118 protein-coding genes and 3 pseudogenes (1 of these 121 only partly in view) are annotated in these 112,911 nt (G+C 64.8%); 39 read left to right on the top strand and 82 right to left on the bottom strand.

Going from position 1 to position 112,911, the window contains the following annotated elements; all coding sequences use genetic code 11:
• From R4P47_RS08785 to R4P47_RS08745, 9 genes are all read right to left on the bottom strand, one after another.
• Window positions 1–172, bottom strand: partial view of a hypothetical protein gene (locus tag R4P47_RS08785; RefSeq protein ID WP_269595735.1) — the start only. 269 nt of this gene lie to the left of the window's left edge; only the first 172 of its 441 coding nucleotides appear in the window; it begins with the start codon at window positions 170–172; the stop codon falls past the left edge of the window.
• Between the two features lie 70 nt (window positions 173–242).
• Entirely contained in the window at window positions 243–416 is a 174-nt protein-coding gene (locus R4P47_RS08780) for a hypothetical protein (protein WP_317533422.1), read from the bottom strand.
• 96 nt (window positions 417–512) lie between these two features.
• On the bottom strand, window positions 513–1,151 hold the full coding sequence (locus R4P47_RS08775; RefSeq protein WP_094641073.1) for a hypothetical protein: 639 nt from the start codon (window positions 1,149–1,151) through the stop codon (window positions 513–515).
• On the bottom strand, window positions 1,148–2,122 hold the full coding sequence (gene hemB, locus R4P47_RS08770; protein WP_317784551.1) for a porphobilinogen synthase: 975 nt from the start codon (window positions 2,120–2,122) through the stop codon (window positions 1,148–1,150). Before hemB ends, R4P47_RS08775 begins: the two co-directional genes overlap by 4 nt.
• A gap of 46 nt (window positions 2,123–2,168) precedes the next feature.
• Entirely contained in the window at window positions 2,169–3,731 is a 1,563-nt protein-coding gene (locus R4P47_RS08765; protein WP_068046447.1) for a uroporphyrinogen-III synthase, read from the bottom strand.
• Window positions 3,732–3,890: 159 nt separating this feature from the next.
• On the bottom strand, window positions 3,891–4,868 hold the full coding sequence (hemC, locus tag R4P47_RS08760; RefSeq protein ID WP_300517569.1) for a hydroxymethylbilane synthase: 978 nt from the start codon (window positions 4,866–4,868) through the stop codon (window positions 3,891–3,893).
• Window positions 4,865–6,277 carry a glutamyl-tRNA reductase gene (locus tag R4P47_RS08755; RefSeq protein WP_317784550.1) on the bottom strand — a complete coding sequence of 471 codons (1,413 nt, stop codon included), beginning with the start codon at window positions 6,275–6,277 and terminating at the stop codon, window positions 4,865–4,867. The genes hemC and R4P47_RS08755 overlap by 4 nt, the downstream gene beginning before the upstream one ends.
• Complete coding sequence (locus R4P47_RS08750) at window positions 6,274–7,104, bottom strand: redox-sensing transcriptional repressor Rex (protein ID WP_317533418.1); 831 nt, start codon at window positions 7,102–7,104, stop codon at window positions 6,274–6,276. Before R4P47_RS08750 ends, R4P47_RS08755 begins: the two co-directional genes overlap by 4 nt.
• 157 nt (window positions 7,105–7,261) lie before the next feature.
• Window positions 7,262–7,543, bottom strand: coding sequence for a glutaredoxin family protein (locus R4P47_RS08745; RefSeq protein WP_068046471.1), 282 nt, complete (start codon window positions 7,541–7,543; stop codon window positions 7,262–7,264).
• A 206-nt stretch (window positions 7,544–7,749) separates the two neighbouring features.
• On the opposite strand from R4P47_RS08745, the gene R4P47_RS08740 reads away from it, so the two are divergent.
• On the top strand, window positions 7,750–8,685 hold the full coding sequence (locus tag R4P47_RS08740; RefSeq protein ID WP_068046474.1) for an HAD family hydrolase: 936 nt from the start codon (window positions 7,750–7,752) through the stop codon (window positions 8,683–8,685).
• 19 nt (window positions 8,686–8,704) lie between these two features.
• Here R4P47_RS08740 and R4P47_RS08735 read toward each other — a convergent pair whose 3' ends face one another.
• The 10 genes and pseudogenes from R4P47_RS08735 to R4P47_RS08690 all read right to left on the bottom strand — a co-directional run.
• Entirely contained in the window at window positions 8,705–9,193 is a 489-nt protein-coding gene (locus R4P47_RS08735) for a GNAT family N-acetyltransferase (protein WP_094641470.1), read from the bottom strand.
• 22 nt (window positions 9,194–9,215) lie between these two features.
• Window positions 9,216–10,265: a lysophospholipid acyltransferase family protein gene (locus R4P47_RS08730; RefSeq protein ID WP_317533416.1), complete on the bottom strand. Its 1,050-nt coding sequence runs from the start codon at window positions 10,263–10,265 to the stop codon at window positions 9,216–9,218.
• A complete protein-coding gene (locus tag R4P47_RS08725) occupies window positions 10,262–11,389 on the bottom strand; it encodes an NAD-dependent epimerase/dehydratase family protein (RefSeq protein WP_317784549.1) in 1,128 nt (375 codons plus the stop codon). Before R4P47_RS08725 ends, R4P47_RS08730 begins: the two co-directional genes overlap by 4 nt.
• A 144-nt stretch (window positions 11,390–11,533) precedes the next feature.
• The gene (locus tag R4P47_RS08720) at window positions 11,534–11,635 is read right to left on the bottom strand and encodes a 30S ribosomal protein bS22 (protein WP_003402602.1); all 102 of its coding nucleotides are present in this window, start codon (window positions 11,633–11,635) and stop codon (window positions 11,534–11,536) included.
• 219 nt (window positions 11,636–11,854) lie between these two features.
• Window positions 11,855–12,091 (bottom strand): helix-turn-helix domain-containing protein, encoded by a 237-nt coding sequence (locus tag R4P47_RS08715; RefSeq protein ID WP_008713658.1) that lies wholly within the window; start codon window positions 12,089–12,091, stop codon window positions 11,855–11,857.
• A 127-nt stretch (window positions 12,092–12,218) separates the two neighbouring features.
• Entirely contained in the window at window positions 12,219–13,034 is an 816-nt protein-coding gene (gene proC / locus R4P47_RS08710) for a pyrroline-5-carboxylate reductase (protein WP_068282380.1), read from the bottom strand.
• Window positions 13,035–13,052: 18 nt separating this feature from the next.
• The gene (locus R4P47_RS08705) at window positions 13,053–13,910 is read right to left on the bottom strand and encodes a thioesterase family protein (protein WP_317784548.1); all 858 of its coding nucleotides are present in this window, start codon (window positions 13,908–13,910) and stop codon (window positions 13,053–13,055) included.
• A 22-nt stretch (window positions 13,911–13,932) separates the two neighbouring features.
• Window positions 13,933–14,775 carry a sugar phosphate isomerase/epimerase family protein gene (locus R4P47_RS08700; RefSeq protein WP_283347893.1) on the bottom strand — a complete coding sequence of 281 codons (843 nt, stop codon included), beginning with the start codon at window positions 14,773–14,775 and terminating at the stop codon, window positions 13,933–13,935.
• Window positions 14,776–14,787: 12 nt separating this feature from the next.
• Window positions 14,788–15,945: a hypothetical protein gene (locus R4P47_RS08695; protein WP_317548407.1), complete on the bottom strand. Its 1,158-nt coding sequence runs from the start codon at window positions 15,943–15,945 to the stop codon at window positions 14,788–14,790.
• Window positions 15,942–16,181 (bottom strand): annotated as a pseudogene (locus R4P47_RS08690) (hypothetical protein); the annotation flags it as partial. The gene R4P47_RS08695 and the pseudogene R4P47_RS08690, both read right to left, overlap by 4 nt.
• A gap of 113 nt (window positions 16,182–16,294) precedes the next feature.
• Between R4P47_RS08690 and R4P47_RS08685 the strand changes: the two are divergent.
• Window positions 16,295–17,047 (top strand): hypothetical protein, encoded by a 753-nt coding sequence (locus tag R4P47_RS08685; protein ID WP_179276371.1) that lies wholly within the window; start codon window positions 16,295–16,297, stop codon window positions 17,045–17,047.
• Window positions 17,048–17,115: 68 nt separating this feature from the next.
• Here R4P47_RS08685 and R4P47_RS08680 read toward each other — a convergent pair whose 3' ends face one another.
• The 16 genes from R4P47_RS08680 to R4P47_RS08605 all read right to left on the bottom strand — a co-directional run bounded on the left by R4P47_RS08680 (window position 17,116) and on the right by R4P47_RS08605 (window position 33,780).
• Window positions 17,116–17,805 (bottom strand): response regulator transcription factor, encoded by a 690-nt coding sequence (locus R4P47_RS08680; protein WP_032380369.1) that lies wholly within the window; start codon window positions 17,803–17,805, stop codon window positions 17,116–17,118.
• The gene (locus R4P47_RS08675; RefSeq protein WP_283347895.1) at window positions 17,802–18,974 is read right to left on the bottom strand and encodes a sensor histidine kinase; all 1,173 of its coding nucleotides are present in this window, start codon (window positions 18,972–18,974) and stop codon (window positions 17,802–17,804) included. The genes R4P47_RS08680 and R4P47_RS08675 overlap by 4 nt, the downstream gene beginning before the upstream one ends.
• A 137-nt stretch (window positions 18,975–19,111) precedes the next feature.
• A complete protein-coding gene (locus R4P47_RS08670) occupies window positions 19,112–19,867 on the bottom strand; it encodes a phosphoglyceromutase (RefSeq protein WP_094614028.1) in 756 nt (251 codons plus the stop codon).
• Window positions 19,864–20,004 carry a hypothetical protein gene (locus tag R4P47_RS08665; protein ID WP_317784547.1) on the bottom strand — a complete coding sequence of 47 codons (141 nt, stop codon included), beginning with the start codon at window positions 20,002–20,004 and terminating at the stop codon, window positions 19,864–19,866. Before R4P47_RS08665 ends, R4P47_RS08670 begins: the two co-directional genes overlap by 4 nt.
• A gap of 188 nt (window positions 20,005–20,192) precedes the next feature.
• On the bottom strand, window positions 20,193–20,594 hold the full coding sequence (locus R4P47_RS08660) for a hypothetical protein (protein ID WP_317784546.1): 402 nt from the start codon (window positions 20,592–20,594) through the stop codon (window positions 20,193–20,195).
• 15 nt (window positions 20,595–20,609) lie between these two features.
• Window positions 20,610–21,176 (bottom strand): DUF3558 domain-containing protein, encoded by a 567-nt coding sequence (locus tag R4P47_RS08655; protein ID WP_317784545.1) that lies wholly within the window; start codon window positions 21,174–21,176, stop codon window positions 20,610–20,612.
• 217 nt (window positions 21,177–21,393) lie between these two features.
• Window positions 21,394–22,983 carry an AMP-binding protein gene (locus R4P47_RS08650; RefSeq protein ID WP_317784544.1) on the bottom strand — a complete coding sequence of 530 codons (1,590 nt, stop codon included), beginning with the start codon at window positions 22,981–22,983 and terminating at the stop codon, window positions 21,394–21,396.
• A gap of 99 nt (window positions 22,984–23,082) precedes the next feature.
• Entirely contained in the window at window positions 23,083–24,351 is a 1,269-nt protein-coding gene (locus R4P47_RS08645) for an ABC transporter permease (protein WP_269595722.1), read from the bottom strand.
• Window positions 24,348–25,586 carry an ABC transporter permease gene (locus R4P47_RS08640; RefSeq protein WP_317548394.1) on the bottom strand — a complete coding sequence of 413 codons (1,239 nt, stop codon included), beginning with the start codon at window positions 25,584–25,586 and terminating at the stop codon, window positions 24,348–24,350. The genes R4P47_RS08645 and R4P47_RS08640 overlap by 4 nt, the downstream gene beginning before the upstream one ends.
• Window positions 25,579–27,081 (bottom strand): ABC transporter ATP-binding protein, encoded by a 1,503-nt coding sequence (locus R4P47_RS08635; RefSeq protein WP_317784543.1) that lies wholly within the window; start codon window positions 27,079–27,081, stop codon window positions 25,579–25,581. Before R4P47_RS08635 ends, R4P47_RS08640 begins: the two co-directional genes overlap by 8 nt.
• Before the next feature lie 3 nt (window positions 27,082–27,084).
• Window positions 27,085–28,176: a BMP family protein gene (locus tag R4P47_RS08630; protein WP_300520106.1), complete on the bottom strand. Its 1,092-nt coding sequence runs from the start codon at window positions 28,174–28,176 to the stop codon at window positions 27,085–27,087.
• 71 nt (window positions 28,177–28,247) lie between these two features.
• Window positions 28,248–29,696, bottom strand: coding sequence for a nucleobase:cation symporter-2 family protein (locus R4P47_RS08625; protein ID WP_317784542.1), 1,449 nt, complete (start codon window positions 29,694–29,696; stop codon window positions 28,248–28,250).
• A 57-nt stretch (window positions 29,697–29,753) separates the two neighbouring features.
• Window positions 29,754–30,242 carry a YbjN domain-containing protein gene (locus R4P47_RS08620; protein ID WP_269595717.1) on the bottom strand — a complete coding sequence of 163 codons (489 nt, stop codon included), beginning with the start codon at window positions 30,240–30,242 and terminating at the stop codon, window positions 29,754–29,756.
• On the bottom strand, window positions 30,239–31,567 hold the full coding sequence (gene mshA, locus R4P47_RS08615; RefSeq protein ID WP_176460405.1) for a D-inositol-3-phosphate glycosyltransferase: 1,329 nt from the start codon (window positions 31,565–31,567) through the stop codon (window positions 30,239–30,241). The genes R4P47_RS08620 and mshA overlap by 4 nt, the downstream gene beginning before the upstream one ends.
• A gap of 48 nt (window positions 31,568–31,615) precedes the next feature.
• Window positions 31,616–32,494, bottom strand: a complete 879-nt coding sequence (locus R4P47_RS08610; RefSeq protein ID WP_317784541.1) for an alpha/beta hydrolase — start codon at window positions 32,492–32,494, stop codon at window positions 31,616–31,618.
• Window positions 32,495–32,505: 11 nt separating this feature from the next.
• A complete protein-coding gene (locus R4P47_RS08605; RefSeq protein WP_317784540.1) occupies window positions 32,506–33,780 on the bottom strand; it encodes an ROK family protein in 1,275 nt (424 codons plus the stop codon).
• A 330-nt stretch (window positions 33,781–34,110) separates the two neighbouring features.
• On the opposite strand from R4P47_RS08605, the gene R4P47_RS08600 reads away from it, so the two are divergent.
• A complete protein-coding gene (locus R4P47_RS08600; RefSeq protein ID WP_068046115.1) occupies window positions 34,111–34,866 on the top strand; it encodes an SDR family NAD(P)-dependent oxidoreductase in 756 nt (251 codons plus the stop codon).
• A gap of 60 nt (window positions 34,867–34,926) precedes the next feature.
• Here the strand turns inward: R4P47_RS08600 and R4P47_RS08595 are convergent, their stop codons facing one another.
• The 3 genes from R4P47_RS08595 to R4P47_RS08585 form a co-directional block, all read right to left on the bottom strand.
• Window positions 34,927–36,123 carry an Ig-like domain-containing protein gene (locus R4P47_RS08595; protein ID WP_317784539.1) on the bottom strand — a complete coding sequence of 399 codons (1,197 nt, stop codon included), beginning with the start codon at window positions 36,121–36,123 and terminating at the stop codon, window positions 34,927–34,929.
• 84 nt (window positions 36,124–36,207) lie between these two features.
• Complete coding sequence (locus R4P47_RS08590) at window positions 36,208–37,758, bottom strand: MBL fold metallo-hydrolase (RefSeq protein WP_317784538.1); 1,551 nt, start codon at window positions 37,756–37,758, stop codon at window positions 36,208–36,210.
• Window positions 37,759–37,820: 62 nt separating this feature from the next.
• A complete protein-coding gene (locus R4P47_RS08585; protein ID WP_317533403.1) occupies window positions 37,821–38,837 on the bottom strand; it encodes a UDP-N-acetylmuramate dehydrogenase in 1,017 nt (338 codons plus the stop codon).
• A 57-nt stretch (window positions 38,838–38,894) separates the two neighbouring features.
• Here R4P47_RS08585 and R4P47_RS08580 point away from each other — a divergent pair, with 57 nt between their 5' ends.
• The 3 genes from R4P47_RS08580 (at window position 38,895) to R4P47_RS08570 (ending at window position 40,760) form a co-directional block, all read left to right on the top strand.
• On the top strand, window positions 38,895–39,404 hold the full coding sequence (locus tag R4P47_RS08580; RefSeq protein WP_068046123.1) for a DUF2505 domain-containing protein: 510 nt from the start codon (window positions 38,895–38,897) through the stop codon (window positions 39,402–39,404).
• An 11-nt stretch (window positions 39,405–39,415) separates the two neighbouring features.
• Window positions 39,416–39,919, top strand: coding sequence for a DUF2505 domain-containing protein (locus R4P47_RS08575; protein WP_032380350.1), 504 nt, complete (start codon window positions 39,416–39,418; stop codon window positions 39,917–39,919).
• A 142-nt stretch (window positions 39,920–40,061) separates the two neighbouring features.
• Window positions 40,062–40,760, top strand: a complete 699-nt coding sequence (locus R4P47_RS08570) for a class I SAM-dependent methyltransferase (RefSeq protein WP_262498447.1) — start codon at window positions 40,062–40,064, stop codon at window positions 40,758–40,760.
• Window positions 40,761–40,812: 52 nt separating this feature from the next.
• On the opposite strand, the gene R4P47_RS08565 is transcribed toward R4P47_RS08570, so the two are convergent.
• The gene (locus R4P47_RS08565) at window positions 40,813–41,400 is read right to left on the bottom strand and encodes a hypothetical protein (protein ID WP_149406633.1); all 588 of its coding nucleotides are present in this window, start codon (window positions 41,398–41,400) and stop codon (window positions 40,813–40,815) included.
• Window positions 41,401–41,510: 110 nt separating this feature from the next.
• Between R4P47_RS08565 and R4P47_RS08560 the strand changes: the two genes are divergently transcribed.
• Complete coding sequence (locus R4P47_RS08560) at window positions 41,511–42,257, top strand: DUF2993 domain-containing protein (protein WP_317784537.1); 747 nt, start codon at window positions 41,511–41,513, stop codon at window positions 42,255–42,257.
• Between the two features lie 61 nt (window positions 42,258–42,318).
• Here R4P47_RS08560 and deoC read toward each other — a convergent pair whose 3' ends face one another.
• Window positions 42,319–42,972, bottom strand: coding sequence for a deoxyribose-phosphate aldolase (deoC, locus tag R4P47_RS08555; RefSeq protein ID WP_394855409.1), 654 nt, complete (start codon window positions 42,970–42,972; stop codon window positions 42,319–42,321).
• A gap of 59 nt (window positions 42,973–43,031) precedes the next feature.
• On the opposite strand from deoC, the gene R4P47_RS08550 reads away from it, so the two are divergent.
• Window positions 43,032–43,874, top strand: coding sequence for a class I SAM-dependent methyltransferase (locus R4P47_RS08550; RefSeq protein WP_317784536.1), 843 nt, complete (start codon window positions 43,032–43,034; stop codon window positions 43,872–43,874).
• Between the two features lie 13 nt (window positions 43,875–43,887).
• A complete protein-coding gene (gene purU, locus R4P47_RS08545; RefSeq protein WP_317784535.1) occupies window positions 43,888–44,772 on the top strand; it encodes a formyltetrahydrofolate deformylase in 885 nt (294 codons plus the stop codon).
• Window positions 44,773–44,775: 3 nt separating this feature from the next.
• Here purU and R4P47_RS08540 read toward each other — a convergent pair.
• The 5 genes and pseudogenes from R4P47_RS08540 to R4P47_RS08520 all read right to left on the bottom strand — a co-directional run bounded on the left by R4P47_RS08540 (window position 44,776) and on the right by R4P47_RS08520 (window position 48,842).
• Window positions 44,776–45,807: pseudogene (locus R4P47_RS08540) on the bottom strand (alpha/beta fold hydrolase).
• Between the two features lie 77 nt (window positions 45,808–45,884).
• Window positions 45,885–46,178 (bottom strand): DUF2516 family protein, encoded by a 294-nt coding sequence (locus R4P47_RS08535; RefSeq protein ID WP_068046153.1) that lies wholly within the window; start codon window positions 46,176–46,178, stop codon window positions 45,885–45,887.
• Window positions 46,179–46,245: 67 nt separating this feature from the next.
• Window positions 46,246–47,034 carry a heparin-binding hemagglutinin gene (locus tag R4P47_RS08530; RefSeq protein ID WP_269595136.1) on the bottom strand — a complete coding sequence of 263 codons (789 nt, stop codon included), beginning with the start codon at window positions 47,032–47,034 and terminating at the stop codon, window positions 46,246–46,248.
• On the bottom strand, window positions 47,027–47,494 hold the full coding sequence (locus R4P47_RS08525) for a helix-turn-helix domain-containing protein (RefSeq protein WP_052047273.1): 468 nt from the start codon (window positions 47,492–47,494) through the stop codon (window positions 47,027–47,029). The genes R4P47_RS08530 and R4P47_RS08525 overlap by 8 nt, the downstream gene beginning before the upstream one ends.
• A 73-nt stretch (window positions 47,495–47,567) precedes the next feature.
• Window positions 47,568–48,842 carry a DUF445 domain-containing protein gene (locus tag R4P47_RS08520; RefSeq protein WP_188078706.1) on the bottom strand — a complete coding sequence of 425 codons (1,275 nt, stop codon included), beginning with the start codon at window positions 48,840–48,842 and terminating at the stop codon, window positions 47,568–47,570.
• Between the two features lie 73 nt (window positions 48,843–48,915).
• On the opposite strand from R4P47_RS08520, the gene R4P47_RS08515 reads away from it, so the two are divergent.
• Window positions 48,916–49,656 (top strand): TetR/AcrR family transcriptional regulator, encoded by a 741-nt coding sequence (locus R4P47_RS08515; RefSeq protein WP_068046163.1) that lies wholly within the window; start codon window positions 48,916–48,918, stop codon window positions 49,654–49,656.
• On the opposite strand, the gene R4P47_RS08510 is transcribed toward R4P47_RS08515, so the two are convergent.
• Window positions 49,653–49,829, bottom strand: a complete 177-nt coding sequence (locus R4P47_RS08510; RefSeq protein ID WP_156516042.1) for a hypothetical protein — start codon at window positions 49,827–49,829, stop codon at window positions 49,653–49,655. The two genes, R4P47_RS08515 and R4P47_RS08510, sit on opposite strands and share 4 nt — an antisense overlap.
• A 62-nt stretch (window positions 49,830–49,891) precedes the next feature.
• Between R4P47_RS08510 and R4P47_RS08505 the strand changes: the two genes are divergently transcribed.
• Both R4P47_RS08505 and R4P47_RS08500 read left to right on the top strand, forming a co-directional pair.
• On the top strand, window positions 49,892–50,437 hold the full coding sequence (locus R4P47_RS08505) for a type 1 glutamine amidotransferase domain-containing protein (protein WP_188078704.1): 546 nt from the start codon (window positions 49,892–49,894) through the stop codon (window positions 50,435–50,437).
• A 16-nt stretch (window positions 50,438–50,453) separates the two neighbouring features.
• On the top strand, window positions 50,454–51,443 hold the full coding sequence (locus R4P47_RS08500; protein ID WP_317784534.1) for an iron-siderophore ABC transporter substrate-binding protein: 990 nt from the start codon (window positions 50,454–50,456) through the stop codon (window positions 51,441–51,443).
• Window positions 51,444–51,488: 45 nt separating this feature from the next.
• Here the strand turns inward: R4P47_RS08500 and R4P47_RS08495 are convergent, their stop codons facing one another.
• Window positions 51,489–51,950 carry a PPOX class F420-dependent oxidoreductase gene (locus R4P47_RS08495; protein ID WP_317784533.1) on the bottom strand — a complete coding sequence of 154 codons (462 nt, stop codon included), beginning with the start codon at window positions 51,948–51,950 and terminating at the stop codon, window positions 51,489–51,491.
• A 33-nt stretch (window positions 51,951–51,983) separates the two neighbouring features.
• On the opposite strand from R4P47_RS08495, the gene R4P47_RS08490 reads away from it, so the two are divergent.
• Window positions 51,984–52,841 carry a PPK2 family polyphosphate kinase gene (locus R4P47_RS08490; protein WP_094641047.1) on the top strand — a complete coding sequence of 286 codons (858 nt, stop codon included), beginning with the start codon at window positions 51,984–51,986 and terminating at the stop codon, window positions 52,839–52,841.
• 79 nt (window positions 52,842–52,920) lie between these two features.
• On the opposite strand, the gene R4P47_RS08485 is transcribed toward R4P47_RS08490, so the two are convergent.
• From R4P47_RS08485 to aceA, 4 genes are all read right to left on the bottom strand, one after another.
• Window positions 52,921–53,961, bottom strand: a complete 1,041-nt coding sequence (locus R4P47_RS08485) for an NAD(P)-dependent alcohol dehydrogenase (protein WP_068046175.1) — start codon at window positions 53,959–53,961, stop codon at window positions 52,921–52,923.
• 96 nt (window positions 53,962–54,057) lie between these two features.
• Window positions 54,058–54,333 carry a hypothetical protein gene (locus R4P47_RS08480; RefSeq protein WP_317548381.1) on the bottom strand — a complete coding sequence of 92 codons (276 nt, stop codon included), beginning with the start codon at window positions 54,331–54,333 and terminating at the stop codon, window positions 54,058–54,060.
• A gap of 90 nt (window positions 54,334–54,423) precedes the next feature.
• The gene (locus tag R4P47_RS08475) at window positions 54,424–55,299 is read right to left on the bottom strand and encodes a 3-hydroxybutyryl-CoA dehydrogenase (protein WP_149406627.1); all 876 of its coding nucleotides are present in this window, start codon (window positions 55,297–55,299) and stop codon (window positions 54,424–54,426) included.
• Between the two features lie 160 nt (window positions 55,300–55,459).
• Entirely contained in the window at window positions 55,460–56,749 is a 1,290-nt protein-coding gene (aceA, locus tag R4P47_RS08470) for an isocitrate lyase (protein ID WP_037186862.1), read from the bottom strand.
• A 531-nt stretch (window positions 56,750–57,280) separates the two neighbouring features.
• Between aceA and R4P47_RS08465 the strand changes: the two genes are divergently transcribed.
• The gene (locus tag R4P47_RS08465) at window positions 57,281–58,204 is read left to right on the top strand and encodes a DUF559 domain-containing protein (protein WP_317784532.1); all 924 of its coding nucleotides are present in this window, start codon (window positions 57,281–57,283) and stop codon (window positions 58,202–58,204) included.
• Window positions 58,205–58,377: 173 nt separating this feature from the next.
• Here the strand turns inward: R4P47_RS08465 and R4P47_RS08460 are convergent, their stop codons facing one another.
• Entirely contained in the window at window positions 58,378–58,782 is a 405-nt protein-coding gene (locus tag R4P47_RS08460) for a hypothetical protein (RefSeq protein ID WP_317784531.1), read from the bottom strand.
• A 147-nt stretch (window positions 58,783–58,929) separates the two neighbouring features.
• On the opposite strand from R4P47_RS08460, the gene ramB reads away from it, so the two are divergent.
• The gene (gene ramB, locus R4P47_RS08455) at window positions 58,930–60,342 is read left to right on the top strand and encodes an acetate metabolism transcriptional regulator RamB (RefSeq protein ID WP_068046182.1); all 1,413 of its coding nucleotides are present in this window, start codon (window positions 58,930–58,932) and stop codon (window positions 60,340–60,342) included.
• A gap of 18 nt (window positions 60,343–60,360) precedes the next feature.
• The gene (locus tag R4P47_RS08450) at window positions 60,361–61,143 is read left to right on the top strand and encodes an LLM class flavin-dependent oxidoreductase (RefSeq protein ID WP_317784530.1); all 783 of its coding nucleotides are present in this window, start codon (window positions 60,361–60,363) and stop codon (window positions 61,141–61,143) included.
• A gap of 6 nt (window positions 61,144–61,149) precedes the next feature.
• On the opposite strand, the gene R4P47_RS08445 is transcribed toward R4P47_RS08450, so the two are convergent.
• A complete protein-coding gene (locus R4P47_RS08445; protein WP_262498446.1) occupies window positions 61,150–62,145 on the bottom strand; it encodes an MBL fold metallo-hydrolase in 996 nt (331 codons plus the stop codon).
• 9 nt (window positions 62,146–62,154) lie between these two features.
• Window positions 62,155–63,477, bottom strand: a complete 1,323-nt coding sequence (mqo, locus tag R4P47_RS08440) for a malate dehydrogenase (quinone) (protein WP_317784529.1) — start codon at window positions 63,475–63,477, stop codon at window positions 62,155–62,157.
• A gap of 70 nt (window positions 63,478–63,547) precedes the next feature.
• Between mqo and R4P47_RS08435 the strand changes: the two genes are divergently transcribed.
• From R4P47_RS08435 to R4P47_RS08415, 5 genes are all read left to right on the top strand, one after another.
• Entirely contained in the window at window positions 63,548–64,210 is a 663-nt protein-coding gene (locus tag R4P47_RS08435; protein ID WP_317784528.1) for a TetR family transcriptional regulator, read from the top strand.
• 98 nt (window positions 64,211–64,308) lie between these two features.
• Complete coding sequence (locus R4P47_RS08430; RefSeq protein WP_317784527.1) at window positions 64,309–65,748, top strand: gamma-aminobutyraldehyde dehydrogenase; 1,440 nt, start codon at window positions 64,309–64,311, stop codon at window positions 65,746–65,748.
• Window positions 65,745–67,682, top strand: a complete 1,938-nt coding sequence (locus tag R4P47_RS08425; protein WP_317784526.1) for a primary-amine oxidase — start codon at window positions 65,745–65,747, stop codon at window positions 67,680–67,682. The genes R4P47_RS08430 and R4P47_RS08425 overlap by 4 nt, the downstream gene beginning before the upstream one ends.
• A 28-nt stretch (window positions 67,683–67,710) precedes the next feature.
• On the top strand, window positions 67,711–68,565 hold the full coding sequence (locus R4P47_RS08420; protein WP_317548374.1) for a universal stress protein: 855 nt from the start codon (window positions 67,711–67,713) through the stop codon (window positions 68,563–68,565).
• The gene (locus tag R4P47_RS08415; protein WP_068046212.1) at window positions 68,558–70,075 is read left to right on the top strand and encodes an APC family permease; all 1,518 of its coding nucleotides are present in this window, start codon (window positions 68,558–68,560) and stop codon (window positions 70,073–70,075) included. Before R4P47_RS08420 ends, R4P47_RS08415 begins: the two co-directional genes overlap by 8 nt.
• Before the next feature lie 9 nt (window positions 70,076–70,084).
• Here the strand turns inward: R4P47_RS08415 and R4P47_RS08410 are convergent, their stop codons facing one another.
• Complete coding sequence (locus R4P47_RS08410; protein ID WP_317784525.1) at window positions 70,085–70,702, bottom strand: TetR/AcrR family transcriptional regulator C-terminal domain-containing protein; 618 nt, start codon at window positions 70,700–70,702, stop codon at window positions 70,085–70,087.
• An 82-nt stretch (window positions 70,703–70,784) separates the two neighbouring features.
• On the opposite strand from R4P47_RS08410, the gene R4P47_RS08405 reads away from it, so the two are divergent.
• Together R4P47_RS08405 and R4P47_RS08400 are read left to right on the top strand one after the other, a co-directional pair.
• On the top strand, window positions 70,785–71,771 hold the full coding sequence (locus R4P47_RS08405; RefSeq protein WP_149406618.1) for a nitrilase-related carbon-nitrogen hydrolase: 987 nt from the start codon (window positions 70,785–70,787) through the stop codon (window positions 71,769–71,771).
• Window positions 71,768–72,814, top strand: coding sequence for an agmatine deiminase family protein (locus R4P47_RS08400; protein ID WP_317784524.1), 1,047 nt, complete (start codon window positions 71,768–71,770; stop codon window positions 72,812–72,814). The genes R4P47_RS08405 and R4P47_RS08400 overlap by 4 nt, the downstream gene beginning before the upstream one ends.
• Before the next feature lie 11 nt (window positions 72,815–72,825).
• Here the strand turns inward: R4P47_RS08400 and R4P47_RS08395 are convergent, their stop codons facing one another.
• From R4P47_RS08395 to R4P47_RS08385, 3 genes are all read right to left on the bottom strand, one after another.
• Window positions 72,826–73,260 (bottom strand): hypothetical protein, encoded by a 435-nt coding sequence (locus R4P47_RS08395; RefSeq protein WP_317784523.1) that lies wholly within the window; start codon window positions 73,258–73,260, stop codon window positions 72,826–72,828.
• Between the two features lie 224 nt (window positions 73,261–73,484).
• A complete protein-coding gene (locus R4P47_RS08390) occupies window positions 73,485–74,006 on the bottom strand; it encodes a hypothetical protein (protein ID WP_317784522.1) in 522 nt (173 codons plus the stop codon).
• Window positions 74,003–74,215, bottom strand: a complete 213-nt coding sequence (locus R4P47_RS08385) for a helix-turn-helix transcriptional regulator (RefSeq protein WP_317784521.1) — start codon at window positions 74,213–74,215, stop codon at window positions 74,003–74,005. The genes R4P47_RS08390 and R4P47_RS08385 overlap by 4 nt, the downstream gene beginning before the upstream one ends.
• A 181-nt stretch (window positions 74,216–74,396) precedes the next feature.
• Here R4P47_RS08385 and urtA point away from each other — a divergent pair, with 181 nt between their 5' ends.
• From urtA to R4P47_RS08355, 6 genes are all read left to right on the top strand, one after another.
• Window positions 74,397–75,674 (top strand): urea ABC transporter substrate-binding protein, encoded by a 1,278-nt coding sequence (gene urtA / locus R4P47_RS08380; RefSeq protein WP_300521090.1) that lies wholly within the window; start codon window positions 74,397–74,399, stop codon window positions 75,672–75,674.
• 72 nt (window positions 75,675–75,746) lie between these two features.
• A complete protein-coding gene (urtB, locus tag R4P47_RS08375; protein WP_037186827.1) occupies window positions 75,747–76,631 on the top strand; it encodes an urea ABC transporter permease subunit UrtB in 885 nt (294 codons plus the stop codon).
• Complete coding sequence (gene urtC, locus R4P47_RS08370) at window positions 76,628–77,719, top strand: urea ABC transporter permease subunit UrtC (protein ID WP_094687888.1); 1,092 nt, start codon at window positions 76,628–76,630, stop codon at window positions 77,717–77,719. The genes urtB and urtC overlap by 4 nt, the downstream gene beginning before the upstream one ends.
• Window positions 77,716–78,546, top strand: coding sequence for an urea ABC transporter ATP-binding protein UrtD (gene urtD, locus R4P47_RS08365; protein WP_094613984.1), 831 nt, complete (start codon window positions 77,716–77,718; stop codon window positions 78,544–78,546). The genes urtC and urtD overlap by 4 nt, the downstream gene beginning before the upstream one ends.
• Window positions 78,539–79,231: an urea ABC transporter ATP-binding subunit UrtE gene (gene urtE / locus R4P47_RS08360; protein ID WP_317548368.1), complete on the top strand. Its 693-nt coding sequence runs from the start codon at window positions 78,539–78,541 to the stop codon at window positions 79,229–79,231. The genes urtD and urtE overlap by 8 nt, the downstream gene beginning before the upstream one ends.
• Window positions 79,232–79,242: 11 nt before the next feature.
• The gene (locus R4P47_RS08355; protein ID WP_317784520.1) at window positions 79,243–79,911 is read left to right on the top strand and encodes a GntR family transcriptional regulator; all 669 of its coding nucleotides are present in this window, start codon (window positions 79,243–79,245) and stop codon (window positions 79,909–79,911) included.
• A 4-nt stretch (window positions 79,912–79,915) separates the two neighbouring features.
• Here R4P47_RS08355 and R4P47_RS08350 read toward each other — a convergent pair whose 3' ends face one another.
• Window positions 79,916–80,845 carry an iron-siderophore ABC transporter substrate-binding protein gene (locus tag R4P47_RS08350; RefSeq protein ID WP_317784519.1) on the bottom strand — a complete coding sequence of 310 codons (930 nt, stop codon included), beginning with the start codon at window positions 80,843–80,845 and terminating at the stop codon, window positions 79,916–79,918.
• A 91-nt stretch (window positions 80,846–80,936) separates the two neighbouring features.
• Here R4P47_RS08350 and R4P47_RS08345 point away from each other — a divergent pair, with 91 nt between their 5' ends.
• Window positions 80,937–81,497 (top strand): carboxymuconolactone decarboxylase family protein, encoded by a 561-nt coding sequence (locus R4P47_RS08345; RefSeq protein ID WP_269595107.1) that lies wholly within the window; start codon window positions 80,937–80,939, stop codon window positions 81,495–81,497.
• Window positions 81,494–82,258 (top strand): class I SAM-dependent methyltransferase, encoded by a 765-nt coding sequence (locus tag R4P47_RS08340; RefSeq protein ID WP_317784518.1) that lies wholly within the window; start codon window positions 81,494–81,496, stop codon window positions 82,256–82,258. The genes R4P47_RS08345 and R4P47_RS08340 overlap by 4 nt, the downstream gene beginning before the upstream one ends.
• Before the next feature lie 46 nt (window positions 82,259–82,304).
• On the opposite strand, the gene R4P47_RS08335 is transcribed toward R4P47_RS08340, so the two are convergent.
• The 3 genes from R4P47_RS08335 to R4P47_RS08325 form a co-directional block, all read right to left on the bottom strand.
• On the bottom strand, window positions 82,305–83,150 hold the full coding sequence (locus tag R4P47_RS08335; RefSeq protein ID WP_317784517.1) for an SDR family NAD(P)-dependent oxidoreductase: 846 nt from the start codon (window positions 83,148–83,150) through the stop codon (window positions 82,305–82,307).
• A gap of 103 nt (window positions 83,151–83,253) precedes the next feature.
• A complete protein-coding gene (locus R4P47_RS08330) occupies window positions 83,254–84,117 on the bottom strand; it encodes a diiron oxygenase (protein WP_317784516.1) in 864 nt (287 codons plus the stop codon).
• On the bottom strand, window positions 84,114–85,046 hold the full coding sequence (locus tag R4P47_RS08325) for a diiron oxygenase (protein ID WP_317784656.1): 933 nt from the start codon (window positions 85,044–85,046) through the stop codon (window positions 84,114–84,116). The genes R4P47_RS08330 and R4P47_RS08325 overlap by 4 nt, the downstream gene beginning before the upstream one ends.
• A 170-nt stretch (window positions 85,047–85,216) precedes the next feature.
• Between R4P47_RS08325 and R4P47_RS08320 the strand changes: the two genes are divergently transcribed.
• On the top strand, window positions 85,217–85,897 hold the full coding sequence (locus R4P47_RS08320) for a TetR/AcrR family transcriptional regulator (protein WP_317784515.1): 681 nt from the start codon (window positions 85,217–85,219) through the stop codon (window positions 85,895–85,897).
• Here R4P47_RS08320 and R4P47_RS08315 read toward each other — a convergent pair.
• Window positions 85,880–86,786, bottom strand: a pseudogene (locus tag R4P47_RS08315) (IS5 family transposase). The gene R4P47_RS08320 and the pseudogene R4P47_RS08315 overlap by 18 nt on opposite strands.
• A 163-nt stretch (window positions 86,787–86,949) precedes the next feature.
• Between R4P47_RS08315 and R4P47_RS08310 the strand changes: the two are divergent.
• The gene (locus R4P47_RS08310; protein ID WP_317784514.1) at window positions 86,950–88,083 is read left to right on the top strand and encodes a DUF4873 domain-containing protein; all 1,134 of its coding nucleotides are present in this window, start codon (window positions 86,950–86,952) and stop codon (window positions 88,081–88,083) included.
• Here the strand turns inward: R4P47_RS08310 and R4P47_RS08305 are convergent.
• The 11 genes from R4P47_RS08305 to lpdA all read right to left on the bottom strand — a co-directional run bounded on the left by R4P47_RS08305 (window position 88,080) and on the right by lpdA (window position 98,131).
• Window positions 88,080–88,658 carry a hypothetical protein gene (locus R4P47_RS08305; RefSeq protein ID WP_317784513.1) on the bottom strand — a complete coding sequence of 193 codons (579 nt, stop codon included), beginning with the start codon at window positions 88,656–88,658 and terminating at the stop codon, window positions 88,080–88,082. The genes R4P47_RS08310 and R4P47_RS08305 overlap by 4 nt on opposite strands.
• Window positions 88,659–88,674: 16 nt before the next feature.
• Window positions 88,675–89,619, bottom strand: coding sequence for an MlaD family protein (locus R4P47_RS08300; RefSeq protein ID WP_317784512.1), 945 nt, complete (start codon window positions 89,617–89,619; stop codon window positions 88,675–88,677).
• A complete protein-coding gene (locus R4P47_RS08295; RefSeq protein WP_317784511.1) occupies window positions 89,616–90,650 on the bottom strand; it encodes an MlaD family protein in 1,035 nt (344 codons plus the stop codon). Before R4P47_RS08295 ends, R4P47_RS08300 begins: the two co-directional genes overlap by 4 nt.
• The gene (locus R4P47_RS08290; RefSeq protein WP_317784510.1) at window positions 90,641–91,750 is read right to left on the bottom strand and encodes an MCE family protein; all 1,110 of its coding nucleotides are present in this window, start codon (window positions 91,748–91,750) and stop codon (window positions 90,641–90,643) included. The genes R4P47_RS08295 and R4P47_RS08290 overlap by 10 nt, the downstream gene beginning before the upstream one ends.
• Entirely contained in the window at window positions 91,750–92,760 is a 1,011-nt protein-coding gene (locus tag R4P47_RS08285) for an MlaD family protein (protein ID WP_317548358.1), read from the bottom strand. The genes R4P47_RS08290 and R4P47_RS08285 overlap by 1 nt, the downstream gene beginning before the upstream one ends.
• Window positions 92,757–93,065: a hypothetical protein gene (locus R4P47_RS08280; RefSeq protein ID WP_317784509.1), complete on the bottom strand. Its 309-nt coding sequence runs from the start codon at window positions 93,063–93,065 to the stop codon at window positions 92,757–92,759. The genes R4P47_RS08285 and R4P47_RS08280 overlap by 4 nt, the downstream gene beginning before the upstream one ends.
• 63 nt (window positions 93,066–93,128) lie before the next feature.
• Complete coding sequence (locus R4P47_RS08275; RefSeq protein WP_317784508.1) at window positions 93,129–93,764, bottom strand: MCE family protein; 636 nt, start codon at window positions 93,762–93,764, stop codon at window positions 93,129–93,131.
• Window positions 93,761–94,798 (bottom strand): MlaD family protein, encoded by a 1,038-nt coding sequence (locus tag R4P47_RS08270; RefSeq protein ID WP_317784507.1) that lies wholly within the window; start codon window positions 94,796–94,798, stop codon window positions 93,761–93,763. Before R4P47_RS08270 ends, R4P47_RS08275 begins: the two co-directional genes overlap by 4 nt.
• Window positions 94,799–94,800: 2 nt before the next feature.
• Window positions 94,801–95,580 (bottom strand): ABC transporter permease, encoded by a 780-nt coding sequence (locus tag R4P47_RS08265; protein ID WP_317784655.1) that lies wholly within the window; start codon window positions 95,578–95,580, stop codon window positions 94,801–94,803.
• A 94-nt stretch (window positions 95,581–95,674) separates the two neighbouring features.
• Window positions 95,675–96,490, bottom strand: a complete 816-nt coding sequence (locus R4P47_RS08260) for an ABC transporter permease (RefSeq protein ID WP_317784506.1) — start codon at window positions 96,488–96,490, stop codon at window positions 95,675–95,677.
• 225 nt (window positions 96,491–96,715) lie between these two features.
• Window positions 96,716–98,131, bottom strand: coding sequence for a dihydrolipoyl dehydrogenase (gene lpdA, locus R4P47_RS08255; protein ID WP_317548354.1), 1,416 nt, complete (start codon window positions 98,129–98,131; stop codon window positions 96,716–96,718).
• A gap of 115 nt (window positions 98,132–98,246) precedes the next feature.
• Here lpdA and R4P47_RS08250 point away from each other — a divergent pair, with 115 nt between their 5' ends.
• Window positions 98,247–100,280: a prolyl oligopeptidase family serine peptidase gene (locus tag R4P47_RS08250; RefSeq protein WP_317784505.1), complete on the top strand. Its 2,034-nt coding sequence runs from the start codon at window positions 98,247–98,249 to the stop codon at window positions 100,278–100,280.
• Between the two features lie 3 nt (window positions 100,281–100,283).
• Here R4P47_RS08250 and R4P47_RS08245 read toward each other — a convergent pair whose 3' ends face one another.
• The 5 genes from R4P47_RS08245 to R4P47_RS08225 all read right to left on the bottom strand — a co-directional run bounded on the left by R4P47_RS08245 (window position 100,284) and on the right by R4P47_RS08225 (window position 106,794).
• Window positions 100,284–101,354 (bottom strand): alpha/beta hydrolase family protein, encoded by a 1,071-nt coding sequence (locus tag R4P47_RS08245; protein ID WP_317784504.1) that lies wholly within the window; start codon window positions 101,352–101,354, stop codon window positions 100,284–100,286.
• A gap of 122 nt (window positions 101,355–101,476) precedes the next feature.
• Window positions 101,477–102,310: an alpha/beta fold hydrolase gene (locus tag R4P47_RS08240; protein WP_094668700.1), complete on the bottom strand. Its 834-nt coding sequence runs from the start codon at window positions 102,308–102,310 to the stop codon at window positions 101,477–101,479.
• 959 nt (window positions 102,311–103,269) lie between these two features.
• On the bottom strand, window positions 103,270–104,214 hold the full coding sequence (gene ppk2 / locus R4P47_RS08235) for a polyphosphate kinase 2 (RefSeq protein ID WP_283347786.1): 945 nt from the start codon (window positions 104,212–104,214) through the stop codon (window positions 103,270–103,272).
• Window positions 104,215–104,474: 260 nt separating this feature from the next.
• Window positions 104,475–105,107 carry a hypothetical protein gene (locus tag R4P47_RS08230; RefSeq protein WP_317784503.1) on the bottom strand — a complete coding sequence of 211 codons (633 nt, stop codon included), beginning with the start codon at window positions 105,105–105,107 and terminating at the stop codon, window positions 104,475–104,477.
• An 82-nt stretch (window positions 105,108–105,189) separates the two neighbouring features.
• Window positions 105,190–106,794, bottom strand: coding sequence for a lipase family protein (locus R4P47_RS08225; RefSeq protein ID WP_317784502.1), 1,605 nt, complete (start codon window positions 106,792–106,794; stop codon window positions 105,190–105,192).
• Between the two features lie 302 nt (window positions 106,795–107,096).
• Here R4P47_RS08225 and R4P47_RS08220 point away from each other — a divergent pair, with 302 nt between their 5' ends.
• Window positions 107,097–107,303, top strand: a complete 207-nt coding sequence (locus R4P47_RS08220; RefSeq protein ID WP_269595093.1) for a PspC domain-containing protein — start codon at window positions 107,097–107,099, stop codon at window positions 107,301–107,303.
• Window positions 107,304–107,371: 68 nt separating this feature from the next.
• On the opposite strand, the gene R4P47_RS08215 is transcribed toward R4P47_RS08220, so the two are convergent.
• Window positions 107,372–107,518 carry a hypothetical protein gene (locus tag R4P47_RS08215; RefSeq protein ID WP_317784501.1) on the bottom strand — a complete coding sequence of 49 codons (147 nt, stop codon included), beginning with the start codon at window positions 107,516–107,518 and terminating at the stop codon, window positions 107,372–107,374.
• 148 nt (window positions 107,519–107,666) lie between these two features.
• Window positions 107,667–109,079, bottom strand: coding sequence for a glucose-6-phosphate dehydrogenase (NADP(+)) (locus R4P47_RS08210; RefSeq protein ID WP_317784500.1), 1,413 nt, complete (start codon window positions 109,077–109,079; stop codon window positions 107,667–107,669).
• A gap of 49 nt (window positions 109,080–109,128) precedes the next feature.
• Between R4P47_RS08210 and R4P47_RS08205 the strand changes: the two genes are divergently transcribed.
• The 3 genes from R4P47_RS08205 to R4P47_RS08195 all read left to right on the top strand — a co-directional run bounded on the left by R4P47_RS08205 (window position 109,129) and on the right by R4P47_RS08195 (window position 111,388).
• The gene (locus R4P47_RS08205) at window positions 109,129–109,731 is read left to right on the top strand and encodes a hypothetical protein (protein ID WP_317548347.1); all 603 of its coding nucleotides are present in this window, start codon (window positions 109,129–109,131) and stop codon (window positions 109,729–109,731) included.
• Window positions 109,732–109,814: 83 nt separating this feature from the next.
• Window positions 109,815–111,056, top strand: coding sequence for a globin domain-containing protein (locus R4P47_RS08200; protein ID WP_188078698.1), 1,242 nt, complete (start codon window positions 109,815–109,817; stop codon window positions 111,054–111,056).
• Complete coding sequence (locus tag R4P47_RS08195; protein ID WP_149406597.1) at window positions 111,053–111,388, top strand: cupin domain-containing protein; 336 nt, start codon at window positions 111,053–111,055, stop codon at window positions 111,386–111,388. The genes R4P47_RS08200 and R4P47_RS08195 overlap by 4 nt, the downstream gene beginning before the upstream one ends.
• Here R4P47_RS08195 and R4P47_RS08190 read toward each other — a convergent pair.
• On the bottom strand, window positions 111,385–111,957 hold the full coding sequence (locus tag R4P47_RS08190; protein WP_317784499.1) for an isochorismatase family protein: 573 nt from the start codon (window positions 111,955–111,957) through the stop codon (window positions 111,385–111,387). The genes R4P47_RS08195 and R4P47_RS08190 overlap by 4 nt on opposite strands.
• A 21-nt stretch (window positions 111,958–111,978) precedes the next feature.
• Here R4P47_RS08190 and R4P47_RS08185 point away from each other — a divergent pair, with 21 nt between their 5' ends.
• Complete coding sequence (locus tag R4P47_RS08185; protein WP_317784498.1) at window positions 111,979–112,785, top strand: MOSC domain-containing protein; 807 nt, start codon at window positions 111,979–111,981, stop codon at window positions 112,783–112,785.
• Window positions 112,786–112,911 lie beyond the last annotated feature (126 nt).

The raw sequence follows: 112,911 nt of genomic DNA, 5'->3' as shown, positions 1-112,911 counted from the left end.
TCTGTTCGTCGGTCGCACCGCCGGTGGTGAACGATGCGCGGATCTGATCGGCCGGCAGTGTCAGGGCGATCATGCACACGACGATCAGCAGCACCGCCGAGGACAACCACAGCCAGTAGGCGGCGGATACCACTCGGGGCCGGGCGGTCGGTGCGTCGGTGTCTGCGCTCACGCCAGACATCCTGCCACCGTCGGCGAGCTGTGAGTCCGGCCGGCAGAAATTCTGCGCCGACGCGACGCGCTCAGCCTGCAGAGATTCCCAGCGCCATGATCGCGATGGCGGCCGAGACGGCGAGCAGCAGCCCCAGTAGGGCCCAGCCGGGGCGACCGCTCTCGGCGGGACAGGGCTCGCGGTCGACGGCCGGTACTGCGGTCGGCTGCGCCATGCTCGCTGCTGCAGGGATGTTGTCTGCCATGTCGGTTCCGATCACTCGAGAAGATATCGAGAGTGATGCTAGTCACACAGCGGGGTGGGAGCCGCGAACACGCCCGAAACTATCGAGTTCTGAAAACTACCGCTGTCCCGAAGCGGCGACGAAGTATTCGTTGGATTCCCGACGGTGCATCAGGTAGATCGCCCCGGCGGCCAGCACTCCCTGGCCGATGCCGAGCACACTCATCACGATGTTCATCGCGCCCGCGCTCGACGCGATCGAGAACAGTTCCAGGATCGTGGTGAACACGGTGAACGATCCGATGACGGTGAGCAGCATGCGCGCCCACATCTTGCCCGCTCGCATTCGCTTCACCCAGAACAGGAACAAGGCCCCGAAACCGAGTACGACGAACACCGTGACGACGAGCATCACCGTCACCATCGACTGCGTGGACTCCACCGTCATGTCGGCGGCCGCGTCCTGCGCTGCGAGGTCGTCGAGCAAGGACTGCGCAAATTCCTCGCGCGCCCCGAACAGCGTCCACACCGAGAACAGTGCCGAGAGCGCTCCGATCAGCGCCACTCCCCACCACAGGTGGCGAGCGGTCTCGACGTCGACGGGGGCCGGACGCGGGGTCGGTTCCAGCTCCGGTCCTGGCTGCGGGAACCCGTGCTCCATCTCCCAGCGCTGCCAATCCGGCTGCGGCGGTGGGTTACCCGGGGTGTTGCTGTCGGGGTTGCCGTCCGGGTTGTTGTTCGGAGGATATTCGTTCACAACCAGCCCGCCACTTCGGTAGCCCAATAGGTCAGTACGACATCGGCACCGGCGCGCCGGACGCCGACGAGCGATTCCAGTACCGCTGCGTCGCGGTCGATCCACCCGTTCTGAGCGGCAGCGGTGATCATGGCATATTCCCCGGAGATCTGGTACGCCGCAACCGGAACCGGTGACATCTCGGCGACGTCGCGAAGAATATCGAGATACGACATGGCCGGCTTGACCATCACCATGTCGGCACCCTCGGCGAGATCGAGCTCTACTTCGTGGGTGGCCTCACGACGGTTGGCTGCGTCCTGCTGGTACGTGCGGCGATCGCCCTGCAGCGACGAGCCGACGGCTTCGCGGAACGGACCGTAGAACGCCGAGGCGTACTTCGCCGAGTAGGCCAGCTGACCGACCTCGACGTGTCCGGCTGCGTCCAGTCCGGCGCGGATGGCACCGACCTGCCCGTCCATCATTCCGCTGGGTCCGAGCAGGTGCGCACCGGACTCCGCCTGCGCGACGGCCATGTCGACGTACCGCAGCAGGGTGGCGTCGTTGTCGATGGATCCGTTCTCCCCCAGGACTCCGCAGTGCCCGTGGGAGGTGAACTCGTCCAGGCAGGTGTCGGCCATGATGACGGTCGAGTCCCCGAGGTCGGTCTTCAGCCGCGCCAGACCCCGATTGAGAATCCCGTCCGGGTCGGTTGCACCCGAGCCGATCTCGTCCTTGTCCTCGGTTCTCGGCACCCCGAACAGCATGACGCCGCCGACGCCGGCCGCGACGGCCTCTTCGGCTGCAGCGCTCAGCGAATCCAGCGTGTGCTGATAGACCCCGGGCATCGAGCTGATCGCCCGAGGCTCACTGATGCCGTCGGCCACGAACATCGGCAGCACCAGATGCCGTGGCTCGAGCGAGGTCTCGGCCACGAGTCGACGCAGTGCCGGGGTACGGCGCAGTCGTCGGGGACGGTCGGTGGGGAACAAGCGAACTCCTTACGGACCGGGTGCTATTCGGCTCTTCTGGTGGGACCTAGCGCCGACGTGACTTCTTTCGCGGCGGGGGCAGCGCACCCTCGGCGCGCAGGCGAGCCGCGTGCTCGGCGAGTGCCTCGACCAACGGTCCGACCTGAGCCGACTCGGGCTGCACGTCCACGCGCAGACCGAATTCGACGGCCGTCTCGGCGGTCTTGGGTCCGATGCATGCAACGAGCGTGCGGGCGTGTGGCTTTCCGGCGATGCCGACCAGGTTCCGGACGGTGGAACTCGACGTGAAGCACACTGCGTCGAAGCCGCCGGTCTTGATCATCTCGCGGGTCTCGGCGGGCGGCGGTGCTGCCCGGACGGTGCGGTAGGCGGTGACGTCGTCGATCTCCCAGCCCCGTTCGCGCAGGCCCTCGGCGAGAGTCTCGGTGGCGATGTCGGCGCGGGGCAGAAGCACTCGGTTGACCGGGTCGAAGACCTCGTCGTACGGCGGGAAGTCCTCGAGCAGTCCGAGCGAGCTCTGCTCACCGGAGGGCACCAGTTCGGGGTTGATGCCGAAGGAGCGCACCTTCGCCGCGGTTGCCTCACCGACACAGGCGATCTTGACGCCGGAGAACGCGCGAGCGTCCAGACCGAACTCCTCGAACTTCTCCCACACGGCGCGCACGGCGTTGGTGGAGGTGAAGACGACCCACTGGTAGCGGCCGTCGACCAGGCCCTTGACGGAGCGTTCCATCTGGGCCGGGCTGCGCGGGGGCTCGACGGCGATGGTCGGGACCTCGATGGGGATGGCTCCGTGGGTGACGAGGCGATCGCTCATTTCCCCGGCCTGATCCTTGGTGCGGGGCACCAGCACGGTCCAGCCGTACAGTGCGCGAGATTCCCACCAGGACATCTTGTTTCGGCCCGAGACGACCTTGCCCACGGTGACGACGAGTGATCCGACGAGCTCGGATCCAGCATCGTTGAGGGTGGCGAGGGTGGCCTCGACGGTGCGCTGCTGACGGGTGGTGCCGCGGACGGTGATGGCCGCGGGCGTCTGCGGTGCCAGGCCGTGTTCGACGAGGGCACTGGCGGTTTCGGCCAGGTGACCCGACGTGGCGTGCAGTACCAGCGGGCCAGGAGCAGCTGCGAGTGCTGCCCAGTCGACCTCGCCGCGGACGTCGGCCTCGGTGTGACCCGAGCCGAGTGCCATGCCTGCGTAGCTGGGGACGGCCGATCCCGACGGCAGGCCGGGGAGCACCTCGAACGGCACGTGCGTGCGAGCGACGGCGCTGACCTCGGCGATCACCGAGTCGGTCGTGAGCGGATCACCGGAGACCAGGCGAACCACGTCGTGGCCGTTCTTGGCCTCGGCGAGAAGGGTTTTGGCGACCTCGGCCGGTTCGCCGAGTGCCGGACGAACCTCGACACCGTTCTCACCCGTCTCCGGGTCACGCGGAACGTCGGCACCGACGAGGGCGGTGACACCCTTGTCGACGTCGGGATCGGTGAACGCGAGCTCGGCCGCTCCGAGCACTTCCCGTGCCCGGACCGTGAGCAGAGCCGGGTCACCCGGCCCGGATCCCACGAACAGGATCCGTCCGTTGGTGTTCTTGCGGACTGGGCTCATCGGTTGTTCTCCAGTGCTGTCTTGTGTGGGTACTGCAGTTCTATCGGGGTTGCGGTGCCCCGTTTCGGAATCAGTCGAGCGGTGGCGATCGACTCTCTTCGCACCATCGGACGAGTCGCCTTGCGTTTGGCGCGTCCGCGGACGGGTGCCGTTATGGCCCTAGACATGAGATCCACCCTGTACCTGAGAACCGGCCTGTGCTGGTTCGGTGACTGAAACGAGTTCGCGCGCACCGAGATCGAGCAGTTCGCGGGCCAGTTCTCGGCCCAGCTCCTCGGCTCGGTCGGGTGATCCGACGATCGACGCGCGGATGGTGTCGCTGCCGTCGATGGCGGCGACGCAGCCCCTCAACGACAGTTCGTCGAAGATGCGGCCGTCCTCGTCGATGGATTCGACGACCTCTGCGATCGCGCCGACCGGAGCGGTGCAGCCGGCTTCGAGTTCGGCGAGCAGTCCGCGTTCCGCCGCCACGGCGGCGCGTGAGTGTGCGTCGTCGAGGGTGGCGATCGCGGTCACGAGATCGGTGTCCTCGACGCGACATTCGACTGCCAGCGCGCCCTGGGCGGGTGCCGGAAGCAACTGCACCGGGTCGAGCGCTTCGGTGACGACATCCAACCTGCCGATACGGGACAGGCCGGCGCGGGCGACGATGACGGCGTCGAGCTCACCCGACGCGACCTTGCCGATCCTGGTGTCGAGGTTGCCGCGCAACGGCAGAACGTTCAATCCCTGTCCGAGAGCACGTAATTGAGCGATCCGGCGGGGTGCGGACGTGCCGACCTTCGCGTCGGCGGGCAGTTCACCGAGAACCAGTCCGTCCCGGGCGACCAGGGCATCTCGTGGGTCCTCGCGAGCGGGGATGGCGGCGATGGTGAACCGGTCGTCGGCCGCAGTCGGCAGATCCTTGTACGAGTGCACGGCGATGTCGACGGTGCCGTCGGCCAGCGCCTCACGCAGCGCCGCGGTGAAGACACCGACGCCGATGGTCTGCACGGGCGCAGCAGAGAGGTCGCCCGCGGTCTTGACGATCACCAGTTCCGCCTCGACTCCGGCTGCCGCGAGGGCCACCCGAACGGTGTCGGCCTGGGTGGTCGCGAGAAGGCTTCCGCGAGTACCGATCTTGACGATGTCGGTCATTCGGCACGCTCCTGACCGGTGGTCTCGCCGGGGTAAGAGTCCGAGCGCAGATCGGTACGGCTGGCAGTGAAATCGTCCACCAGCTCCAGCGAGCCGATCTCCATCGGCATGGCAACCGCGTCGACCGAGCCGGGGCTCAGCTCGAACAACTCACGCAGCGCAGCGGCGTAGGAATCCCCGCCCGGCGTACTGGCGAGCTGCTTGACCCGCACGGTGGGCGAATGCAGCAGCTTGTCGACGACGCGGCGCACGGTGCGGGCCACCTCGTCGCGCTGCGGCGAGTCGAGCCCGGGCAGCCGCGATTCCAGCCGCAGCAGCTCTCCCTCGACCACCTCGGCAGCACGCTGACGCAGTGCCGTGACAGTGGGGGTGACCTCGGCAAGTCGTTGTCCGGCAAGGTATCCCGAGAGTTCGCTGGAAACGATCTCGCGAGCCGCCGACGCGTCGTTCGCCGCGGCACCGGCAGCAGGATCACGCTGCAGGGACTCCATGTCGAAGACGGTGATGCCCGGCAGACCCGACACCGCGGCGTCGACGTCGCGCGGCAGACCGAGGTCGCAGATCACCAACGGTCGATCGGAGCCGCGGCGGGCGAGAGCGAGGTGGGCGTCGGCGATGGAGACCACGGCCCCCACCGCTCCGGTACAGGTGAGGAGGATGTCGGCCTCGGCGACTGCGTCGGCCAGGTTCTCGAGCGCGACCGAGGTTGCCGTGATGCCGTTGGAGACGGCGTTCTCGGCCAGGTGGTCGGCTCGCTCGCGAGTGCGGTTGACGACGGTCAGTGCACCGATACCCGCGCGCCCGAGGTGAGCGACGGCGAGCCCGCCCATCGCACCGGCCCCGAGGACGACGGCCTTGCGGCCGGCGAGGGAACCGCCGAACAGGTCCGCGGCGCGGTCGAGGGCGACCGAGACCACCGAGGCTCCGGCGGCGTCGATTCCGGTTTCGCTGTGCACGCGCTTGCCCACGCGCAGGGCCTGCTGAGCCAGTTCGTGCATCACCCGGCCCGATGCCTGCTGCCCGTCCGAGGCGGCGTACGCCGAGCGGATCTGGCCGAGGATCTGTTGCTCGCCGATGACCATCGAGTCGAGGCCACTGGCCACGGCGAAGAGGTGCTCGACGGCGGCCTCGCTGTAGCGGACGTAGGCGTGCTTGGTCAGGTCCGCGACCTCGAGCCCGGAGTGCTCACCGAGAACTTCGCCGACGGCGGTCAGCGCGCCGTGGAAGGCGTCCACGACGGCGTAGATCTCGACGCGATTGCACGTGGATACCACCATGACCTCGGAAATGCTTCCGCTGGCCATCAGCTTGTCGGTCAGTTTCGGGCGATCGGTGTCCGTGATGGCGACACGCTCGAGGACTGCGACGGGAGCGCTACGGTGCGAAATCCCGACGAGAAGGACACTCACGGTGCAATCACCGATCCGTTTCTTGTCGAACTGTTGACTGGGCTTGGGTTGCCGGCGATGCGCGGGCCGTGACTGCGGCCGAGACGTGCCGTGGACGTGAGCGGGGGCGGCGAGACCGGCTGCGGTCGGGGCGCGGTGACGATGGCCGGACCGGCGATATCGGCAGGTCCGGAGACGTTGCGGGAGCTGTTGAAGGAGAGCACCTGCATCTCCACGGCCAGGTCGACGCGGCGCACCTCGACGTGTTCGGGGACGTCGAGAACCATGGGCGAGAAGCTCAGGATGCATTCGACGCCACCGGAGACGAGCTTTTCGGCGACGCTGTGCACGGCCTCGTCGGGGGTGGCGATGACGCCGATGGTCGCTTCGAGTTCGCGGCAGGCGACGACGAGTTCGTCGACGTGCCGGACGGTGAGGCCGTCGACGTCGGTGCCCACTCGCGCCGGGTCGCTGTCGAAGAGGCCGACCATCGTGAAGCCGCGTCGAGCGAATCCGCCGTAGCCGGCCAGCGCCTGCCCGAGGTTGCCGACTCCGGCCAGGACGACGCGGTGGCCGCGGTCGAGTCCGAGTGCGCTGTCGATCTTGGCGCGCAGGCGGGCCACGTCGTAGCCGACTCCGCGGACGCCGTTGGGGCCGAGGAAAGAGAGGTCCTTGCGCAGTTTCGCCGATCCGACGCCTGCTGCGGTGGCCAGTTCTTCACTGGAGACGATGAGAACGCCCTCGTCTGCGAGGATCGAGAGGACCCGCAGGTACGTCGCCAGACGGGTGACCGTAGCCTGAGGGATGACCCGCTCTACGCCGCTGGGCGACGGGCGCTCTTCGGTCACGTCTGGGGCTCCTCGTCCGAACGGCAACGACGGCCGATCTTCACGCTGATCCTGCGTTCGTGTCTATTTCACGGACGCTGTTCACACCACGGTAACTGCTTGTGAACGAATGAACAAAGTTGCGCACACCGGCCCTCACCTGCACACGCGAGAGCAATCACACGTTCTTAGGGTGCCCTGCCCGGGTCAGATCGGCCCGCAACCGCGGCACGTCTACCTCCCAGTAACTGTGTTCGATGCCGTCGAGCAGCACCACGGGCACTCGATCCCCGTACTCCGCACGCAGGTCAGGCGATTCCGCTGCCGCCTCGTCGACGTCGACGACGGTGACTGCCACGTCGAATTCGCGGCACACCTCGTTCAACACCTCGAGCGCGTGAGTGCAGGAATGGCAGCCTGCACGGGTGAGAAGAGCCACGCCGGTGGGGGTCGTCTGCATACCTCCACTGTGACACGGCCGTAACGGAGACGAAGGTCACAGTCCCCGGTCCGACGTGGGGCCGAACGACAGGGGTCGAGTGCTGCCCTTCGCCTGTCGTCCGGACGACCCCGACTAGGCTTGCGGCGAGCGACTCGACTGGGAGGTGGACCGAAGTGAGTGACGGGGGAACAGACCTGCCGATCGAGAACACGCCCGATATCGACATGGTCGATACGAACGATCCGCGCGAGGACAAGCAGTTCAAGCGCCGCATCCGCAGAATCCGCAATCCGTTCGGTCCGAGCGACGCCGAGGTTCGCGCCAACGTTGCAGGCCAGGCCAGTGCCGATGCCGCTCTGGCGTTGCAGATCGAGTCCGAGGGGGCCGTTCCGCGGGATCTGACTGCTGCGGCCTTCTTCGACGTGGACAACACGATGGTGCAGGGTGCGTCGATCATTCACTTCGCTCGTGGGTTGGCCGCCCGCAAGTACTTCACCAGCGGTGATCTGGCCCAATTCGCTTGGCAGCAGGTCAAATTCAGGGTCAGCGGCAAGGAGAACAGCGAGGATGTGGCCAGCGGACGCGAGAAGGCGCTCTCGTTCATCACCGGCCGTCCCACCTCGGAGCTGACCCGGCTCGGCGAGGAGATCTACGACGAGATGATCGCCGACAAGATCTGGGCCGGCACCCGGGCTCTGGCGCAGATGCACCTCGACGCCGGTCAGCAGGTCTGGCTGGTGACTGCCACTCCCCTCGAACTGGCCCAGATCATCGCCAAGCGTCTCGGCCTGACCGGCGCGCTCGGAACCGTCGCCGAAAGCAAGGACGGGGTGTTCACCGGCCGTCTCGTCGGCGACATCCTGCACGGCATCGGCAAGGCGCACGCGGTGCGCTCGCTGGCGGTGCGTGAAGGTCTCAATCTCAAGCGCTGCACCGCGTACTCGGACAGCCACAACGACGTGCCGATGCTCTCGCTGGTCGGCACCGCCGTGGCGATCAACCCCGATACCGATCTGCGTGAGCTGGCCAAGAACCGGGGTTGGGAGATCCGCGACTACCGCACCGGACGCAAGGCCGCCAAGATCGGTGTGCCCACGGCGTTGGCGTTGGGCGCGGTGGGCGGCGGGCTGGCTGCGGTGATCGGCCGACGCAAGGCCTGAATCATCCGGCCACGGGCGATCAGAGAGTGAGCTGCATCAGCGTCAGGTCCAACCACCGACCGAACTTGACGCCCACCTGCGGCATCTGTCCGACGGTGGCGAACCCGAACTTCTCGTGCAGAGCGATCGACGTGGTGTTCTCGGACTCGATGAACCCCACCAACACGTGAATGTCGCTCGCTTTCGCTCGCTCGATCAATTCACTCAGTAGCGCACTGGCCAGCCCGCGACGGTAGAAATCTCGATGGATGTACACCGAATGCTCCACCGAATGTCGGTAGCCGCTCTTGACCCGCCACTGCCCGTACGACGCGTATCCGGCCACCCGTCCGTCGACCTCTGCGGTGAGTACCGGGTATCCCGCGGCGATCCGGCCCTCGAACCAAGCTGTGCGATCGGCGAGGTCGACCTGTTCTTCGTCCCAGATGGCGGTGGTGTTGGCGACCGCATCGTTGTGGATGTCGAGAATCTCGGGTAGATCGGCAGCGGAAGTGTCGCGAATATGCACTGCCACACGATAACCCGAGTGTCTAACCCAGGAAGACGTTGCGCCTCTTGGCAAGCAGTCGATAGAGCGTGTGCTGAATGGTTTCGCGCACGTGGTCGGTCAACTCGAACAGCACCATCGGATCCTCGAACGCGGTGGAGTCGTACCCGTCGGTGGGGATCGGCTTGCCGAACTCGATGTACCACTTGGACGGCAACGGGATCAGACCCAGCGGGCCGAGGTGCGGAAAGAACGGCGTCACCGGAAAGTACGGCACGCCCATCAACCGGGCCAGTGGTGCGATGTCGCCGATCTTGGGGTAGATCTCTTCCGACCCGACGATGGAGCACGGGATGATCGGCACACCCGTCCGCAGAGCAGCCGAGACGAATCCGCCGCGACCGAATCTCTGCAACTTGTAGCGCTCGCTGAACGGTTTACCGATGCCCTTGAACCCCTCCGGGAACACGGCGGCGACCTCGCCGGTACGCAGCAGACGCTCGGCGTCGGGGTTGCACGCCAGCGTGTGCCCGGCCTTGCGCGCGATCGTGCCGACGCCGGGCATCTCGAATGCCATGTCGGCGGCCAACATTCGCAGAGGGCGGTGCGCCGGGTGGTGATCTCGCACGGCGACCGATGCCATCAGCGCATCGACGGGCACGACGCCCGCATGGTTGGCGACGACGAGCGCGCCGCCGTCGGACGGAATGTTCTCGATGCCCTTGACCTCGACGCGGAACCACTTGTCGAACAACGGCCGCAGCAACGGAAGCCAGACCGCGTCGGCGAAGTGCGGGTCGTAGCCGAACTCGTCGACACTGTAGTCACCGGCCAGCCGCCTGCGAACGAACTCGGCGACCGAGGAGATCTGGTCGACGATCGTCGACTTGGTGTCGTCGATCATCGACAGCAACGGAGTCGGGAGCGAGGGCGTCACTGCCGACGCGTCGGCAGGAGCCGGGGCCGGCAACGGCGTCGGCTCGCGCGGATCGGCGTAGGCGGAGGGGTGCCGTTCACGCGAGCCCGCAGCCGCTCGCGCCGAGCGGCCGGACGTGCCGCCGTGCAATGGAATCACTTTGGCCACTTCGCTCACCTGTCCCCTCCCGAATTACGCGCCGCTCCCGAACTACGCAGTGCCGCCAGCGCCCGCGCCGTGGACGCGCCTGTCTCGACGGCCGAGACCAGTCGATCTTCGACGCTGTCCACCCATTCGGTTCTGATGACCGGCCGCAGCGCTGCGCCTCGGACGAAGTCGTCGAATGCCTGAACCGTAGTCCACCGCGGCTCGAAGCCAAGGACGGACCGCATACGGGTGGTGTCCAGTCCGCAGCCGAAGTGGAAGTAGTCGAGTTGCTCGGTGGTGAACTCGCGCATCATGCCGCCCATCAGTGCGCGGCCGACGCTCTTGAACAGCGGAAACGGTACCGGCACCTGAACGCGGCCGGCTCGACGAATCGCCTGGGACAGCATGATCGTGCCGTCGGCTCCGATGTTGAACGTGCCGGCCGACCCACCGAGAGTCGCGCGCTCGAGCGCAGCCAGGGCGTCTTCCTCGTGCAGCAACTGCATGCGTGCGTCGCGACCGACGATGCTGGGAATCAGCGGAGAGGTCATGTAGCGCGAGATGGTGCCGTTCAGTCGTGGACCGATCAGCGGTGCCATGCGCAGGATCGACACCGCGATGTCCGGTCGTCGACGCCCGAGACCGCGCACGTATCCCTCGATGTCGATCGAGTCCCGCGCGTACCCACCGCTCGGGGGGCGTCGAGCACTCATCTCCTCGGTGAATTTCACCGGATCCTTCGCGCTGCAGCCGTACACCGCGGACGACGAACGCAGTACCACCCTCTCGACGGTCGGTGACTTCTGGCAGACCGCGAACAGCTGCATCGCGCCGATGACGTTGAGATCTTTCATCGTCGCGCGGCCACCGGATTTCGGGGGCTTGGCGACGGTAGCGGCGTGCACGACGGTGTCGACGCCGGCATTGCGAATCACTTTGCCGATCAAAGGATTACGAATGTCGGCGCGGACGAATTCCGCGCGTCCCATGCGGCGCAACAGATCCTTGCTCGGCGAGACCGCATCGACGGCGATGACACGCTCGATGTTCGGATTCTGGGCGAGTCTGGTGACGAGGTAGCCGCCGAGGAATCGGCTCGCTCCGGTCACGAGGACCACTCGGGGCGCAGACGATCCACGATCGCTCGGACTCACTGCGCACCCCCAACGTCGGTTCCGCTGCAAAGCCTACTGGATCGGCCGGGCTCGGCGTGGGTGAGAAGCAAAGCCCGTTCTTCGAACGGAAGAAGCCCGCCACCGATGGTGACGGGCTTCCCCATGAAGCAGATGACGGCAGGCTTATTTGCCGAGTTTCCTGCGCTGCACGCGGGTACGACGAAGCAACTTTCGGTGCTTCTTCTTCGACATGCGCTTGCGACGCTTCTTGATCACTGAACCCATGCGGGTGTCCTCACGTTCTTCTCTAGCGTTTTCGCGCACGCCGTTTGCGTACGCCTACCTGACAACCAAGCCCTGAGGGCTTCGAGCCAAAAGCCTTGGTCACCGAGCTGGCGCTGGGGCCACGTACTCGCCCACGGCTGCACACCGGCTGGCTGGCACGACGAGCGCCAATCCTACCGGTGTGAACCAGGACTTACGAAACCGGCCCCACGTGCACTACTAGCCTGCGTCGAAGTACGAGGTCTCGAGATAGTCGTGGACCGCCTTGGCGTGCACACGAAAAGATCGACCCACTCGTACAGCGGGCAATTCTCCGCCGTGCACCAGCCGGTACACGGTCATTTTCGAAACCCTCATCAGCGTCGCCACTTCGGCGACCGTGAGGAACTGCGTTCCGGCCAGGGCCGGTTGACCGTCCGGGGACGAACCCTTGGACGGCTTGTTTATAGACGCCATCAATCCACATACCTCCGGCACGTCTCATGCGGCAGGCTTCCCCTCCTGCCGAACAGACACGCACGTGCTGCCTCCGAGCCTATAGGGACAGATGGGGTTACTGCGACGGGTGTGGGGAAAAGATTTTTTATTCTGCTGTGATGCCCATCTCAATGGATCGGGCATTTGCGGCACCGAGGGCATCGAAAAACGCTGCTCGGACGCCCTTTCTCTCCAATTCACGCACTGCTGCGGCTGTCGTTCCGCCGGGAGAAGTCACGGCGTACCGGAGCTCGCTCGCGCTCTCGTCGGAGCGATCGAGCATCGCTCCGGACCCCACCATCGTCTGAACCACGAGCGCCGACGCCACGTCGCGGCTCAATCCCAGGCCCACTCCGGCGTCGATCATGGCCTCGGCCACGAGGAAGAAGTAGGCCGGCCCGGAGCCGGACACGGCCGTCACGGCGTCGAGCTGGTTCTCCTTGACCACGACCACCTTGCCGACGGCCGAGAGGATCGAGCGCACGAGTTCGAGGTGCTCGGCGCGGGCGTACTTGCCCGGTGCCAACACGCTGACGCCCTCCCCCACCAGCATCGGGGTGTTGGGCATGACCCGAACGACCGGGAAGCCGGCGGGGAGCTTGGGCTCGAACTTGGCGGTAGGGACTCCTGCGGCCAGCGAGACGATGAGTTGTTCGCGATCGCCGTCGAGTTCGATTTTCGTGATCTCGGTCAGTGCCGCTTCGACGTCGGCCGGCTTGACCGCCAGCACGATCACATCGGCTCCCTCGGATGCGTCGCCGACGGTGGTGGTCAGTACTCCGAATTCCTTGGCGATCTCCTTGGCGCGGGCCTCGGACTTCTCGGCGACCACCAGATCGCGCACTGCGTGGCCGGACTCGAGGAGTCCCGCAATCAACGCCTCACCGATCCGTCCGCCGCCGATCACTGCAATTCTCGTCATACGACCAAGCCTGCCATGTCAGTTCGAGCGTGGCACCATCGCCAACTGTCTGCTCTGCACCACGACGGCACCGGTCGAATCCAGCACCACGTGGTCCTCCTCGAACCAGGTGCTGCCGATGACGGTGCTGGTCGCCGCCACACGCAGCCACCCCGGTGCCGGACGGCGTCGCAGGTAGGTCGTCAACTGCACGGTCGGAGCCCAACCGAACATTCCGCGGTTCATGGTCACCGGAGCCGAGATGTCTCCGGTCATCAGTGCGAACAGCACTGCGGTGTCGAGATCGGCCTCGTCGCCCGCGAAGGGACGCACCCACAGTCGAATCTCCGCCTCGCCCTGCTGGCCGGTCAGGAACGACGCCGACGCCGCGTCGATCCGCATCTCGCAGCCCTTGGCGACGTGCACGATCGACGCCATCGGATGATCGCCCGCCACCGCGAGGGTCTCGGCCGGCGGCTCGGCTGCCATCGACGCCAACGACGTCGGCGTCTCGTGGTGGGGTTCCTCGGAATCGGGACGACCGAGGGTCACCACCGCCCGCACGGCAACGCGTCCGGCCTGGGTGAGTTCGACGTCGACGTGCGAGACCTGACGGCCGCGCTTGCGTGCCACCGTCGTCAGCGCGACCTCGCCGGGATCGGGAGCGGCCAGGTAGCTGACGCTCACCGCGAGCGGCTGGATCTCGGCCTGCTCCGGGTCGGTCGTGACGATGTGCTTGCGCGCTGCTGCCGCGCAGACGGCGAGCATCACGCCGCCGTGCACCTTCGGACCGATGGTCCAGGTGGAGTCGATCGCGCCCGCGAACGACGCGGTGTCGGCGGCGACCTCGAGCGCGGTCAGGGTGGTGGCGGCGGTGAAGGGGCTGGCGGAACTCATTTCCGACAACTTACCGGCGGCCTCAGGACAGGTGTGCGCGGGCGAACTGCAGTGCTTGCCCGAGCATCGAGGAACGCTCGGGGACCGTCCGCGCGTTCTGTGTGTTGATCTCGATGACCGCCTGCCCTTCGAAGCCGCGGCGCACCAGTTCGGTGCACACCTCCACGCACGGTTGGCTGCCGTGGCCGGGGATCAGGTGCTCGTCCACCGATGCGCCCCGGCCGTCGGCCAGATGCAGGTGCGCGATGCCCTCGCCCATCCGGTCGAGCATCTCGAGCGCGTCGGAGCCTGCGGTGGCCGTGTGCGAGAGGTCGAGGGTGTAGTGCCCGTGGCCGACGTCGGTCGGGTCGTAGGAAGGCGAGAACGCCGACAGTGCCGCGCCCGGACCACCGCGTCGTTCGAGTCGCTGTGCGGATTTCTCCTTGCGCCCGAAGAAGCGGTCGGCGCGCATGGGGAACATGTTCTCCACGGCGACCACCACGTGCGAGTTCGATTCGAGTTCGGCGACCTGATCGGCGAAGCCGTCGCTGTACTTGCGTTGCCACCGGAACGGTGGGTGCACCACGACCGTCGCCGAGTCCAGCTTCTCGGCCGCCTCGACCGAGCGGGCGAGTTTGGTGACCGGATCGGATCCCCACACTCGCTGCGAGATCAGCAGACACGGCGCGTGGATGGCCTGCACCGGCATCGAGTACTCCCGCGAGAGCGCGGCCACCGCGTCGACGTCCTGGCTGACGGACTCGGCCCACACCATCAATTCGATGCCGTCGTACCCGAGCTCTGCCGCGTATCGGAACGCCGCCTCGGTGTTCTGCGGATAGACCGAGGCCGTGGACAGTCCTACCTGAATTCGCTTCGCGCCCATCGGTGTGCCGACTCAGCCGGTACTGAGTTGGAAGGCGAGCGGACCGAGCGTGACGAAGACACCGACCGCGATCGCGATGACGATCGAGATCAGATCGTCGGTGCGTCGCAGAATCCGCACCACCGCGACGAGCCCGACGATGACCAGCACCGACAGCACCAGAGCGACCCACGGCAACACGTCCCACAGTTGCTCGAAGCCCTTGAACAGCAGCGCGCCGACGGCGATCGACACCACGGCCTGACCGATCAGCACCAGCCATTGCCTTACGGCACCGCCCTTGCCCTTGACGGCCGCTGCCCGGCGGTCGGTCCGCGAGGCCGCAGTGGCGCTGTCGGCCTCCGCGTCCGGTGCGTCTTCGGTGTCGGTGTCGGCCTCGACGTCGGTCGCGGTCTTCGGTTCGTCGTCGATCTCCGGCTTCACGAGATCGACGACCTCGGTGGCGGCGGACGTATCGACCTTCGCCGACTCGTCGGCCGACTCGGCCGTCGTGTCGTCGGCGCGCGCAATGCGCGGAGACACCGCAGTCTTGGCCAGGTCGTCGACGTCGATGACCGCGGCACGCGGAGCGACGTCGGTGTTCGGCTCGACCACCTCGACCTGCCGCGAGGCTCGGAATCCCACAGGCTTGCGGGTCCGGCCCTGCTCGGCCGCGGTGGATCCGTACGGAAGCCGATCGGGCGCCGGCGCCGTGGACACAGCCGGGCGCTTGGACCGTTCGGTGTCGTCGTGCGAGCGGTTGAGCAGGTCACCGGCAACCGTGGTGGAGCCGGACAGCAGTTCCGGCTCGGGCTGCTGCTTCTCGCGCTTGCCTGCCGGTTGGAACGGGGTGGGGCGAGTGGTCTGCGGCTTGGCTGGTTGCGGCCGGGAAGAGACGGCGGCGGGTGCATCGTCCTCGGCCGCATCGCTGCTCTGCGGAGCTGCCGGGGCGACGTCGGGCGTCTCGGGCTCGGACGCGTCGGGTGCCGGGGACTCGACCACCGGGGCGCTGCGGTTACCGGGCTCGTCGCGTACGACGGGGATCTCACCGGTCAGCTCGGCGACGGAGATGCCGCCCTTGACGCCGCGGCGACGGCGACCGCCTGCGCTCAGGTTCGTCTTCTGACCGTTTCGAGCCAGCAGCTCGGCAACCGAGATCTGTCCGGTGTCCTCCGGGTTGGTGTCGCTCATCTCGAGCTCACCACCGGATCGCCGTCGGTTTCGGGGTCCAGCTTCCTCAACATCAAACCTTCCTTCAGCGCCCACGGGCATATCTCGGGTGACTCCACTGTCGATGCCCGCATGCTCGCCTCCGCTACCAGAGCCCCGGCCACCAGTGGTGGCGACCTGTCGGCGCTGACACCTTCCAATTCTGCACGGTCGGCCACGACGATCCGCGTTACGAACGCTACGAGTCGCCTCGAGCCGCGTCCGTACCGGCGTCGAGCACCCCTATTCGCACATGCCCACGGTACTGGGTCTACCGTCGACGTTTGTGACAGCAGGTCGTGAGCAGCAGTCGTTCGCTGCAGAGGTCGAGATGGATTTCCCGCGAGAATGGGTCGAGTTTCCCGACCCCGACAATTCGGAACACCTCATCGCTGCGGATCTGACGTGGTTGTTGTCCAACTGGACCTGCGTGTTCGGAACTCCGGCCTGTCAGGGAACCGTCGAGGGCCGCCCCGACGACGGTTGTTGCTCCCACGGCGCTTTCCTGTCCGACGAGGACGACAAACGCAAGCTCGACGAGTCCGTGAAGTTGCTCACTCCGCAGGACTGGCAGCTCATGGACAAGGGTCTGGGCAAGAAGGGATACGTCGAATACGACGATCTCGACGACGAGCAGTCGCTGCGGACGCGGCGCTACAAGGGTGCCTGCATCTTCCAGAACCGTCCCGGGTTCGAGGGCGGAATCGGGTGCGCCCTGCACTCGATGGCGCTCCGCAAGGGCATCGAGCCGCTCGAGGTCAAGCCCGACGTGTGCTGGCAGCTGCCGATCCGACGTACCCAGGACTGGGTGACGCGGCCGGACGGCTCCGAAATCCTCAAGACCACGATCGGCGAGTACGACCGACGCGGCTGGGGCGAAGGCGGTCTCGATCTGCACTGGTATTGCTCGGGCTCGCCCGATGCGCACGTCGGCTCGAAGCAGGTGTTCGAGTCCTACAAGCCGGAATTGACCGAACTACTCGGCAAGGCGGCGTACGACGAACTGGCATCGTTGTGCAAGCGTCGCCGCGGTCTGGGTCTGATAGCAGTGCATCCGGCCACTCGTGAGGCGCAGCGCCGATAGAGCGGCTGCGCCGCACGTGAGCGAAACCTCGTAGCCCACTACGAAGTTCCGCGCACATGCCGCAGGCTCTACCCTTCGAGTTTGTAGCCCAGTCCGCGCACGGTGACGAGGTGTTCCGGCTTGGCCGGGTCCGCTTCGATCTTCGAGCGCAGTCGCTTGACGTGCACGTCGAGGGTCTTCGTGTCGCCCACGTAGTCGGCTCCCCACACGCGGTCGATCAACTGTCCGCGGGTCAGCACTCGACCGGAGTTGCGCAGCAGGTACTCGAGCAGATCGAATTCCTTGAGCGGCAACGTGATCTGCTCGGATCCGACCATCACCACGTGACGTTCGACGTCCATGCGCACCGGTCCGGCTTCGAGCACTCCGGTATCGACTCCACCGTCGACCTCGGCGTCGGAGCCGCGCCGCAGAACTGCGCGGATGCGAGCGATGAGTTCGCGTGCCGAGTACGGCTTGGTGACGTAGTCGTCGGCACCGAGTTCGAGTCCGACGACCTTGTCGATCTCACTGTCACGTGCGGTCACCATGATCACGGGAACGCCTGAGCGCGAACGCAGTTGCTTGCACACATCGGTTCCGCTCATGCCGGGGAGCATGAGGTCGAGCAGCACGATGTCTGCTCCTGCGCGATCGAATTCCGCGAGCGCCGACGGTCCGTCTCCGACGACCGTGGCCTCGAAGCCTTCCTTGCGGAGCAGGAAGGCCAATGGATCGGCCAACGACTCTTCGTCTTCCACGATCAGAACGTTGGTCACTGATTCTCTCTTTCTGTAACCGAAGCGTCGTCTTCTTCTTCGAAGTACGCAGGGATCTGGAGGGTGAAGGTGGATCCGGTGCCCAGCTTGCTCCACAGCGAAATGCTGCCGTTGTGGTTGGCTGCGACGTGTTTGGCGATGGCCAGGCCGAGGCCTGTGCCGCCGGTTGCCCGCGACCGAGCTTTGTCGACGCGGAAGAATCTCTCGAAGACGCGTTCCTGGTCTTCTTTGGCGATGCCGATGCCGCGGTCGGTGACGGCGAACGCCACGTTGTCTCCGCGCAGGGCTCGGCTCACCGACACCGGCGCACCGTCCGAGGAGTAGGCGATGGCGTTCTGGATGAGGTTGGCCAGGGCCGTCACCAGCAGCGCTTGGTCGCCGAGAACTTCGAGGCCGCTCGGGTGGTCGGTGGTGACGGAGATTCCGGCGTTCTCGGCGGCGAGTTTGGATCGATCCATCGCCTCGTTGACGACGGTGTCGACGTCGACGACCTCGAGGTCGGGTAGCTTCTCGGCACCCTGCAGGCGGGACAGTGCGATCAGTTCGGTCACCATGTTGCCGAGCCGTTTGGATTCGGCGACGACCTTGCCGCCGAAGTGCCTCACCGAGTCGGGGTCGTCTGCGGATTCGAGCAGCGCCTCGGCCAGCAGGCTCATCGCGCCGACGGGAGTCTTGAGTTCGTGGCTGACGTTGGCCACGAAGTCCCGACGCGTCGCCTCCATCCGGACCTGCTCGGAATCGTCGTCGGCGAACAGCACGACGAAGCGTTTGTCTTCCTTGCTGAGCAGCCGGGCGACACAGCGGACGGCGATCTTGTCTCGGCCGGTTCTCGGGTTCTTCGAGCTCAGGTCCACTTCGACGGGGTTGCCGTCGGCGAGGACCTTGAGGACGGCGTCCCACGCCCGATCGTCGATCAGCCGGTTACGCACCAGCCCCAACTCCTCGGCGCGCGGGTTGAACAGCACGACGTCGTGAAATTGGTCGACGACGGCGATGCCGCTCTCCGATGCGAGGACGATCAGGTCCAGCACCTGGGACATCGTCAGGCCGGACGTGGCTCGGCGACGCTCCGAGTGTCGAGTGTTGAGGTACGGGATCAGAACACCGCCGACGAGGTATCCCACGAAGGCCGTGGCGATAGCCAGTAGTACGGCCGATGCAACACTCACACCGGAATCGTACGTTCGATGGACAGCTCACATACGCAGGGTGCAGGCATTTCCCTGGTCGTCATAGTCCCCGTCGGCAGTGTTCTTCGATCGTTCACCTGCAGTTACGACAAAACGTCGGTTTGGGCGTGGTGGAGCTACTTACCGCCCTGGTTTGCCACGGCAGCTGCACCTGCAGCCGCTGCTTCGGGGTCGAGGTAGGTGCCGCCGGGGTTGGTGGGCTTCAGCTTGCCGCCGGATTCGGTGAGGTCGTACTTCAGCGGAATGCCGGTGGGGATGTTGAGCTCGGCGATATCGGCGTCGGAGATCTCGTCGAGGTACTTCACGAGAGCGCGCAGCGAGTTACCGTGCGCGGCGACGAGGACGTTTTTGCCGGCCTTCAGATCGGCGACGATCGTCTCCTCGAAGTACGGGATCAGGCGCTCGACGACGTCTGCGAGGCATTCGGTCAGCGGAACGCTGTCCAGGTCCGCGTAGCGCGGATCGGCGTCCTGGCTGTGCTCGCTGCCGATCTCGATGGGCGGCGGCGGGGTGTCGTAGCTACGACGCCACAGCATGAACTGCTCGTTGCCGTACTTGTCCTTGGTCTCGGCCTTGTTCAGTCCCTGCAGTGCGCCGTAGTGCCGTTCGTTCAGACGCCAGTCGCGGACGACGGGAATCCAGTGCCGGTCGGCGGCGTCGAGTGCGAGGTTGGCGGTGCTGATCGCGCGACGCAGCAGCGAGGTGTACAGCAGGTCGGGCAGGATGCCTGCCTCGGCGAGGAGCTGACCGGCGCGCTTGCCCTCGGCCTCGCCCTTCTCGGTCAGTCGCACGTCCACCCAACCGGTGAACTGGTTGGACGCATTCCATTCGCTCTCGCCGTGACGAAGCAGAATCAAGGTTCCGATACTCATGTGGTCAGTTTCTCATGTTCCACTCCCGTTGGCCCGCGTGCGACCAGGACCCCGACGACGACGATCATCACGACGGCGGTGAGGGTGATCGGGATGGGGATGACGGGGTCGAACAACACGAGCACGGACCAGGTCATCCGATTCGCGAATGTTGTCTCGATTGTGTTGCGAGAGTTGCTATTACGGACATTTCAGACAATATTCGACGCTTCGCTGCGGGGGTCGCGCGGGGTCGCGGGACCTCACACCCTTTTTGCCGACCGAGCGCCCGAGTTCACGTCATGCCAGGGGTGTGAGGTGTGCAGAAAGGGTGTGAGGTTGCGGGCTATCCGCCCAGACCCGACCCGATATCGCCGATCCGAGCTCCCACACTCCGATCGACTTGTTCGGTCTCGACGAAATAGCGTCGAAACACCGATCGCATCAATTGAACGACCTCGATGTGTTGCCTGATCGCCACAGCCGCCGACCTTTCTTCCCCATCGGCAAGTCGTTTGAACTTGCGACCCAGCTGTTGGGCTGACGGAAGCGTGCCGAAGGCTTCGAGATCCACGAGAAACTCCGTCTTTTGCAACATGCCATTCAGGTGTCTGAGGTATTCGGCGCACGCCTGGTCACACTCGAACGCCACGCCCTCCGGAATCTCGAGCGCCCCCGCGGCCGCCTGCTCGGACAGGTTGCGCCACTGCTGCATCAACGCTGCAAGACTATCGACGTTAGTTTCCACCAAAGCCTCCTTCAGTCAACTTGCTGCCGGAGGCAGCGACGAGTGCAGTGAGCCTGCGATCCGCATGATCTCCACACATGGGTCGCCCTGTGGCTCTTCGGAACCCATTGTGTCGAGAACGAAGTACACCAGTCCCTGTTCAACTTCGAGCGCGAATCCGCAACTGCGACCGGAAGGTCGGTCTGCGCGCAGAAACTCATAGCCGCCCAGTTCCTCGACCTTCGAGAACTGGCCGAAGCGGTCGTTATTCCGGAGATCGTCCAATGACTGGAAGCCCGAGAACACTCCCAGGAAATACCACGACCCGGGGTCAGGATCCGTCCAGATACAGGTCATCCAATCGTCGGACAGCGGCGCGTCTCCGAACAGATTCGTACTCTTGCTCTCCACATCCAACCCCGCAGCCTCGACGGCACTGTCCGGAATGGCGCAGGGATCCCACGGCTCGTCGGCCACCGGTGTCGCAACCACCGAGCTCGTCGACGACTCCGCAACCGGCGCATCCTCGGTCGCCCCGCCACATCCAGCGACCGACGCCACCACCCCGACCAGACCTGCCACCCACCACCGCGTCACGCTCACACCGCTCCCCTTCGTCGAACCCACCCACCCCTTGGACGCGGCGAACACCCACCCGGTACCAGCAACCTCACACACCTAGTGCCAACCGCGCGCCCACACTCGGCTCGGATCACAGCCGCGCAGTCCACAAAAAGGGTGTGAGGTCCCCCAGCAACTGCACACGAACAACACCCCGCCCCACTGAGTGTGGGACGGGGTGTCGATGTGAATCGGAGTCTTACTTTCCGGCCTCCGCGGCGCGCAGATCCTTGCGCAGAATCTTGCCGGCCGCGGACTTCGGGACGATGTCGATGAACTCGACGCGTCGCACCTTCTTGTGCGGCGACACGCGCTCGGCGACGAAGGCGATGATGCCCTCTTCGTCGATGGTGGCACCCTGCTGGCGGACGACGAATGCCTTGGGGATTTCTTCGCCCTCGTCGTCGAGCACACCGATGACGGCGGCGTCGGCGATCTCCTCGTGTGTCAGCAGCAGGGCTTCGAGCTCGGCCGGGGGCACCTGGTAGCCCTTGTACTTGATCAGTTCCTTGAGGCGGTCGACGATGTAGACGACGCCCTCCGGATCGACGACGGCGATGTCGCCGGTGTGCAGGTAACCGTCGGAGTCGAGGGTTTCGGCGGTGGCGGTGGGGTTGTTGAGGTACCCGACCATCACGTTCGGTCCCTTGACCCACAGCTCACCGGGCTTGCTCAATCCCTCTGTGGGCAGCTCGATCTCCTCGAGCGTGCCCGGGTCGACGAGCTTGTTCTCGGTGTTCGCCAGCGGCTGACCCACCGAGCTGAGCGGCATGTCGTCGCGATCGAACGGGATGGCGTGGCTGACGGGGCTGAGCTCGCTCATGCCGTAGCCCTGACGCACTCGCGTGTTCAGACGCTTCGCGACGGCCTTGCCGAGCTCCTCGTCCAGCGGTGCCGCACCGGAGAAGATGGTGTGCACGCTGGAGAGGTCGTACTGATCGATCATCGGGTGCTTGGCGAGCGCGACGGCCACCGGCGGTGCGATGAACAGGTACGTCAGCTTCTGATCCTGAATGATCCGCAGGAATTCGACGAGGTCGAACTTCGGCATCGTCACCAGGTGCGCGCGCAGCTTGAGGGCGATGTTGAGCAGCACCGTCAGGCCGTAGATGTGGAAGAACGGCAGCAGCGCCAGGATCGCGTCGTTGCTGTCGATGCCCACGCGCGGTTCCATCTGCGCCACGTTCGCGACGAGGTTGCGGTGGGTGAGGATGACGCCCTTCGGCACACCCGTCGTACCGGAGGAGTACGGCAGCACTGCGACGTGTGTCGCCGGATCGAACGAGACCTCGGGGGCAGGTGCACCCTGGGTGAGCAGGTCGCGCAGGTTCGGGTGGCCCTCTGCGCCGTCGAGCACGATGACGTGATCGGCGTCGAGGCCGACCTTCTCCGCGGCAGCCTTGGCCTGCGGGTACAGCGGGGAGACGGTGAACAGGAACTTCGCGCCGGAGCCGGTGAGCTGCTTGGCGATGTCCTCGGCCGTGTACAGCGCGTTGATGGTCGTTGCGGTTCCGCCTGCGCGCAGGATGCCGTGCAGCACCGACGCGAACGCGGGCACGTTCGGCGAGTGGAGTCCGACGACGTCGCCGACTTCGAGTCCACGTGCGGCCAGAGCACCCGCGATGGCGTCGATCTGACCGATCAGCGTCTTGTACGTGGTGACGTCACCCGAGGTTCCGTCGATCAGTGCAGGCTTGTCGAGGTCGGACTCGGCGATCGATCCGAACAGGAAGTCGTAGACGCTGAGGTCGGGAATCTCGACATCGGGAAAGGGACTGCGGAAGCTCATGGCTCTCCTTCGAAAAACGGCGGCAACAATGACCGAACCCTACAGTGAAAGCGGTCACAACGGACAGCGACCCTACCGCTGAGTCAGGTAGTGCGGGCGCTAACTTCGCGACGCGTACGGTTTGCCTGCCGCGGCCGGCCCACGAACATGGCCCACCAGGCCTGCGACGGCGAAAATGGTCACCACGTAGGGCAGCATCAACATGAATTCGCTGGGCACGGGCGAGCCGATGATGCCCAGTACGTTCTGCAGGTTCGACGCGAATCCGAAGAGCAGTGCGGCCAGCGTCGCGCGTACCGGATCCCAGCGGCCGAAGATCACTGCGGCGAGAGCGATGTAGCCGGCACCGGCTGTCATCTCCTTGCCGAAGGCGCCGACGGAACCGAGGGTGAAGTACGCACCACCGAGTCCGGCGATGGCACCGGCGAGGCAGACGTTCCAGAACCGGGTGCGTGCGACGTTGATTCCGACGGTGTCGGCGGCTTGGGGATGCTCGCCGACGGCGCGCAGTCGCAGTCCCCACTTGGTGTGAAACAGGCCGAAGAACACGAGCGCGACGGCGATGTACATCAGGTACACGATGAGTGTCTGCCGAAACAGGACCGGTCCGAGAATCGGAATCTGCGAGAGCACCGGGATGTCGATGCGCCCGAACCGTGGTGGCGAGTTGAGCGTCTCGGCGTTCTTGGTCAGCACCACCGAGTACAGGAAGCTGGTCAATCCGACGACCAGCACGTTGAGCACCACACCCACGATGACCTGGTTGACGAAGTAGCGGATGGAGAACACCGCCAGCAACGACGCGGTCAGCGCTCCGGCGATCAGAGCGGCGAGCAGTGCGACATAGGTCGAACCGGTGATCGACGCGACGACGGCGCTGACGAAAGCACCAGCGAGAAGCTGACCTTCGATGGCGATGTTGATGACGCCGACTCGCTCGGAGATGACGCCGCCCATGGCACCGAAGATCAGGGGCGTGCTCAAAGCGACTGCGCCGATGAGCAATCCGGGCACCGGGATGGTCTCGCCATCCGCTGCCCAGGCGAGGAAACCGAAGACGAACAGCACCGCGAACACGGCCAGCAGCCACAGTGGCGTCGAGCGGTACTGCGAGGCGAGGAACGCCGCGTAGCCGGTGATGACGGCCAGCAGTACCACCACGACGAGACCGGTGCCGTACGACGGCACGCCCACTGCCGGCAGTGCGAAGAAGTCGTCCTCTGACGCCAGCGCGAATGTGCTTGTTCCCGAGCCCTTTCGGACCACGAACAGCAGCAGGGCCAGCAGCGTCACGAGTCCGAGGATCGACGGTACCTTCCAGCTCCGGCCGAGTACCGCTTCAGCGGCGGTGTCGGTCGAGGTGGTCACAGTGCACCCACCTTCGCGGTCTCGGCTTTCGCGAGTTTCTCTTCTCCTGGTTTCGGCAATCGGAACACGGCTCGCACGAGCGGCGGTGCGGCGATGAACAGCACGATCACGGACTGCACGACGAGCACGATGTCGATGGGGATGCCCTCTCCTGCCTGCATCGCGAATCCGCCGGCCTTGAACGCGCCGAACAGGATTCCCGCGACGAACACGCCCCACGGTTTCGATCGGCCGAGCAGTGCGACGGTGATGGCGTCGAATCCGATGCCTGCGTCGATGTCGGCGCTGAAGCCGGTGGTGACGGTGCCCAGTACCTGCGACACTCCGGCCAGACCGACGAGCGCACCGGACATGATCATGGCGTACAGGTATATCCGGTTGACGTTCATACCGGCAACGCGGGACGCGTGCGGGTTCTCGCCGACAGCGCGGAAACGGAATCCGAGGCTCGATCGCTCGAGCAGCCACCACACCGCGATCGTCACGAAGATCACCAGCACGAAACCGAGGTGCAGGCTGTATCGGTCGCCGAAGAGCTTCGGGAACACCGCCGTCGACGCGATGGGCGCGGTCTTGGGGTTGTTCGATCCCGGGGCCTGCAGAGCGCCGGGAGTGCGTAGGAGGTACGCGACGAGATAGAACGCGATGTAGTTGAGCATGATGGTGACGATTACCTCGTGTGCGCCGGTGCGCGCCTTGAGGAATCCGGCGATGCCGCCCCACACTGCGCCGCCGAGAACACCGGCGAGAACGGCGACCAACAGGTGCAACCCGGCAGGCAGGTTCACGCCGAACCCGACCCAGCCGGCGCACGCCGCGGCGATGAGCATCTGGCCTCGACCACCGATGTTGAACATGCCGACACGGAAGGCAAGGGCCACACCGAGTCCGGCGACGATCAGCGGGGTGGCGAAGGTCAGAGTCTCCATCAGTGGCCGGATGCCGTTCTCGAATCCGGGTCGTCGGAAGTTGTAGACCGAACCCTGGAACAGCGACGAGTACGCCCCGGAGACAGAATCCCAGATCGCCGTCAGCATGTCCGAGGGACGGGAGAAGAAGTACCCGGCCGATTCCTGGACGCCGGAGTTGGTGGCGGCGATGAGCACCGCACCCACGATCAGCGCGAGGAGTACTGCGAGAACCGAGATGATCGCACTGCCGGTGAAGATCTGCCGAAGCACCACATGCGCTTTCGACGGTTCCTGGGATTTGGGGGGCTGTTCGGCCTCACTCACCACGTTCACCGCCCATCATCAAGCCGAGTGTTTCGCGGGACGTATCCCCGGGGACGATTCCCACGATTGCTCCTCGATACATGACGGCGATGCGGTCGGCCAGTGCGGCGACCTCGTCCAGTTCGCTCGACACCACGATGACCGGGATCCCCGAATCCCGGGTGGCGACGATGCGCTTGTGTACGAATTCGATGGATCCCACGTCGATTCCGCGAGTGGGCTGCGCTGCGACGAACAGACGCAGGTCTCGGCTCAGCTCTCGCGCAAGCACAACCTTCTGCTGATTGCCACCGGAGAGGCGTCCGACGGCGGTGCCGATTCCCGGTGCGCGAACGTCGAATTCGCTGAGCTTCTCCGACGCGAACGTCTCGAGATACTCGCGCTGCACCGCACCGCGCCGCACGAACGGCATGCTGTTGGAACGATCGAGCATCAGGTTCTCCGCGATGGAGAACTCGCCCACCAAGCCGTCCACGGTCCGATCCTCCGGAACGAAGCCGACGCCGGCGTCGAGCACGTCCTGCACCGTCGACCCGACCAGCGAGTTGCCGTCGAGGCTGATCTTGCCGGATACGTTGTCCTGCAACCCGAGTAGGGCTTCGACGAACTCGGTCTGACCGTTGCCCTGCACGCCGGCGATGGCCAGGATCTCCCCCGCCGCGACTTCGAGGCTGACGTCGTCGACGGTCTTGTTGCCCTGGGCGTCGAAGACCGACAGGTTCTCGACCACCAACGCCGCAGCACCGGGCGTGGCCGGGTCCTTCGAAACGGTCAGCTGCACATCTCGTCCCACCATCAACGCAGCGAGCTCGGTGTTGCTGGCGGTCGGCTTCGCTTCTCCGACGACCTTGCCGAGCCGGATGACGGTGATCTTGTCGGCTACTTCGCGCACTTCGCGCAACTTGTGGGTGATGAAGACGATCGTGGTGCCCGACGCCGCGAGTTCCCGCATGATCCGCATCAGATCGTCGGTTTCCTGCGGAGTCAGGACGGCCGTCGGCTCGTCGAACACGAGCACCTTGGCCTCACGAGAGAGTGCCTTGACGATCTCGACCCGCTGCTGCACGCCGACGGGGAGGTCGTCGACGAGAGCATCGGGATCGAGGTCGAAGCCGAACCTCGCGGATATCTCCCGCACCAGCTTCCGCGCTGCCACGAGGTCGAGACGTCCACCGAGCGAGGTGGTTTCGTTGCCGAGCACGATGTTCTCGGCAACGGTGAACACCGGAATCAGCATGAAGTGCTGATGCACCATGCCGATCCCGGCAGTCATGGCCTCGCCCGGTCCGGCGAAGTTCTGCTCGACGTCGTCGAGCAGGATCTGGCCCTCCTCGGCGCGATACAGACCGCTGAGCACGTTCATCAACGTGGACTTGCCTGCACCGTTCTCGCCGAGGAGGCAGTGGATCTCGCCGGATTCGACAGTCAGATCGATGTGGTCGTTGGCAACCAACGAGCCGAATCGTTTGGTGATACCGCGAAGTTCGAGCTTCATGAACTACTTGGGTGCCGAGGGAGACTCGACGGTGATGGATCCGTCGATGATGCCGGCCTTGATCGTGTCCAGCTCGCCCTGCAGTGCGGGGTCGACCTCGGACTCGAAGTCGTGGAACGGTGCGATACCGACGCCGTCGTTCTCCAGGGTGCCCACGTACGGGGTGTTGTCGAACGCATCGGCACCGGAGTTGGCGACGACCTCGTTCACACTGGTCTTGAGCCCCTTGGTCACCGAGGTCAGCAACAGGTCGCCGACCGACGGGTCGGATTCGAAGACGTCGGCGTCGGCGCCGATGAGGGCGACCGGACGCGAGGAGTCCCGAATGGCCTGTGCCGCACTCTGATAGATGGGTCCACCGACCGGGAAGATGACGTCGGCGTTCTGGTCGATCAGACCCTGGGCGGTGTTCTTGGCGACCTCGTTGGCGGTGAATCCGCCGGTGAACGAGCCGTTCTGCGAGGGCACGTCCCAGCCGATGACGCGGACTGCCTCGCCCTTCTGCTCGTTGAAGTAGTTCACACCGTCGGCGAAACCGTCCATGAAGATGGTGACGGTCGGCAGCTGGGAGCCACCGAACGTACCGACCACTCCGGTTGTGCTGTAGCTGGCGGCCGCGTAGCCGGCGAGGAATGCGGACTGCGACGCGTCGTAGGTCAGTGGCTTGACGTTCGGCAGATCGATGGTGGAGTCGTCGATGATCGCGAAGTCGATGTCGGAGTTGGCCTCGGCGGCGACCTTGGTGGCGTCGGCCAGATCGAATCCGACGGTGACGATGAGGTTGCAGCCCTGATCGACGAGGTTGTTGATGTTGGGGCCGTAGTCGGTGGGCGACGCGGACTCGACGGTGCGTGGCTCGACGCCGAGCTCCTCGGAGGCTTCGGTCAGGCCCTCGAACCCGAGCTGGTTGAACGACTTGTCGTCGAATCCGCCACTGTCGGAGACCATGCAGGGCAGGAAGTCACTCGATCCGCCTCCGCCCGATCCTTCGTCTTCGGGGGCAGATCCACAGCCTGCGATCAGGGCGATGGCACCGAGCGACGCGACGCCGCCGAGTGCTGCCTTCCGCGTACTCGTGCGGGTAACGAATGACAAGATGTCCTCCAATTTAGGTGTACTTCGTCTGGGTCGGGACGCTACTCGCGCGGGCGAGGGTGCGCAGGATTTCACTCAGGTGTCTTGTCGGGCACGGCCTTCTCGGAAGAGAGATCGTCGGGCAAGCTGCCGCCTTCACGGAGTATTCGTGCTTCGTCCTCACGCACCATCACTGCCGGCCCCGCTGCCACCACCGAGGGGTTCGGCGGAGTACCGGGCTTGAACACGTTGAAGAATACGTTGAGTACCACCGCGACGATGCTGGCGGCACTGATTCCGGAGTGGAAGATCGTGACGAACCAGTCCGGGAACTCGTCCCAGAAGTCGCTCGCGACAACAGGTATGAGGCCGAACGCCAAGGTCACCGCCACGATGACCACGTTGGAGTTGTTGTCGTAGTTCACCTTGCCGAGGGTGCGGATACCGCTGGCGGCGACGGTTCCGAACAGCGCGATTCCTGCGCCACCGAGCACGGGCAACGGGACGACCCCGACGACGGCCGCGAGAATCGGCGAAAGGCCCAGCAGCGCAAGCACGCCACCGCCCATAGCGACGACGAAGCGGCTCTTGATGCCGGTCATCGCGACCAGGCCGACGTTCTGCGCGAAGGCTGTGGCCGGGAAGGTGTTGAAGATCGGGGCGACGGCAGAGGAGACCATGTCGGCGCGCAGGCCGTCGCCGACGCGCTTGGAGTCGACGTCGGTTCCGACCACTTCGCCGACGGCGAGGATGTCGGCGGTGGTCTCGACCATGATCACCAGGATGACGATGGTCATCGACACGATCGCACCGACCGCGAAGATCGGCGAGCCGAAAGCGAAGGGTGTCGGGACGGCCACCACGGACGCGTCGGCGACGCCGTCGAAGTCGGTCCTGCCGACGATCAGTGCCGCGATGGTGCCGACGACGAGTCCGAGCAGGATCGACAGCCGCGACAGTCCGGGGATCTTGGTCATCACCAACACGGCGAGGAGGGTGAACATCGCCAGCCCGATGTTGCCGGGGTCCAGATAGTTCGGGTTCGGTGCTCCGCCCACCATCTCCTGGCCGGTGATCCAGCGCGCGGCCACCGGCATCAGGGACAGTCCGATGACGGTGATGATGCTTCCGGTCACCAACGGCGGAAAGAAGCGAACGATCTTGGAGAAGAACGGAGCGATGGCCAATCCGATCAGCGCGGCCACCAGAACGGCTCCGAGTACCGTTCGCAGTCCGGTTCGCCCGTCCTCCGCACTACCGATGATCGTCAGAACCGTCGAGACCGACGCGAACGAAATGCCCTGCACCAGCGGCAGTTGCGAGCCGAAGAACGGTATGCCGACCGTCTGCAGCACAGTTGCCACGCCACTGACGAACAGTGCGCAGGAGATCAACAGTGCCTGATCGGTCCCCGACAGTCCGGCCGCTCCACCGACGATGATCGGAACGGCGATGACGCCGCCGAACATCGAGAGAATGTGTTGCAGGCCGTAGCCGAACATCTGCAGCACCGGTGGGCGAGCGTCCTCTGGCCTGGTCATGGCCTCAGGCTAGGAACCGGACGTTACCGGCAGCAACGCCGTCCCATTTCCGGCGAGTTACGCTTCCCGCTTGTCCACCAGATGCTCGAATGCCTTCAGGTTCGCCAACGATTCGCCGCGCGAGACGCGCCATGCCCATTCGCGTTTGATGGACTCGGCGAATCCCAGTTCGAGCAGCACGTTGAAGTCGCCGTCGGCGGCCTCGAGGGTCTGGCCGAGAATGCGATCGAGTTCGTCACCGGTGACGGCGTGCAACGAGATTCGGCCGACGAGGTAGATGTCGCCGACCTTGTCGATCGTGTAATGGACTCCGTACAGGCGGCGGTTGCGTCGCAGCAGATACTTGTAGACGCCCTCGAAGTTCTCGTCGGGTTTGCGGCAGACGAACGCCTCGATGCGGACCCCGTGATGCCCGACGGTCAGCATCGTCGTCGTCTTGAGTTTGCGTTCCCCCGGCAACTCGACGGTGAACACGTCACCGCGCCGGGTGTAGTCCAGCTCGCGGTCCTTCAGTGCCCGGTCGATCAGTTCGGCAGTCTCGCTCATGCAGTCACAGCTCCTGATCTGCGTAGTTTCGACAATCCTCTGACGCGGCGCGGAGAGAACTCGCTCGGTCCCTCACCGCGGTCGAAGTGGAACTTGGCCTGCCGGTAGCTCTCGATGAGTCCGTCGGCGGTGTGCTCCCACGAGAAGTTGCGGGCGTGCAGCGGTGCTGCGGTCGCCATGTCGGCCAACGCAACTGGGTCCGACAGCATCGACGACAGCGCATCCGCCCAATCGTCGGTGCGGTGGCCCTGCACCAGGCGTCCGGTTTCGCCCGACCGCACCGCCACGCCGAGTCCGCCCACATCGGCGGCCAGGACAGGAGTTCCGCAGGCCTGGGCTTCGATGGCGACCAGGCCGAACGATTCGTTGTAGCTCGGCACGGCGACGATGTCCGCGGCGCGGTAGATCTGGGCCAGGCGCGCCGACGGTTGCGGCGGCATGAACGTCACCCGAGCAGCTATCCCGAGGTTCTCGGCCAGATCGATGAGGCTGTCGGGTCGATCCAGTCCACTGCCGGACGGGCCGCCGACGATGAGGACCCGCAGTGGTGTTCTCGGATTGCGCTGCAGCACTTCGGCAGCCGCGGCGATCAATACGTCGGGGGCCTTGAGCGGCTGGATGCGTCCGACGAATGCGACGATCGACTCGTCGGGATTCAACCCGAGTTCGGCGCGCGCCGCCAGCTTGTCCCCCGGATTGTATTGCGCCAGATCGGCTCCCGGAGCAACCACGTCGATCGAACCCTGCTGCGCTCCGTAGATCTCGACGAGGGACTTCGCTTCCTCGGTGGTGTTGGCGATGAGCCGATCCGCCTCGGCCACGACTTGCTGCTCACCGATCTGACGCGCGGCGGGCTCGGGCGAGTCGCCCTGCGCCAGAGACGCGTTCTTGACCGCGGCGAGAGTGTGCGCGGTGTGGACCAGTGGCACTCCCCAGCGATCGCGCGCCAGCCAGCCGACCTGCCCCGAGAGCCAGTAGTGCGAATGAACCAGGTCGTAGTAGCCGGGTTCGTGGCGCGCTTCCTCGCGCAGCACCCCGGCTGCGAAGGCGCACAGCTGTGTGGGCAGGTCGTGCTTGTCCAGGCCCTCGAACGGACCCGCGACGATGTTGCGCACCAGCACACCGGGAGCTGCCTCTACGACGGGAGCATCGGTCGACGCCGTCGCGCGGGTGAAGATCTCGACCTCCACACCTCGTTTGGCCAGCTCTTTAGCGCTCTGCAGCACGTAGACGTTCATGCCGCCCGCATCGCCCGTTCCGGGCTGCGCCAGCGGGGAGGTATGCAAGGACAACACAGCGACCCTGTTCAGCTGGCGTCCAGTCACTTCTTCAGTGTGCACGCCTCCACATTACGTCTCGATAACTACCCCTTCTCACGGCTGGCCCTGCGTCACACCGAGACCGTCGACGAACTCGCTCACCTCGGTGAGGAATCGCTGCGGATCGGCTACGAACGGGCCGTGGTCGACGCCCTCCCAATACGACGCCACCGCCGAGGGAATCAGCTCAGCAGCGTGCCGTCCGGCAGAGACGTCGACGACGGTGTCCTCGGTTCCGTGCAGCACGAACGCCGGGATGTCGAGGCCGCGCAGCAGGTCGTCGTGGCCGACCGCTCGATCGAACAGGGCGGCGCGAACCCGTGGCCTCGTGGACAGTGTCAGCCCGAACAGCGCCTGCGCTTCCGTACCCTTACCGTCCGTTGGCCCGGTCAGCGCGTGCCCGAAACTTCCGAGCGCCTTGATCGCGACGCGAGGCTCCTCGGCCATCGCTCCGGGGATCGCCGCTCGCATCGCCGTCCCGACGCGGCCGCCTGCCTCTCCCCTGCCGATGCTGGTGATCGCGCCGACGAGCACGATGCCCGCCACCGCGCCCGTGCCGTGTTCGGCGAGGTAGTCGCAGATCACCAGTCCGCCGTACGACCAACCCAGCAGCACCGCGTCGGCGGTGATGTTTTCGGCGGCCAGCACGGTAGCCACGTCTCCCGCCCAGTTCTTCGGGTTTTCGTAACCGGCCGACGGGGCGTCGGAGTAGCCGTGTCCGCGTAGATCCACCGCGAGAACGCGGTAGCGTTCCGCCAGGTCGGCCAGCAGTCCCTCGCCCCAGCAGGCCGAGCTCTGCGCCCACCCGTGCAGCAGGATCAGTGGCCGCGCCGCAGGGTCACCGCTGACGCGGTAGACGATGTTGGCTCCGTCGATGCCGGTGGCCTGACGAATCGGTCCTACTGCACGGGTGCTCGTATCGGGCTTGCTCATAGTGAGTGAACCTACGCGGCGGCCCTGCGCATCGAGGCGAGCGGATCGGAGTACAGGGCGCTGAGGGAGACCACAGTTGCGGCATACTCCTGCACCTTGTCACCGAAGCCGGTCACCCGAATGTCCCTGCGCTCCAACGTCGAATAGGTAGCGAAGGCCTGTCCCACGTGCGGAATTCCGGCCGGGTACGCCGTGAAGGCCTGACCTCCGAGTACGACGCGGTCCGGATTGAACATGTCGCGCAGCAGCGCCACCGTCCGACCCAGAATCTGCGCCCGCTCGACGAGCAGCTCCCGCGCCGCCTCCGAGCCGCTCTGCGCTGCTCGATACACCGCATTGATACTCGGACGAGGTTGCGGCGCAACAATTTTGCGGTCCACGGCTGCGGCGACCACCGCTCGATCACTGACGGATGCCTCGAGGCATCCGCGATTTCCGCAGTCGCACAGCGCCGACGATCCGGTGGGTAGATGCGCGATGGAGCCCGGTCCGCTCGTGGGGGTGTGCACGCGGCCGTCGATGGTCAGCGCCATGCCCGCGGTCTCACGGGCGTAGAAGTACAGCGACGTTCCGCTGGTGCTCTGCGCCACATCGCTGTCCGACAGCCGCGGCGCAAGGAGCAGCTCCGACGCCGCCATGGCCTCGACGTGGCCGGAGACCGAGATCGGCAGCCCCAGGCCACCGCCGATGATGCCGGCGACTCGGCCGTTCTCCCATCCCAACCGCGGGTGGTCGACGGTGCCGCTCGTGGTGTCGACGCGTCCACCGATCGCCACCCCGACCCACAGCGGGGTGCGGCGATGCCAGCGTCCGGCAAAGGCATGTGCGCTACGGGTGACGGAGGCAAGAGCTGTCTCGGAAGAGCCGGCGGGCGTGGGTATTTCGACGGCACCGAGAATGCGCCCCCGCAGATCGCTGACGGTGATGCCGGTGACGACGGCTCCGATGTGGATGCCGATGGTCGAGAACGGTTCGTGGTTGACCTCGAACGGCACCCGTGGGCGTCCGATTGCCCCCGGTGCCGTCAGGTCTGCGCGCTCACGGAGCAGTCCGACGGCGAGCAGGGCCGACACCTGACGGTTGACCGTGGCGATACTCGAACCGGTTGCGCGAGCGGCACGTTCGCGCGAGATGGGGCCTTCGACGCAGGCGACTCGAAGCACCGACGCGGCGGGACTGTCGGCGATCCGCAGATCGGGTGCGACGAGTTGGACGCGCGATCGAGGCCTCGGCAGAGACCGCAGGGAGGTGGGGCCGGAGTGGTGGTGCAGCGTTGATACGGACATCCGTTGTGGTCCTCAGTGGCAGACCTCCGCCGTGAATGGACAACGACGGAAGAGCGAAGTGATGCAGGTCAAGGGTGAGTGCGGCGGCCACGAAGGGACTACGGCACGCGAATCGACTGCCCGTAGCTCGAAAGGCTAGAGACAGATTCCTTGGCCGGTACAACACAGTTCCCGAGGAAGCGGCAAGCGAGAACCGAGGGACGCGGTCACATAGGTGACCCGCATCGCGGTGGTCTCACTGGCGGACATGAGTCCAAAATTAGCACCCTCGCGTCCGATGTCCAATCGGGCATCGGAAAGCACGGGGTACGCCGGGCATAGAATTTCGCCATGACCTCGTCCGAACACATTTCCCCCGATGCCCGAATCGCCGTCGTCACCGGAGCGAGCTCCGGCATCGGCGCGGCCACCGCCCGCCAACTCGCCGCCGACGGATTCCACGTCGTGATCGGAGCCCGCCGCCTCGACCGGCTGGAGGAGTTGGCGTCGGAGATCGGTGGTACTGCCCTGGAACTCGATGTGACGGACGAGGATTCGGTCGCCGCCTTCACCGCCGTCATTCCCCGCGTCGACGTGCTGATCAACAATGCCGGTGGCGCGAAGGGCTTGGCCCCCGTGATCGACGCCGACCTCGACGATTGGCGCTGGATGTGGGAGACCAACGTGCTCGGTACATTGCGGGTGACGAAGTCGTTGCTGCCCAAGCTGATCGACTCCGGTGACGGCCTGATCGTCACCATCACATCTGTCGCGGCGTTCGAGGCCTACGACAACGGTTCGGGCTACACCTCGGCCAAACACGCTCAGGCCGTGCTTCATCGGACGCTGCGCGGCGAACTGTTGGGCAAGCCGGTGCGGTTGACCGAGGTCGCGCCGGGTGCCGTGGAAACCGAGTTCTCGCTCGTCCGGTTCGACGGCGACGCAGCCAAGGCCGACGCGGTCTACCAGGGCATCACGCCGCTGGTGGCGAGCGACATCGCCGAGGTGATCGGCTTCGTGGCCTCGCGCCCCTCGCACGTCAACCTCGACCAGATCATCATCAAGCCACGTGATCAGGCCGGTCCGGGGCGCTTCTCCCGCACGTAGCGGCTTCGCCGCAGGTGAGCGGAAACTCGACCCCTGCTACGAGTTTTCGCTCACCTGCGGCTACGCCGCTCCCATCGACTCCCACGTCGGCCAGTCGATGGCCCAGTCGTACAGGTCACCGTCGGCTGCCGAGAGGTCGATTCGAGTTCCGGTGACCTCGACGGGGTCGCCGTACATCGCCGTCTGGAAGTACTCCTGCGCATCGGCGTCGGAGAGGTTGATGCACCCGTTGGTGACGTTCGACGCGCCCTGCACTCCGGTGGTCAGCGGATTGGCGTGGATGAATTCGCCGTTGTTGGAGATGCGCACCGCCCAGCGTTCGCGAACGTTCTCGTAGAACGGCGGGTTGGACATCAGGAAGTCCTCGTGCTTCTCGGTGACGACGTGGATGCCGCTGCGGGTGACGTTGCGGTCCTCGTTGCCCTCGCCGTAGCTGACGGGGATGTCCATGATCGTCTGGCCGTCACGCACCACCTGCATGCGGTGGCTGGTCGCGTCGGCGACGACCACCTGGCTGCGTCCGATGCTGAAGTTCAGGGTGACGTCGTTGGCACCGTACGCGCCGTCGCCGTAGCTCACGCCGTAGAGCTTGGCGTCCACCGAGACCGTCGTGCCGGGAGCCCAGTAGTCGGTGGGACGCCAGTGCACGCGCGAGCCGTTGTCGTCCGGGAACCAGGCCCACGCGCCGGGCGTCGGCGGGTTGGTGGTCACCGTCAATGCCTTCTCGACGGCGGCCTTGTCCGCGATGGCCGAGTCGAACTGCAGGATGATCGGCGCGGCGATGCCGACTTCCTGGCCGTCGCCGATGTTGGTGCTCACCGAGGTTCGACTGTCGGGTTCGACGGTGGTGAAGGCCCCGGTGATGTCGACGGTCTTGTTGTCGCTGCCGAGGGCGGTGCCCGACCACGTGTACTGCACGCCGTAGCCGAGAGGCTCGGTGACGGCATACGAGGTCTTGTCGGGCGAGAGCGCCCCCTGGACGACCTTGCCGTCGGGGTTGGTCAACGCCACCTGGGTGAGCGTTCCGTCGGCGACCGAGACCGAGATTGGGGCGACGGGACTGACGTCGACGGCACCTGCGACCGGGTTCTCGGTGACCTGGGCGACGGGAGCTGCCTCGGTGGTCGGGGCCGCGGCACCCGATCCGCCCTCGCCCGATCCGACGGTGCAGCCTGCCACGAGTGCCACCAAGGCGACGAGCACGGCGATCAACCACACCGTGCGCGTCCGTTTTGTCTGTTCTACCTGCTCATGCACGTTGTCCAACGTACCTGCGTCTGCGAACTACCCCGATTTTTGGGGGCAGTCTCACAGGTGCAGGAGTGGAGCCTGCGGAATGACTCAGAGTTTGCGTGTGCGCAGTTCGTGGCCTTTCGAGGTGAGGCAGCGGCCGGTCTCGAGGTTCCAATCCCATCCGTGCAGGTTGCAGGTGAGCTTCTTTCCCTCGACGATGCCGAATTTCGTCAGGTCCGCTTTCAGGTGTGGGCAGCGGCGTTGGATCTCGTAGCCGCCCATCGTGATCGTGGCGGTGTCGTCGTGCGCCTCGGAGAACCAACCGTCTGCGTAGGCGATGCGTTCGTCGGTGAGGCACTTGAAGAACGTGTAGAGAAATTCGTTGTAGCCGCCGACGCGTCGGGCCCGGAAGCGGGTGGACAGGAAGATCGAGTTGACCCAGTCCGGCTCCTGGTCGCGTATGGCGGTGCGTACCAGCTCCGGCGGGATGGTGAAGCTGTAGCGGAACTTCTCATCCGAAATCGGTTCGCGCACAATTCGTTTCGGAAAGTCGAGCACGACGGTTTCGTCACCCATCGTGATTCCGACGGGGTAGCCGATGCCGTCGCAGATCAGATCGGTCTGCGCCATGATCGGCTCGAACAGGCCTCGCATCGGCTCGAGCAGGGGCTCGCCCTCGGCCGGAGCCCAGGCTGCCTTCTCCGCAGCGATGACCGACGCCTGACGCTGGGCGTAGGCCTCGATGTAGTCGGCCTTGCCGGTGGTGAAGATGGCCTCGGCCTCGGCCGTCGGGATCGGGTGCTCGTGCGACTTCAGGTCCGAGCCCTCGAACGTCGCCGTCGTTCCGGGCATCATCAGCAGGCCCTTGTCGTGCCCGTGCAGACGCATCTGCTCGAGGAACACCATCTGGTCCGGGAACACGTTGGCCGGGTCGCCGTAGACGTCGTTGAGCGAGCGCAGATCGTCGTCGAGGAAACACGGCGGGCCCGCGGACGGAATCACCCACGTCGAGCCGACCTGCTCGATGTACTGGCGCGCCCGATCCATCTGGCGCTGACGCTTCTGGATGCCGAAGTTCTTCTTCGCGCGCGAGACCATGTCGTAGACCATCGGGTACCAGATCGCGCCCGAGTACTGCAGCATGTGCACGTCCACGGGACCGAAGTTCTCGGTCATCACGTCCAGGTCCACCGGCCTCGCGTCGTTCATGTTGAACGCGACGGTCTTGCCGTCCGAGACGACCAGACCCGAGTCGCCGATGGGACCGTCGGCGGGCGCACGCAGCGCGATGATCATGATGTCGAGATCGCCCTTGGGCCCGGAGATCGTGTGCTTGACCGAGTCCGTCGTCTCGTAGAACTTGTGGAACCCGAGCTTCTCGAGCTCGTGCTTGAGATCGAGCACCGGATAGTCCGGCAGCAGAACCGTCGCATCCTTGTTGACGTGTTCGGCCAGGTTCTTCGGGTCGAAATGGTCCTTGTGCAGGTGCGAGACGTAGAGGTAATCGCAATCACCCAGAGCGTCCCAGTCCAGGCCCGAGTTGTCGGGAAACGGGAACCACGACGCATAGAACGACGGGTTCACCCACGGGTCGCAGAGGATGCTTCCGGCGTCGGTCCGAATATGGAATCCCGCATGTCCCACGCTGGTGACCTGCACTGATTTACCTCCTACGAGCTTTCACTTGCAAAGCTCCATCGTATGCGCCGTTTCGACCTGCCCTAACCGAGCGCGCAGTTGACGAGGTCACACTCGGGCGTGAGCGTGACGCCGAACTTCTCCTGCACGCCGTCTCGCACGTGCGCAGCCAGCGCCATGATGTCCGACGCGGTGGCCCCACCCCTGTTGGTGACGGCAAGCACGTGCTTGGACGACAACGCCGCAGTGCCGCGCCCGAATTCGGTGCCGTAACCGCGCGGAAAGCCCGCGTTCTGGATCAGCCATGCGGCCGGAATCTTGGTTCCCGCGGGGTCGGGGAAGCTGGGCGCGTGCGCTGCGGCCTCGGGCACCTCGGGCAGTACCGGGTTGAGGAAGAACGATCCGACGCTCCACGTGTCGTGATCGCTCGCGTCGAGCACCATGCCCCGCTCGCCGCGCAGAGCCAGCACGGCCGCGCGCACGTCCGGCACCGGTACGACGTCGCCGATCTGCACGTCGAGACGCTCCGACAACGCCGCGTACCGCACCGGAAGCGACTCGGTCGTCTTCTTCAGCGCGAACGTCACATCCAGAATCACGTACCGCGAGGACCGCTTGAACACCGACGATCGATGCGTTCCGAATCCGCACTGCTCCGGCGTCCACACCGAAGTCTCCTGGGTCTGTCGGTCGTAGACGGTGAGAGCGTGCAGCAACTCCGACGTCGACGCGCCGTACGCGCCCACGTTCTGGATGGGCGTCGCACCGGTGGTTCCTGGAATGCCCGACAGCGCCTCCATGCCGGACAGTCCCGCATCGATCGTCGCCTGCACGACGGCATCCCACTCGACGCCCGCGTCGACCGTGACGATCTCGCCGTCGATCTCCAGCCGCGAACCGGTCACCCGAATCACCCGGCCGTCGAACCCCTCGTCGCCGACGACCAGATTGGATCCACCGCCGACGACCAGCACATCGGTCCCCGCGCGATCCGCGTCGCGCACGAGGGAGACCAACTCGTCGCCGGTCGTCGCGACGCAGAATTCACGGGCCGGGCCGCCCACCCGAATGGTGGTGAGCTCCGAAATTGCAGTAGGCACGGACTCTCACGCTACCGGTCGCGCACAAGCGTCGGACCCACCCGGTAACCTGCGGGGATGCCTCGCCCCATTGAGCACAGCTCGACTGTGCCCGCCTCCGCCGACAAGGTCCACGCCGCACTGACGTCCGAGCAGTACTGGAAGGACCGCATCGAGCAGATCGGCGGCCCCAGCGCCAGCGTGAAGAGCATCACCGTCGGCGACGGCACCATCGACGTCGTCATGACCCAGGCCGTCCCCGAAGAGGAGTTGCCGGCCGCGGTGACTGCGTTCAAGAAGGGCGACCTCATCATCGAACGCACCGAGAGCTGGGGACCGTTCGACGGTACCCACGCCGCCGGCACCTTCGGAGCGACCGTCGAAGGCGCACCGGCCCGCATCACCGGCACCACCACGCTCGACGCCACCGGCGAGACGACGACCATCGCGCTGGCAGGCACCACCGAGGTCAAGGTCCCGATCTTCGGCGGCAAGATCGAAGCGATGATCAGCGAGCAGGTGCTCTCGCTCATCGACAACGAGCAGGACTTCACCGGTAACTGGATCGCCGCGCAGGGCAACGGCTAGCCTGGCGCACTATGGCTCGCCGAATGAACTACTCCGCCCGGTTCACCCACTCGACGCAGCAGGTCTATGCAGCGCTCTCCAGTCGCGATCACTGGGATGCGCGCATCGAGGAGATGCGTAAGTACTCGGAGAACGAGCTGAAGAGCTTCGAGGTGTCCGACGCCGGAATCGACATCGTGATGCACCACGTCATCCCGCGCACCGAATTGCCCGACATCGCGCAGACGGTGATGAAGAAAGACATGGTCATCACCCGCAACGTGCACTTCGACGCCTACGAGGAAGTCACCGCGGGCCACTACGACGCGTCGATTCCGGCCGGACCCGGCTCGCTGAAGGGCACCACCTCGCTCTTCCCCACCAACGGCGGTTCGACGCTGCGCACCTCCTCCGAGGCCAAGGTCTTCCTACCGTTCATCGGTGGCAAGCTCGAGCAACTCATGCTCGTCAACCTCATCGACCTGTGGCGCGGCGAAGGCGAAGTAACCGCCGACTGGCTCGAAAAGAACGCCTGAACTGAACAGTCCGAACAGGGGTCGTTCCGCAGGCTCCACTCCCCATCTGGGTCGTTCCGCAGGCTCCACTCCTGCCCCCGAAGGCGTCATCACCCGCGGCACCACCGGCATCAATCGGTTGCGTCGTAGCGACCGGTGGCTGATGCACAGTCCCGATGTTCGACGCGTTCTGCAGGGCTCGCCCGATCCCCTCGTCGTCGACCTCGGGTACGGGGCGATGCCGAACACGACCCTCGAGCTGGCCGGTCGGCTGCGCACCGTCCGGCCCGATCTTCGAGTCACCGGTCTGGAGATCGACCCCGCACGCGTCGTTCCGGGGAGTGACGGCGTGGAATTCGCCCGCGGCGGTTTCGAGCTGGCGGGATTGCGCCCCAACCTGGTCCGGGCGTTCAACGTACTGCGGCAGTATCCCGAGGACGCGGTACCTGCTGCCTGGCAACGCATTCTGTCGGGTCTGGCACCGGGCGGCCTGCTGATGGACGGCACCTGCGACGAGCTCGGTCGACGCTGCGCCTGGGTGTTGCTCGACGCCGATGGGCCACGTTCACTGACGCTGGCATGGGATCCGTTCGACGTCGAGATGCCGTCGGACATCGCGGAGCGGCTACCGAAGGTGTTGATTCATCGCAACATCGAGGGTGAGCTCGTGCACGATCTGCTTCGACGGGCCGACAGAGCGTGGTCGGTGTCGGCACCGCTGGCACCGTTCGGGCCTCGAATTCGATGGCGCGCGGCCATGAAAGTGCTTGCCGAACAAGGCCTTCCGATCACACTCCCCCGCCGACGAATGCGAGACAACGTGCTCACGGTCCCGTGGTCCTCGGTCGCACCTGCACCGTGAATCGGGTGCAACTGACCGCGGTGAGCGCGGTCAGCTGCACCCGATTTCGCGGCTACGTACAGGCGGACAGTGCCAGTTCGACGCGTTCGGCCACTCGATCGGTGCTGTTTCCGGCCTCGGTGTACAGCGTGTGCGGGTCGACGCGACCGATCGCGACGGCGTCGCACACCACCTCGTCGAGGGTGATCTGCGAGATGCCACCTGCGGCGAGGTCGAGCACCGTGCGCACCGGGGTGGTGAGGTTGAACGTGCCTGCCGATTCGACGTCCCGCGGCTCGAGCCGCAGACGGTGAACCGCCAGCCTGGTGTCGGTCAGTCGTAGGTCGCCGAATGCGCAGACGTGCACGAATTGCGGGTGAAGGTGCCCGAATCCGTGCAGCTCGGCCGCACTCTGGTGCGAGATCACGGCCTCGCCGCCGAACCAGGCGCACCACATGGCGAACACCTCGAGTTCACTGTGGGGCCACTGGCCGAGTCGGAACAGGTTGCGCTCGACGCGAGTCCACGTGTTCGTGGCCAGATTGACGCGCACCATCGCAGAATCGAAGCCGAGCTCAGCGGCCTGCTCGGCAGTGAAATAGCCGTCCTGACGAGTGGCCAACGAGTGCAGCTCGTGCACGCTCGGTCCTGTCGTACTCATAACGCAAGAGTACGTCACAATGTGTTACAGGTCACAAAGTTTGGTACCGGCTACACAGGTTCGGCGAGTTTCACAGAGCTTGCTCAGAATCATCGGGAAGACTGCCAGGAATGTCATCCACAGCCAGGCGCAGCACAGCACCGCTGATCGCAGTCTCCGTCGTTGTCGTCCTCCTCGTCGCCATCATCGGTGGCGAGTTGTTCGTGCGTCAGCAGATCAAATCCTGCCTCGCCGGTCAGCTCGAATCCGAGCTCGGCAGCCAGGTCGAGGTCGGTCTCGGCTTGAAGCCGGTCCTGCTCTCACTGGTGGACAAGAAGGTCTCCTCGGTGACCGTCGACAGCAACGACGCACGCTTCGGACCCGCCGAGGGCATGGTCGTCCAGGCCGAGGCACGTGACCTGAATCTGACGCAGACCGCCGACTCCGGCGGCACCATCGGCAGCTCGAGTGCGGACATCTCGTGGTCCACCGACGGCATCACCCGCACCCTGCAGAGCCAGGGCATCGGCGCGATCGTCTCCGGCGTCACCTCGGACGCCTCGGCGGGCACCCTCGACTTCGCCGTCGGCGCTCTGGCGAATCTGACCGTCAAGCCGGAGGTCGTGGACGGCAGAGTCGACGTCCAGACCGTCGACGCGTCGATCCTGGGCCTCGGCATTCCCACCGATCTGGTCGACTCCGTCGTCGGCGTGCTGACCGACAGCCTGCAGGCCTACCCGCTGGACATGGCTCCGACGTCGCTGACCGTCACCGACTCCGGCATCGAGCTCACCCTCGAAGGCGGGCAGTACACGATTCCGGTGACCCAGCAGGATCAGAGCCAGCCGACTCCCGAGGGTTGCTCCCTCGTCGCGTAACCCACGTGCGCGGTAACTCGTAGCCTGCTACGAGTTACCGTGCACGTGCGACGCAGTCGCTCTAGCCCAGACCGTCCAGTACCGCGCGTGTTCCCGACAGTCCCAATCGTGTTGCGCCCGCATCGATCATGGCCAGGGCGGCGTCCGTGGTGCGGATGCCGCCGCTGGCCTTGACGCCCAGTCGCCCGCCGACGGTCTCTGCCATCAATCGCACGGCCTCGACGCTCGCGCCGCCGGCCGGATGGAATCCGGTGGACGTCTTGACGAAGTCGGCACCGGCCTTCTCGGCCGCGCGGCACACCTCGACGATCGCCTCGTCGGACAGTGCTGCCGATTCGATGATCACCTTCAGGACCGCGCTTCCGGCGATCCCCTCGCGGACGGTGACGATGTCGGCCAGCACAGCGTTGTAGTCCCCCGCGATGGCCGCGCCGACGTCGATCACCATGTCGACCTCGTCGGCACCTTGCTGCACCGCGAGCCTGGCCTCGGATCCCTTGATCAACGAGTGATGCTTGCCCGACGGGAATCCCGCGACGACGGCGGTGAGCATTCCCTCGGCGCGAATCGGCAGCATCGAGGGCGATACGCACACCGCGAGCACTCCGAGTTCGCGGCCTTCCTCGATGAGGGCGGCCACGTCGGCCTGCGTGGCTTCGGGCTTGAGCAGCGTGTGGTCGACCATTCCGGCGAGGGCGGCGCGGGTGAGTGTCATGCGGTCCAGCTTTTCACAGCTCTGCCATTCGTAACCCTGTCGGTCTACGATTTTCGGTCATGACCGCAGCGTCGCTCGCCGCCACCTTCAACGCCACCAGCAGGGAGTTCGACGGCCTGACGCCGCAGGTGTGGGGCCCGGCCGGGCAGTCGCTCGCCTTCGCGCTCGAATTGGCCACCGGGGACGCGGTTCTCGACGTCTGTTCCGGCACCGGGGCGTCGGCGATTCCCGCGGCGGCGGCCGTGGGCCCCGACGGTCTCGTGCATGCCATCGATCTGGCCGACGACCTGTTGGAGGTGGGCCGCGTGAAAGCCACCGATCGCGCGCTGCGCAACATCGACTTCGTCCTCGCCGACGCCACCGAGTGGGAGCCGCCGTCGACGGTTCCCGATGCCGGCTACGACGCGTTGGCCTGTTCGTACGGCATCTTCTTTCTGCCCGATCCCGAGGGGGATTTCGCTCGTCTGGTGTCTCTGGTTCGTCCGGGCGGTCGCGTCGGGGTGACGGTGTGGCGCAAGGGTGCGATCGAGGCGTTCGCGGGCACGTACTTCGAGGTGATCGGCGCGCATTCGCAGCCGAGCGAGCACGACTGGCCACTCGCGCAGGACGGTTACGACAAGCACCCGATCCGGCGGATGGAGACGGCAGAGCTTCTGTCCGCATGGCTCACCGCGGCAGGCACCACCGATGTCGAGGTCGTGGAGCTGTCCAACCACGTTCCCGCGACGGAGTCGTTCGTGTGGGATCTCGTGCTGGGCAGCGCGATGCGGGGCGCGCTGACACCGTTCGACGAGGCGACCCGGACGCGGATCCGTGCCGAGTTCTCCGCGCTGCTGACCGAGCGTGGAATCGACTCGATCGATCTCGGGACACTGGTGGCAACCGGGGTGCGGACGCCCTGAGACAATCGGCGCTATGAGTTCTTCCGTATCCGAGGATCGCCGTTACGTTCTGTCGCTCGGTTGCCCCGACAAGACGGGCATCGTCGCCCGCATCTCGACCTTCCTCGCCGAGGTCGGTGGATGGATCGTCGAGGCCGCCTATCACGCCGATCCCGACACCGGGTGGTTCTTCACCCGGCAGGCCGTACGCGCGTCGTCAGTGGACATGAGCATCGAGGAGCTGCGCACACGTTTCGCCGCGGTGGCCGCCGAACTCGGCCCGGAAACCGAATGGACACTTCATGATTCGGGCGAGCCCAAGCGCGTGGTCCTGCTCGTCAGCAAGGAAGCACACTGCTTGCACGACCTCCTCGGCCGCGCCGCGGGCGGCGAGCTGCCCGCTCAGATCTTCGCGGTGATCGGCAACCACAAGTCACTCGAGCCGATCGCCGCCGCACACGGCACACCGTTCCATCACGTCGAGTTCGCGAAGGATCCGGCCGAGCGCGGTCCTGCCTTCGAAGAGGTGCGGTCGCTGGTCGATTCCTACGACCCGCACGCGGTGGTGCTGGCACGGTTCATGCAGGTTCTCCCCGAGTCACTGTGCGCGCACTGGGCTGGCCGCGCCATCAACATCCATCACAGCTTCCTGCCGTCGTTCGTCGGCGCTCGTCCGTACCACCAGGCATTCGCGCGGGGTGTGAAACTGATCGGTGCGACGTGCCACTACGTGACGGCCGAGCTCGACGCGGGTCCGATCATCGAGCAGGACGTCATCCGCGTCGATCATTCCGACGAGGTGGTCGACATGGTGCGTCAGGGCCGCGACATCGAGAAACTGGTGCTCTCCCGCGGTCTGCGGTGGCACCTGGAGGATCGTGTCCTGGTGCACGGCCGCAAGACCGTGGTGTTCAGCTGAAATCTAGAGATTCCGGAGCCGAACCACTTCGGTGTTGAATTCGTCGATTGCCTCGACGGAGCTCATGTGTCCGATGCCGGGGATCACGATCAGTCTGCTCAGGTGATCGTGATCGTCCAGGGCGCGGGCGAGTTTGCGCGCGTGCACCGGTGGGGTCAAGCGGTCGGCAGATCCGACGAGCACGCTGGTGGGGACGGACATGTTCGCCAGGGCCTCGCGGATGTCGAGGTCGGTGAGCGCTGCACCCCAGATACCGCGGGTGCGCGGGGCGCATTCGAGGACGATCTTCTCGCAGAACGCCACCTCGGCGGGTGTCGCTCCGGGTGCCATCTAGATGTACTTGATGGCTTGGCGCACCACCGGTGACGGCCGCAACGGAAGTGCCGAGCCGAGTACTGCGCGCCCCACCGGGGTAGGGACCCGTGGAAAGCGTTGCGGCAGCGGGATGACGGTGGTTTCGCGAATCAGGGAGTCGGTCGCGGTGCTGGCGAGGAGCACAGCGCTGACGAGTCGGTCGACCTGTTCGGGATAGTTGCCGGCCCAGGCCATGATCGACATGCCGCCCATGCTGTGACCCACCATGACGGCCTTGTTGTCCTCGGCCACCGTGGCGGAAAGGATCGCGGAGAGGTCGTCGGCCAGCACGTCGGGGCTCAGCGGTCGCGTCCCGACGTCGCTTCGACCGTGACCGCGCTGGTCGTAGGTGACGACGCGGTAGCGGCCGGCAAGCGCATTGATCTGCGGGTACCAGTAATCGGCCGAGCAGGTCCACCCGTGGCTGAAGACGATCGGTTCGGCATCGGCGTCCCCGTAGCTACGGACGTGCAGGTGCGCACCGTCGTCGGTGACCACCTCGGTGATGTGTGGTTCGAACGTGGGGCGCTCGAGCAACTCGTCGGGCTGCACGTCGGTCGTCTTGGTGAACGAGTGCAGGCGACGCCGCCGGACAACGAATGCACCGACAGAGGCCGCCGCGGCCGCGCTGCCCACTCCGAGCAGCGCGCGTTCGATTACCTTGCGTGAAACCACTGACATTCCCCTCCACCTGTATCCCCCCGAGCGGGTGCGGTAGAGGGTACGCCCACACAGGAGTTGACGTCGATGCGACTTACCTACCAGCGGGGTCCGCGCTGGATGCTGTCGACCTTGGGACGGACGTCGACGAGGTACACGCACACGGCGACGACGCCGATGATACCCAGGAAGCCGATCACACCCGAGACGAGAATGAGCAGTAGACCGATGAACAGAATGGCCAGCCATTTGGTCTTCGTCAGCTTGTCCACTGCCGGAAAGGCGTCGGGGCGCTGGCGCAGTGCGTGGAAGATCGCGAATCCTGCGCCCACCACTCCGAGGATCTGGAGAAAGGTCAGGATGTAGTAGCTGAAGCTGCCGGCGATGCTCACGTGCGCCAGTGTACGAGAAACGACCCCTGCGCCGCGCGGCGCAGGGGTCGTTTTCTTTACGAATGCTTTAGCGAGTGGTCTTCTTCGCGGGAGCCTTCTTGGCCGGAGCCGGGGCGGTCTTCTTGGCAGCCGGTGCCGGAGCCGTCTTCTTGGCCGGAGCCGGGGTCTTCTTGATCGGCGAGTTCGCGCTGCTGCGGGTCTTGGCCTCGACCTTGCCTGCCACGCCGCTCACCTTGTCGGAAGCCTCGACGGCCTTGTCCTTGGCCTCGTCGCCTGCTTCGTCGATGTTCTCGGCGAGCTCGTCGGCGGCCTCGGAGATCTCGTCGGCGCCTTCACGAACCTTGTCCGACGCAATGCCGGCCAGAGCAGCGGCTCGCTCGCCGACTGCGCGGGTCTGCGAGGCGACGGTTCCGAGGGCCTGCTCGGTGAGGTCGACGACGTCGTTGGCTGCGGTGTTGGCGCGCTCGAGGCCCTCTTCGACGGCCGGGGTGCGGCGGATGCGCTCGACGGTCTCTTCGCCGCGCTCGGCGAGCGAGGTGTAGAGGTCGGAGGCGACCTTGAGGTATGCCTCGGCAACCTTGCGGAGCTCTTCGGGGGTGAAGCGCTCGCGCAGTTCGGCGATCTCGTCGGGAAGCTCTGCGGGCAGGTTCGCGAGCCGCTCGCGCAGGCTCTCGACGCCTTCGGTGACGTCCTCGGAGAGGTCGGCGATGCGGGCGTTGACCTCGCTGGTGCGGCTCTCGGCGCGCGAACGCACCTGGGCAACGACGTCCGCTACTGCCTGGACGACGGCGTCGCCTGCGCCGACGGCGGCGAAGATGGGGGTCTTGACGTTCTCGAAGTTCTTGGAATCAGACATCGGGTGTCTCCTGTTCGTCGGGTTCGGGCTCCTGCGTCGACTCGTTCTCACGACAGAACGAGTCGTAGATCTCGATCAGCACTTGCTTCTGCCGTTCGGTGATGTGCTCATCGCCGAGCAGAGCTTCGCGCACCGGACCGTGGGGACGCGCTTCCAAGATCCCGGCCCGGACGTACAGCACCTCCGAGGAGACGCGCAGACCCTTGGCTATCTGCGCTAGCACTTCTGCGGACGGGTTGCGCAGTCCGCGTTCGATCTGGCTCAGGTAGGGGTTGCTCACTCCGGCTCGGCTGGCGAGTTGCCGCATCGATACCTGCGCGGCTTCCCGTTGCGACCGGATGTAGCTTCCGATGTCCTGAGCTGCAGTCGTCACGACTGCGGCGACAAGATCCCCCGCCTCGGCGACGACCTGCGTCGCCTCGGTCGCCTTGGCGACCAGATCCCCCTCGTCATCGGCCATCTCGGCCTCCTGTTTTCGGTGTCCTACTGGACGGTACCGAAGGGTGCTAACTATTGCAAGCACTCTGCTAGCACTAGTGCCCGAAGATCAGATCCGAGATCGTGTAGATGGCCAGTCCGGCGATGGATCCGACGACGGTTCCGTTGATCCGGATGAACTGGAGATCGCGTCCGACCTGCAGTTCGATCTTCTTGCTCGCTTCCTCGGCGTCCCAGCGCGCGACGGTGTCGCCGATGATCGTGGTGATCTCGTCGGCATAGTTCGCGGCGATGTAGCTCGCCCCACCGAGGAGCCAACCGTCGACCTTGCCGCGCAGCTCCTCGTCGTCGCGGAGCCGCACTCCGAGGTTGACGGTGTTCTCCTTGATCTTTGTGCGCAGCGTGCTCGTCGGATCGTCGACCGACTCGGTGATCAGCCGCTTGGCCACCTTCCAGGTCGCTGCCGCGAGCCCGGTGATCTCCTCGCGGCCCATGATCTGCGCCTTGAGCTTCTCCGCCTTCTCGATGGTCGTCGGGTCGTGCTGCAGATCGTTGGCGTAGTCGACCAAGAATTTGTTGGCGGCCAGACGCACGTCGTGCTCGGGGTTGGACCTGATCTTCCAGGTGAACTCGACGAGTTCCTTGTAGACCTTCTCCCCCAGCAGCGTGTCGACGAACTTCGGCGACCAGTTCGGGGAATCTCGCGCCACGACGCGATCGATCATCTCCTGGCTGCCGAGAGCCCATTGGTGGGCGCGCTCGGCGAGCATGTCGATCAACGGCAGCTGACGGTTCTCGCGGAGCAACTCGTCGAGGATCCGGCCGATGGGCGGGCCCCACTGAGGATCGGCGAGACGCCGCACGATGGTGCTGTCGATGACCGCGGTGATGTCCTCGTCGTTGAGCACGTCGACGACGCCGTGCAACACGGTCGCCGCCTCGGCCGCGACGCGTTCGGCGTTGTCGGGCTGAGCGAGCCAGGTACCCAGCCGCAACGGAACCTGCGCCGACGCGACCTTCTCGGACACCACCTCGGGGGCGAGGAAGTTGCTACCCACGAACGAGCTCAAGCTCGCGCCCAGCTGGTCCTTCTTCTTCTTGATCAGAGCCGTGTGCGGAATCGGGATCCCCAGCGGGTGTTTGAACAACGCAGTCACCGCGAACCAGTCCGCGAGCGCGCCGACCATTCCGGCCTCCGACGCCGCGCGCACGTATCCGACCCATGCACCGGCACCCGTCGACTCCTGCCACCGGCAGAAGAGATAGACGATCGATGCGAAGACGAGAAAGCCCGTCGCCACTGTTTTCATCTTGCGGAGGTCGCGACGTTTGGTCTCGTCGTCGAAGTTCATGAGCTGCACAACCGACATTGTGCCCAGAATCTCGGCAGACCAACCGGACGCAGCCTGCAATGGTGTCGGACAAGGCGCATAGGGTGGGGTTGTGGCGAGAAATACGACGGAGGCAAAGCTGGACGAGTCCGAGCCGAGCGAGGACAAGCCGAAGGTCGAGAAGCCGGACGGCCGAAAACGTCGTTGGCGTGAGCACAAGATCGCCCGCCGCGAAGAGCTCGTCGACGGCACGTTGGCCGCGATCCGGTTGCGCGGCCGCGAGATCGGGATGGACGAGATCGCGTCGGAGATCGGTATCTCCAAGACGGTGCTCTACCGCTACTTCACCGACAAGAACGATCTGACGAGCGCCACCATGTCTCGGTACGTCGAGACCACGCTTGCCCCGCGCATCTACTCGGCGATCGCACACGAACTCGACGAGTACGAGCTCACCCGCATCGTCGTGACCGCCTACGTCGAGACGGTGGCCACCGATCCGGAGGTCTACCTCTACGTCATGGCGAACAACGCCGGCAACAACCGCGATGTCGTCGCCGAGTCCGAGCGGATGATCGCCGAGTTGCTCTCCACGGTGCTGGGCGAACGCCTACGGCAACGCGAAATGGATTCCGGTGGTTCGGTGCCGTGGGCCTTCGCCATCGTCGGCGCGGTCCAGTTGGCCACGCACTGGTGGATCTCCAACAAGTCGATGTCCGCGGACGATCTGATCGATTACCTCTGCATGATGATGTGGGGCGGAATCCACGGGGTCGCGATGGCCGACGGCTCCCCCGCAAAATTCAAGTCACAGCCGCATCCGTTGGTCGACGAGGAGCCGAACACGCCTTAGCGCTCGTCGTACCCGTCGTCGTCCACGGGCACTTCTGCTCGTTGATCCAGCACGTCGCGGGCGTCGGCCTCGATGGGCAGATCATCTGCGTTCGGCTCGTCGGGCTCGTCCGCGATCGGCAGATTCTGTTCGACGCGATCCTCGGTCGGGGTTTCGATGGGTGAGTCGCTCATGTCTCCATTCGTACCATCGCTCGTCAGTTTGAGATCAGGCCCGGTCGGACATCCGAGAAGGTATGACTACCGAAACATTGACCGGACGCCGCATCGCGATTCTCGCCACCGACGGCGTCGAGCAGGTCGAGCTGGTGCAGCCCCGCGAAGCCGTCGAAAAGGCCGGGGCCTCAGTCACATTGGTCTCGCTCGACCACGGTGACATCCAAGCCATGGAGGGTGACGTCAATGCCGCAGACACCTTCACCGTCGACAGCGTCGTCGCCGACGTCTCGGCCGACGACTTCGACGCATTGATCCTGCCCGGCGGAACCACCAATCCCGATCAACTCCGCGTCGATGCGGACGCCGTGGAGTTCGTCCGCTCGTTCGTACAAGCCCGCAAGCCCGTCGGCGTCATTTGCCACGGGGCCTGGACACTCGTCGAAGCCGACGTTCTGAAGGGCCGCACATTGACGTCCTACCCGAGCATCCGAACCGACATTCGCAACGCCGGTGGCACGGTCGTCGACGAGGAAGTGGTCGTCGACGGCAATCTGATCTCGAGCCGGAACCCGGACGACCTGCCCGCCTTCTGCGCGAAGATCGTGGAGCATTTCAGCGCTTGATAGGTTAGCGTGCCCTATGCGCATTTCTCGTTCCTTGGCTCTGCCTGCGGCAGTCCTCGCCCTCGCTCTCACCCTGACCGCATGCAGCTCCGACGCCGGCGACGGCGACAGCGCCGATTCCTCCGAGGCCGGCGGTGTCGTCGTCACCGACATGTTCGGCGACGTCGAAGTCCCTGCGAACCCGCAGCGAGTGGTCGCACTCGGTTGGTCCGATGCCGAAACTGCGCTCGCCCTCGGTGTACAACCCGTCGGAGCCAGTGACTGGCTCGGCGTCGGCGGCAACGGCCTCGGTCCATGGGTCGACGAGTCCTACGACACCGACCCCACGATCGTCGGCACCTTCGACGTGAACATGGAATCGGTGGCGGCTCTGGAACCGGACCTGATTCTGTGGACGCGCAGCACCAACGACAAGGCTGTCTACGACGACCTGTCCGACATCGCACCGACCGTCGCGGCACCTCCGGGAACCGACGTCGCCTACGGCACCACCTGGGACGGGCAGACCGAGATCGTCGCGCAGGCACTGGGCAAGGTCGACGAGGGCAAGCAGCTCGTCGACGAGACCGAGGCATTGTTCGAAAACACCATCGCGGCCAACCCCGAATTCGCCGACAAGACCGTCGCCGTCGGCACGCTCTACAGCGGACAGGTCGGTGCCTACGTCCGCGGCGACACCCGCGTTGACTTCCTCGAATCGCTCGGCCTGACCAACACACCGGCCGTCCAGGACCGCGCCGAGCCCGGAGCGTTCAGCATCGAACTGTCCGAGGAGAACATCTCCGCTCTCGACGCCGACCTCACCGTCATGTTTCCCATCGGCACCGGACCCGAGGTGATCACCGACAACCCGTCGATCCAGGGCCTGCCGTCGGCACGGGACGGACGCCTCGTGGTCCTCGGTGACACCGACCTGTCCAACGCATTCTCGGCCGCCTCGGTCGCAGGCACCCGATACGCACTGGAAAACGCAGTGCCACTGTTCGCGGCACCGTTGAAGGGCTAGATCACAAGCCCGCCGGGGATCGTCACACCCTCCCTGGCGGGCTTGTCACACTCTCCCTGGCGGGAATCCACCCGCGGCGATCGGTCCCCAGGTGTCGATCACGATGCGTATCAACGACTTTCCCTGCTTCACCATCGCCGCGCGGTACTCGTCCCAGTCCGAGTGCTCGCCGGCGATGCTGCGGAAGTACTCCACCAACGGCTCGACGGCGTCGGGAAGATCGATGATCTCGGCCGTACCGTCGACCTGGACGTAGTCGCCGTTCCAGTCGTCACTGTGCACCAGCAGAGTGACGGCGGAATTGCGGCGGATGTTGTGAACCTTCGCGCGCTCGGGGTAGGTGGCGATGACGATGCGGCCTTCCGAGTCCACTCCGGCCGAGACCGGGGAGACCTGCAGACCGTCGTCGCGCTTGCGGGTGATCAGGGTGTGGTGGTGCCGCGGAGATACGAATTCGAGCAGTTGCTCACGCGACACGGTCTCTGCTTTTGCAATGGTAGGGGCCATGAATCCCATGGTAGAGAAGTAGTCTTCTCGGCTATGGCCGACAAGTCGAAACTGTGGACTCTTTCTCCCGTCGATGTGCTGCGGGCCAGTTCCTCTCCCCGTGTGGAGGACATCGATTTCACGGCAACTCCGGGTTTCGACGGCGCGAAAGCGCACGGTAACGATGTGCTTGAGCAGCGCGGTGCAGTGCTGGCAGCGCTGCAGGAGAAGCTCTATGCCCACGGTCGCGCGGGCGGAACCAAGTCGGTTCTACTGGTGCTGCAGGGCATGGACACCGCGGGCAAGGGCGGCATGGTCAAGCACGTCATCGGGATGGTCGATCCGCAGGGCGTCGACCTCGCCTCGTTCGGGGTGCCGACTCAGGAAGAGAAGCAGCATCACTACCTGTGGCGCATCCGCAAGGCACTTCCGCGGGCCGGCCGGATCGGGGTGTTCGATCGGTCCCACTACGAGGACGTTCTCGTCGTCGCGGTTCACGATCTGGTGCCGCGGCAGGTGTGGGAGAAGCGATTCGACGAGATCAACGCCTTCGAGAAGGAATTGGTCGACGAGGACACCGTCGTGGTCAAGGTGGCCTTGTTCGTCTCGGCCGACGAGCAGAAGAAGCGACTGCAGGAGCGACTCGACCGACCCGAGAAGCACTGGAAGTACAACCCGGGCGACGTCACCGAGCGTGGTTTTCTACCGCAGTACCGGGCGGCGTATCAGCGGGTTCTCGATCGCACGGACTTCGATCATGCGCCCTGGTACGTCGTCCCTGCCGACCGCAAGTGGTACAGCCGCTTGGCCGTCACGGAGATTTTGATCGACACTCTGGAGAAGCTCGATCTCGATTGGCCCGCTGCGGATTTCGACGTCGAGCACGAGAAGAAGCGGCTGGCCGAGAGCTGAACCCACTTCGAAAGCGTGAATGGTCCATCGACCCCCGTCTGGGCAGGTCAACGGACCATTCACTCGTCCAAGGTGACAGTTACAGCGTGGCTGCGTCGATCACGAAGCGGTAGCGCACGTCCGACTTGATGACGCGGTCGTAGGCCTCGTTGATCTTCTCGGCCGGGATGACCTCGATCTCGGCACCGATGTGGTGCTCGGCGCAGAAGTCCAGCATTTCCTGGGTCTCGGCGATGCCGCCGACCATGGAACCGGCGAACGAACGACGGTTGGCCAGCAAGTTGAACGCGGGCACCTCGAGCGGCTTCTCGGGAACGCCGAGCTCGACGAGGGTGCCGTTGCGGGCGAGCAGTCCGAGGTACTTGCCCATGGGCAGGTTCGCCGAGACGGTGTTGAGGATCAGGTCGAACTTGCCCTGCAGATCCTTCAGCGCCGTGGTGTCCTTGGTGGCGTAGTACTCGTCGGCACCGTAGGCCTTGCCGTCGGCCTCTTTGGCGTCGGTCTGGCTCAGGACGGTGACGTGGGCACCCATGGCGTGGGCGATCTTGACGCCGATGTGTCCGAGGCCGCCCATACCGATGATGGCGACCTTCTTGTCGGGGCCGGCTCCCCAGTGCTTGAGCGGCGAGTACAGCGTGATGCCCGCACACAGCAGGGGCGCGGCGACGTCGAGCTCGACGCCTTCCGGGATGCCGAGGACGAACTTCTCCGTCACGACGATCTGGGTGGAGTAGCCGCCGTGGGTGAACTCGCCCTCGTAGGTCTCCGAGTTGTAGGTCTGTACGACGCCCTTGGTGCAGTACTGCTCGTCGCCGTCCTTGCACGCCTCGCACTCGCCACAGGAGTCGACGAAGCAGCCGACGCCGACGCGGTCGCCCACCTTGCGGGTGGTCACCTCGGAGCCGACCTCGGCCACGATGCCTGCGATCTCGTGCCCGGGGACGACGGGGTACGTGGTGCCGCCCCACTCGTTACGGGCGGTGTGGATGTCGGAGTGGCAGATGCCGGCGAACTTGACGTCGATGAGGATGTCGTTCGGTCCGACGGCGCGCCGCTCGATCGTCGCCTTCTCGAGCGGGGCGTCCGGAGCGGTGGCCTGGTAAGCGGTAGCTGAAGTCATATCTATATTGCTACCTACGCATCAGTGCGAGCGCAAGGCAGCTACCGCCTCGACCAGGCTATTCCTGCTCTAAACGAGTCGTTCGCAACAGTAACGTCAGCTGTTCTTGGCGATATTGATGCCAAGCCACCCAACATACGCCACCAGACCGACAAGTCCGATCTTACGCGTCTTGGGGTATGCAATCGCCGCGCCGACGGCCAATTCGGTGGCACCGTTACGACTGATCCAGGTTCGAGTGTCCTTGGGGAACGGGAGCTTGGTGATTCCCTCGAACGCCTCCGGCACCACGAAGTGGGCGGCACCGGTGGCGGCCAACCCGATCCCGAATGCCTTGGGAACCACACCGTTCGACTTCGTGGACTTGCTCACTGACACGCTCCTGTGATCGAAGTGACTGCGTTCGCAGACCGACAATAGCGCTCCGACGACCGTCGCGGGGCAACCCGCCCGCTGCGGGGTCTACTTTGCGATCCGGCCGTTCTCGTAGCGGTAGAACCCGGCTCCGGCCTTCTTGCCCACGTGCCCCGATTCGACCATGTGCAGCAGTAGCGGGGGCGCCAGGAAGAGAGGTTCTCCGAACTCCGAATACATGGCGTCGGCAATGGCTTTGACCGTGTCGAGCCCCACGAGATCGGCGAGTGCGAGCGGCCCCATCGGGTGCGCCAGACCGAGCACCGTCGCCTTGTCCACGTCTTCCTTGGTGGCGAATCCGGATTCGACCATGCGAATCGCAGAGAGCAGATAGGGCACGAGCAACGCGTTGACGACGAAGCCCGAGCGATCGGCCGAGCGCACGACCTGTTTGCCGAGAACGTCGCCTGCGAATCGCTCGGCGCGGTCGGCCACGGCCGGTGCGGTCAGGTCGGTGGTGACGAGTTCGACGAGTGGCAGTACCGGGACCGGGTTGAAGAAGTGCAGACCGACGACGCGGCCGGGTGCCGTCGTCGCGGCTCCCAGGCTGACGATGGGAATGGAGGAGGTGTTCGAGGCGATGACGGCGTCGGGGTCGGTCACCACCGAGTCGAGCTCGGCGAAGATGTCGGCCTTGATCTTCTCGTCTTCGAGTACTGCTTCGACGACGAGTTGGCGATCGCCGAAGTCGGCGAGGTCGGAGGTGAATCGCAGCCTGGCCGCGGCGTGCTCTCGCTCGCGTTCGGTGATCTTGCCGCTACTCACTCCGCGGTCGAGGGACCTCAGGATGCGGGTGCGCCCGGCGCTGGTCAGTTCGCGGGTCTGTTCGTGGACCAACACGTCGACATGGGCGCGGGCACACACCTCGGCTATTCCTGCCCCCATCTGCCCGGCCCCGACGATCCCCACCCTCTCGACCGTCATACAGCAAACTCCTAGCCAATAATGTTGCAGCACAACAGCTTTTAGTGAGATGAGGGTAACTCTTGCCGGGTACGTCCAAAACCTTCGTTGTACAGAACAGGCGGCCCGCAACGAAAGTTGCGGACCGCCCGACTAGTGCGCTGAAGGTCAGGAGAGGCGGTTAATGAAACTGGCCTTCTTCGGTGGAGCCCTTCAGTGCTGCCGTCGAGGTGTTGGGGTCGACGGTGGTGGCGATGCGGTCGAAGTAGCCGGCACCGACCTCACGCTGGTGCTTGATGGCGGTGAAGCCGCGCTCTTCGGCAGCCTTGAACTCGCGCTCCTGCAGGTCGACGAACGCGGTCATGCCTTCGCGGGCGTAGCCGTGTGCCAGGTCGAACATGCCGTAGTTGAGCGAGTGGAAGCCTGCGAGGGTGATGAACTGGAACTTGAAGCCCATGGCTCCGAGTTCCTTCTGGAACTTGGCGATGGTCGCGTCGTCCAGGTGCGCCTTCCAGTTGAACGAAGGCGAGCAGTTGTAGGCGAGCAGCTGGTCCGGGAACTCGCTGCGAACCGACTCGGAGAACTTCTTGGCGACCTCGAGGTCCGGCACGCCGGTCTCCATCCAGATGAGGTCTGCGTACGGAGCGTAGGCCTTCGCACGGGCGATGCAGGGCTCGATGCCGTTCTTGACGCCGAAGAAGCCTTCTGCGGTGCGGGTTCCGTCGAGGAACTCACGGTCACGCTCGTCGACGTCGGAGGTGATCAGCGTGGCTGCCTCGGCGTCGGTGCGGGCGATGATGACCGACGGGACGTCGGCGACGTCGGACGCGAGGCGTGCCGAGGTCAGGGTACGGATGTGCTGCTGGGTGGGGATCAGAACCTTGCCGCCGAGGTGGCCGCACTTCTTCTCCGATGCGAGCTGGTCCTCCCAGTGCACGCCTGCGGCGCCGGCCACGATCATGGCCTTCTGCAGCTCGTAGGCGTTCAGTGCGCCACCGAAGCCGGCTTCGGCGTCGGCGACGATCGGGGCGACCCAGTTCTTGACGGACGTGTCGCCTTCGATCTTGGCGATCTCGTCGGCGCGCAGGAGTGCGTTGTTGATGCGACGGACGACCGAGGGGACCGAGTTGGCCGGGTAGAGGCTCTGGTCCGGGTAGGTGTGGCCCGAGAGGTTGGCGTCGCCTGCGACCTGCCAGCCGGAGAGGTAGATCGCCTGGAGGCCGGCGCGAATCTGCTGCACGGCCTGGTTGCCGGTGAGGGCACCGAGCGAGTTGATGTAGTCCTCGTTGTTGACGAGGTCCCACAGGATCTCGCTGCCGCGGCGAGCGAGGGTCGCTTCTTCGACGACGGTGCCCTGGAGGTCGGAGACCTGCTGTGCGGTGAAGTTACGGGTGACGCCCTTCCAGCGGGGGTTGGTGTCCCAATCCTGCTGGATCTCGGCGATGGTCTTCGGGGTGCCGGTGGTCGACATCTTCAGCTCCAGTCTCTTCTGCTTCTCGGCCTGCCTCGAGACGAATCTTCACATCGTTGCCAGGCCCTTCTGGTGTACTCCAAAACAATGGCACAACCGAAAACATGCGTCTACCAGTTGTTAGTGCCAATCTTGGCTAGCTTTCCCGAGCACCTTGCTAATGTTGCAAATTTTTGGTCGACGCAAACCTCTCGGATCGGACGGCACGGTTACTCGCCAGTAGCGATGAATCCCCAGTTGATGAACGCAATGAACAAAAACTCATACAGGACGCTTGTACGGTTTGACGCAGCCGTCTGAATCGAGTCAGAAGTCGTCGCCGTTGTGACTGACATCACAGCACTCCGATCTCAAAATGTGGACATGCACGGGGTGCTCCACTCGACGCCTTTGCCGCGGGAATCACGCGTCCGACGCCCCCGAGTGGAGCGCAACGTGCACTCATCCACAGACACGCAGCTATCCACAGGGCATTCCATTCCCCCAGGTCGAGCTTCGGGGGACATCTGCACCATCCCCGACGCTGCAAACATGACACCCGACAACACCGATGCAGGCTCCACTCCCGGACCCACAGGTCATTACGCAGGCTCCACTCCCAGACCGAAGGGTCATTCCGCAGGCTCCACTCCCGGCCCCGCCACCTTTCAGCAGCTCCTGGCCTCCGGGCTCCACCCCAGCACCGTCTCGCGACGCTTCACCCGTGTTCTGCCGACGGTCCACATGCGAGGGGAACCGTCGACGATGGATCGATGTCGGGCCGTTTCGCTGTGGCGACCGGACGCCGTGCTCAGTCACCGGTCGGCCGCATACCTACGGGGCTGGACGACCGAACCGACCACCCTCGACGCCACGGTCCCTCGCTCGGTGAGATTGCGGCCGCCGCCATGGCTTCGGCTGCACCGTCGGACACTCGATTCCAGGCTCGTCGACGAGGTCGAGACCCTGCCGTGCACCACTCCCGCACAGACGATTCTCGATTGCCTGGCGGTACTCCCCCGCGCCGAGGCCGAGTTGCTGATCGACGAACGCCTGAAGTTCGGACTCCACCCCGCGTCGCTGCTCCGCCTGCTCGAACGATTCCCGGGTCGACGCGGCAACGCAGAGTTGGCTCGCCAAGTTCGGCTGGCAGTGACCAGATTCGCCTCGGAACCGGAGCGGGCACTGGGACGTGCGCTGCACCGGATCGGGCTGTACTTGGAGATGAATGCGGCAGTCGGTCCCTACATCTGCGACCTCGTCGACCGTCGCAGCCGAACGATCGTCGAAGTGGACGGACGCGAATTCCACAGTGCAGCTGGAGTATTCAGCAAGGATCGGCGCAGGCAGAACGCGCTGGTGCTCGATCGCTGGCTGGTGCTGCGCTACTCGGCATTCGACGTACTGGCTGCACCGGACGTCATCGCCGGCGAGATCGCGTCGGTGATCCGACGACGTCGGGAATCGAGGCGATGACTGCACACGGTGCTCCACTCCCGTGCTCGTATGCGGGATCCAGCGGATCTGCCGCGTCGAGTGGAGCACCTGTTCCACCAGGCCCTGAAAGCACAAAATGCTCCACTCCCGGAGCCGTGCACGACATTCGTCGCACATACCCCCGGGAGTGGAGCACCAGTTGCAAAGAAGTCTCAGATACGGACGCCGCTACGCTCGTCGCTGGTCGCAACCACTCGCGACGTGGTCGGTGTCCGACGCGAGGAGAGCACCCCGAGCGCACCCATCGCGGCGATCACGACTCCGCCGATGATGGCGAACAGGTCCGCAGCCAGCAATCCGGACGGGAACACCATCAGTGCGGGCGAGACCGCGAGCAGCAGGCCGAGGCCGACATGGGTCCAGTGGCTTTGCCTCGACGACGATCCGATGGCCCACAGCGCGGTCGATGCAGCGAGAATGCCGAGCACCAGAATGGCACCGGTGACTTCCTGGTCGCCCTGGACGGGAAGCCAGACGGTGGATGCGACGAGTACGGCTCCGGTGACGAATACGACGACGTCCCTGAAAACTTCGGATGTGCGTTGACGGTTGGACATGACCGCTCCTCGTGGTGCGTGGTGAATAGCTCGTATACCGGTATACGCCTTTACTTCGGCTAATGTTCCCGATGAACGCCGAATTGTGACTCAGCAGCCGATTGCCAATGCTGTTAAGGCAATTCTTCGCAGGCGTAGCCTGGCGATATGTCCAAAACCTTCGTCGGCGTGCGGCTTCGGCAGCTCCGCAGCGAACGCAGCATGAGTCAGGTGTCGCTGGCGCAGAAGCTGGGAATCTCGGCCAGCTATCTCAACCAGATCGAGCACGACGTGCGTCCACTGACGGTGCCGGTGCTGCTGCGGATCTCCGAGGTGTTCGGCGTGGACACTTCGTTCTTCTCCTCCGAGGACGACACCAGACTGGTTGCCGAACTCCGTGAGGTCGCGCTCGATCAGGACATGGGGATCGACGCCGACGCGCACGAGATCGCGCAGATGGTCAGCTCGCACCCGCAGCTGGCGCGGGCGATGGTCAACATGCACCGTCGATACCGCAATACGACGGCTCAGCTGTTGGCTGCTACCGAGGAGCGTTTCTCGGACGGCAGTGGCAGCGGTTCCATCAGCAAGCCGCACGAGGAAGTGCGCGACTACTTCTATCAGCGACAGAACTATCTGCACGAACTGGACACTGCAGCAGAGGCTCTGACCTCGAGGATCCGGTTCCATCGCGCCGATATCGGCGGCGAGATCGCCAAGCGGCTGCGGACGGTCCACGACGTGCAGATCGTCAATCGGATCGACCTCGGCGAGAACGTGCTGCACCGGTTCGACCCCCAGACGCGAGTACTGGAGATTTCACCGCATCTGTCCGGCGGGCAGAAGGTGTTCAAGTACGCCGCCGAACTCGCCTATCTCGAATGCGGGGACCTGCTGCAGAAGATGGCCGACGAAGGCAATTTCACCAGTGAGTCGTCCAAGAAGTTGGCGGTGCTCGGCTTCGCGAACTACTTCGCGGCCGCGACCGTGTTGCCGTATCACCAGTTCCATGACGTGGCCGAGGATTTCCGGTACGACATCGAGCGGCTCTCGGCCTTCTTCTCGGTCAGCTACGAGACCATCTGCCATCGACTCTCCACCTTGCAGAGACCCGAGTTGCGGGGTGTGCCCTTCTCGTTCGTCCGCGTCGACCGCGCCGGAAACATGTCGAAGCGTCAGTCCGCCACAGGTTTTCACTTCTCGTCCAGCGGCGGCACGTGCCCGCTGTGGAATGTGTACGAGACGTTCGCGTATCCGGGCAAGATCATGACGCAGATCGCCGAGATGCCCGACGGCCGCAGCTATCTGTGGATCGCGCGGACCGTGGAGCGACGCGCCGCACGATACGGTCAGCCCGGCAAGACCTTCGCCATCGGCCTCGGTTGCGAACTTCGCCACGCCGGACGGCTGGTGTACGCGGACGGTCTGGACGTGCAGGGATCGGCAGCGGCGACGCCGATCGGAGCGGGCTGTCGGGTGTGCGAGCGCTCGAACTGCCCGCAACGCGCATTCCCGCCACTGGGTAAGGACCTCGACATCGACGAGCACCGAAGTTCTGTGTCCCCCTACCTCGTTCGCTGAGAAGAAAGGAAGACTGCAATGACACGAATCGGCGTTGTACTCAGACCCGAACTTGCGCCGGAGGATCTCGTCGAGGCGGCACGTGCAGCCGACCGGGCAGGCGTCGACGAAGTGTGGTTGTGGGAAGACTGCTTCTACTCCGGCGGACTGTCCACCGCTGCACTGGTTCTCGCGAACACCGAACGCTTGAACGTCGGCATCGGGGTGCTACCCACTCCGATGCGGAACGTGGCAGCCACCGCCATGGAGATCGCTACCGTCGCCCGAGTCCACCCAGGGCGGCTCCGCGTCGGGCTCGGACACGGTGTGCAGTCGTGGATGGGCCAGATCGGGGCGCGCGTACAGTCGCCGCTGACGTTGCTGAGCGAGCAGATGACGGCGCTCACCTCACTGCTGGCGGGCGAGAGCGTCACCGTGCAGGGTCGGTACGTCTCACTCGACAACGTGCAGCTGAATTGGCCTCCGCTGCAACCGCCGCCGCTGCTCGTCGGTGCGACGGGGCCGAAGACCCTCGCCCTGAGCGGCCGCACCGCTGTGGGAACCATCCTCACGAGCGAGACGTCACCGGATCAGGTGCGAACGGCCATCGGGCACATCGACGGCGGACCCGCCCACGACGTGGTCGTCTACGTTGCCGCAGGCCCCGATGACGCGACGAACAACCTGCAACGCTGGATCGATGCCGGTGCCACCACCGTCGTACTGGAACCCTCTGCAGCCGAACCGGATCCGACCACACTGTTCGCACACGCGGCATCGTTGACACAGCAGTTCGGCGCGCCGGAGCCGCACTCGCGGTGAGCACACCTAGTGCTCTCGCAAGAATCTCCCCGCGTCCGCGAACGCACGTGCTCGACGCGTCAGCGTGGGTGGCGCAGGCGGCTCACCTCGCCACAGGCGGTAGAGGGTGCTCATGCTCAGGATGAGTCGTTCGGGTGAGTCCCAGTGCGCATACTGTCCGAATTCGCCTGACTTCAGCAGGTTCTGGGCGGCTTCGGTAGGCGCGAGTCCGGCGTCGAAGCAGCTGCGCCCGGCCTCGGACACCCAGGTCCAGTAGTTGCGGAGGGCGCGAATCTCGGCGGTGCCGCACAGGGGTCCGTGGCCCGGGACGTAGACGGCGGCATCGAGCTCGAGGAGGTGGTCGAGGGCGTCGATCCAGTTCTGCAGCGGACCGTGCCAGAGCACCGGGGTGGCGTCGATGAACAACAGGTCGCCGGCGAACACCACTCCGACGTCGGGTACGTGTGCGATGAGGTCGCCTTCGGTGTGCGCCGGGCCCAGGTATCGCAGGTGTACGGATCGTCCTGCCACGTCGATGGTCTCGGTGGTCTCGAAGGTGTGGTCCGGCAGCCGCGGCAGAGCGCCGGGGAAGGTGGCGTCACCGCGGACCCGGTTCATGTAGGAGCCCATTGCACCGACCGGTCCCGGCACCCAGCCGATCCTCGCACCGAGGGAGGCGAACGCGTGCACACCTTTCGGAGGTGTTTCCTCCTTCATGGCGTGCAGTGAAGCGGCACTGGTGGTGATGCGAGCCGAGGTGGGGACGGTGTCGTTTCCCCACCAGTGATCACCGTCGGAGTGGGTGTTGAGCACTTCGGTGATCGGCGCGTCGGCCACCAGCTCGGCGGTGTCGGCAACGACGCGTTCTGCCCAGTTCACGTCCCACACCGTGTCGATCAGCATCGACGCAGAACCCGGTCCCACGATGAGGCCGGTGTTCGTCTGGCCCCAGCTTCCGGGCGGCCGCATGAATGCCCAGGTGTCGTCGGCGATCTGTCGGTACCCCACCTCTGTGTCTGCCACCGCCACAGGCTAGCCGGTGAGCAGCTCGTTCAGGTGGGAGTCCCACCGTCGGTTCGGGAAGCACCGAGTCAACAGCTCGATCAAGATGGGCACGGCAGTGGATGCACCGGGAGACGCGCCGAGCACGGCGGCGATCGTACCGTCCTTCGAGGCAACCACTTCGGTGCCGAATTGCAGTGCACTGTCCTTCACGATCTGGGCGCGCTGCCCGGCGTCGGCGATGGACCAGTCCGCCGAATCGGCGCGCGGCAGAAACTCACGGAGCGCAGCGATCTTCCTGCTCCGCGTCGCGGTCAGCTCGGAGAGCAGCAACCCGATCAACGGAGTGTTGCTGCGGGCCATCGACAGCAGCGAGCCGATGTTGTCCGCGTTGACCGAGCGTGGAAGGTCCATCAGGGATCCGTGTTTCAGAAACTTCGGGTTCGCCCCGGCGAACGGTCCGAACAGAATCGATCGCCGCCCGTCGACGATTCGAGTGTCCAGGTGCGGCACCGACATCGGCGGAGCTCCGATGGGCGGAGTGCCGTACACCTTGGCGTCGTGCCCATCGACCAGCTCGGGTCGATCGCAGCGCAGGAACTGCCCGCTGATCGGCAGCAGTCCGTAGCCTCGCGCCTCGGGAATTCCGGCTCGGCGCAGCAGCTTCAGAGCCCAGCCACCGGCTCCGACGAACACGAAGCGAGCACGCTCCACCGGCCGACCGCCGCGCACGTCGAGTCGCCAGGATCCATCTGTGTCCTGCGTCAACCCTCGCACTTCACGGCCGGTCTCGACGCTCGCGCCTGCGGCAGACATGGCATCGAACAGCTGCCGCGTCGCGGAGCCGAAGTCGACGTCGGTACCCGTGGCATCTCGGGTCGCCGCCCACGTCCCCGTCCTGCCCTCTGCCACCAGCGGTGCCCATTGCCGAAGCACCGCAGCGTCTTCGGTGTACTCCATTGCCTCGAACAGTGGATGCGCACGCAACGCCCTGTGCCGTGCGCGCAGGAACTCGACGTTCTCGGCACCCCGTACGAGCGTCATGTGCGGCACCGGGCGCACGAAGTCCGCCTGGGGCAGCGTCGACCAGAAGCGCCGGGTGGTCGCGAACTGCTCGGCGATCCCCACGGCTCGATCGATGTCGACCGACCCGTCGGATCGCAGTGTCGTGTAGTTGGTCTCGCACAGACCTGCATGACCGGTTCCGGCGTTGTTCCATCCGTCGGATGCTTCGGCTGCCACCCGAGGCAATCGCTCGAGTACTCGGATGGACCAACTCGGTTCCAGTCTTTGCAGCAGCGTTCCCAAAGTCGCGCTCATGATTCCGCCGCCGACGAGGATGACGTCGTCCACTTTCCGCCCCTTTCTCGTACTAAGTACAAGTAACGCTAGCACCGACTCGTACAGCTGTATAGTTCTGCCGATGCCCCGCCTGACCAGGATTGCCGTCGTCGACGCCGCGCTGGACGTCGCGTACCACCGCGGATTGGACTCGCTCACCATCCGCAAGATCGCCACCGAACTGGGCGTGTCCCCCATGGCGATCTACTGGCACGTCGAGAACAAGGACGAGCTACTCGATGCCATGGGCGACCGCGTCTGCCAGGACATCGAGATCACCGCGAATCCCACCGCTGCGTGGTGGGACCAACTGCGCACCGTGCACGAGGACTTCATGCGCGCCCTGCGCGCACACCCGGGAGCCGCGACCATCGTGGTACCCCGGATGCTGTTCTCTCCCAATAGCAGAGCGGCGATGGAACTGAGCCTGAAACTCCTGCGGGAGGCCGGTTTCTCCGTTCCCGACGCCACCCAGCTCGCTCGTCAGGGTGTTCGGGTCGCCATTTCTCTGATCACGGAACCGTTGTTCACCGGCGTCGAGGTCGAGCCGGAGCGTCGGGCACACGTCGAGCACGAGGTGGCGTCGACGATGGAATCACTCGATCCCGACGAGTTCCCGAACATACTCGCTGCCGCCCCGCATCTGGGCGATGCCACGGCTAGAGCGGCGTTCGAGAAACTCGGTCTCGATACCTTCATCGCGGGCGTCAGAGCTCTGGCGCGAGAGACCGACATCTCGTCCTGATTCGAAGGGAAGTATTGGACATCTTGTCGGGTGGCGAAGTCTCGTCCGTAGGTGCAGGCTTTGCAGAACCGAAACAGTCGACGCTAGGGGTTTCAGTGATGACGGTGCCTGTCCTGCAGAACTACATCGACGGGGCGTTCGTGACGCCCTCGGGCACCGAGATGCTCGATGTGGTGAATCCGGTGGACGAGTCGGTTGTCGCCCACTCCCCCGTGTCCGACGCCGCCGATGTGGAGGCCGCGATGTCGGCCGCTGCCAGCGCATTCGAGACCTGGGGCAAGACGACGCCGGGCGAACGGCAGAAGGTGCTGCTGAAGCTCGCCGACGCCATCGAAGCGCACAGCGACGAGATCGTCGAAGCGCAGAGCCGCAACACCGGCCAGCCCAAGGCCACCATCGCCGCCGAGGAAGTCACCGTCGGTGCCGATCAGATTCGATTCTTCGCCGGCGCGGCCCGGATGCTCGAGGGCAAGTCGGCGGGCGAGTACATGGACGGCTTCACCTCCTATGTTCGACGCGAACCGATCGGTGTCGTCGGCCAGGTGACGCCGTGGAACTACCCGTTCATGATGGCGATCTGGAAGATCGGTCCCGCGCTGGCCGCCGGAAACACCATCGTGCTCAAGCCAAGTGACACCACTCCCGAGAGCACGTTGGTGTTGGCGAAGCTGTCCAAGGGCATCGTTCCGGACGGAGTGTTCAACGTCGTTCTCGGCAACGGCGGCACCGGAGCGGCGATCGTCGAACACAAGACTCCAGGCCTGGTGTCGATCACCGGATCTGTCCGCGCCGGCATCGCGGTGGCCGTGGCCGCCGCCAAGCAGCTCAAGCGGGCCCACCTCGAATTGGGCGGCAAGGCACCGGCAATCGTGTTCGACGATGTCGACATCAGCAAGGCCGCGGACGGAATTGCCGAGGCTGCGTTCTTCAACGCCGGCCAGGATTGCACCGCCGTGACCCGCGTACTGGTGCACGAGTCGGTACACGACGCCCTCGTCGATGCCCTTGTAGCCAAGGCGAAGACGCTGAAGGTCGGCCTGCCCGACGACCCCGATACCTTCCTCGGCCCACTGAACAACGTCAACCACTTCGGTCAGGTGAGCGCAAAGGTCGACGGCATCGGCGCTCATGCCACCATCGTCACCGGCGGCAAGCGCATCGGCGACAAGGGATTCTTCTTCGAGCCCACCATCATCACCGGCGTGCAGCAGTCCGACCCCATCGTGCAGGAAGAGACATTCGGCCCGGTGCTCACGGTGCAGAAGTTCACCGACGAGGCCGAGGCGATCGCACTGGCCAACGACGTCGACTTCGGACTCGCATCGAGCGTCTGGACCTCCGATCACGGACGCACACTCCGCATCTCGGCGGCGTTGGACTTCGGTGCCGTCTGGGTCAACTGCCACATTCCGCTGGTGGCGGAGATGCCGCACGGTGGATTCAAGTACTCCGGTTACGGCAAGGACCTCTCGGCGTACGGCGTCGAGGACTACACCCGCATCAAGCACGTCATGAGCTCGACGGAGACACTTCGATGACTTTTCATCCCCTCGATCCCCTGTCCAGCGACGAATTCGCCGCCGTAGCCGAGGTTCTCGGCCGCGATCACGGCGTGGGCGACGGCTGGCGCTACGCCTCGATCGAGATGATCGAGCCCGCGAAGTCCGAGATCACCGCGTTCGACGCGTCCGGGACCGTGCCAGCGCGTCGAGCAGTCTCGGTGGTGTTGAACCGCGCCGAGAACACGACCTTCAAGGCCGTCGTGTCGCTGGACGATCGCACCACCGAATCGTGGACGCACATCCCGGATGTACAGCCCAACTTCACCGTCGACGAGTGGGAGGAGGCCGACGCGGCTCTCCGCGCCCACCCCGATGTGATTGCCGCCCTTGCCGATCGCGGTATCACCGATCTGGATCTGGTGTTCATGGACACCTGGACCTACGGCGAGGCGGTGACGCCCGAGAAGTACAAGGGTCGACGCCTCGGCTGGTCCGACACGTGGGTCAAAGCTGCCGAGGGTGCCAATCCCTACGCCGGACCGGTGGGCGGATTTCACTGCGTGATCGACGTGAACACGATGGAGCTGCTCGAGATCGAGGACACGTATCGCGTCGAGCGTCCGGAGATCATGGGCGAGTACGTCCCTCGCCATATCCCGGAGCGAATCAGGAACGCGAGTACACGCCCGCCCTTGAAGCGCCTCGAGATCACTCAGTCCGACGGGCCCTCGTTCGAGCTCGACGGCAACAAGTTGACGTGGCAGAACTGGTCGCTGCGAGTCGGCTTCAACTACCGCGAGGGCATGACGCTGCACGCCGTCAGCTACAACGACAACGGGAACGTGCGGTCCGTCGCCAATCGAATCTCGTTCGCGGAGATGGTGGTTCCCTATCGCGATCACACCGAGGATCATTATCGACGCACCGCGTTCGACATCGGCGAGTGGGGTCTCGGTTTCATGACCACCTCCCTCGAGCTGGGCTGCGACTGCCTCGGCGAGATCCGTTATCTCGACGCGGTACTGCACAACAGCAAGGGTGAGCCGTACACGATCACCAACGCGATCTGCATCCACGAGGAAGACAACGCCGTGCTGTGGAAGCACGTCGATCACGATGCCGGAGCCGAGGTGCGGCGGATGCGTCGCCTCACGGTCAGCTTCCATGCCACCGTGGCGAATTACGAGTACCTCGTCTACTGGCGGTTCTATCAGGACGGCAACATCGAGTGCGAGGTTCGTGCTACGGGCATCATGGTCGTCACGCACTTTGCCGAGGGCGGCACGCATCCGTCGGGAACTCTGGTCGACAACCGGACCTACGCGCCCTACCACCAGCACTTCCTGGTCGCCCGACTCGATCTGGACATCGACGGCACCGAGAACACCGTGTATGCCAGTGAGACGCAACGAGTTCCGATGGGTCCGGACAATCCTTACGGTCTCGCACTGACTCAGGTCAACACTCCCCTGACCACCGAGGCCGAGGGCAAGCAGGATTACGACTGGAACACCCAGAAGGCGTGGAAGGTCGTCAACGACAACGTCACCAACGGCCTCGGCACCCGGCCCGCCTACAAGTTGGTTCCGGGAGCGGCGATTCCGTCGATGTTCGATCCCGCGTCGCCGATCTTCCAGCGCGCCCAGGTGATCGGCCACACCGTCTGGGTCACCCCGAACTCACCCGACGAGCGTTGGCCCAGCGGCGAGTTCGTCAATCAGAGCGGCGTCGACCACGGGCTTCCGGAGTGGACCGAGAAGGATCGCAGCATCGAGAACACCGATGTCGTCGTCTGGTACACCTTCGGCATCCACCACATCACTCGGCCGGAGGACTGGCCGGTGATGCCCGCGGACACGGTCTCGTTCTGGCTCAAGCCGTTCGGGTTCTTCGATCGCAACCCCTCGCTCGACGTCGCACCGTCGGAACCGAAGTCGTGCCACACCGATCCCGGTAGCACCTGCCATTAGCTCGCCCAACCTCAGGGAAGGTCCGCCCATGCGTCTGATCGTGGGGTACCAGGCAACACCGAGTGGCGCTGACGGAATCGCCCTGGGGGCAACGCTTGCGCGTTCGCTGCAGGCGTCGCTGGACATCTGTCTGGTGCTGCCGCAGGAGCGTCCGGTGCCGTCCAAAGCGCCGGTCGAGGCCGGATACGACGACATCCTGATCGATCGGGCCACCGGCTGGCTCGACGAGGCACTCACCCTCGTACCCGAGGACGTGCAGGCACGCGCGCACCTGTTGTTCGACGAGTCCTTCGCTCAGGGCCTGCTCGACGCCGTCCGTGAGTTCGACGCGTACATGATCGTGGTCGGTGCGGCCGGTGACGGTCTGCTCGGACGCCATTCGATCGGTACCGTCACCAGCGATCTGCTGCACGTGGCTCATGTGCCGCTCGCGCTGGCTCCGCGGGGGTATCGACATTCTCCGCCGCAACGCATTCGCGAGATCACCTGCGCTATCGGAAATCGTCCAGGGGCAGCGGAGCTCATCGAGGCAGCCACCGACCTGTCCGTCACCGCAGAGTTGCCGCTGCGCCTGCTCTCCCTCGTGTCCGCCGAAGAGCAATCGGCACGGGGACAGAGTGGTCTCGCCAAGGCCGAGGAAGTGCTGCGCACCGTGCAAGCGGAAATGCCCGCGGGATCGGACGTGCAGCTGCGAGTGGCGGAGGGCTCCGGCATCGAGAAGGCCGCCTCCTCGCTCGACTGGCACGACGGCGACGTGTTGATGGTGGGGTCGTCGCGACTGGCCCAACCTCACCGCCTGTTCTTGGGATCTGTTGCCGCCAAGATGCTTCGGGTCGTTCCCGTTCCGATGATCGTTGTTCCGAGAGAGGCCGGCGATGAATGAGCACAAGGTAGTGGACGTCGAGTCCAAGGGCCTGTCGGCCGGCCAGCTTGGGTTGCTCGCGAGTGTGGTCCTGGGCATCTCGACCATCGCACCCGCGTACGCGCTCACCGCCTCGCTCGGGCCGACTGTCACCGAGGTGGGGGTGCACCTGCCCGCAATCTTCATCGTCGGCTTCATCCCGATGTTGTTGGTGGCGTTGGGCTATCGCGAACTCAACGCGGCCGAGCCCGACAGCGGCACGTCGTTCACGTGGGCGTCGAAGGCCTTCGGCCCGTACGTCGGCTGGATGGGCGGATGGGGCCTGATCGCGGCCACCATCATCGTGCTCTCGAACCTGGCGGGAGTGGCCGTCGACTTCTTCTACCTCTTTCTCGCCCAGGTCACCAGCAACGACTCACTGGCCGACCTGACCGGCAACAAGCTCGTCAACATCGTCACCTGCCTGGTGTTCATGGCGCTGGCAGCGTGGCTCTGCTATCGCGGCATGCAGGAGACCAAGCGTGTCCAATACACGATGCTCGGCTTCCAACTGCTGGTCATGGCGTGGTTCATCGTGGCCGCGTTCGTCAAGGTCGGTGCAGGCGACGGGGCCGAGGACATCTCGTTCAGCCTGGACTGGTTCGATCCGTTCGGCATTCCGAGCTTCTCGGCGTTCACGGCCGGCCTGTCGCTGTCGATCTTCATGTACTGGGGTTGGGACGTCTGTCTGACCGTCAACGAGGAAACCTCCGGCAGCGCAAAGATTCCCGGACGCGCTGCGCTGGTCACAGTGTTCTTCATCATCGTGCTGTACTTGCTCACCGCAGTGGCCACCTTGCTCTTCGCCGGCACCGGTGACACCGGAAACGGACTGCAGAATCCCGACACGACCGACAACGTGTTCGCCGCCCTCGCCGGGCCGGTGATGGGTCCGTTCGCGATCCTGCTGTCCCTGGCCGTGTTGAGCAGCTCCGCCAGCTCGCTGCAGGCCACGTTCATCTCGCCGGCCCGCACGTTGCTGGCGATGGGGCACTACCAGGCCCTACCGAAGCGGTTCGCTTCCATCACACCGAGATTCAGCACCCCGGGCTTCGCGACGCTGGTGGCAGGAGGAGCGTCCGCAGGCTTCTACGCCGTGATGCGGGTGGTGAGCGACAACGTTCTCACCGACACCATCGCCGCGCTCGGACTGATGATCTGCTTCTACTACGGCATCACCGCATTCGCCTGTGTCTGGTACTTCCGCGAAGAGCTGTTCACCAGCACACGCAACGTGTTCTTCAAGTTCTTGGCTCCGCTGCTCGGTGGCGTCGGCATGGCAGTGGTGTTCGTGCAGACCTCGGTCGACGCTTGGGACCCCGAATTCGGCAGTGGCTCATCACTGTTCGGCATCGGCATGGTGTTCCTCATCGGCGTCGGCATCATCGTTCTCGGCATGGTCGTCATGGCGGTGGTTGCACTGCGCAAGCCGGAATTCTTCAAGGGCAACATTCTCCGCCGTGATACTCCGTCGCTGATCGTCGAAGACTAGCGGCCTCGGTCAGCCGTCGAGCATGTCCGCAGGCGTGGGATCGAATCCGGCCAGCAGCGCTCGGAGTCCGTATTCGAAGGCATCCTCGGATCGCTCGCGCAGGTCTCCCGCGGTGTCCAGTGCAGCTCTCAGTTCCGGTTCCACGTCGCGGCTGCTGAGCCACGGCGCCTCGGGAGCTGCCAGATCCAACGCCGAACCCAGCACGTAACTGTCGAGCACGGTGATGATGCGGAGCACGTCGGCGGGCACGAAGCCGGCGTCTGTCAGCACCCGCGCCAGCGTGTTGTACATCCCGAACGCAGCGCTGCTGTTCACGGCCTGAGCCGTCAGCAGCGGAATCAGCCGCGGGTAGCGTCCGTAGCTGTTTCGGTAGCCGCGTGCGATCCAGGCGAGCGCCTCACGCCACGGCATACCGACCTCCGGCATCGCCACCTCGGACATCGCCCGGCCCCGCAGCAACTCGATGATCTCGTCACGTCCGGACACGTGGTTGTAGAGCGAGGACGGACTGACCTTCAGCCTCTTGGCCAGCTGAGGCATGGTGAATCCACCCGACTCTTCGACGAGAGTCAGTGCCGCCGTCGTGATGCGATCGAGGTCGAGCAGGGGTGCCGACGGTCGTCCCACAGCATTTCTCCCGTATCTGTTGCGTTCGAGGCAGACATCCACGATACTTAACGAATCACATTCGTTTTAACAGGAGATCAGCATGCTGACACTCACTAATCTCTCGGCTCCCGAGGCTCTGACCCGCACCACCCCGACCGATCGCGCGCCGCTCCGCGTCGGACTGGTGCAGCATCGCTGGAACCCCGATGCCGCAGCGTTGAAGACCGAACTGCTCGACGCCATCGCCGCTGCCGCGGACCTCGGGGCGAAGGTCGTCTTCCTGCCCGAGATCACCCTGTTGCGCTACCCCGCCGACACCCGCGCCGGAGCCAACCCGGGCAGTGAAGCCGAGGATCTGCTGACCGGGCCAACGTTCACTCTCGCCGCCGAGGCCGCAGCCGCGAACGGGATCGTCGTCCATGCCTCGCTGTACGAGAAGTCCGAAGCCGCAGACGGATTGGGGTTCAACAGCGCCATCATGGTCTCGCCGACGGGAGAACTGCTGGCCAGAACCCGCAAGCTGCACATCCCCATCTCGGCCGGCTATTACGAGGACACCTACTTCCGGGCCGGTCCGGCCGAGGACCCGTATCCCGTGTACTCCCCCGCGGAACTCGGTGGAGCGAGAGTGGGCCTACCCACGTGCTGGGACGAATGGTTCCCCGAGGTCGCGCGCAGTTACGCGCTCGGCGGCGCAGAGATTCTCGCGTATCCGACGGCCATCGGGTCCGAGCCGTCGTTCCCGGCCTTCGACACCCAACCGCTGTGGCAACACGTCATCGTCGGCCACGGCATCTCGAACGGCCTGTTCATGGTGGTACCCAACCGCTGCGGCAACGAAGGCGAGATCACCTTCTACGGCTCGTCGTTCATCTCCGATCCGTTCGGCCGCATCCTGATTCAGGCACCCCGAGACGAATCAGCCGTCCTCGTCGCCGATCTCGACCTCGATCAGCGTCGAGAATGGTTGGAGCTCTTTCCGTTCCTACTGACACGCAGACCCGACACGTACGGCCGCCTCACCGAGCCGGTGAACACCGACGCCCCGTACGGTGACGGACATCCCGCGACTCCGGTGATCAAATGACAACCACTGCAAGAACATTCACGATGCCGTCCGAGACCGCTCCGCAGGACAAGGTATGGATGGCGTTCCCGTGCGAGGGCTACTCCCTCGGAGACGACCCGGCGGCCAAGCACGAGGCCCGCTCCACGTGGGCGGCCGTCGCACACGCTGTTGCCGCGTTCGAGCCGGTGACCGTCGTCGTCGATCCGGCCGAACGCGCCGTCGCGTCGACATACCTCTCGCGCGACATCGACATCGTCGAAGCACCGTTGAACGACGCCTGGATGCGCGACATCGGTCCGACATTCGTTCACGCACAGGACGGTTCGGTCGCGGCCGTCGACTGGGTCTTCAACGGCTGGGGTGCGCAGGACTGGGCGCAGTGGGACAAGGACAGTCGTATCGGCGAGTTCGTTGCGAATCAGGCTGCTGTGCAGCGAATCACGTCGCCGATAGTCAACGAGGGCGGCGGCATCGCGGTCGACGGCGCAGGCACCGTGCTGGTGACCGAGACCGTACAGCTCGATCCTGGGCGCAACCCCGGGCTGTCGAAAGCCGACATCGAAGCGGAACTGGCACGAACCATCGGTGCGCAGCACGTCATCTGGCTGCCGCGCGGACTGACGCGCGACTCCATGCGTTTCGGTACCCGAGGACACGTCGACATCGTCGCGGCCATTCCGTCACCGGGAACAGTGCTGGTGCATCGGCAACACGACCGGGCTCACCCCGACTACGAGGTCAGTTCACTGATCGTCGACACCTTGCGGGCCACCCACGACGGCTCGGGTGCGGACTGGAACATCGTCGAGGTGCCGGCTCCGCGGACACTGCGTGATGCCGACGGATTCGTCGACTACAGCTACATCAATCATCTGGTCGTCAACGGCGGCGTGATCGCCTGCAGTTACGACGACCCGTCCGACGCCGAAGCGGCCGCGATCCTGCGCGACGCGTACCCGGGCCGGCATGTGGTGACCGTGGACGCGAGGCCGCTGTTCGAGCGAGGCGGCGGGATCCACTGCATCACCCAGCATCAGCCTGCGGCGAAGAATTCCCAGTGAGAAGTGGGGTCCTACGAGCTGCGACGAACCTCGAGCTCTTCGCCGACGGCGACGGTGAGCGATTCGGTCACGCAATCCAGCCGTCCGTCGAGACGCAGTGAGACGTTGTATTCGCCCGGCTTGAGGTTGAACGTGGTGATGGTGATGCTGGTGGCGTTCTCGTCCACGATCACGCGGTGACTCAACGACAGCATTCCGTTGTGCAGAACCTCGCACATCTGACCCGGCAGCACGTTGTCCACGTGAACCGTGATGGTCTTCGGTCCGCCGAGAACCTCGATGGTGGGCTGCGGCGTGCTCGACCCGACGAGTCTGAGGTAACTCTTGTCTCTGCGCACGGCCTCGACTTCCCTGTTAGCGTGCTCCACCAGAAGGTGGACGTCCGACGTGGTCTCGTTGGTGCTTCGTGGCGCGATGGAAGACGGATTGGTTTCACACGTCGTCATCGGCCTCGACCCCGAGCCTCTCTTTACATCGGGGGCGCAATCGTCCGCGTTACGAACCCGCCTCCGACCAGCCCACCCAAGCCGCGAACATCCAGGGAATCTCGATGTCATCGGTCAGAACATACCTCTCGCTCCTCCGATCTGCGAGCGGACTGTTCGAAACGATATCTTTACGTATCCTTGCGCCCTGTAATACTCGGCGCGAGTGATCAAGGACACGAGAGTCAGTCCGTTTCCTCGAAGCCCTGTAGTTCGGCCTTCTCGGCGGCGAGCTCGGCTTCTCGCCGGCGACGCTGATGCGCCTTGACTCCAATGACCGCCGCGGCGAAGCCGAGCGGCGCACCGACGGCCACCCCGATCCACAGCGACCCGAGATTGCCGTCACCGTAGCGAGCGAGCAGACGAATTGCGGCTCCGCCTCCACAGAGGACGAAGAGCGCCGAGGCAACGGCTATGCGGGCACGCCGAAGCTCCTGCACGGTGTACATGTCGATCCCCCGCGCGCGTGCGTACCCGATAACCACGTAGGCCACGACGATCAGCGCGACGTAGATGCCCAACGCCACCCACGCTCCGGTCACGCCTGCCGCGAAGGGCAGGATCGCGCCCGCGATCAAACCGATCCACAGCAGCGACTGGAATCCGACGGCCGAGGCCTCGTTCCAGATGTCGCGTTGCAGCTCGTCGGCGTAGAACTCGTCGTCGAGGTCGCCGACGAATCGGGCTGCTCTGACGAATGCGCTCATGATTCTGCCTCTCCTTCGTTTCCGAACAGTGTTTCCACCGTCGTATCGAGTGCACGGGCCAATCGCAGTGCCAGGTAGACGCTCGGCGCATAGTCGCCGCCCTCGACGGAGACGATGCTTTGTCGGCTCACCCCGCAGATTTTGCCGAGTTCTGCCTGGGTGATCCGTGCCTCTTTGCGATGTGCGCGAACGTTGTTCGTTCCGGACATGCCAGAAAGTCAACTCTGCTTGTCATAAAATGTCAAGAGGAGTTGTCATCCTGCGGCATTTACGTCCACGTAACGCGGGAAACAGACTCGTGACCGCAGAACATACCGACGCAATAACTTCCCTTTACTGTTCGCAATCGCGAATACAACTCCGTATACAAAACCTCCGAAAGGGCCGTAGATGCCTGCTGTCTCGAAGCGCATGTCCTTCAAGCGCGTCATGGTCGTTCCCGCAGCGCTGGCTGCATTGAGCCTCGTTGCCACCGCCTGCGGAAGCAAGGCGAGCGATACCGCCTCTGCCGACGGCGGCGGCGGTTCTGCCGCCTCGTGTGTCGACACCTCCGGTGACACCATCAAGGTCGGCTCGCTCAACTCCCTGTCCGGCACCATGGCGATCAGCGAAGTGACGGTGCGTGATTCGATCGCACTGGCCGTCGAGCAGATCAACGCAGCGGGCGGCGTCAACGGCAAGCAGATCGAGGTCGTCGCCGAGGACGGCGCGTCCGAGCCGACGGTGTTCGCCGAGAAGGCCGAGAAGCTCATCAGCAGCGACTGTGTCGCAGCGGTTTTCGGTGGATGGACCTCGTCGTCGCGGAAGGCCATGCTGCCCGTGTTCGAGGACAACGACGCTCTCCTCTACTACCCCGTGCAGTACGAGGGACTCGAGGCGTCGGACAACATCTTCTACACCGGAGCCACCACCAACCAGCAGATCATCCCGGCCCTGGACTATCTCAAGGAGCAGGGCGTCAAGTCCCTCTACCTCGTCGGTAGCGACTACGTCTTCCCGCAGACCGCCAACCGCGAGATCAAGGCCTACGCGGCCGCGAACGACATCGAGATCAAGGGCGAGGACTACACCCCGCTCGGCTCGACGGACTTCTCCACCATCGTCAACAAGGTCCGCTCGGCCGACGCGGACGCGGTGTTCAACACCCTCAACGGCGATTCCAACGTCGCGTTCTTCCGCGAGTACACCAATGCCGGCCTCAAAGCTGCTGACATGCCGGTCATCTCGGTCTCCATCGCCGAGGAAGAGGTCGCCGGCATCGGTGCGGCCAACATCGAGGGCCAGCTGACCGCCTGGAACTACTACCAGACCGTCGACAGCCCCGAGAACACCAAGTTCGTCGCCGACTACAAGGCGAAGTACGGTGCCGACAAGCCCACCTCGGACCCGATGGAAGCCGCGTACACCTCGGTCTACCTGTGGAAGAACACCGTCGAGAAGGCCGATTCCTTTGCCGTGGCGGACGTTCAGGCCGCGGCCGACGGAGTCAGCTTTGCCGCTCCCGAGGGCGAGGTCGTCATCGACGGCGACAACCACCACATCTCCAAGACCGCCCGTATCGGTGAGATCCGCGCCGACGGACTGATCTACACGGTGTGGGAGTCCCCCGAGCCCATTGCACCCGACCCGTTCCTCGAGACCTACGACTGGGCCTCCGACCTCAACTGACCACCACCCATGTGAGTGGAACTTCGTAGCCTGCTACGAAGTTCCACTCACATGCTCCGAAGGAGCTCCCCTATGGACGTCGTGATCGGACAGTTGTTCACCGGCCTGTCGATCGGATCCATTCTCTTGCTCGCCGCCCTCGGACTCTCACTGACGTTCGGTCAGATGGGCGTCATCAACATGGCGCACGGCGAGTTCATCATGGCCGGTTCGTACACGGCCTACGTGGTGCAGCAGATCGTCTCCACCGGCGGCGCATCACTGTTCATCTCTCTGATCGTCGGCTTCCTCGTCGGCGGCGCCATGGGAGTGTTGTTGGAGGTCACGCTGATTCAGCGTATGTACCACCGACCACTGGACACCCTGCTCGTCACGTTCGGCGTCGGGCTCATCCTGCAGCAGCTCGCTCGCGACATCTTCGGGGCACCGGCGGTCAACGTCGTGTCCCCGGGTTGGCTGACCGGCGGCGTCGACATCCTCGGTGCCGTGGTGCCCAAGACCAGAATCTTCATCCTCGTCCTCGCGGTGGTCGCCGTTGTCGCGCTGTCGATCGCGCTGAAGAAGACCGCGATGGGTCGACGCATCCGCGCGGTGGTGCAGAACCGCGATCTCGCGGAGACCTCGGGCATCTCGAGCCGCAGGACCGACATCTCGACGTTCTTCCTCGGCTCCGGTCTCGCCGGCGTCGCCGGTGTCGCACTCACCCTGATCGGTTCCACCAGTTCCACTGTGGGACAGAGCTATCTGATCGACGCTTTCCTGGTGGTCGTCGTCGGCGGCCTCGGCCAGATCAAGGGCGCGGTCATCGCGGCCTTCGCTCTGGGAATTCTCAACTCGTTCATCGAGTACAGCACCACGGCGTCGATCGCCAAGGTCATCGTGTTCGTGCTCATCGTGATCTTCCTGCAGGCCCGACCGCAGGGCTTGTTCGCCGTCAAGACAAGGAGCCTGGTATGAGCGAGTTCATCGCCAAGCGCGGCGCTCTACTGGGATTCGCGCTCGCCGCGATTCTGTTGTTCGCCGTCGCTCCGGCCGTCCTCAGCGACTTCCGGCTGAACCTGCTGGGCAAGTTCATCTGCTACGCCATCGTGGCCGTCGGAATCGGATTGGCATGGGGCCGAGGCGGAATGCTCACCCTCGGTCAGGGTGTCTTCTTCGGTATCGGTGCCTACATCATGGCCATGCACCTGAAGATCTCCGACGCCGATCTCCGCGGCGACGACGTACCGGACTTCATGTCGATCGCCGGTATCCGTGAACTGCCCTCGTACTGGGTGCCGTTCACCTCGCCGATCACCACGATCCTGGGCATTCTGTTCGTGCCGGCCCTGGTGGCGCTGGTGCTCGGTCTCGGCGTGTTCAAGCGTCGGGTCAAGGGCGCGTACTTCGCGATCCTCAGCCAGGCACTGGCCGCAGCGTTCGCGATTCTGCTCATCGGCCAGCAGACCACCGGTGGATCCAACGGCCTCAACAGGTTCCGCACCTTCTTCGGGTTCAACCTCAACGACCCGGCCAACAAGCAGATGCTGTTCTTCATCGCTGCAGGCGTACTCCTCGTTGTCGTCGCTATCACCCGCCAGCTGATGTACTCGCGCTACGGCGAACTGTTGGTGGCGGTACGCGACCAGGAGGAGCGGGTGCGGTTCCTCGGCTACGACCCCGCCAACGTCAAGATCGTGGCCTACGTGGCGGCGGCGTTCTTCGCGGGTCTCGCAGGCGCGCTGTTCGTTCCGATCGTCGGCATCATCTCCCCCAACGACGTCGGCATCGTCCCGTCCATCGCGTTCCTCATCGGTGTCGCGATCGGCGGTCGTACCACCCTGCTCGGCCCGGTTCTCGGCGCGCTCGGCGTCGCCTGGGCTCAGACCACGCTGTCCGAGCAGTTCCCGTCCGGCTGGACGTACGCGCAGGGGCTGCTGTTCGTGGTGGTCGTCGGGTTCTTCCCGGCGGGTGTCGCCGGTGTGTTCGCGCTGCGCAAACGCAAGAAGCAACCCGATCCCCAACCCGAGTCGAGCGACGAGCCAGAGAAGGAACTCGCACGATGATCCACGTCGAAGGTCCACAACCCACGTTCGGCGGCAACGCCGGCATGTCGAGTCAGTACCTCGAAGTCCGAGACCTGACAGTCAGTTTCGACGGTTTCAAGGCCAACACCAACGTCGATCTGACGCTGATGCAGGGCGATCTGCGTTTCCTCATCGGGCCCAACGGCGCCGGCAAGACCACGCTGATCGACGCCATCACCGGCCTCGTCCCGGCGACCGGCTCGGTCACCAAATCCGGCGTGGAACTGCTCGGCAAGAAGGTGCATCAGATCGCCCGCCTGGGCATCGGCCGAACCTTCCAGACGGCCAGCATCTTCGAGAATCTGACGGTATTGCAGAACCTGGACATCGCCGCCGGGTCCGGTCGGTCGGTGCTGACGATGTTGCGTCGTCGAGGATCGGTACTGCCGCAGATCGAGGAGGCTCTCGAGACCATCGGCCTGACGGCCGAGCGCGACAAGCCGGCAGGAATTCTCGCGCACGGTCAGAAGCAGTGGCTCGAGATCGGAATGCTGTTGGTGCAGAACGCCGACGTGCTGCTGCTCGACGAGCCGGTCGCCGGCATGAGTCACGAGGAACGTGAAGAGACGGGACAGCTGCTGCAGCGCATCGGCGGCGAGCGGACGGTGGTGGTGGTCGAGCACGACATGGACTTCATGCGCATGTTCGCCACCTCGGTGACGGTGTTGGCAGCCGGACGGGTCCTGGCCGAGGGCACGGTGGCCGAGGTGCAGGCGGATCCGAAGGTCCAAGAGGTCTATCTCGGTACCGCGGCTGCGGGCGAGGAACTCGATCAAATCGCAGAAGAGGGAGCCGGTCATGCTTGAACTGGTCGATGTGCGTACCGGTTACGGCCGCAGCGAAGTGATTCACGGTGCGTCGCTGACGGTTCCGGCCGACGGTGTCGCGGCGGTGATGGGACACAACGGTGCCGGCAAGACCACCCTGCTGCGGGCAGCGGTCGGGTTGCTCAAGGTCAATTCCGGCAAGGTCATGTTCGACGGCGAGGACGTGAGCGCGTTGCGCCCCAGCGCCCGCGTCGCCCGCGGGCTCGCCTATGTGCCGCAGGGCCAGCAGTCGTTCGGCCAGCTGACGACGGCCGAGAATCTGCAGGTGGTCGCCGACGGCCGCAAGCGCGGCAAGGCGCTGATCGACGAGGCACTCGATCTGTTTCCGGCATTGAAGGAATTGCTCGGTCGTAGAGCGGGATTGCTCTCGGGTGGGCAGCGCCAGCAGCTGGCGATCGCGAGGGCCCTGATCACCGAACCGCGAATGTTGATCCTGGACGAGCCCACCGAGGGTATCCAGCCGTCGGTGGTTGCCGAGATCGAACGCACCGTCATCGAACTCACTCGACGCGGCGGTCTCGGAGTGTTGTTGGTGGAGCAGCACATCGGCTTCGCTCTGGAGTCGGCGCAGAACTACTACATCCTCGAGGCCGGCCGCATCACGTCCACCGGCGTGGGCGGAGCCGAGTCCGAGGCCGACGTCCGCGCAGCCATGGCGATCTGACCGGACACATCGTGCCGCGCAAGGACCTTCGCGAGAAGGTCTATTCGTCACTGCGCCGGGATCTGATCTCCGGTGCCATCAGTTCCACCGAACGGCTCGGCGAGGAGCGTCTCGCCGAGCTGTACGGTGTCTCGCGCACTCCGGTGCGTGAGGCCTTGGCCAGATTGCAGGCCGATGGTCTCGTCACTCGCGACGACGCCGGGCTGCACGCCTATCGTCCGCGACTGAGCGACCTGCCCGATCTGTACGAGCTCCGCTCCACTCTCGAGGCTCGCGGCATCACGCGCTCGACATCCCAGTCCGTCGACCGGGCGTCGCTGTCGAACCTGTTGGACACCTGGATCGGTTTGCGGGACGACCCTCCCGGCACCACCGACGATCTGGTGTCCCTGGACGAGAACTTTCACGTCACCTTGCTGGCCGCGTCGGGTAATCCGGCTCTGACCGAGGCGCTGTGCACCGTGAACGCCAAGGTACGTCCGGTTCGGATACTCGGCGGACTCGACGCCGCAGCCGTGGTCTCGGCCATCGATCAACACATCGACATCGTCGAACGCGTGCTCGCCGGGACCCTGGACTCGGCACTGGAACTGCTACTCGCCCATATCGATTCATCACGCGATCGAGTGGTCGCGCGGGCGCAGCAGGCGGCGGCGCTGGCCGGCGCGGTCCGTATCTGATGCGTCAGCCGCGACCCGAGAGAATCCGATCGATGTCGTCGAGCACGGTCTGCCCACCCATGGGCCCGACTCCGGTGATCCAGTAGGACATGTCCACCGCGTGTGGGTTCGGCAGGATCGAGGCGTTGGCGGTGATCGACGCCGGAATTGCCGCGGGGTCCGACGGGTCGGTGGCGGTGACGACGATCAGATCCGCTGCCGCCTGAGCCGCCAGCTCCGGCGAGATGTCGACCGAGATCTCGTCCGCCCATTCCGGCCGCGGCGGAGTGGTGAAGCCGGCACATTCGAGGGTGCTCCCGGCGAACGACGACGGCCCGTACAGGGTCAGCTCACCGTTGCGCGGCCTGATCAGTTGTGCCGTCTGCCCGGCAGTGTCGAATTCCTCGGAGATCTCCACACACCGGTCGTCGTAGTCGGTGAGCAGTTCCTCGGCGTCGTTCTCCTTGCCGAGAGTGCGCCCGACGAACCTGACGTTCTCGCGCCACGGATCGGACTGGGATGCCATGAACACCGTCGGTGCAATGGCGGCGAGTTGGTCGTAGTACTCGGCGTGTCGAGTCTCCGTGCCCAGGATCAGATCTGGTTGCAGGGCCGCGATGTCCTCGATGGTCGGTTCGGCAACCGTACCGACGGTCGCGATGTTCGCCGCTTCGGTACCGAGGTACGACGGCACGCCGCTCGTCTCGCTGAGCACGGCGGTGCCGACGGGCATTACGCCGAGGGCGACGGTGGTGTCGAGCTCGACCGGCTCGAGGGTGACGATCCGCAGTGGGGTCTCGGGAACGTCGACCGTTCCCCGGACGGTCTCGATCGATCTCGTGGCGCCGCCTGCGCTGTCGGGGGCTGCGTCGGTGGACGAGCACGCCGTCGCAGTCACTCCGAGGGCGGCGATGGTGAGCGCGAGGGCCGTGATGCGGGCATGGGAGTTCGTCAAGGGTCCTCCGAGGAAAAATTGTGCTGGATGACAAAAAGGGTAGCCTAGCCTTCTACGCCCCGGTGACGTGCGGCCGGGCAGTCGGTACGGTGTGGCTGTGACCACACCACGCATTCCGTCCGGTACCGCCAGAACCCTCGGGCCCATCAACTGGGTCATCTGCAAGGTGATCGCCAAGGGTGCGGGGGTGCCCAATCCTCACTTGTTCACCACCCTCGGGCGCACCGGTGGGCTGTATCGGGCATGGCTGTTCTACAGCGGCCACCTGATGCCCGGCGGGAAGATCTCACGCAAGGAAACCGAAATGGTGATCCTGCGCGTGGCGCACCTGCGCGATTCCGCCTACGAGATGGACCATCACATCCGGCTGGGCAAGCGGGCGGGCATCGACCGCGATCTGCTCGAGCTGATCAAGACCGGACCCGACGCACCGGGACTGTCGACGCGGTATCGGACCATCCTCACTGCGGTCGACGAACTCATCGCCACCAAAATTCTCTCCGACGCGACCTGGAATCAACTCGCCACCCAGTTCGACGAGCGACGACTCATCGAATTCGTCCTGCTGGTCACTCAATACGACGGCCTGGCAACCACTCTCGGCGTTCTGCGGGTGGAGCGGGACTACGGCGACCGGCCTCCGCGACCATGATCGACTCTGCCGAGACCGCATTGCACCGCGCACTCGAGATGATCGAGCCCGAGGTGCTGCGGGGGCTGGCGCACACCGACGGCGGGTACGTCGAACTCTTGCCGAACGTGCCCGCACCGAATCCGTCGCCGGCCAGCATTGCGATGAACAACCGCGTGGTGGCGGCGATCTACGAGAAGGTGTGGCGCCCGTTCGGTGTATCGATGATGGGCGTCGCCGGCATGTCCATGTCGGAAGAGCGCGCGAAAGCCGTTGCCGACCTTCGATTGGACGGACCGCAACGGGTACTCGATGTCGCATGCGGGCCGGGCAATTTCACCAGGTTCCTCTCGGAGGCTCTCACCGGTGACGGGCTCGCCGTCGGGTTCGACATCTCCGAGGCGATGATCACCCGTGCCGTGCGAGACAACCGCGGCCCCCGCGCAGCGTACGTGCGGGGAGATGCCGCCCGACTGCCCTATGCCGACGGCGCGTTCGACGCCGTGTGCTGCTACGCCGCCCTGTATCTCGTTCCGCAGCCGATGACGGTGCTGGACGAGCTGATTCGCGTCGTGCGCCCGGGTGGACGCATCGCGATCATGACCAGCTGTGAGCCTCGCCCGGCACCGCTGGGTACCGTCGTCGGCTTCGGAACCGGCCTGGCCGGTGTGAGGATGTTCCCGAAGAACCTGTTCGTCGACGTATTCGAGGCGTCGGGACTGACCGAAGTCCAGCAGGACGTCCGGGGGCTGGCCCAGTTCGTCAGTGCCACGAAACAGTAACGGGCAGAGACGAACCGGACGACCCCAATTCAGCCGGCCGGTGGGGTCATCTTCTCGCGGCCTTCTTGCCGGCTGCCGCCCCGAGGCGATTGAGCGGTGCGAGCAAGTCCTGGTACCGCGGACCGAAGACGCGCGGAATCGCGTCGAACACACGGGCATCGGGGCCGATCAGCACCCGGGGCTTGTTTCGCTCGACGCCTGCGAGTATCACCTTGGCGGCTCGCGTCGGGGTGGTGAGCGCGATTTGCTGGAAGCGGCGCGAGGCCTCGTCCGGGGTGCCGAGATCGTCCATTCCGCGGGCGTTGGCCACGATGTTGGTCTTGATGCCGCCCGGGTGAACGCACGTCACTCCGACGGGATGTCGGGCGACCTTCATCTCCTGACGCAACGCCTCGGTGAAGCCTCGAACGGCGAACTTCGCCGAGTTGTACGCGCTCTGGCCGGGAATACCCATCAGGCCGAACACGCTGGAGACGTTGACGAGGTGGCCGTTACCGGAATCGATCAACGCCGGCAGAAAAGCTTTGGTGCCGTTGGCCACTCCCCAGAAGTCGATGTTCATGACCCACTCGAAATCGTCCCAGGTCATGTCCACCACGTCGGCACCCAATGCGACACCGGCATTGTTGGCGACGAAGTTGACCCGACCGAAATCTGCGATGACGGCGTCGGCATGCGAGTAGACCGCAGCCCGGTCCGATACGTCCAACTGGTACGGCACCGTCCTGGCCCCGATCTTCTCGCACAGGACCACGGTCTCGCCCAGTCCTTCTCCGTCGATATCGGACAGCGCGAGTTGTGCTCCACGGTTCGCCAGATTCAGCGCGAGCGCCCGACCGATCCCCGAACCTGCACCGGATACGACGGCTACCTTGTTCTCGAAATTCTTCATGTCCGCACTTCTTCCGCGTTCTGCTTGTCGGTACCGGCTCCGGTCGGGAGCAGGGATTGATACTCGGCCGGGTCGAACTTCTCCGTGCCGAGCCAGTGACTCCTCATCGCCGATCGTTCGGCGGCACGACTCCGGTCAGCCTCCACAGCGCCGCGGTGACGGTGCCGTCGAGCATGCCGGCCGACTGCAGGAAGGCGACGGTGTTCGCGGAGTCCCGTCGTCGGATCTCCACTCGTCGACGCCGCGACGCGAACGCGCCCCGAACAGGGCCGATGCCGATGGAGCGGTACACCTCGAACGACACACCGAGACGGAGAATCACGTTGGCCAGGACGGCCAGGAGGACGCGGTTGTACGCGCGCGCCACTGCATTCGACTTGCTCTGAGCTGCAACCACTTCCGAGCGAGCGAAGGCAAAACGGTCGGCACTCTCGAGCCGGTGGATCTTCACCGCCTGCCGAACGTGGGGTTCGATGCCGGGATCCGTCACCGCAGCGGCCATCGACCGGGAGAAGGTCTCCTCGACCAACAGGGTGGATGCGTGCGACGCCGCACCGAGCGGCAGGAAGCCCAACAGTTTGACGGCAGTGGTCGTGCCCCGTGGCGGCTTGTAGGGAGCCAGGTCCGTGGCGCGCACCAGCCGTCCGAAGGTGATCGTGGTTCGTGAACTGCCCGCGACCTCGTCGAATGCATTGCGAGACGCAGCGCTGTTGAGCCCCTCCTCCGCTGCCCGTCTGAGTTGGTTACCGGTCAGCATCGCCGTCAGGTACGCCACCGTGCTCCATCTGCTCACCGCCTCGTGCAGGGCCAGGGTGCGCTTGTCCTGCTGGGCCAGCCTCGCCCACAGCCGAGTGCCGTGCAACGTCACCGAATCGAGGGGAAGTGCGAAATCATCACTCTGCCAGGGGGATTCCCAGTCGATATCGACATGGGGATCGTACTGCACCGCCGACGATCTCGGACTCATGCCAGATCGTCCGGCATGGCGCGGGTCATCTTCCACAGGCGACGGGTGACGACACCGTCGCACATTCCGGCGTCGGCGAAGAAGCGGATCATGGGCTCGGAGAAGAACTGCATGTTGGTCTTGTACGTGGGGCTGGCCATCGCGGTGACGATTCCGCGAATCGGGTTGATACCGACGGATCTGTACACCTTGGGGTTGATCAGGGCCAAGTACGTGAAATTGGCGATCGTCGCGAGGATGACGCGGTGGACGGCACGGTTCACCCGATTCGTCGCGTTCATCGCGCGCACCATTTCCTCACGCGCGTAGGTGATGTGACGTGATTCCTCGATGACGTGGATTCGCATCATCTGGCGTAGGTGCGGCTGCATCTCGGGATCGTTCTGGGCTTCCCGCTGCGCTCGATCGAGCACCTCTTCGATGAGCAGCACTCCACCGTAGGTTGCCGGTCCCAGTGGCAGAAATTGCCCGAGCTTCCCCATGAGCAGGGCGGGCTTGGGCATCAGATACGGAGTCAGCCCGGTCTTTTCGATCAGCTTCCCGAACATGATCGAATGGCGGGATTCCTCGCCGATCTCGGCTATCGAATACAACGAATGATCGGAGAACGCGCCTCTGCCGAAGACTCGGAGCAGGTTCGCGCTGAGCATCCCTTCGGCGTAGATCCCGAACGAGAGAATGCTGACGATCTCGTGCCGGCCCAGTTCGCGACGCTGCTCTTCGGTCAGCTTGTCCCACAACCTGGTTCGGTAGAGCGAGATGCGGTGCTCTGGCATCCATCGAAGGCCTTCGACCACCGGAGAATCCCAGTCGATGTCGACTTCGGCGTCGTAGAACTTGTTGGCAGTCGATTTCAGCAGCCGACGCGCGGTCTTGTCCCGTGGTCCCACCGTCCGTGCCCGCGCCACAGACAGGTCCTCGGTTGCCAACCGGGTCGATACCGACGGCCTTGCCGCCGCAGACGCCGAGCCATCGACTCCGTCACCGAACAGTGCACGCTTCACAACCGATCCCCCTCGCGATCGACGACTCCCCCGAGACCACATCTATCCGAAACTCACGGTAGCCAGTACCGGCGGTAGTAGGTAATGTACGAAGTGTGGTTCAAGTCACCGGACGTGTCAACCCCGAGAAGGGGCGGCGCTCGACACCGTGCAAGAAGATCGATGCGCGCACCGAACGCTGGCGTGAGCACCGGCTAGCGGTGCGACGAGAGTTCGTCGCCGCCGCTCTGGTCGCCATCGACGAGCACGGTCCGAACGTCAGCATGGGCGACATCGCGAAGGCTGCAGGCACCGCCAAGCCCAAGCTGTATCGGCATTTCGCCGACCGATCCGATCTCTACGCCGCAATAGTCGAGCATGTCCAGACAATGCTGTGGGAGACCATCATGAGCACGGTGGACCTGCTCGAGGATTCGGTCTCCGAGCTCATCGATCGCAGTGCCGCCGGCTATGCCTCGGTGGTCGCAGACCACCCCAACCTGTTTCGGTTCCTCGTCCACGGCCACTTTCTGGCCCGCACGAGCGGCCGAAAGTCGGAGGCGTCGTCGTCGGACCCGGCGTTGGAGTCCGCGCGTGCCGCATCCGACAGCGTGGCGCGAGCTCTGGCCGACGCCGTCCGAGGACCGGGCGTCGACACCGCGACGGTGGAGATGATCTCGTACTCGACGTTCGGTGCCGTGGCGACTGCGACGGACTGGTGGCTCGGAGGTTCGGACGACCATCGGCCCGCCATGTCCATCGACGCGTTCACCACACATCTAGGCCGTGTCTCCTAAAAGGGTGATGTGGCGCGACCACCGAAAAACCGCATGTAGAAGCGCGCCCGCCCGGTACGTCAACGCCAGTTTGTCGTACCGGGTCGCCAATGCTCGCCACTGTTTGACGGCGTTGAAGGACCGCTCGACGACGTTGCGGCCCTTGTATTTAGCGGCATCGAACTTCGGAGGCCGCCCACCCTTGCTGCCCCGGTTCAAGCGATGCCCTTGCTGATCGCGAGGTTCAGAGATCACCGCCTCGATCCGCCGCGACCGCAGCAACGCTCGGATTGCACGCGAGGAATACGCCTTGTCGCCGAGCACCGCATCCGGGCGAGTACGCGCCGGTACCGACCCCTCCTGCTCGATCCGCAAGTGCGAGAGCAACACCGGGAGCATCGGACTGTCACCCGCCTGCCCGGCACCGACGAGCACCACCAACGGCAGACCGTTCCCCTCGGTGAGGTGATGAATCTTCGTGCTCAACCCACCACGAGAGCGGCCGATACCGTGATCATCGGGCTCGGCAAGCAGATTCATGTAATTCGACAGATCCCCCTGTGGAACGAGCGAGATTCGTGCCGTGCTGATGCGCTCGGTTGATCGTCGAATCCACCGACACCTGCCAATCCACCCCGCCACTGGCATCGGCGGCGCTCAGCAGCGCCGCGAGCACTCGGTCCCACGTCCCGTCACCGGCATAACGTCGGTGGCGTTTCCACACCGTCTGCCACGGACCGAACTCCGCCGGAAGATCACGCCACGCCACCCCCGCCCGATATCGGTACGCGATACCCTCGACCACCAGCCGGTTGTTCCGAAACGCCCGACCCCGAAGACCATCGAACGAAGGCAACAACGGCTCGATCAAACCCCACTGCTCATCGGTGAACATCTGCAATCTCGACACGAGAAACATTCTCGAGCACAACCACACTCGCATCTAGGAGACACGCCCTAGCCGCCATCGTGCGCGGTCTCGTCGAGTCCTCGTGTGCACTCACCGGCATCGACATCCGATCCGATCGACCCCTGCACGTTGCGTTCGTTCGCGAGGAAGGAAACGAGAACCTGTGAGCGATCTTTCCGGAAAGCCCGACTACCGAGGCCCGGCAGTGCTGGCGTTCGACACCCCAGCAGCCGAGTTCGAGGTGCAGATCGATCTACGCGGGCACTCTCAACCCATCGACGGCATCTTTCGTTGGTACGGCCGCGTCCGGCCGCACGAAGAGCTGCGAGAGTTCATGGACGCTGCAGGCAGCAGCCGCAAGGGCAGGCTCAGCACCGACAGCGGCGAGGCGGCCGTACTGGTGAGCGACGTGGACTTCTGGGGCCGATATCGCCTGCAGGGCACAGGAATGCCGCCGTATCCCGTCGAGCCCGAGACCGACCGGGACAGCGACGTCGGTGCCATCGATGCGGGTGCGCCCTCTCCCGAATCCCGGGCTCTGCAACGCGCTCTGGCGCTGATCGAACCTGCCGAGTTGCGCGGCACCGCCGACACGACCGACGGCTACGTGGAGCTGCTGGGCGGCACGCCCGCACCCTCGCCGACTGCCGCGAGTCGCGCCATGAACAACCCGGTGGTCGCGTCCATCTACGAAAAGCTGTGGCGGCCCGCCGGTGTCGCCATGATGGGGGTCGGCGGCATCTCGATGTCCGCCGAACGCGCCAAGGCCGCGGCGGACCTGCGACTGTCCGGAGACATGAGAGTGCTGGACGTGGCCTCCGGGCCCGGGAATTTCACCAAATACCTCTCGAACCACCTCAGCGGAGAGGGCGTCGCCGTCGGGTTCGACATTTCCGAACAGATGATCCGCCGCGCCGTTCGAGACAACCGCGGGCCTCATGCCGCCTACGTGCGGGGAGACGCACGAACGCTGCCGTTCGCGGACAACACGTTCGACGCCGTATGTTGCTTTGCCGCACTGTATCTGATCCCGCAACCGCTCGACGTGGTCGAGGAACTCGTCCGTGTTCTGCGACCGGGCGGCCGCATCGCGATCATGACCAGCTACGGCCGCAGCGCCGCCCCGGTCAAGTCGGTGCTCGGTGCCGTATCGGGGCGTCTCGGCGTGCGCATGTTCGAGAAGGACCAGTTCACGTCGATCTTCTCGGCCGGCGGCATGACCGAGATCGAGCAGGAGGTGCGCGGCCTCGCGCAGTTCGTCAGCGCTACCAATGCCCGCGCATCGGAGAGAATCTAGGTCTTGGGACCGTAGTCGCTGACGATCCACTGACCGTCCTGGTCGGTGACCGTCACCAGCAGAAGATTCGGAACGTTGCCGGGGTCGGGCTGCTGTACGTTCTGCGTCGTCTGCTGGGCGAACACCGCCACCTTGTACTCTCCACCGGATTCGGAATCGATTGCCGCCGAGAGGACCTCACCGGTCGCCACCACCTGGGACTCGTTCATGATCGCGGTGAGTGCTTCCCGGACACCGTCGTACCTGTCCTGCAGTGACTGCGACGCCCCCTGGTCGACTCCTTCGAAGAAGGCGTCGAGGTGGCGGTAGTCGTACGTCAACGACCGTGCCGTGTACTCGGTGGCCGTGTTCAGTGCCATCTGCCGGTCCTGCTCGTGTGCACGTTCGGCTGCCAGATCGCCTGCCGCAGAATGCCACAGCACGCCGAACACCACCGCCAGCACTGCCCCCGGTACGGCCGCACCCACGACGGACCACCGGATTCGGCGTCGCCGCGTCGGGTTCTCGGGCGCAGTCGCAATCTTGTCCTCGGGCACTGCTTCTGTCTTCTTTTCGGATGCATCTACTTCGACCATGAGGGGGTCACTCCAATCAGTTCGGAATCTGGACGGACAGTTCGGCCGGTCCGCCCGGAGGGAAGACGGCCTGCAACATGTCGACGATGGAACCGGCGTCCACTCGCATCGGCTTGATGGGCGCGGTGTACGGCTTGAGAAGCGTTGCGATGAGGGCAAGGTCGGGTGACAGGGGCGTCAGATACTGATCGATCTTCGGGCCGATCTTGCCGAGTGGATCGTCCCAGACGTCCGCGCCGACGTACGAGTAGTCGTTGAAGCCCTCGAGCAGATTGGCCACACCCGAACCCGTCGCACCGACCCACGGCGCCGCGTCGGTCATGACCGGGCCGTAACCGTAGGCGTTGCGTCCGCCCTGTTGAGCGTTGTCGTAGAGCCTTCGAATCTCACCGCTCTTGTCACGCAGTGTCGCCGACAGATATCGGAAGGCCTCCACCAGGCGATCGACATCTCCTTCGCGACCGTCGATCGCTGCCGACGCGGTCTCGGTCAGCCCCTTCACGGCGTTCGTATCGAGCTGTGCAGCAAGGGAATCACCCAGGCTCAGGGCCTCACTGACGGTGATCGACGCGCGAACCTGCTCGCTGCCGATCTCGTCCCCGTCCGCCAGGTCGGGACCCCCGGTTCCTCGCGGGCGTAGATCCAGGTACTGCTCCCCGGCAGCGGACAGATTCGCAACGACCACCTCCGAGTCCGCGGGAATTCGATGGTCGGCGTCGAGGGCGAGAGTGACGTCGAGTCCGCCCGGAACCACCGCGATGCTCTCGACCCGACCGACGTGGATTCCGCGCGAGGTCACCTGCGAGGTGTCCATCAAACCGCCCGACGTATCCATGTGCACCACAACGCGGTTGGTACTCCGTGTGGGGTTCATGTCCAGTACGCCGACCGTCAGGTAGACGACACCGACAACCGTCATGGCCATCAATGCGAGGAGTGAAACGACTGTGCCCGGCCTCATCGCACGATTCCTATCCCGCGCAGGATCCCGATCATGTCGTCCGCCAGTGCACCGGCTCCGCCGTCGGTCGAGACCGAGCGCACTGCGATGTTCGGTGTCGACTCGAAGTAGGGAATCAACCGCTCGCGCAACAGGGTGTTCGCCTTCTCCATGTTCATCGGTACCGAGGAGTCGGAATTGGAGATCGCGATCAGTGCCGGTGAGATCGTCTCGACCACGCCCTCGAGTTCCGGGTACGGACCGGCGAGGACGTCACCGATGTTCTGCGACATGTACCCCAGCGTGAAGATCATGTGGACGACGCTGAACAGCACCTCGGCCAGTCCGTCCGATCGTCTCGGACCGAGTTCGAGGACACGTTCGACGCCGTCTCGCTGTGTCACGACGGTGTTCGACACCTTCTCCGCCGCTCCGAGGATTCGATCGATCTCGGGGGTGTTGTCGCCGATGTCGGTCAGTGCGATCCGCGCCGCGTTGTTGACCTTGTCGATCTCCGCCGGATCGGGAGGAATCGCGGCGTTGACGTTGTTCACCGCCTCCTGCAGCTGAACGTAGTGACCACCGGTCACCAGATTCGACACTCCTCGCAGCACGTCCTCGACGTTGTCGGCCGGAACCGTACGTTCGACCGGAATGACATCGCCGTCTCGAAGGTACGGCCCGGCGTCGCCCCCTCCGGCGCGAGTCGAATCCGCCGGCGGCTGCAGCGAGATGTAGATCTCGCCCAGAATCGACGACTGCCGAAGCTCGGCGACGGTGTCGGACGGCAGCTGCACATCGGTGGACAGGTCCACCGTCGCCACGGCGGTCGACCCCACCAGCTCGACGGTGTCGAGGACACCCGCGTCGACGCCTTCGACGATCACCTTCGCTTTTTCCGGAAGATTGAGCACGCTCGCGAATTCGATTCGCAAGGAGTACTTGTCGCCTGCCACGTAGCTGCCGGGAATCGGCAGGTCGGCCGGGTCGACGCTGCACCCGGACAGCAGGGCGACACAGCACAGCCCGGTGATCGCGCGCCTCATCGCCATCCCGCCGAACCCAGTATCAGCTGCACCAAACCGACATCGATGACATCGCCTCGTTGCTGGTCCGCCGAACACGTCGGTCTGTACTTGTTGAGCAGAGCGCAGACCTCGTTGGGAGAATTGGTGTCGATCTCGAACTGCGGCGGGTGGTAGATCACCCGACCGCTCCTGGAATCGTTGTCGTACATCGTCATCAAGTTCTCGCCTACGGTCGGCACCTGCGCCAGGATGTCCTTGATATCGCCCACCCGCCCGAGTAGTACGTCGACCACCGGCACCGCTTGGTCGAGAAATGCGTAGACCTTCTCGTCGTACTTCGCGACGTTGCGCGCCAGCGGCGGAATGAACTCGGTGGTCAGAGCGACCGTGGTGCCGAAGGACTGGGTGAACTCCGACAGCGTGATCATCCCCCGCTTCAGATTGTCGAGCAGCTTCGCCACCTCGGGCCAGCTCACCACGAACGTGTCGATCAGGCCGTCGAGGTTGTCGATCAGACGCCGCACGGTGGTGTCCTTGTCGGCAGGATCGCCGACCAGCTGCGCCAGTTGCCGAAGACTGTCGTTGAGCTGGGCACCGGAGCCACGGAGCGAATCGTCGGCCGAACGCAAGGTGTCGCCGAGGATCTCGTCGTGGTTGCCCTCGGCGTCGGCCGGACCGAGCAGATCCGACGCCAGACCCGACACGGCGTCGAGTGTGTCGCTGATTCCCAGTGGAGTTCTGGTGCGATCCAACGGAATACAACTCGACCGGTCGAACTCGGGACCGTCGATGTAGGGCTGTGTGAAGTCCACGTGCCGGTCGGTGACGATCGAATTCGACAGTGTCACGGCCCCCACCTCGGCGGGCAGCCTGAGGCTGTCGTCGATATCCATGGTGACCACCACCGCGGCGTCGCTGTTCTCGATGCGTGTCACCGTTCCGACGACCACACCGAGCATCATGACCGAATTACCCTCGTACAACCCCACCGTGTCGGTGAACTCGGCACACAGCGAGGAGTTGCCCGCACCGGGGTCGATGACCGATGTGGCGGACGCAACCGAACCGACGAGCGTGACGACGACTGCTGCCGCCACGGCGATGCGTACCGATCTGCGTCTCATCAGCACACCCTCCCCGGCAACGGAATGCACACGCCGACACCGACGACCGTGTCCTGCGACTGGTCGATCACGGGACCCTGCCCGCCGCCGATCAGAGCGGCGAGACCGTCCGAGCTTTCCTTCATGGTCGTGATCGCCCCGTCCACGTCACCCAGCTGTGCGAAGAGCTTCTGCGTGATCTCCTCTAGCTGGACGATCGACGGCTCGAGCCCCTTCTCGAATGCGACCACGGGACGGTGGAAGAGCTCGAACATTCTCCCGAGCAGGTCGAAAGCACTGACGACCTCGACGCGCTTGTCGCCGAATCCTTTGGTCAGAGTGCCGAGCTCGCGTACGAGTTCGGTGAGCATGACCCGATCGGCGGCCAACGCACCGACGTACTCGTCGGATACGACGAGTCCGCGCTCGAGTTGATCGGACCGCGTGGCGAGCGTGTCGGTGAGCGCAGACAGGTTGTCCACGATCGCGCGAGTGGACTGCGGCTGTTCGCTGACGGCCTTGTCCAACTCGGCCACGGTCTCCCGCAGCGTCGAACCGTCGATGTCGCGAACCAGCGGTGTTGCCGACTCGATCGCGTCGGACAGTTCGTAGGGCAGCTCCACCCGCTCCGGCGGAATCGGTGCCGAACCGAGCTCGCCGTCACCGTGCGAGGTGAGCATCACGTAGTGACCGCCGATCGGGGTCAACAACTTCACCGTGACGGTCGACGCATCGCCGACGAAAACATCGGAGCGAACGCTCAATTCGACGTCGACATGAGCACCGGCCAGCTCGACGGAGCGCACCGACCCGACCGCGATACCGGCAATCCTCACTTCGTCGCCCGGCTTCACCCCGGCTGCCGAGCCGAACTCCGCGGTGTAGGTCCGCTCGCCGAACGGAATCGTGTACAACGCCGCCGCGATCAGGAGCAGGACCAGAGAGGCCGCGACACCGACCGCGCCCCAGAAGAAGTGCGCTTTGTTCTCCGATTGCTCGTCACGAACGCCCTTGCGTAGTACGCGGGTCATCGGCACACCACCAAATTCTGTCCGCCGAGCACGATCTGCCCGATCCCCGGGATGTCCTGCTGTCCGCGACTGCAGGAGTACGTCTGTGCGTCCGGGTCCGGAATGCTCGCATTGAGTCCCGTCAGCAATCCCGGCGCGAGTGCCAACATCTCGGTCACCTGTTCGGTCTGCGGAAGCATTCGACGCAGTGCCCCGTCGACCGGCGCGTAGCTGTTGTCGTATGCCCGCTCGAGACCCTCCATCAGTCCCACGAACGGTCGCAGTCCGTAATTGGCCTGATCCAGCGACGCGAGCACGCCGTCCATCTGGGTGCTGAGCTTGGAGACCAGACCGTGCAGTTGTTCGAGAAGGTCTGCGACCGAGGCGGATTAGCCGCCGATCGAGTCCGAGATCTGCCCGAGGTTCTCGATCAGCAGCCCGATGATCGATTCACGCTGTACTGCGAATTGGGTGATGCGATCCACGTCGCGCAGGACCGGACCGAGTCCGGACCCGTCACCCTGAACCATCCGGAGAATGTTCTCGGTGAACTGATTGAGCTGTGCGGTGTCGAGGGTGTCGAAGATCGGCTCGAAACCGTTGAACAGCTTCGAGATGTCGAAGGACGGAATCGTTCGATCCTTGGAGATGGTTGCCCCGACCGCCAACGGGGCTCCGGTCGCCGAATCCTTCTGCACGAGTTCGACGTACCGCTGCCCCAGAAGATTCTGATACCGAACCGCAGCCTGGGTGTTCGCGAAAATCGGCCGTCGGTCTTCGATCTCGAACTCGACCCGCGCGAGGGCACCGTCGAGTTCGACCGAGGACACCTTGCCGATCTGCACCCCGGACATGCGCACGTCGTCGCCCACGTACAAGCCCGACACGTCGTCGAACTCCGCGCCGTAGGACGACAGCGGTCCGCCGACCGGGGTGCGAAGAGCAGCGACGATGATCACCGCACACACCGCGGTCACCGTGAAGAAGACGAGCAGTTTGACCGCTGGGCCCGCTACCTTCTTCATCCGTTCGCCTCCTCGTGTGCGGCAACGGCTCCGGCCAGATTGGGCATGGTTTCGACTATCAGATCGAGTTGCAGCTGAGGCTTCCCGTCGACGACGGGAAATGCGTCGGAGATACCGTCGAGCACCTGCGGCACTCGGTCGTAGCTGGGTGCCAATGTGCCGATCGACGCGGTGATGGGCACCAGCAGGTCCAGCACCGTGGACAGCAGCTTGGACAGGTTCGGATTGTTCGCCTTCAGCAAGTCGCCCACCGGAATCATCAGCTGATCGCTCAGACCGTCGTTGGCGGCGATGGTTCGCGCTCGGTCGGCGGGTGCCTCGACGTACACGCTCTTGTCCACCACTCCCACCACCAGATCGAGCAAGGGCGGAACCAGGTTTCCGATTCCTTCGCCCAGTTCGGCACCGCGATGCAGCTTCCAGGCCAGCGGGTCGATCTGGTTGTTCGCCATCATCTGAGCAGTGTCGAAGTACGGCTTCAGGTTTCGACTCACCTCGACGGAAGTGTTCGCGATGAGGTCCAGGAGGTGGTCCACCTGCTCGGTGTCGAGAACCTCGGTGAGGTCGGCGACTCGCCGGAAGACTCCGGTCACCGTTGCACCTCGCAGGTCTTTCGACACTTCGAGGGTCGAGATGTCGGCCAGGGGTGCCCCCGTGCCGTCGGAGACCAATTCGATTGCAGTGGAACCGAATACATTCGAGGACGAGAACTGGGCCTGCATGGTGTCGGTGAGCTCGCCGGCCTGGCTCGGATCGATTTCCAGTTGCAGCCGCTGCCGTCCGAAGCCGACGGTCTCGATGTTGTCGACCGTGCCGATGGACAGACCACGGAACTTCACCTCCGAACCGGGCGTCAGACCGTCCCCGACCGATGCTGCGTCGAGTGTCAGCTCGAAGGGCGAATCGAAGGCCCCGCGTGCGTAGGCGGTGAGGCCGCCTGTGAACACTGCCACGGCAACGGCCACCGCCAGCCCGCGCAGGCGTAGCGTGGCCGGCCCGGCCGATCGTCCCGTCAGATCGTCGAAAACTGCCATCTCTACCCCGAAATCCTTATGCCCGAGTCGAATCCCCACAGGACGAGCGTCATGATCATGTCCAGTACCACCACGGCAACGAGGCTGGCCCTGATGGCGCGGCCCGAGGCGCGCCCGACTCCCTCCGGGCCGCCCGAGGCGTAGTACCCCTGATAGCCGTGGATCAGGATGATCGTCACGACGAACACGGCGGCTTTCAGGAGTGAGAACAGTACGTCGACCGGCTGCAGGAATGCACTGAAGTAGTGGTCGTAGGTGCCCGAGGACTGTCCACCGACAACGCGAACCACCACGGCACACGACAGGTAGCTCAGAATGAGGGTCAGCAGGTAGAGCGGCACGATCGTGACGATTCCCGCGATCACCCTGGTGGTCACGACGAAGGGCATCGACTGAATCCCTTGAGCTTCGAGGGCGTCGATCTCTTCCGAGATGCGCATCGCCCCGATTTCGTCCGTCATCCGGCAGCCCGCCTGCGTCGCGAATCCGATGGCCGCGATCATCGGGGCCAGCTCGCGGGTGCTCGCGTACGCGGAGATGAACCCGGTCAACGGCTCCATCCCCACCATGCCGAGAGAGTTGAATCCCTCGATCCCGACGGACGCACCCACCGCGACCCCCAGGACGACCAGAACCGACACGGTTCCGCCACCGACGATCAATTTGCCACTACCCCAGGTGATGTCGCTGAGGATCAGCAGCATCTGACGCCGATAGGAGCGGACGGTATGGGGTATCGCGGCGAGAACCTTGACGCAGAACGTCAGTTGATGGCCCAGCATTTCGAGTACGTCGAACGGCCTGCGCCCGAGGTATCTCACCCCGCGGGTGAGGTGAGCGGTGCCGTGCACGGTGTAGCGCGAAGGAGTTGCCATCTCAGCCCAACTTCTGCGTCATGAACATCGCGACCAACTGCGTGATCACGACGTTGACGGTGAATGCGGACACCACACCGAGCACGACGGACGCGTTGACCGCGTTGGCTACCCCGCGCGGTCCGTGGGCGGCGGACAACCCTCGCTGGCAGGCCACGATGATGACGATGACCCCGAATATCTCGGTCTTCACCAGGGCGACGACCAGATCCGTCACCGAGGCGAAGGACGCGAACGAGCTGATGTAGCTACCGGGCGTCCCACTCTGAAAACCGACGTTGATCGCATAGCCCGCGGCCAGTCCCATGAAGATGATGAGGATGCACAGGAACGGTGCCACCAGGAGGATGGCGGCCAGCCGTGGTGTGACCAGCCGGCGAACCGGGTCGATCCCCATGGTCGACATCGCGTCGATCTCGTCCCGGATGGTGCGCGCACCCAGATCGGCTGCCACCGCCGCGCCTGCTGCACCGCCCAACAGCAGTGCCGCGACGATCGGTGCGCCCTGGCGGATGACCCCGAGGCCACCCGCGGCTCCGGCGATGGACGTCGCACCGATCTGATCGGTGAGACTGCCGACCTGAACGGACACGATGACGCCGAACGGAATGGATACCAGTATTGCCGGCACCACCGTGACGGTGACGACGAACCAGGCCTGATCGATGGTGTCGCGCCACGGATGTCGCAGTGTGAGGATGTCGCGGACGAGGTGGAAGAAGGCCAGTACGCCCAGCTCCAGAGTTCGGCCGAACGTCCGGAATCCACTGGCAACTCCGTCGCTGACGCGTGCGAGCGTCGATGTAGGCGACGACAATTCCCCACCCCCCGGCTTCCTGTTCGGCGCGACTCCCCCGCGCAGGAACGGAAATTACCAGCCGACCGTCGACCAAGTGACGTTTTCTTCACTTACCGAGCTATGACAAGTCACAGACTTCGCCGGGCCGCGTGAAGGTTCCGAGAAGCGACCGGGCCGAGGGGCACCGACGACAACGGCGGCGACCACCGAAGTGGTCGCCGCCGTTGGTTCTTGCGGTGAAGATCAGAAGTTGATCATGTGCCCTGCGAGGCCGTGGATCGCTTCCTGCAGTGCTTCCGACAGCGTCGGGTGCGTGTGGACGTTGCGGGCCAGTTCGTTGACCGTGAGGTCCCACTTCTGGGCCAAGGTCAGCTCGGGTAGCAGCTCGGAGACGTCCGGTCCGATGAGGTGGCCACCGAGAAGCTCGCCGTGCTCGGTATCAGCGATGAGCTTGACGAAGCCCGTCGCATCTCCCAGGCCGTGCGCCTTGCCGTTGGCAGCGAACGGGAAGTTCGCGACCTTGATGTCGGACCCACGAGCCTGCGCTTCTTCGCGGGCCTGATCCTCGGTGAGACCGAAGCTCGCGACCTGCGGCTGGCAGAACGTCGCACGCGGCATCATCCGGTAGTCGTCGATCGGCAACGTCTCTGCGCCGCCGATGGTTTCGGCAGCCACGACCGCCTGCGCCTCCGCCACGTGGGCGAGCTGCAGCTTGGCCGTGACATCGCCGATGGCGTAGATGTGCGGCACGTTGGTCTGCATCGTGTTGGTGATGCCGATGGCACCGCGATCGGTGAGCTCCACGCCGGTCTTCTCCAGGCCGAATCCGTCGACGCGGGGCGCGAAACCGACGGACTGCATCACCTTGTCGACGGTGAAGGTCTCGCTCTCACCGGACTTGTTGTGCTTGATCTCGACGGTGACCTTCGAGCCGTCGTCGTCGATGCTCTGCACACCTGCGCCGGTGATGACCTTGACGCCCAGCTTCTTGTACTGCTTCTCGATTTCCTTCGAGACGTCCTTGTCCTCGTTCGGAAGCGCGCGATCGAGGTACTCGACGATGGTGACGTCGACTCCGTAGTTCTTCAGCACGTAGCCGAACTCCATGCCGATCGCACCGGCACCGACGATGAGGATCGAGCCCGGGAGCTCCTTCGTCATGATCTGCTCTTCGTAGGTGACGACGTTCTTGCTCAGCTCGGTACCTGGAAGCAGCTTGGTGGTGCTGCCGGTCGAGATGATCGCGTTGTCGAACGTGATCGTCTCGGTGCCCCCCTTGGTCAGCTCGACCTCGATGGTGTTGGCATCGGTGAACGTGCCCTTGCCGTCGTACTCGGGGATCTTGTTCTTCTTCATCAGGAAGTGAATGCCCTTGACGCGGCCGTCGGCGACCTTGCGGCTGCGATCGAACGCTGCGCCGAAGTCGAAGGACGCTTCACCCGAAATGCCGAACAGCTTCGCCTCTTTGGTGAAGAGGTGCGCCAGCTCGGCGTTACGGAGAAGTGCCTTCGAGGGGATGCAGCCGACGTTCAGGCAGACACCGCCCCAGTACTTCTTCTCGATGATGGCAGTGCTGAGTCCGAGTTGTGCCGCGCGGATAGCAGCGACGTACCCACCGGGACCGGCTCCGAGGACAACGACGTCATAGTGTGAGGTCACGAGTCCCCAGCGTAGTCGTGACCTCCGACGCTGTCTCGACCTGGTCTTCGTTACCAGCCGGTAGCCACGCGAGCGCCGACCGACCCGACGGCGCATCTGCTGCTAGAACTGTGGAATGGCAATCTCGGACGACCCGCACCTCTGGCTCGAAGACGTCACCGGCGAGGAGGCTCTCGATTGGGTCCGCACTCGTAACGGGGTGACCGTCGAGGAACTGGCCGGAGACGCGTTCGATGCCACCGAGTCCCGCATCCGCGAGGTACTCGACACCGACGCCCGCATTCCGTACGCCCGTCGCCGTGGGCAGTTCCTGTACAACTTCTGGCGCGACGCCGAACATGTCCGCGGCCTGTGGCGTCGAACGACGATGGACGAGTACCGAACCGAGAATCCGGTGTGGGACGTGCTGCTCGATCTCGATGCGCTGGCCGGCAGCGAGGACGAGAACTGGGTGTGGGGTGGCGCGCAGGTGCTGCGTCCCGATCAACGACTGGCACTGGTGACGCTCTCCCGCGGCGGGGCCGACGCGACGGTGGTCCGTGAGTTCGATCTCGACTCCCGCACCTTTCGCGCCCCGGAGGACGGCGGATTCGCCCTACCGGAGGCCAAGACCGACGTAGGTTGGATCGACGCCGACACCGTCTTCGTGGGAACGGATTTCGGACCCGGTTCGCTGACCGAATCGGGCTATCCGCGTATCACCAAGCGGTGGCATCGCGGCACCCCGCTCGCCGACGCCGAGACCGTGTACGAGGGTGCAGCACAGGACATCTCGATCTCCGCCTGGCACGACCGGACCCCCGGATTCGAGCGCGACTTCGTCCAGCGTGCCACCGACTTCTACAACTCCGAGACCTACGTGTTGGACGGTTCGGCCCTCACCCGGATCCTGACGCCGACGGACGCGTCGACCTCGGTGCACGAGAACTGGTTGCTGATCCGCACGATGACGCCGTGGACGGTCGGCGACCGAACCTATCCGGCCGGCGCGCTGCTCGCTGCAGATTTCGACGAGTTCGTCTCCGGCACAATCGCTCTGACGGTTCTCTTCGCCCCGAACGCGCACACGTCACTGCACCAGTACGCGTGGACCGAGAATCACCTGCTGCTGGTGACGCTGCAGGACGTACGGACGAAGTTGCACGTGCTGACCCCCGGCGCGAAGGAGTGGGACGTCAGCACGATCGACGGGCTGTCGGACCTGACGTCCACCGAGATCGTCGGCACCGACGCCGAGGAGAACGGTGACGAGTACTTCCTCTCGTCGTCCGGCTACCTGACACCGGCGACACTGCTGGTGGGCACGGTGGGCGGCGAGCTCGAAGTCCTCAAACAGGCTCCGGCGTTCTTCGACGCCGACGGCCTGACGGTGGAGCAGTTCTTCGCCCGGTCCGACGACGGTACCGACATCCCGTACTTCGTCGTCCGACGCGCGGATTCCGGACCCGGACCGACGTTGCTCTACGGTTACGGCGGCTTCGAGATCTCGATGACACCCGGCTACAGCGGTGCAACCGGACGCGCGTGGCTCGAACGTGGTGGCACCTACGTCGTCGCCAACATCCGCGGCGGCGGCGAGTACGGACCGTCGTGGCACACCCAGGTACTGCGTGCCGGACGCCATCTGGTGCACGAGGACTTCGCCGCTGTCGCACGCGACCTCGTCACCCGAGGCATCACCACCACCGAACAGTTGGCCGCTCAGGGCGGCAGCAACGGCGGCCTGTTGATGGGCATCATGGTGACGAAGTACCCGGAACTGTTCGGCGCGTTGGTATGTCAGGTCCCACTACTGGACATGAAGCGGTACCACCTGCTGCTCGCGGGCGCGTCCTGGGTGGCCGAGTACGGCAATCCCGACGACCCGGACGAGTGGGAGTTCATCTCGCAGTACTCCCCGTACCAGAACGTGGTCGCCGCATCCGAGCGTCGGTATCCGCCGATTCTGATCGCCACGTCCACCCGCGACGATCGCGTCCATCCGGGACACGCACGCAAGATGGCCGCTCGGTTGGCCGAACTCGGTCAGGACGTGAGCTACTACGAGAACATCGAAGGTGGGCACGGCGGGGCGTCGGACAATGCGCAGTTGGCGTTCAAGACGGCATTGACCTACGAATTTCTGTGGCGGCACCTCGCTCGCAGCTGACGCTCAGCCGGCGAGCGCGTCCTCGAACATCGGCCAGGAATCGTGCAGGTCGTCCTGCCAGTAGCCCCACGAGTGGGTGCCGCGCTCACGCAACTCGAAGTGGGCCGGGATGTCGAGCTGCTCGAGGGCCGTCTTCAGCCTCCGAGTGCAGTCTCCGGTCGCCACCTCGATGGCACCGCCCACGACCATCTGGTTGAGCAACACGAAGCCGGGCCCGTTGGGATTGGTGCCGTCGAGGGTGTCCGATGCCCCGGCCAGTCCGCTGCCGTTGGAGACGTACAGCGCTGTGCCTCGCAGCTTTTCGGCGTTGACCACCGCATCGTTGCGTACCCAGTCCTGATGGTCGTCCGGCCCCCACATGTTCGTCACGTTCGCGCCGAGCGCCATGGACACGACGGTCTTGACGTATGCCCGCCCCAACGGGTCGGTGGTCGACGCGCATCCACTGTAGGAACCGACGGCTCGATACAGCCCCTGGTGGTGAGCGGCGAGGTTCAGGACCGAGGTCGCAGCCATCGAGATACCGGCAATCGCGTTGCGGCCGTTGGTATCCAACAGATCGTCGACGAGCGGCGGCAGTTCGGCTGTGAGGAACGTTTCCCACTGATTGCGTCCGAGCCTCGGATCGTCGTGCTGCCAGTCCGTGTAGTAGGAGTAGGCCCCGCCGACGGGAGTCACCACGTTGACGTTCTTGTCGGCGAAGAACGACACGACGTCGGTCTGGGTGTACCAGTCCATTCCGTCGAGTCCGCCGCCCGCGCCGTTGAGCAGGTACAGAGTGGGGCTCGGAGTCGTCCGATCAGGAGATCGCAGGATCTTGAGTGGGATCGTTCGGTTCATCGCGGCGGAGTGGACGAACGCCGTCATGGCGGTGTCGTCGGCCACCTCGGTGCGCACCACGTACGACTCCGTCGGACCCGCCACCGAGTCGGCCGGGGCCGCGGAGGCGTGTGGGTGCGCTACTGCCGCGACGCATGCCACCACGCACAGGACGACGACTCTGCGCAGCGCACGCGATCGGCGACACCGCTCCCCACCACCGATTCGACCTACCGAATCCCCCTGGCCGTTCATAGTCGTGCTCACTATCGTCGTCGAACAATTGCTGGTTCAAAAACTTTCTACACCAAAACGAACCGAAAGTAGGTAGAAATGACGAATAGCGTGTGAAACGACCAAAAGTTAGTTCGTGCGAATTACCTGTGCATCCACTCCGCAACGAGGTCGGCGACCGCCGTGGGGTTACGGATCCAACCGTTGTGCCCGAGTGGCTCGTCGACGTGCACCGAGGTGACATCGGCACGGGCGAGCTTGCGTACGAGGTTGTCCATCGAGCCGCGAGGCGCGAGGTCGTCGCCCTCGATGGTCACCGCAAGCACCGGCAGCGTCAGACGGCCCATCCGTTCCTCGTAGTCCATGTCGGCCCCAGCAGGCTCGATCGAGCCACTGCGCGCGAACCGGGACCAATCGTCGATCAGAACCCGCGACTGCCGACCGAATCCGCCGATGCCGATGCGATCCCCCGGCCAGAACCCGGCGATGTTGCTGGTGATCGCCATCGCCGCCGCGCCCACGTACAGCGGTACACCGCGAGTCGTACCGAAACCGCGGTGATACGGCGAGCCCGACGCCACCAGGATCAATCCGCCGAGCCTGCCCCTGATGCGCGCGGCGTACATCGAGCCGAGCTGCCCACCCATGCTGTGCCCGAGCAAGTACGGCGTCGCCTCCGGGAACTGCTCGCGAACCACCTCGAAGATCGCCGGTAAGTCGACCGACACCAGCTCCTGATACCCGTACCGACTCGCCGAACTCGGCTTGGGCACACTGTCTCCCTGGCCGCGCAGGTCGCCGATCGCGGCGTGGAAGCCGCGCGCGACGAGCGCCTCGGCGAACAGTCGGTAGTAACCACCGGGAATGCCGAGGCCGGGAAGAACGACGATCACGGGTGCATCGTCGCGGCCTTCACCGGGGAACAGTGAGACCGGCACCGTCGAACCGTCGGGCATCTGAATCGGAACCGTCTGCATCGGGCAACCCTATGCCGAGGACTCACCGGCCCGCCCCGACGCCCCTGGGAATCGGACCGCTACCGAATCATCGAGTCTTGCAGGACTTCTCGACCGATCGAACTACTTCGAACCACGAAAGCCGGGCCCGACGTCGCGTCGAGCCCGGCTGATGGTCGTGGGTCAGATGGGCAGACCGGGGACCTCGATGGTGCCCGAGCCGCTACCTTCCGAGCTACCCAGTGCGAGCAGCTGAAGCAAGATCGCGAGCAATTCCATGAATTCTCCTTGAAGAGAGTGGGATTCGATGCCGAACCGGCATCACGAATACCGCGCCGATGTCGCGGGTGGACCTTGCTGGAGGCTCCGACCGGGTGCGCACGAAACCGAGGCCGACGGTACGGAACCGAGGTACGTCAGTCCGAAGAGGAACTGATACCGGAGAACAGCTGGAGGAGGATCGCGAAAAGGTCACCGAGTTCAGCGGACATGGAACTGCTCCTTCATCGAGGGGGGGTTTGCAGATCTTCTATGACTTGTGTCACGCGATGATCTCTGCAAGAAGATTTCTACCTCAGAAGGTCACGCTCTGTACACGGAAATGACAGTAAAAGTCGAAAATCTTGGTGCTATATCACAAAACGGTGACGGTGCCGAGACGTCGCGGCCGCCCCCGACTGCGACCGCGACGCGCTACGGAATATTAAGCGGCGCTACCCGACGTCAGCACGCCGACGATCTGATCGACGATCGCGTCGACGATGCCGTCGTAGACGCCCGAAGCGATGTCGGAAATGAACTGTGCTGCTGAACCCATGAGAACTCCTGATGCTCGGGTGTACGTACAGCCGTAGGTAATACGACCTCCCTCGTTCTTACCGCACGCTAAGGTTCGGCGCAGCACCCGGTATCAAGTCGAGACCCCGGAAAGATGGTGCCGCAACGGTTCACCGGAAATCTCACCGGTTATGCCGTGAAAACTATTCGCCGATCACGTCTTTCGCGCGGCCCACGAGCAACGGGTCTGTTTCCCCGACTATCTCGGGATCCTTGTTGGCATAGTCGAACTTGTTGAGCACAAAACGCATCGCGTTGATGCGGGCGCGCTTCTTGTCGTTGCTCTTGACGACCGTCCACGGTGCGAGATCGGTATCGGTGGCGCGAAAATTCTCTTCCTTCGCCGCGGTGTACGCATCCCACTTGTCCAGCGAGGCGAGGTCCATGGGCGAGAGCTTCCACTGCCGCACCGGGTCGACCTGCCGTATTGCGAAACGGGTGCGCTGCTCGTGCTGCGACACCGAGAACCAGAACTTGGTCAGACTGATGCCGTCGTCCACGAGCATCTGCTCGAACAGCGGTGCCTGGCGAACGAAGTGGGCGTGCTGCTCGTCGGTGCAGAAACCCATGACCCGCTCGACGCCCGCACGGTTGTACCAGGACCGGTCGAACAGGACGATCTCCCCGGCCGCGGGCAGGTGTGCGATGTAACGCTGGAAGTACCACTCGGTCGACTCGCGCGCCGACGGCTTCTCCAGCGCAACCACACGCGCACCGCGCGGGTTGAGGTGTTCCATGAATCGCTTGATCGTGCCGCCCTTACCGGCGGCATCTCGGCCCTCGAAGACGATGACGTGCCGTCGCCCGGTCTCCTTGGTCCACATCTGCAACTTCAGGAGTTCGATCTGCAGCAGACGCTTCTCGAGCTCGTACTCGGCGCGCGTCATGCGCTCGTCGTACGGGTAGTTCTCGCGCCAGGTGTCGACGACGTGGCCGTCGGGGACGGTCAGCAGTATCGGATCGTCGTCATCGGAGTCGTCGACGGCGAAGCCCGAGGTGTCGGCAAGATCTACCGCCTTGGTGATGTCGAGCAAGTCGCTCAGGTTCGTGCGTGGAGCCTCACCGTTGCGCAGATCATTGTCGGTCATGTGCCGAAAGTTAGTGCTCATCGGTGACCGACCGATGGCGATTCGGTGAACACCCGATGCATCCGGTTTCAGCGCCCCCGATACCGCTCCGCAAGGGGGACGGAACGGAATCGGCGGCGTCGATTACCGACCGTAGCCACCGAGGAACAACCAGGTCCAGCGCTCGAGTCAGAAAAGTCCAGGACCTTGGTACGGCACCGATCGATCGGCGAACGGTCCAATTCGATCGATACCGGCCCCCGATCGAACAGCAGCCGGCTTCACGCCGCTGCCTTCCGACAGATCTCTTCGGACATCTCTCCCGTCGAGCACAGGTAGGCGAGTTGCGCGTCCGCTGCTGTGGTCCCCTCGTCCAGGACGGGTGGAACCGGGTATCCGGATGCGGCGCACAGATCCGGATCTGCATCGCCGAGTGAACACAGGTACTCGAGTTGGGCCGAGGCGTTCGAGGTGCCGGAGTCAGCAGGCGGCGTGGGATATCCGGACCGCCCGCACAACGCGAGGTCGGCTTCTCCGGTCGAGCAGAGGTACCTCAGCTGAGCCTCGGCTACCGACGATGCATTGTCCGCGGACGCCGGATAGGGGTATCGCGACTGCTCGCACAGCGATCGGTCGGCTTCACCCGTCGAGCAGAGGTACCGCAGCTGAGCGTCGGCACTGTTGTTCGGTCCCTCCGGCTGCGTGGTCGGTATCGCAGAGGCGCTGCTCCCGTCGGCACTGCCGGTGCGCTCGGGTGGCGGCGCCACCGAGCTTGCCGTCGTCGACGAAGCCGGCTGAGTGGTCGACGACGCGGCGGTGGCCGAACGGGACGAGGATTCGTCGGCACTGTTCGAGCTACACGCACCGAGCGCCACGGTGGCGAACGCGAGCGCGGTCACGGCGAGGAGTTTCATTGCGAGGCCCTGCTTTCTGTCGAGGGCCGGGTGACCGACCGGTTCGGTGATGCGACGGGCTCCATCTCTCGGTTGCCCGAATCTAGGAGTTGACAACGGTTTCGACGCACCCGGGCGTGAGACTCGACGCGAAGGCCCCGGACATGAATTCCTGCACGGGGGAGCCGGCGAAACGAGTCCGTGTTCCGTCTCTGGTGAGGTCGGCGGCCGACAACTGTCCGGGTATCGACAGGTGACTGGCGGGGCTTGCCGACCCGTCCTTCCGGTAGGCCAGAAGATGCAGAGTGGACACCGGCCCGGAGGCGTCGCAGTAGTACGGCGACAAGTCGTCGAACAGCGCCGAACTCATGCAGTCCGATGCCGGCGGAACAACGGACACGCTTGCGTCCTCTGCCGGCACGCAGTGAATGATCGAGTCGTCCATGCCTTGGCCGATCAAGATCGGGACGGGCTTTCCCTCGGACATGGGCACTTCGGGGTACGGGCTGGTTCCACGCGGACCGGGCATGTTCCAAGTGATCCAATCGCACCAGGCACCGATGCCTTCGTCGGGCGGCGCGGCACAGGCCGCGTCGAGCCCACCGGGAAAGTACTCACCGACCGTGTACGGGTCGGGAAGATTCCAGATCGACTGCACGAGCATCTGATTCGTTCGCGCATCCCGGTACGGAGCGGTCGCTGCCTGTACCTTCTTCGATTCGGTTTCCAGGCACAACGACGTGATCGTCCGGACGCTCTGCTGCCCCTGAGCGGTGAGAATGGCGTCGGGAGCGATCGCACCGGTCCCGGGGAACGCCGGAAGTGCGGCGTCCGAAGACATCGGCACAGATGTCGCGAAGTTCGACCACGACCCGAAGATGTAGGAGAACAGCGCCGGTCCGATCTGCAGTTCGAGCGCGGGTATCGGCAGGCCGACAACTTCGATCGTCTTGTGCATCTCCCAGTCCGCCAGGCCTCGGGCATCGGAACCGGGCGCCGCGACGAAAGTGGAGGCCGGAGCCAACCCGACGACGCCGGCAAGTTCGATCGTCGGAGTCGGCTTCGACGGCGAGGTGCTGGAGTAGTACGTGTCGGCCATCTGCCCGGCCCACAGCGCGGCATGACCACCCTGCGAATGGCCCCAGGTCACCATCTCGTACGTGTCGATCTTCTCCGAGTCCGCGTGCTGCTCCTCGACCAGTTGGGCAAGTGCGCGTACCGAATCGAGGACATTTGCCGCCGCGACCCGGCCGACGACATACGTGTCGTTCGGTTGATAGTCCGTTGCGGCAACCGACCATCCTTGATCGAGCGCGTACTGCAGTGCGCCGTTGTCGGGCGTTCCTTCGTACTCGCCGAGTTCGTTCCCGATCCCTACCGCGCCGATTCCGCCCGGCATCGGTCCCCAGAACAGTTTCTCGGGGTTGCTCGATGGAAGGCACCGCTGATCCAAGCCGACCGTTCCGTGCGACCAGGCCAGAATGTCGGCCTTTCCATCGACTATCCGGGGACCGGATTCGGGAATCGCCGCCATGCCGCACACCAACTGCAGATCGGTCTCGTCGACGCCCATCGACACGTAGAGAATTCGCCATACTGTTGCCCGTACCGGAAACCCTTCGGCTTGTTTGCCGACGGGATTCAACGGCTCGGATTTGATCAGATCGCCGGTTCCGGCACCCTCGGGCACTTGCGAACCGACACCCATCGGACCACTGCATATCGAGGTGTCCTGCGACACGGGCTGTTCCGGCGTCGACGGCTCATCCGAGTGGCGACCGCACGCCGCGAGCACCAAGACGAGTGTCAACAGCATCGAAGTGGTAGAAGATGCCTTGCCCAGGCGACGGCGCATGGCGCACAGCGTAAGTCAGGTACGGCTACGGGCGCAGGGATTCGCAGATCGAGGTCCGTGGAACACCTCGGAACGCAAACGGATCCGTTTGTCGGGGTAGATATGGGTGAAATCCCCGATGCGCCGAAAGGCGTTGATGACGCAGACTTTTCACCATGACATTCGAGAGCGGTTCCCCCAGAGAATTCACCCGGTCCAGTTCGCAGAAGATGATCGGAGGTGTATGCGGCGGCGTTGCCGAATATTTCGGCTGGGACGTCAACATCGTCCGCCTCGCCACCGTTGCCGGCACGGTCCTGACCGGCGGCACCGTCGTGCTGATCTACCTCGCGGGGTTGATGTTGATGCCGCTCCGGGCGTGACCCGGCGACGGACACAGAAAAGGCCCCGCCGCCTCTGATCAGAGACGCGGGGCCGATCTGTACCGAATTTAGCTGGAGCCGAAGCTACCGGTGCTGTCTCCGAATAGTCCCTCGAGCAAGCCGTCGAGCAGTCCGCCGGTGATGAGGTCGCCGAGGCCGCCTTCCTCGCCGCCACCGAGGATGGGCAGGAGATCGGTGATGAGGTCCAAGAACATGGGTAAAGGCCTTTCGAGAAACGTCGAGGGGGGGTCTGACGGGTGATGTAAGAGCGTCAGAAACATATCGTCGGCAACTCGGTACAGTCCATCGTTTCGGACAAAAAGGACCCACCGACTGTTTCGGGCCCCGAAACGCGACGCAGACTCAGCCCTCGGCCTTCCCGGTGATCAACCAACCACAGGGTGCGGCGAGCGCGTCCGCCTCGGCGGGTCCCATCGAACCAGGCTCGTAGCTCTTCACCTCGGGCGGGTTGCTCAGCAAGGGAGCCGCGACATCCCACACGTGCGCCAGACCGTCCGGCCTGGTGAACAACGATCGGTCTCCGCTGAGCACATCGAGGATCAGGCGCGCGTAGGGGCTGAGCGGCTCCGCGTCAGGCACCGACTTCAGCGGCAACGCCAGATGGCCGACCGACAGATCGAAATCCGGGCCCGGCTCCTTGACCGTCATGGCGATGTCGATGCTGCCGTCTCCGGACAGATCGAAGGACAGCACCGCCCCGTCCTCGGGCAGCTCGGTGAGCGGACTGTCGGCGGGCTTGCGGAACACCAACGACACCCGCTGCGCTCCGACACCCAGCATCTTTCCGGTGCGCAGCAGGAACGGCACTCCACGCCAGCGGTCGGTGTCGACCCACAGCTTGGCCGCCACGAACGTGTCGACCTCGGAATTGTCGTCGACTCCCTCGACGTCGCGGTAACCGTCGTACTGACCGAGAACCACCTCGTCGGTGTCCAACGCCCGGAACTGCCCGATCACCGTCTCCCGAGCCGATTGCAGATCCTCCGCCTTCAGTGACGCCGGCGGTTCCATCGCCACCTCGGCCGCGACCTGGAACAGGTGCGTGACGAGCATGTCCAGCACGGCACCGGTCTCGTCGTAGAACTCGGCGCGGTCGTCGATGTCGAGGGTCTCGGGGACGTCGATCTGCACCTGTGCAACGTGCTCGGAGTTCCAGATGCCGCTGATCATGCCGTTCGCGAACCGCAGCACGTGCAGATTCTGGGTCGCTTCCTTGCCCAGGAAGTGGTCGATTCGATAGACCTGCTCTTCCTCGACGACCTCGTGAACGGCTTTGTCGAGTTCCTCGAAATTGCTCTGAGAGGTGCCGAAGGGCTTTTCGTAGACCACCCGGGAACCCTCGGCGAGATCGTGTGCACCCAGGGCCTTCGTGTAATCGACGAAGGTGCTCGGCGGCAGAGCGATGTAGTGCACCAGCTGGGCATCGTCGCCGATGTCCTTCTTCACCTCGGCGACGACCTCGGGCAACTTACCGGGATCATCGACGGTGAAGCCGTTGCCCGCGAAGCGGATTCGCTCGGAGAATTCGGACCAATCGCCGTCGTCCACGTTCTCGGCGAACTCGTCGAGGACGCTGCGGACGTGATCGCGGAACTCGTCGTCGGAGGTGTCCTTGCGGCCGTTGCCGATCAGGACCCATTTCTCGGGCAGCAGGCCCTCGATATGGAGTTGGTAGAACGACGGCAGGACCATTCGCTTCGCGAGGTCTCCGGTCGCGCCGAACAGGACGAATACAGTGGGTTGCGAGGACGCCATGACCTCCACTATGCACCGACCCGGGCCGAGCATCGCTACAGTCGGTGTGATGACCAGATCACGGTTTCACGGTGAGATCTACGGGGTAGGTACGACGTCCGGTGTGCGGATCGTCGTCGGACATTGGACGCGCTCGCCGCTCGGGGAATTCACCGACGTCATGGTCCAGTTCGCGGACGGACAGCGCCTGCTGATCGCCCCCAACGAGGGCGTACGCGAATTCGTCACCGCCACATACACATTCGACTCCACCGAACTGGTCCCGGTGACCTTCGCAGCGGAGCCGAATGGATGGCGATCGGTACGGGCCGGTGACCTGTCGATCAGGATCCGCGTCGCCGGGCCGACCGTGCTCGGTCGCGCATTGAGCCTCGTCCCCGACGCGGTGTCGACGGCACCGTGGTTCTGCGCGATCAGCGACCCCATCGCCCGAGTCGTACTGCGCGGAGTGCGCACCCGCGGCAGCGCAGGCGGGGGCCGGCGCGAGTATTACGGTGCCAGGCACCAACATCGCGTCACCGACGTCTCCGCGTCGTGGCAGGGCGAGGACCTCGGATCGCTCACCCCGGTCACTCCCCCGGTGACATTCGGATTCGGCAGCACCCCTGCGGCACCGTCGGTCACCTCCATCACCACGACGATCGACAGTTAGAAAGCCACCCGAGGGACGAAGGTCCCTCGACGTCGGGACGTAAAGGGCTGCTGCGACAGCAGCGCAGCGGCCAGGGTGGTGACGTGACCCTCACTGCACCACCCCGCCCCTCGTCCGACACCCACCCCGCTCTGTCTCCCGCTGCCGAGGCCGTCGTCCGAGCCACTGCCGGTGTGGTCGCGGAACACTCCGAAACGATCAGCGCCCGCTTCTACGAGTCGATGCTCGGCGAACGCCCCGAGCTGTGGCGTCTGTTCAATCGCGCGAATCAGGAAACCGGAGAGCAGAGTCGGGCACTGGCCGCGTCGGTGGTCGGCTACGCCGTGCAACTGATCGACCCGGACGCACCGTCGTTCGAGCCGGTGTTGCGCCGCATCGCCGGCAAGCACATCACCCTCGGCATCACCCCGGAGCAGTACACCCTCGTCGGCCGACACCTGCTAGGTGCCGTGGCCGACATCCTCGGCGCTGCCGTCACTCCCGCCGTCGCCGCCGCGTGGGACGAGGTCTACTGGCTGTTCGCCACGCAGCTCATCGCCACCGAAGCGCGCCTCTACGCAGCGGCAGACATCGACCCCCACAATCCGCTGCGCCCGTATCGCGTGATGCGGCGCACGCAGGAAAGCCCCGGCACGGTCTCGCTCGTCCTCGAACCCGCGGACGGCGCTCCCCTTCCCGCACTCGCGGCCGGCCAGTACGTCACGGTGTTCGTCGACCTCGCCGACGGCACCCGGCAGCCGCGTCAGTACAGCGTCTCGTCCATCGCCTCCGACACCCGCCTGCAGATCACGGTGGCACAGGTACGCAACGGTCCGCCCGGGCAGGTCTCGACTCACCTCCAGGAGGCCGTCGACGTCGGCGACATTCTCGAAGTGAGCGGTCCTGCAGGTGATTTCGGAGTACCTACCGGCGAAGGACCGCTGCTGATCGCCACGGCCGGTGCCGGAATCACCACCGTGCTGCCGCTCGTCGAGCATCTCGCTCGAACCCAGCCCGGCCGCAAGCTGATACTGGCCCACGCGGACCGCAGCCGCGCCGACCACGCATTGCGACAGGCGATCGCCACTGCGGCCGAAGCACTCGACGACGTCGTCGATCACGCCTGGTACGAGACCGTCGACGCGGACGATTCGACGTCGTTCACCGGATTGATGAATTTCGACCGGATCGCCTTCACCGCGGACACCCACGTGCTCAGCTGCGGACCGTTGCCGTTCCTGCGCGCCGTCCGGCTCGCGGCCCTTCAGCGCGGCGTACCGCCGGAGCGCATCTCCTACGAGGTGTTCGGGCCGGACCTGTGGTCTCCCGTCACCGTGACCGAATGAAGAAGGTTCCGCTCGACGCACTCGTCGGCACGCAGATCGCGGCAGCCACCGCCGCCTCGTCGCGTCGGGCGGCGGTGGCGGTGTACGGGGGCCACGACCACGCTCTCCGACAAACACTGATCGCGCTCGCTGCCGGTGCCGAACTGTCCGAGCACAACAACCCAGGAGAGGCCACCGTGCATGTCCTGTCCGGTCGGGTCGAATTGGTCAGCGGCAGCAATGTGTGGTGCGGAATGTCCGGCGATTTCTTGATCGTCCCCGAAGCACCGCACTCCTTGCGAGCCATGACCGACGCAGCCGTGCTGTTGACGACGGTGGTCGCGTCGGCCTAGACCACCGAAGCGCCGGATGCTCTCAGCTCGTCGAGGGCCGCGGCGGAGGTCTCGGGGGCAACCCCGGCGACGAGGTCGGTGAGCACGCGGACGTCGAATTTCTCGGCGACGGCATCCTTGGCCGAGGCCAGCACGCAGTAGTCGGTCGCAAGCCCGACGACGTCGATGTCGGTGACCTCGTTGGCGGCGAGTATCTCGGCCAGGGGTGTCCCGTCCTCGGTGACGCCCTCGAACGCCGAGTACGACGGCTTGCCCTGGCCCTTGTAGACGTGCACGTCCACCGACCCGGTCGCGTAATCGGGGTGGTATTCGGCACCGACCGTGCCTGCCACGCAATGCACCGGCCACGTGGTGACGAAATCCGGTGCGGCATCGGTGGCGAAATGCCCGCCGTTGTCGCCCTCCGCGTCGTGCCAATCCCGCGAGGACACCACGAGGTCGTAGTCGTCGCCCCGGCGCGCCAGGTACGCGCTGATCCTGCGCGCGACCTCCGCCCCGCCGGCCACCGCCAGCGCGCCGCCCTCGGTGAAATCGTTCTGCACATCCACAACCAACAGCGCACGAGTCATGGATCCCAGTATCCTCGACGGGTGCGCGTGTCTTCTCTGCTGACCTACCCAGTCAAGGGATGCGCAGGTGCGGAGTTGGATTCTGCCCACGTGAGCGCTACCGGCCTCGAGCACGATCGCGCATTCATGATCGTCGACGCCGACGGCGCATTTCGCAGTCAACGTAGCGACCCCGGCCTCGCGGTCGTTCGATGCTCGGTGACGGACGGGTCGCTGACGCTCGACCACGCATCGATCGGTTCGGTGACCGTGGCCATCGATCGCGATTCCGAGTCGCGTGACATCACCATGTTCCGCGCGCCGATGCGGGGCATCGATCAGGGCGACGAGGTCGCGGGCTGGCTGACCGAGGTGATCGGAGAACCGTCGAGGCTCGTCGCCGCGCCGCGCGACCTCGGCCGGATCACCGACAAAATATCGCCCGGCTCAGCACAATTCGCCGACAGTGCGGCAGTCCACATCCTCTCGACCGCCACGCTAACCGGGCTCAATTCCCGACTCGACGCCGCATTGCCGATGAATCGATTTCGTCCCAATATCGTCGTCGACGGCTGGGACGAACCGCATCGGGAAGACGAGGTGCGGGAAGTGACCATCGGATCCACGCGTCTCGCGTACACCAAGCTGGCGATCCGGTGCGCCGTCACCACCGTCGAGCAGACAACCGGTGAGCGCACCGGCCCCGAGCCGCTGCGCACCCTGGGTGACTACCGCCGCGGCCGACAGAAGGGCGTTGCCTTCGGGTCGAAATTCTCCGTGCTGCAGAACGGCACGGTGACCGTCGGCGACGAACTACATGTCGAGAGTTGGGGCGAGTCGGAGCTGTAGCTCGAACAGCACTGCCGCCGTTGTCCACTATTCGCCTCCGCACACGGTTTCCGGGCTGTTGCGAATTGGGCCTGGTTGATGTTGCTGCGTGTTGGTCTGTAGTGGGGTGTGGTCGGCTGGGAGAAT

The sequence above is a fragment of the Rhodococcus sp. IEGM 1370 genome (assembly GCF_033142325.1).
Lineage (GTDB): Bacteria > Actinomycetota > Actinomycetes > Mycobacteriales > Mycobacteriaceae > Rhodococcoides.
The sequence above is the reverse complement of the archived record's forward strand: the minus strand, read 5'-3'. Positions and strand labels throughout refer to the sequence as shown.

Coding starts and splice junctions, on each gene's coding strand:
- R4P47_RS08780 (WP_317533422.1), bottom strand. CDS start 416: ATGGCAGACAACATCCCTGCAGCAGCGAGCATGGCGCAGCCGACCGCA.
- R4P47_RS08765 (WP_068046447.1), bottom strand. CDS start 3,731: ATGAGCCCAGTCCGCAAGAACACCAACGGACGGATCCTGTTCGTGGGA.
- hemC (WP_300517569.1), bottom strand. CDS start 4,868: ATGACCGACATCGTCAAGATCGGTACTCGCGGAAGCCTTCTCGCGACC.
- R4P47_RS08745 (WP_068046471.1), bottom strand. CDS start 7,543: ATGCAGACGACCCCCACCGGCGTGGCTCTTCTCACCCGTGCAGGCTGC.
- R4P47_RS08740 (WP_068046474.1), top strand. CDS start 7,750: ATGGTCGATACGAACGATCCGCGCGAGGACAAGCAGTTCAAGCGCCGC.
- R4P47_RS08720 (WP_003402602.1), bottom strand. CDS start 11,635: ATGGGTTCAGTGATCAAGAAGCGTCGCAAGCGCATGTCGAAGAAGAAG.
- R4P47_RS08715 (WP_008713658.1), bottom strand. CDS start 12,091: ATGGCGTCTATAAACAAGCCGTCCAAGGGTTCGTCCCCGGACGGTCAA.
- proC (WP_068282380.1), bottom strand. CDS start 13,034: ATGACGAGAATTGCAGTGATCGGCGGCGGACGGATCGGTGAGGCGTTG.
- R4P47_RS08705 (WP_317784548.1), bottom strand. CDS start 13,910: ATGAGTTCCGCCAGCCCCTTCACCGCCGCCACCACCCTGACCGCGCTC.
- R4P47_RS08700 (WP_283347893.1), bottom strand. CDS start 14,775: ATGGGCGCGAAGCGAATTCAGGTAGGACTGTCCACGGCCTCGGTCTAT.
- R4P47_RS08695 (WP_317548407.1), bottom strand. CDS start 15,945: ATGAGCGACACCAACCCGGAGGACACCGGACAGATCTCGGTTGCCGAG.
- R4P47_RS08685 (WP_179276371.1), top strand. CDS start 16,295: ATGGATTTCCCGCGAGAATGGGTCGAGTTTCCCGACCCCGACAATTCG.
- R4P47_RS08670 (WP_094614028.1), bottom strand. CDS start 19,867: ATGAGTATCGGAACCTTGATTCTGCTTCGTCACGGCGAGAGCGAATGG.
- R4P47_RS08665 (WP_317784547.1), bottom strand. CDS start 20,004: ATGACCTGGTCCGTGCTCGTGTTGTTCGACCCCGTCATCCCCATCCCG.
- R4P47_RS08650 (WP_317784544.1), bottom strand. CDS start 22,983: ATGAGCTTCCGCAGTCCCTTTCCCGATGTCGAGATTCCCGACCTCAGC.
- R4P47_RS08635 (WP_317784543.1), bottom strand. CDS start 27,081: ATGAAGCTCGAACTTCGCGGTATCACCAAACGATTCGGCTCGTTGGTT.
- R4P47_RS08625 (WP_317784542.1), bottom strand. CDS start 29,696: ATGACCAGGCCAGAGGACGCTCGCCCACCGGTGCTGCAGATGTTCGGC.
- R4P47_RS08620 (WP_269595717.1), bottom strand. CDS start 30,242: ATGAGCGAGACTGCCGAACTGATCGACCGGGCACTGAAGGACCGCGAG.
- R4P47_RS08610 (WP_317784541.1), bottom strand. CDS start 32,494: ATGAGCAAGCCCGATACGAGCACCCGTGCAGTAGGACCGATTCGTCAG.
- R4P47_RS08605 (WP_317784540.1), bottom strand. CDS start 33,780: ATGTCCGTATCAACGCTGCACCACCACTCCGGCCCCACCTCCCTGCGG.
- R4P47_RS08600 (WP_068046115.1), top strand. CDS start 34,111: ATGACCTCGTCCGAACACATTTCCCCCGATGCCCGAATCGCCGTCGTC.
- R4P47_RS08580 (WP_068046123.1), top strand. CDS start 38,895: ATGCCTCGCCCCATTGAGCACAGCTCGACTGTGCCCGCCTCCGCCGAC.
- R4P47_RS08575 (WP_032380350.1), top strand. CDS start 39,416: ATGGCTCGCCGAATGAACTACTCCGCCCGGTTCACCCACTCGACGCAG.
- R4P47_RS08570 (WP_262498447.1), top strand. CDS start 40,062: ATGCACAGTCCCGATGTTCGACGCGTTCTGCAGGGCTCGCCCGATCCC.
- R4P47_RS08565 (WP_149406633.1), bottom strand. CDS start 41,400: ATGAGTACGACAGGACCGAGCGTGCACGAGCTGCACTCGTTGGCCACT.
- R4P47_RS08560 (WP_317784537.1), top strand. CDS start 41,511: ATGTCATCCACAGCCAGGCGCAGCACAGCACCGCTGATCGCAGTCTCC.
- deoC (WP_394855409.1), bottom strand. CDS start 42,972: ATGACACTCACCCGCGCCGCCCTCGCCGGAATGGTCGACCACACGCTG.
- R4P47_RS08550 (WP_317784536.1), top strand. CDS start 43,032: ATGACCGCAGCGTCGCTCGCCGCCACCTTCAACGCCACCAGCAGGGAG.
- purU (WP_317784535.1), top strand. CDS start 43,888: ATGAGTTCTTCCGTATCCGAGGATCGCCGTTACGTTCTGTCGCTCGGT.
- R4P47_RS08530 (WP_269595136.1), bottom strand. CDS start 47,034: ATGTCTGATTCCAAGAACTTCGAGAACGTCAAGACCCCCATCTTCGCC.
- R4P47_RS08525 (WP_052047273.1), bottom strand. CDS start 47,494: ATGGCCGATGACGAGGGGGATCTGGTCGCCAAGGCGACCGAGGCGACG.
- R4P47_RS08520 (WP_188078706.1), bottom strand. CDS start 48,842: ATGTCGGTTGTGCAGCTCATGAACTTCGACGACGAGACCAAACGTCGC.
- R4P47_RS08510 (WP_156516042.1), bottom strand. CDS start 49,829: ATGAGCGACTCACCCATCGAAACCCCGACCGAGGATCGCGTCGAACAG.
- R4P47_RS08505 (WP_188078704.1), top strand. CDS start 49,892: ATGACTACCGAAACATTGACCGGACGCCGCATCGCGATTCTCGCCACC.
- R4P47_RS08500 (WP_317784534.1), top strand. CDS start 50,454: ATGCGCATTTCTCGTTCCTTGGCTCTGCCTGCGGCAGTCCTCGCCCTC.
- R4P47_RS08495 (WP_317784533.1), bottom strand. CDS start 51,950: ATGGCCCCTACCATTGCAAAAGCAGAGACCGTGTCGCGTGAGCAACTG.
- R4P47_RS08490 (WP_094641047.1), top strand. CDS start 51,984: ATGGCCGACAAGTCGAAACTGTGGACTCTTTCTCCCGTCGATGTGCTG.
- R4P47_RS08485 (WP_068046175.1), bottom strand. CDS start 53,961: ATGACTTCAGCTACCGCTTACCAGGCCACCGCTCCGGACGCCCCGCTC.
- R4P47_RS08475 (WP_149406627.1), bottom strand. CDS start 55,299: ATGACGGTCGAGAGGGTGGGGATCGTCGGGGCCGGGCAGATGGGGGCA.
- aceA (WP_037186862.1), bottom strand. CDS start 56,749: ATGTCGACCACCGGCACCCCGAAGACCATCGCCGAGATCCAGCAGGAT.
- R4P47_RS08465 (WP_317784532.1), top strand. CDS start 57,281: ATGACACCCGACAACACCGATGCAGGCTCCACTCCCGGACCCACAGGT.
- R4P47_RS08460 (WP_317784531.1), bottom strand. CDS start 58,782: ATGTCCAACCGTCAACGCACATCCGAAGTTTTCAGGGACGTCGTCGTA.
- ramB (WP_068046182.1), top strand. CDS start 58,930: ATGTCCAAAACCTTCGTCGGCGTGCGGCTTCGGCAGCTCCGCAGCGAA.
- R4P47_RS08450 (WP_317784530.1), top strand. CDS start 60,361: ATGACACGAATCGGCGTTGTACTCAGACCCGAACTTGCGCCGGAGGAT.
- R4P47_RS08435 (WP_317784528.1), top strand. CDS start 63,548: ATGCCCCGCCTGACCAGGATTGCCGTCGTCGACGCCGCGCTGGACGTC.
- R4P47_RS08430 (WP_317784527.1), top strand. CDS start 64,309: ATGACGGTGCCTGTCCTGCAGAACTACATCGACGGGGCGTTCGTGACG.
- R4P47_RS08425 (WP_317784526.1), top strand. CDS start 65,745: ATGACTTTTCATCCCCTCGATCCCCTGTCCAGCGACGAATTCGCCGCC.
- R4P47_RS08420 (WP_317548374.1), top strand. CDS start 67,711: ATGCGTCTGATCGTGGGGTACCAGGCAACACCGAGTGGCGCTGACGGA.
- R4P47_RS08415 (WP_068046212.1), top strand. CDS start 68,558: ATGAATGAGCACAAGGTAGTGGACGTCGAGTCCAAGGGCCTGTCGGCC.
- R4P47_RS08405 (WP_149406618.1), top strand. CDS start 70,785: ATGCTGACACTCACTAATCTCTCGGCTCCCGAGGCTCTGACCCGCACC.
- R4P47_RS08400 (WP_317784524.1), top strand. CDS start 71,768: ATGACAACCACTGCAAGAACATTCACGATGCCGTCCGAGACCGCTCCG.
- R4P47_RS08395 (WP_317784523.1), bottom strand. CDS start 73,260: ATGACGACGTGTGAAACCAATCCGTCTTCCATCGCGCCACGAAGCACC.
- R4P47_RS08390 (WP_317784522.1), bottom strand. CDS start 74,006: ATGAGCGCATTCGTCAGAGCAGCCCGATTCGTCGGCGACCTCGACGAC.
- R4P47_RS08385 (WP_317784521.1), bottom strand. CDS start 74,215: ATGTCCGGAACGAACAACGTTCGCGCACATCGCAAAGAGGCACGGATC.
- urtA (WP_300521090.1), top strand. CDS start 74,397: ATGCCTGCTGTCTCGAAGCGCATGTCCTTCAAGCGCGTCATGGTCGTT.
- urtB (WP_037186827.1), top strand. CDS start 75,747: ATGGACGTCGTGATCGGACAGTTGTTCACCGGCCTGTCGATCGGATCC.
- urtC (WP_094687888.1), top strand. CDS start 76,628: ATGAGCGAGTTCATCGCCAAGCGCGGCGCTCTACTGGGATTCGCGCTC.
- urtD (WP_094613984.1), top strand. CDS start 77,716: ATGATCCACGTCGAAGGTCCACAACCCACGTTCGGCGGCAACGCCGGC.
- urtE (WP_317548368.1), top strand. CDS start 78,539: ATGCTTGAACTGGTCGATGTGCGTACCGGTTACGGCCGCAGCGAAGTG.
- R4P47_RS08340 (WP_317784518.1), top strand. CDS start 81,494: ATGATCGACTCTGCCGAGACCGCATTGCACCGCGCACTCGAGATGATC.
- R4P47_RS08335 (WP_317784517.1), bottom strand. CDS start 83,150: ATGAAGAATTTCGAGAACAAGGTAGCCGTCGTATCCGGTGCAGGTTCG.
- R4P47_RS08330 (WP_317784516.1), bottom strand. CDS start 84,117: ATGAGTCCGAGATCGTCGGCGGTGCAGTACGATCCCCATGTCGATATC.
- R4P47_RS08305 (WP_317784513.1), bottom strand. CDS start 88,658: ATGGTCGAAGTAGATGCATCCGAAAAGAAGACAGAAGCAGTGCCCGAG.
- R4P47_RS08300 (WP_317784512.1), bottom strand. CDS start 89,619: ATGAGGCCGGGCACAGTCGTTTCACTCCTCGCATTGATGGCCATGACG.
- R4P47_RS08295 (WP_317784511.1), bottom strand. CDS start 90,650: ATGGCGATGAGGCGCGCGATCACCGGGCTGTGCTGTGTCGCCCTGCTG.
- R4P47_RS08290 (WP_317784510.1), bottom strand. CDS start 91,750: ATGAGACGCAGATCGGTACGCATCGCCGTGGCGGCAGCAGTCGTCGTC.
- R4P47_RS08285 (WP_317548358.1), bottom strand. CDS start 92,760: ATGACCCGCGTACTACGCAAGGGCGTTCGTGACGAGCAATCGGAGAAC.
- R4P47_RS08280 (WP_317784509.1), bottom strand. CDS start 93,065: ATGGACGGCGTGCTCGCGTCGCTGGATCAGGCCAATTACGGACTGCGA.
- R4P47_RS08275 (WP_317784508.1), bottom strand. CDS start 93,764: ATGAAGAAGGTAGCGGGCCCAGCGGTCAAACTGCTCGTCTTCTTCACG.
- R4P47_RS08270 (WP_317784507.1), bottom strand. CDS start 94,798: ATGGCAGTTTTCGACGATCTGACGGGACGATCGGCCGGGCCGGCCACG.
- R4P47_RS08265 (WP_317784655.1), bottom strand. CDS start 95,580: ATGCTGGGCCATCAACTGACGTTCTGCGTCAAGGTTCTCGCCGCGATA.
- R4P47_RS08250 (WP_317784505.1), top strand. CDS start 98,247: ATGGCAATCTCGGACGACCCGCACCTCTGGCTCGAAGACGTCACCGGC.
- R4P47_RS08245 (WP_317784504.1), bottom strand. CDS start 101,354: ATGAACGGCCAGGGGGATTCGGTAGGTCGAATCGGTGGTGGGGAGCGG.
- R4P47_RS08240 (WP_094668700.1), bottom strand. CDS start 102,310: ATGCAGACGGTTCCGATTCAGATGCCCGACGGTTCGACGGTGCCGGTC.
- ppk2 (WP_283347786.1), bottom strand. CDS start 104,214: ATGACCGACAATGATCTGCGCAACGGTGAGGCTCCACGCACGAACCTG.
- R4P47_RS08230 (WP_317784503.1), bottom strand. CDS start 105,107: ATGAAACTCCTCGCCGTGACCGCGCTCGCGTTCGCCACCGTGGCGCTC.
- R4P47_RS08225 (WP_317784502.1), bottom strand. CDS start 106,794: ATGGGTGTCGGTTCGCAAGTGCCCGAGGGTGCCGGAACCGGCGATCTG.
- R4P47_RS08220 (WP_269595093.1), top strand. CDS start 107,097: ATGACATTCGAGAGCGGTTCCCCCAGAGAATTCACCCGGTCCAGTTCG.
- R4P47_RS08215 (WP_317784501.1), bottom strand. CDS start 107,518: ATGTTCTTGGACCTCATCACCGATCTCCTGCCCATCCTCGGTGGCGGC.
- R4P47_RS08210 (WP_317784500.1), bottom strand. CDS start 109,079: ATGGCGTCCTCGCAACCCACTGTATTCGTCCTGTTCGGCGCGACCGGA.
- R4P47_RS08205 (WP_317548347.1), top strand. CDS start 109,129: ATGACCAGATCACGGTTTCACGGTGAGATCTACGGGGTAGGTACGACG.
- R4P47_RS08195 (WP_149406597.1), top strand. CDS start 111,053: ATGAAGAAGGTTCCGCTCGACGCACTCGTCGGCACGCAGATCGCGGCA.
- R4P47_RS08190 (WP_317784499.1), bottom strand. CDS start 111,957: ATGACTCGTGCGCTGTTGGTTGTGGATGTGCAGAACGATTTCACCGAG.